Raw genomic sequence first — 110,484 nt, forward strand, 5'->3', positions numbered from 1 at the left:
CACACCGTAGGCCTTTCGGAGTTCGCGGACAGGCGACCACACCAGCTTTCCGGCGGCATGCAGCAGCGGGTCGCGCTGGCCCGCGCGCTGGCCCAAGACGCCGACGTGCTGCTCATGGACGAACCGTTCGCCGCGCTGGACGCCCTGACGCGCGACCGTCTGCAAGCCGAGCTGGAACGGATCGCGCTGGCCCGCAACCTGACCGTCGTCTTCGTGACCCACAACGTGCGCGAGGCGGTGCGCCTCGCCGACCGCGTCGTCCTGTTGAGCGAGCGTCCCGGAACCGTCGTCGAGGAGTTCGCCGTGGCGCTGCCGCGCCCGCGTGACATCAACACCGCCGAGGTCGCGGAACTGTCCGCCCACATCACCGAGGAACTGAATCGGAGCGGAACCACCGATGACTGCTGATCTCGCCGGGGTGACCCGCACCGGCGTCGCGCGCCGCCTCACCGCCGCGCTCGGGCCGAAACTGCTCGCGCTCGGCGTCGTTCTGACGCTCTGGCAACTGATCGTGCTCAGCGGATGGAAACCGTCGTTCGTGTTGCCCGGCCCCGTCGCCGTCGGCGCGAATCTGTGGCACCAGCTGCAGGGCGCGCTGCTGTGGGAGGCCGTCGCGACCACGCTGCACCGGGCGGTCACCGGGTTCGCCCTGGCGGTGGTCATCGGCTCGGTGATCGGCGCGCTCCTGGCGCGTAACCCCTTGCTGCGTACGGCGTTCGGGCCGCTGGTCACCGGCCTGCAGACGATGCCGGCGATCGCCTGGTTTCCGTTCGCCATCATCTTCTTCGGCCTGAACACCTCGGCGATCCTGTTCGTCATCGTGATCGGTGCCGCGCCCTCGGTGGCGATCGGGGTGATCTCCGGCGTGGACCACATCTCGCCCCTGCTGCTGCGCGCGGCGAAGACCCTGCAACTGCGGTCGGTGGCCCTCTACCGGCACGTGATCCTGCTGGCGGCCCTACCGATGTTCGTGACCGGACTCAAGCAGGGATGGGCGTTCGCCTGGCGCAGCCTGATGGCCGGCGAACTCGTCGTCCTGGTCGCCAACACCTCGTCGATCGGGGTGCTGCTGGAGAATGCGCAGAATCTGAGCGACATGCCGTCGGCGATCGCCGTGATGATCGTCATCCTGGTGATCGGAATCGGCGTCGACGGCCTGTTCAGCGCGCTGGATCTGCGGGTCCGACGGCGCTGGGGCCTGCTGGACGAGCATGACGGTTGACCGTCACCGGCCGTTTCGGTTGTGGGCGTTCGGTGACGCACACGTGGGCACCGACGACCGCCACGGACGAGATAGCCTGGCGGAGGCCATCGTTCACTCCGAATCCGGGGGAGCCGACGGCGGCCCGGCGTTCGACTGGGACATCGCCGTCGACGTCGGGGACATGTCGGGCGGGCACCACGACCTGCCCGACGACGCCGAAGGTCGATTGCTCCGAAATCAGTTCCGCGCGTTGCGCCGGCACCGCCGCGAGGATGTCTACAGCGTGTGCGGCAACCACGACCGCAGCGGCCTCGACGAGCCCGAGGCGTGGTGGTGGCGCAAGTGGATCGATCCCCTCGGGGAGCACCCCGAATTCTCCGGCGTGAAGGCGCAGGCCCGGCGCTACCCGATCGCCGGGACGTGGGAGCGCTACTCCTTCCGGGTGGGCAATCTGCTGTTCCTGATGATGAGCGATCGCAACGAACCCACCCAGCGGGTCGGCCGCGGCACTCTCGGCGGAAACCCCGGCGGCGTGGTCAGCGGGGAAACCTTTCGATGGTGGAAGGACATGATCCTCGCCCACCCGGAACTCAACGTCATCTCGGTGCACCATTACGTCCTCAAGAACACGACGGTGGCTTCCGGGGAATGGGAAGGGGTGCGCAAAGGAACCGACGGGCAATGGCACGAGCATTACCACCGCCCCTTCGCGCAAGGCACGCCGCAGGGGGCGTCGTATCTCTACTGGGTCGACAGCCGGCCCGACTCCGCGCAGTTCGAATCCTTCCTCGCCGATCATCCCGGCCGCGTGGCGATGTGGCTGGCCGGACACACGCACACCCACCCGGACGACGACCACGGCGGCAAGACCCACATCGAACAGCGCTGGGGGACTTGGTTTCTCAACGTCGCCTCGCTGAGCCGCCACCACATGCCGATCACCACACTGCCGCTGAGCAGGCTGTTGACCTTTCGGCCGGGCAACCGGGAAGTGCGGGTGCAGTGCTATTTGCACACCGACCAACACGCGCCCCAGGGCTGGTATGCGCCGGCGGAGCGAACGATCGCGTTGCCCCGGCCCTTCCGCTGGTGCTGAGTCAGGCGCGCGCCGCCGCGCGTCGTTCCATGACGGTCAGCGCGTGCTCCGCCCAGCGAATGTTCTCCTGCTCGAACGCGATTCCGCGCAAGAGAGTGAGGTAGGGGCCCACTCGCTCAGCGTGGGCGACGTACTCCTGCTCGGTACGTCCGTCCAGCATCCGCGCCCGAAACCGTTCGTAGCGTTCCAGTTTCGCGGTGGCCCACTGCAGCCGTTCCTCGACGAACGCGCGGACGGCGTCCGTGTCGCCCGTATCGGATGCCTGAACCTTGACCAACAGCTCGTCGCGGATCACGCAGGGCTTCGGCGGCCGCGCGGTGAACCGCCGGATGGCGTCGCGGCCGGCGTCGGTGAGCGAGTACATCCGCTTGTTGGGCCGCCGCTCCTGATGCACGATGCGCGCCTCGATGAAACCCTGCGCGGCGAGGTGCTCCAGCTCCCGGTACAGCTGCTGCGGGGTGGCCATCCAGAAGTCCGCAACCGAGGCGTCGAAGGCCTTGGCCAGGTCATATCCCGACGACTCGCCCTCGAGCAGCGCGGCCAACACCGCGTCACGCAGCGACATCCACCTAGAGTACAACAAGATGAATACTCAAAAAAGTGATTAATCATCTCTGGACATACGTCTGCGTAGGGCCTAGCGTCAAGGCGACCTGCTCCAGACATTCATCAACCGCGAGGTAATCCCATGCACCCGTTCCGCAAGGCAGTCGAGGCGCGCGACGAGACGGCCGTCTCGGCGTTGCTCGCCGACGACGTCGTGTTCACCAGCCCGGTGGCGTTCAAGCCGTACGTCGGTAAGCCGATCACCGCGGCCATCTTGCGCGGGGTGATGCGGGTCTTCGACGAGAACTTCCGCTACGTGCGGGAAATCGGCGACGGCCGCGACCACGCCTTGATGTTCGAAACGGGGATCGTCGGGGTCCCGGGCGTGAAGATCACCGGTTGCGACTTCCTGCACTTCAACGAGGACGGCCTGATCGACGACTTCATCGTGATGGTGCGTCCGCTGTCGGGCGCGACGGCGCTGTCGGAGGCGATGGGCGCGCAATTCGACCGCATCCAGCGGGAGGCCCTCGAGGCAGCTAAAGGAGCGGGTCGATCATGAAAATCGGATTGGCGATCAACTATGCGGGCGGCTTCAAGGAGGTGGCCGCGGAGGTGGCCGACCTGGAGCGTGCCGGGCTGGACGTCGTCTTTGTCCCCGAGGCATATTCGTTCGACGCCGTGAGCGCGCTGGGCTACCTGGCAGCCAGCACGGAGCGGGTGCAGCTGGCCTCGGGCATTCTGCAGCTCTACACCCGCACACCCACGCTGACCGCGATGACCGCCGCGGGACTCGACTACGTGTCCGACGGCCGTTTCATCCTGGGGCTGGGCGCCTCTGGGCCGCAGGTCATCGAGGGCTTCCACGGCGTGCCGTACGACGCCCCGATCGCCCGCACCCGCGAGGTCATCGAGATCTGCCGGCAGGTGTGGCGCCGCGAGACGCTGCAGCACCAGGGCAAGCACTACACCATCCCGCTGCCCCCCGAGCGCGGCACCGGCCTGGGCAAGCCGCTGAAACTGATCAATAAGCCTGTCCGGGAACGCATTCCGGTGCTGGTGGCCGCGCTGGGCCCGAAGAATGTCGAGCTCGCCGCGGAGGTTGCCGAGGGCTGGCAGCCGATCTTCTACCTGCCGGAGAAGGCGGGCGACGTGTGGGGCGAGTCACTGGCCGCCGGGCAGGCCAAGCGCGATCCGGCGCTGGGCGAACTGGAGGTGTATGCCGGTCCGGTGCTGGCCATCGGCGAAAACGTCGAGCCGCTACGCGAATTCGTCAAACCGCACCTGGCCCTCTACATCGGGGGCATGGGCGCCAAGGGCAAAAACTTCTACCACACCCTGGCGACCCGGTACGGCTACGGCCCGCAGGCCGACCGGATCCAGGAGCTCTACCTGGCCGGCGACAAAGACGCCGCCGCCAAGGCGGTGCCCGACGAACTGGCCCGCGATGTCAACCTGATTGGCACCCCGGGTTTCGTCAAGGAGCGTGTGGCGGCGTTCCGTGCGGCCGGAGTCACGACCCTGACCGTAGCGCCCATCGCGGCGACACCCGCCGAGCGGGTCAAGCTCATCGAGACGCTTCGCGGTTTGGTGGACTGAGGAAGCCGAACCGGTCGCGCAGCTCCCGCTCGTCGATCCCGAACTCGGCGGGCGTGTAACGGTGGCGATGGCGCTCGACCGGGTGTGACTCGTGGTAGGCGGCGATGAACGCGTCGAGGTCAGGGGGTGGCTCGATTTCGGCGGCGTGGTAGATATCCGTCAGTGCCGCCGCGGGATTGGCGATCAGCGCGTCATAGTCGAGGTCGACGAAGGACACCCCGCTCGCCGCGGCGGAGGCGCGGAAGTCCACGGCCCGACGCAGCCACAGTTCGCTTTGCTCGACCTGCTGGCGACCGACCTCGATGGGATCGACGTCGTCGCTGTAGGTGGACCGGTAGACGGCGAAGAGGCTGGATCCGGACGTCAGCGTGTGGACGACGTCGCGGTGGACCTGTACGACGACGGCACCGGGAAACGTTGCGGCGACGTGCCGCAACTCGCCTGTGTGCGCCGGTGCCTTGAGGACGAAGCGGCGGGGATCGCGTGCAGCCAGCAGCTGCAGCACCTCTCGGTACCTTGCGTAGGTCGGGCCGAGATCCTGGCCGGCCAGCCATGCCGCATACGCCGGCAGCCGCAGCATCGAGGTGAAGCCCCAGTTGCGCAGGTCGGTACCCATGCCCAGGACGCATTCCTCGGGCAGGGTGGGCCCGGACGGGTGCACGAACGCCATGTCGGGATTGAGCGTGTGCAGCAACTGGCTTGCCGCCGCGGTTGTTTCGGGTTCCGGGGGTCGGTCGGCCGAGAGCCACGGCGCGACGAGTTCGGCGGGCAGCGGGGCGTGCAAGCGGGGATCGGTGCCCAGCAGCCGGAACAGAAACGTCGTGCCGGTGCGCCACCCACCGACGATGAAGATCGGCGGATCAACCTGCTTGCCAACGATTTCGGGGCGCGCGCGGAGATATTCGGCGATCGTCGCCCCGGCCACCAGCCTTCCGGTCGCCATCTGCAGCACCATCCCGACGCCCACCGCATTGAGGCGGCCTTCCCGCTCGGCCGAATCCAGCAGCGCCTCGAGGCCGGCCCGCCAGCCTTCCGCGAATAGTGCGGCCGCAGCACGGCGCGAGGCCTTCTCGGCGACCGCGTCCGGGTCGAGGCGATATCGCTCGGGCCGTGCCGCGCGGTCCTGCTCGGCCGCCGCGTAGATCGCCGCCGCGGCAGGCGTGCGGGCCGGCGGTTGCCAGGTCATCGCCCGGCCGCCAGGTCATCGAGCCGGACGACGCGCACGGCGGGCAGCTGCGGCTCGGATTCGGGCTGCAGGAAACGCAGCACGAACAGCCCGAACCCGCGCCCTTCGGTGTCGAGCCAGTCGTAACCGTCGGCGCGTGGATCCCGTCCCGCGAGCACGAAGCGATACCGTCCGTCCGCGACCGAGCTGGTGGCCGCCGTGCGCGATACCACCCGGTGGCGGTAGTCCAGGGAGTTGAGAAACCGGTTGTACAGCACGATGTTCCAGTGCCGGCAGGTTGGCAGAGGTCCCTCGACGACGAGGGCCTGGTCCGGGTCCAGCCGCCACGCCCCGCGCAGGTAGTGGATGCCCGGCTCGGTGAACGCGGCACCGCCGGCCATCGCGGTCCAGTGCCGTATCGTGTTGGGCTCCTTGGTGTCCGCGGCGACCGACAGGGCCAGCAGCCGCGGTAACTGGCCCAGGAAGGCGCCGAGCCGGGACAGGTCGCGGTCCACGTGGCCCGGGCCGACCGGCGGCCCCGGCTGCGGCCTTGCTGCCTCGATCCGGCACCATCCCGGGCGGACCGGGCTCGGGTGGCCGTGGACGTAGCGCACCCAGACCGACGTCGAGCCTTGCGGCAACTCGAGCGCGACATCAAAGTGGCCGTCGGGACCGATCTGCAGGCCGTCGGTGTCGATGCGCGCCACCGCGGTGGTGGTCGCGATGTTCGTTCCGGCGTACACCGTGATCGATTGGTAGACGGAGTCACCGACGTTGCCGGTGACGCGGTAACCGGCGTCGTCCCGGACGTCCGTTATCCAGTAGCGGTAGTCGGGGTTGTCCATGAAGAACTTCTCGCGCCAACCGTTGAAGGGCACGAGTTCGGGTGCATCCCTGTCGATTTCGAGGCGCCCGAGGAGGTTGTTCAGCGCCCGCAGCAACGCCAGTTGTCCGTCGGCGCGGTCCATCTCGTCGAGGTCGGCGGTCGACTCGTCGAGGGCGCGGCCCGCGGCGCTCAGCCCGGCGACGAGCGCGTTCCACCCCTCAGTCGGCATCTGCCATCTCCTCGACGAACCGCTTTCGATACACCCCGAGGCGGGCCGCGATCTCGTCGCGATCCAGCCCCAGGTCTTCGGCGTTGTAGAGGACGCCGCCGTACCGGCCGCGAGGGTGCTCCGCGCGGAATTCGGCCATCGCCCGGCGCGCGGCGGCGTCGAACGGCTGCCCGGCCAGCGCGTAAATGCGCTCGATGGTGCCTTCCTCGTCGGCCATGAAGTCGGTGAACCGCACGTCGATCGACTGATCGGCCGGCAGCACGTCGCGGTCGCGCAGGCAGCCGTTGAGCAGGTCCTCGGCCCTGGCGAGCCAGTGGCGGGCCGTCTTGTGCGGGTCCGGCCCGGCGGTGGCCATCCGCGACGAGTAGCAGATCATGGTGGTCATCGACAGCGTCACCTCCACCGGATCCCGATGCGTCACAACGAACGTCGCGTCGGGAAAGGTGGCGAGCAGCGTCGGGAACTGCTCCAGGTGCTGCGGCGATTTCAGAACCCACCGGGTGCCGCCGCGCAGCCATTGCAAGGCCTGCAGCGTGCGCTTCAGGTAGGCATAAGAGGGCGCCTGATCGTGCGCCTTATAGTGGGCGGCGAAACTCGGTATGTGGTAGACGGTTTCGAGCAACATGCCCGAGATGTCGTTGGCCAGCAACTGGATCTCCTCATGCGCGTGCTCGACCGTCATGTCGTGCATGCGCTTGAATTCCGGTATCAACGTGTCCTGCAGTTCCAGCGCCGTCGCGCACCGGTCGCGGCGGGGCTGCTCGTCGCCGGCCTCGTCGGGTGAGGGAAACGGTTCCAGACTTTCCCAGTAGGGCAGGTGGCGCAGCGCCGGATCCGCAGCGAGCATGTTGTGCAGATGCGTTGTGCCCGTGCGTGGTAATCCGCAGATGATGATCGGCCGCGTGACGGGGATGTCCTCGATCTCGGGGTGTTCGGCGATGAGCGCCTCCAACCGCAACCGGTTGACCAAGTTCTGCACCACCTGCTCGTAGGCCACCGCGAGGCCGGCCTCCGACAATCCCGCCTCGTCGCGTAGCGACGCGCAGAGTACGTCGAGGCGTTCCCGGAACGCGGGATCGCCCCAATCGCTCAGGCCGGTGCGCTGCTCGGCAGCGGCGAGCATGTCGTCGGGCCGCAGCCGCAATGTCGTGGCATAGGCGGCCAGGCCGTCACGGATCTGTTGTGCCGCAGGCGAATAGACAGGCTCGGCGAGATCGGCCAGCCGGATGTCCGCGGGACGATCGCTCATCACTGTGCGCCCGCAACATCGGCGACGTCTGCGACATTGATGACCCGGCAGACCGGCCGCGCCGGCGTCGCCTCCGGCAGGAACCAGCGCAGCCAGATCAGCCCGCGTGCGCGTCCCGCGGTGGATACCCAGTTCGGATGGCCGGGATCCTTGTCGCTGACCACGATTCGCCACGACCCGTCGGGCTCGTAGTTGACGTGCGCGCCGTTGATGGTGACGCGTTCGTAGTTGTAGTCGTAGGTGTGCAGGAACGGGTTCCACAGGCATAGGTTCCAGAACACGCAGTCCGGTGACGTGCCTTCGATCACCAGGGCCTGGTCGGGGCCTAGGTCGTAGGCGCCCATGGCGTATGCGGCGTCGGCCGCCGACCAGCCGTACGCGTGCTGCGGCACCGGGAACGGCTCGGCGATCTCGTTGGGCGGCTGAACGCGGGTGGGTAGAAACGACATCTGCTCGCGCAGCCAGGTGCGCGCGGCACGGAAACGCCTTGCCAGGTCCTCGGGGCTGTCGGACTTGCGCGCGGGCGGGTCGACCGCCTCGATCTTCCATTCCGTGCGGCGCCCGGTGGCCGGCTCGGTGAGATAATCACGCGTCAACGCGTGTACCGCGTCGGGGTCCAGTTTGAGCCAGGTGCCCGGTTGCGGGTCGGGGCTGAGGGTGAACTCGAAGTTGCCGTCGTCGTCGAATTCGAGGTCGCGGTCGTTGACGGTCCCGACGATCCGGTTGCTGTACCTGCCATCGTCGGGTCCGCCGTAGACCGTCATCGACATGTAGACGGCGTCGCCGCGGTTCCCGGTCACCCGATAGGTGCGATTCGGGTCGACGGGGGCGACCTGGTAGAACGCGTCGGAGTTGTCGCCGCCCCACTTGAGGTACGGGCCGATCACGTCGGTCAGGATCGGGTTGTCCTTATCGCCCCAGACGTAGGTGTCGACCGCGACGCGCAGGACGCTGAACGCCAGGCGGTAGCCGTCGAGAACATCGGGCTCGTCCAGCGGTGGATCGGCGGCAAGCATCTTCTGCTCGACGGCCCGGACCTCCTCGAGCAGGCCGTTGAATGCCTCGGATAGTTCGCCTGTCATGCGTTTCTCACTTTCGTTTCCCGGCTCCCCGAATGACCAAGGAACACAAGCGTTCTGCCAGCGCGTTGATGTCGTCGTGCTGCTGGACCTGCGCGGCGTAGAAGGCGGTGCCGACGAGCACCTGGTAGAGCATGTCGACGTCGACGTCCGCGCGGACCAGACGCTGATCGACGCCGCTGCGCACCAGCGCGCCGAACTCGGTGAGGATGCGTTCGTCGAGCAGCTGCTGGGTGCGGATGTGCAGTTCGCGGTCGCGGTTGCGGTCGGCGAGGATGCCCAGGGCGGCGGCTTCGACCACCGGCTCGCGCCAGAACCGCAGCACTTCGCGGATGAACACCAGCAGGTCGGTTTCGAAGTCGCCGGAGTTGGCGACCAGCGCGGCGTCGGGCGGCTGGCCGAACGCGGCCTCGAACACGACGTGCGCCTTGGACGGCCAGCGCCGGTACACGGTTGGCCGGCTCACCCCGGCCTCGCGCGCGATCGCGTCGATGGTCACCTGGTCGTAGCCGTCGCGGGTGAGCAGCCGTCGCGTCGCCCGCATGATGTCGTCCTGCGTGCGCGGGTCGCGGGGGCGGCCGCGGACCGAATCGCGTGCGGACATGGCAATATCGTTACATCATGTAACGTAAGTGTGTCAATACCCTTGCGGGACCTACCGGATCGGCAACCCCGTCAGCGCGCGCGAGATCACCAGCCGTTGGATCTCACTCGTCCCCTCGAAGATGGTGAAGATCTTCGCGTCGCGGTGCATCCGCTCCACCGGGTAGTCGCGGGTGTAGCCGTTGCCGCCCAGGATCTGGATGGCCTCGTCGGTGACGTACACCGCGGTCTCGCTCGCCACCAGCTTGGCCATCGAGCCCTCCGCGGACTCGAAGTTCTGGTTGTTGCGCGCCATCCAGCCGGCCCGCCACACCAATAGGCGAGCCGAGTCGATGCGGCTCTTCATGTCCGCGAGCTTGAATGCCACCGCCTGGAATTCGCCGATCTTGCGGCCGAATTGCTCGCGCTGGCAGGCGTAGTCGAGGGCGTACTCGTACGCCGCGCGGGCCACGCCGACGGCCATCGCGCCGACGGTGGGCCGGGTGCGCTCGAACGTTTTCATCGCCGCTTGCCCTCCGGCGGAGGAGCCGGACTTGACGCGGGCGATCCGTGCCTCGAACTTCTCCCGCCCGCCGAGGATCGCGTCCTCGGGCAGGCGCACGTTGTCCAGCACCACCTCGGCCGTGTGCGACGCGCGGATCCCGTGCTTCTTGAACTTCTGGCCCTGCGCCAGCCCGGTGGTGTCCGGACCGATGACGAACGAGGCCTGGCCGCGGGTGCCGAGTTCGGGATAGACCGAAGCCACCACGATGTGCACGTTGGCGATGCCGCCATTGGTCGCCCACGTTTTGGTGCCGTTGAGCACCCACTCGTGGGCGGCCTCGTCGTAGCGCGCGCGGGTGCGGATGCCACCGACGTCGGAGCCGGCGTCGGGCTCCGATGAACAGAACGCGGCAAGCTTGGGATCGCCGGCAGTGCCGAACATTTCGGGTAGCCAGCGACCTATTTGTTCCGGAGTTCCGTTGCCCGCCAGCGCCGCCGCGGCCAGGCCGGTGCCCATGATCGACAACGCGATACCGGCATCGCCCCAGAACATCTCCTCGAACGCGGTGAGCATGCCCAGCCCCGTCGGCTCCCCGGCCTGTTGTGCGAAGAAGTCGGGGGAGTAGAGGCCGACCTTCGCGGCCTCCTGGATGACCGGCCAAGGGGTCTCCTCGCGTTCGTCCCATTCGGCGGCGGCGGGGCGGATGACCTCAGCCGCGAACTGGTGCACCCAGTCGCGGACCTCGATCACGTCGTCGCTCAGCTGCATTGAGAAAGTCACGGCTACTGCTCCTGAAATCGGTTGGTGTTTAACGGTTGTTGGTGTACTGGGTGAGGACGCTGAGGGTCTGGCTGACCCAGGCTTCGAAGTAGCGCTCACCGTCGATGTTTCCGGGTGAGCGGCCGGTAAGCGCCTGGAGTGTGGCGGCGTAGGACAGGGATCCGATCGCGACGGCGGCCGTCGCCTCGGGGTCGGGGATGCTGGTGCGGCCGGAGCGGTTGGTCCGGGCCAGCTCGTCGGCGAACCGCTGATAGGCGTTGTCGGTGATGACCTGCCACGTCTTCTCGTCGAGATCGCCGAGTTCGCCGGGCTCGCGCAGCATGACCTTCAACAGATCCTCGCTCTGCGTCAGGTTGTTCCAGATCAGCCGGCCCGCGGTGCGGACCGCGTCCTCGACGCTGCGCGGCTGGTCGGCGTCGTACTGCTCCCGCGCGGCCACGATGCTGTCGATCCGGTATTCGACGGCGGCCTCCAGCAGTTCGCGTTTGGAGGCGAAGTGCTTGTAAAGCGCGCCCGACCCCGGGGCCAGGCCGGAGGCCCGCTGGATGTCGGCCACCGACGTCGCGGCATAGCCCTTCGCGGCGAAGAGCTTCAGCGCGGCGGCGAGCAGCCGGTCGCGTCCACGCACAGGGCCAGCGGGCATGGTGAGAGAGTACTCACTCACTACGGCGACTGCCAAATCGCGCTGGTGGGCGGGGTGCTGCCGAGACTGAGCCCGTGGTGTTGACCCCGCGAGGGGGTGCTATTTCGCCGCATGAGCGGCGGTTGCGCCAGAATCGCTCAGGACACCGGTATTCGTGGGTGGCTGAGTAGACAGGGAAAAGCAATGAACGTGACGGTCCTGCTGGCGGTGGTTGCCGTCGTCGAACTCGCGGGACTGATCGCGCTCGGGGTGCTGCTCATCGTGTCGCGGGGCCAGCTCAGGGGAGCGCGAACCGAACTCAAGCGAATCCGCACGCCCAACACCGGACCCCGCCGTCGCACCGGGCTCGCGCCTTTTGCCGTCAGGGCCGCGTTGAAGACGGCCGATTCGCTGGTGACGAAAGGCCTGACCACGGTGCGGAACTCGGTCGACGACCTCGCCGGCTGGGCCCAGGTCGAGCGTCCTGACCTCGCCCGGATCGCCGGCGACGGCGACGTGGTGATCGCGTTCTCCGACATCGAAGACTCCACCGCGCACAACGAGGCGCTAGGTGACAGCGGCTGGGTGAAATTGCTGGAACGGCACAACAAGCTGATCTACAAGCTCGTCGACCAGCACGGCGGGCACGTGGTCAAGAATCAGGGCGACGGATTCATGATGGCATTCTCCGACGCGGGGCAGGCGGTGCGGTGCGGCGTGGCCGTGCAACGGGCCCTGCTCGGGGACGCGGACCGCTGGGACGGCATCCGCGTCCGGATCGGCATCCACATGGGAACGTCGGTCCGACGCGGCGACGACCTCTTCGGCCGCAATGTCGCCATGGCGGCGCGGGTCGCCGGGCAGGCCGACGGCGGCGAGGTCCTGGTCAGCCAATCGGTGCGGGACGCCCTCGGCGCGCTGCCCGATATCGAGCTCGGCGCGCCGCGTGAAGTCGAACTCAAGGGCCTGCAGGGCAGCCACCATCTTTACCCCGTGGAATTGCAGGTGTCGCGCACTAAGCTTTGACCATGGCAGCCCCGAAGTTCTTCCTGGAATGGCCGGTGATCCGCCAGTTTCGCACCGGCGACGTGTTCGGCCGCGGCCCGGCGGTGACGTCCAAGCAGACCCGCGCCATCACCCCGCGCACCGCGACGGCCGATCGGGTGGTGCAGAGCGTCTGCCCGTACTGCGCGGTGGGCTGCGGCCAGCGCGTCTACGTGAAGGACGAGCGGGTCGTTCAGATCGAGGGCGACCCGGACTCGCCGATCTCGCGGGGCCGGCTGTGCCCCAAGGGCTCGGCCAGCGAACAGTTGGTCAATTCCCCAGGGCGGCAGATCAATATGCTCTACCGCGCCCCGCGCGCCACAGAGTGGCAGTCGCTGGATCTCGACACCGCCATCGACATGGTCGCCGACCGGTTCGTCGAGGCCCGCCGGCACGCCTGGCAGGACATCGACAAGAAGGGCCACCCGCTGCGGCGCACGATGAAGATCGCGGCGCTGGGCGGGGCGACGCTGGACAACGAAGAGAACTACGTCATCAAGAAACTCTTCACCGCCGCGGGCGCCATCCAGATCGAGAACCAAGCCCGTATTTGACACTCCGCCACGGTTCCCGGTCTGGGAACCTCCTTCGGGCGCGGCGGCGCCACCCAATCACTGCAAGACATGGCCAATGCGGACTGCATTGTGATCCAGGGCTCGAACATGGCCGAGTGCCACCCGGTGGGCTTCCAGTGGGTGGAAGAGGCGAAAGCCCGCGGCTGCAAGCTGATTCACGTCGACCCGCGGTTCACCCGCACGTCGGCATTGTCCGACAAGCACATTCCAATCCGCGCCGGCTCCGACGTGGTGCTGCTGGGCGCGCTGATCAATCACGTCATCGCCAACGACCTGTGGTTCAAGGAGTACGTGCTGGCCTACACCAACGCCGCCACACTGATCAACGAAAACTACCGGGACACCGAGGATCTGGGCGGCCTGTTCTCCGGCTTCGACCCGCAGACCGGGCAGTACGACCTCTCGACGTGGGCGTATGCCGAGCACGAAGACGCCGACCACGAACACGGCGCCAGCGCGTCCGACCGCGCAGCCGGCGACGCGCACGGCATGGGCGGCCCACCGCTGCCGCATGCGCGGGTGCTGCGCGACGAGACGCTGCAAGATCCGCGGACCGTGTTCCAGATCCTCAAGCGCCACTACGCGCGCTACACCCCCGAGATGGTGCGCGACGTCTGCGGCATCAGCATCGAGGATTTCGGATATCTCGCCCGCGCCGTCACCGAGAACTCCGGCCGCGAGCGCACCACCTGTTTCGCCTACGCCGTCGGCTGGACCCAGCACACGCTCGGAGCCCAATTCATCCGTACCGCAACCATTTTGCAGCTACTTCTGGGCAACGTCGGGCGTCCGGGCAGCGGCATCATGGCGCTGCGCGGCCACGCCACCATCCAGGGCTCCACCGACATCCCGACGCTGTTCAACCTGCTGCCGGGTTATCTGCCGATGCCGAAAGCCGGACTGCACAACACATTCCGAGACTATGTCGAGGCCGTCGGGCCAAAATCGCAGAAGGGTCTGTGGGCCAACGCCGACACCTACCTGGTCAGCCTGCTCAAGGCGTGGTGGGGCGACGCCGCCCGCGAGGACAACGACTGGGCGTTCGACTACCTGCCGCGGCTGGATGGCCCCCACGGCACCTACCAGACCGTCATGTCCATGCTCGAGGACGAGGTCGACGGCTACTTCCTGCTGGGCCAGAACCCCGCCGTCGGGTCCGCGCACGGGCGGATGCAGCGGATGGGCATGTCGCACCTGAAGTGGCTGGTGGTGCGCGACCTCAACCTCATCGAGTCCGCCACGTTCTGGAAGGACGGCCCCGAGATCGCGTCGGGCGAACTGAAGACCGAGGACATCGACACCGAGGTGTTCTTCTTCCCGGCGGCCACCCACGTCGAAAAGGCCGGCACCTTCACCCAGACCCAGCGGGTGGTGCAGTTCCGCCACAAGGCCGTCGAGCCGCCCGGTGACTGCCAGAGCGAGCTGCAGTTCTTCGTCGAACTCGGCCACCGGATCCGGCAGCGGCTGGCCGGATCCACCGACGAACGCGACCGCCCGCTGCTGGATCTGACCTGGGATTATCCGGTTGACGAGCACGGCGAGCCCGATCCCGAGTCGGTGATGGTCGAAATCAACGGCATGCACCTGACCGGGCCGGCCGCCGGCAAGCCGGTGTCGGGCTTCACCGAGCTGCGCGCCGACGGGTCCACCACATCCGGCTGCTGGATCTATTCCGGCATGTACGCCGACGGCGTCAACCAGGCCGCCCGCCGGGTGCCGGGCGGCGGACCGAGTCCCAGCCAGAACGAGTGGGGCTGGGCGTGGCCCGCCGACCGGCGCATCCTGTACAACCGCGCCTCGGCCGATCCCGACGGCAAGCCGTGGAGCGAGCGCAAGAAGCTCGTCTGGTGGGACGACGAGCGGGCGCGCTGGGTCGGTGACGACATCCCCGACTTCCCCGTCGACCGCGCCCCGCACGCCCGGCCTGACCCCGACGTCGGCGGACCCGCGGCCCTGGCCGGCGATGACCCGTTCATCATGCAGGCCGACGGCAAGGGCTGGCTGTTCGCGCCCAAGGGCATGGTGGACGGCCCGCTGCCCACCCACTACGAGCCGCAGGAGTCGCCGATCGTCAACGCGCTGTACCCGCAGCAGCAGAGCCCGTCGCGAATCATGTTCCCGCGCAAGGACAATCTGTTTGCGCCCAGCGGCGACGACCCCGGTGCCGGAGTGTACCCGTACGTGTTCACCACCTACCGGCTCACCGAACACCACACCGCGGGCGGCATGAGTCGCTGGCTGCCGTACCTCGCCGAGCTGCAGCCGGAGATGTTCTGCGAGGTGTCGCCGGAGCTGGCCGCCGAGCGCGGCCTGGAACCCTACGGGTGGGCCACCATCGTCTCGCCGCGGGCGGCGATCGAGGCCAAGGTGCTGGTGACCGAGCGGATGAAACCGTTGGTTGTCGGCGGCCACACCGTCCACCAGATCGGACTGCCGTACCACTGGGGTGTGGGCGGCGACGCGGTGGTCAGCGGCGACGCGGCCAACGACCTGCTCGGCGTGGCGCTGGATCCGAACGTGCAGATCCAGGAGTCCAAGGCCGGGTCCTGCGATATCCGGCCGGGCCGCCGCCCGCAGGGCGAGGAGTTGCTGCGGCTCATCGAGGAGTACCAGTCGCGCGCGGGGACTACCGTCGAGACAGGCAACATGCGCATCACCGAGCCGCGCGAGGAGGGCTGATGGGTCAACTCGCCGGACCGACCGACCCCACCGACGACGCGCGGTGGCCGGAGCCCCAGCCGCGCAAGGGTTTCTTCACTGACACGTCGATCTGCATCGGCTGCAAGGCGTGCGAGGTGGCGTGCAAGGAGTGGAACCGCAACCCGCTGGACGGTGACCTGGAAATTCTCGGGTCGTCCTACGACAACACCGGCCAGCTGGGCGCCAGCACCTGGCGGCACGTCGCGTTCGTCGAGCAGGGCCGCGACCGCATCGAACAGGCGCGGGAGTCCGGGCGGCAGTTGGTGAGCCTGGGCATGCCGAGCGTGGCGCCGGCGGTGGACGTGACACCGCCCGATACCCCCGAGTTCCGCTGGCTGATGGCTTCCGACGTGTGCAAGCACTGCACGCACGCCGGCTGCCTGGACGTCTGCCCGACGGGCGCGCTGTTTCGCACCGAGTTCGGCACCGTCGTCGTGCAGCACGACGTCTGCAACGGCTGCGGCACCTGCGTGGCGGGTTGCCCGTTCGGCGTCGTCGAACGCCGCAGCGACGGCACCTATGCCACCCCGGCCAAGCGTTCCGAGCGCCCGGGACACGAGTTCGTCACCGGCGTGGCCCAGAAGTGCACGCTTTGCTACGACCGGCTCGTCGAGGACGAAACCCCGGCCTGCGCCAAGACCTGCCCGACGACGTCGATCAAGTTCGGCAACCATGACGACCTGGTCGTGCAGGCCCGCGAACGGGTGGCCCAGTTGCACGCCCGCGGCCTCACCGAGGCGCGGCTGTACGGCGCCAACGAGCACGACGGCGTCGGCGGCACCGGTTCGGTCTTCCTGCTGCTCGACGAGCCCGAGGTGTACGGCCTGCCGCCCGACCCGCGGGTCTGCACGGCGGATTTGATGACCATGTTCAAGCGGGCCGGCATGGCCGCGGCGGGCATGGTCGGCGCGGCCGCGCTGGCGTTCTGGCGGAGCCGATGACGACGTCCGAGTTCGACAGCTTGCGGCCGCCGGAGCCTGCCCGTGGCGGCCGTACAAGAAAGCGGAAGGGCCGCCGGCGCGACGAGTCGTTGATGGTGCCCGAGGCGGAGTTCACGTCGTATTACGGGCGTCCGGTGGTCAAACCCGCGCCGTGGGGACACGAGGTAGGCGCGTATCTGTTCCTCGGTGGCGTCGCCGGCGGTTCCGGCCTGCTGGCCGCCGGAGCGCAGCTCACCGGGCGAAACGTCCTGCGCCGCAACACGAGGATTGGCGCCCTGGTTGCCGTGTCGCTGGGGGCGGTGGCGCTGGTGAAGGACCTGGGCAGACCGGAACGCTTCGTCAACATGCTGCGCACGATCAAGCCGACCTCGCCGATGAGCCTCGGATCGTGGATCCTCAGCGGGTTCAGCGCGGGGATCGGGGTGGCCGCCGTCTCCGAGGTCGATCGGATGACCGGGGAACGGCTCCCGCTGGGCCCGCTGCGACCCGTGCTCCGTGCCGTCGAGGGCCCGGCCGGATTGGAAGCCGGGTTGTTCGCCGCGCCGCTGGCCGTCTACACGGCGGTGCTGCTCACCGACACCGCTACCCCGACGTGGAACGCCGCGTACCGGGACCTGCCGTTCGTATTCGCCAGCTCGGCCAGCCTGGCCGCGTCGGGTCTGGCGATGATCACCACGCCGGTCGCCGAGGCCCGGCCCGCCCGCAACCTGGCTGTGATCGGCGCGGTCAGCGATCTGGTCTCCGCCAGGTTCACGGAGTTCCGGATGGATCCCGTGACCAGGGAGCCGCTGCATCACGGCACGCCCGGCAAGCTGCTGGCGGGGAGCGAATGGCTCGCCGCCGCAGGCGGTTTGGGCGCGTTGCTCGCCGGCGGTAACCGTGCCGGCGCCGCGTTGTCCGGCCTGGCGCTGCTGTCCGCTTCGGCGCTTCTGAGGTTCGGTTTCTTCGAGGCCGGCAAGGAGTCGGCGCGCCACCCCCGCTACACGATCGATCCGCAGAAGCGCCGGCTGGCCGCCCGCCGCGCGGCTGGCATCACCGACGACTCGATCACCACCGCGGGTTGAGCCCGCCCGGACTCGGGCGTGCATAGGCCCCACGCTCGAGGGCCGATATCACCGGATCTCGATGCCCTCGCCCTCGACGGTGTGGCCGATCACCGGATAACCCGGCAACTCGCCCACCACCAGCAGACCGCCCGAGGTCTGGGCGTCGGCCAGTAGCAACAGATCGTCTTCGGGGACGTCGTGCCGCAGCTGCGGCCGCACCCAGTCGAGGTTGCGGCGGGTACCGCCGGAGACGTAGCCCTCGGTGAGCGCCTGACGTGCCGCGTCCAGGACCGGAACGGCCGCGCGCTCGACGACGGCGCCGACGCCGGACGCCCGGCACATCTTGTGCAGGTGCCCGAGCAGCCCGAACCCCGTGACGTCGGTGGCCGCCTTGACGCCCGCGGCCAGCGCGGCCGTCGCCGCATCGCAGTTGAGCGCGGTCATGGTCGCGATCGCTTCCTCGAACACCTCACCGGTCTGCTTGTGCCGGTTGTTGAGCAGCCCGACGCCGAGGGGTTTGGTCAGGGTCAACGGCAGGCCCGGCTCGGCGGCGTCGTTGCGCAACAGCTTTGCCGGGTCGGCCACGCCGGTCACCGCCATGCCGTATTTCGGTTCCGGGTCGTCGATGGAATGGCCGCCGATCACCGGACACCCCGCTTCGGCCGCCACCGCCAGGCCGCCACGCAGCACCTCCGTCATCAGCTCCAGCGGCAACACGTCACGCGGCCAGCCCACCAGGTTGATTGCCACCACCGGACGCCCACCCATCGCGTAGATGTCGGAGAGCGCGTTGGCGGCGGCGATGCGGCCCCAGTCGTAGGCGTCGTCGACGACGGGCGTGAAGAAGTCCGCCGTCGACAGCACCGCCAAGTCCCCGACCAGCACCGCGGCGGCGTCGTCGCCGTCGTCGAGGCCGACGAGCACCGGGCAATCGAAGTCGCCGGTCTGTCCGGTCAGGCCGCGGACGGCTTCCTCGAGTTCTCCGGGCGGGATCTTGCAGGCGCAGCCGCCGCCGTGGGCGTACCCGGTGAGCCGAGTCATGAGCGCGAGCCTAACGAGCTGCCGTCGCCGAACGTGCGGCCAGCTGCACATTCGATCCCCGGGCGATGAGGGCTAGGTTTACCCGTGGAGGCGTTTGGGTTCCTGGTGGGCCCCCCGGTCTTCAAAACCGGTGAGATCGAGCATCTCGGTCTGGCGGGTTCGATTCCCGTCCGTCTCCGCGAAATACCTACCAGGAGGTCGAGTGACGCAGGTCGACCCGCGCCGCGCGATTCCGCGCACGGATCAGCTGCTGGCGCTGCCGGCGGTGCAACGGGCGCGGGCCCGGCTGGGCGAGCAGATCGTCCGGGCCGTGGTGCGCGAGGTCCAAGAGCAGGCCCGCCGCGGTGACCTGGTGCCGGACGGCGTGCACGACGGGGTGATCTCGGCCCTGGCCGCACGGACGGTGACGTCGCTGACGACGGTCCTCAACGCGACGGGCGTCGTCGTGCACACGAACCTGGGTCGCGCGCCGCTGGCCGCGGGCGCCGTCGAAGCGCTGGTCGAGGCAAGCGGGTACGTCGACGTCGAACTCGACCTCCGGACCGGGACCCGCTCCAAGCGCGGGGTGGCCGCGCGTGAGGCGCTGCTGGCCGCCTGCCCGACGGCCGAGGACGCGCTGGTGGTCAACAACGGCGCCGCCGCGCTGGTGCTCGCGACCACGGCGCTGGCCGCGGACAAAGAGGTCGTGGTGAGCCGCGGGGAGCTGATCGAGATCGGCGCCGGGTTCCGGCTGCCCGACCTCATCGCCTCGACGGGCGCCCGGCTGCGGGAAGTCGGCACCACCAACCGCACGCACCTCAAGGACTACTCGGCGGCGATCGGGCCGCAGACCGGCTGCGTCCTCAAGGTGCACCAGAGCAACTTCCGGATCGACGGGTTCACCGCCGCCGTCGGTCTGCCCGAGCTGCGGACCCTGACCGCCGAAAGCGGAGTGCCGTTGGTCGCCGACCTCGGCAGCGGGCTGCTGGCGCCCGACCCGGTGCTGCCCGACGAGCCCGACGCCGCGACCGCGCTGTCCGAGGGCGCCGACGTCGTCACCGCGAGCGGCGACAAACTGCTCGGCGGACCGCAGGCCGGCGTGATACTCGGCCGCGCCGACGTGGTGGCCCGACTGGCCCGGCATCCACTGGCACGCGCCGTCCGCGCCGACAAACTGACGCTCGCGGCGCTCGAGGCGACGGTCCGCGCCGGCGAATCGCCGGTGACACAGGCCCTGCACGCCGATCCCGAACGGCTGCGCGCGCGGGCCGAAAGCCTTGCCGCCGCGGTCGGCGCAACCGTGGTGCCACACGACGGCCGGGTCGGCGGCGGCGGCGCGCCCGGTGTCCCGCTGCCCGGATGGGCGGTTCGCCTGCCCGAGTCCGCGGCTCCCGCGCTGCGCCTTGGCGACCCGGCCGTGCTGCCGCGGGTGCACGACGGCGCCTGCCTGTTGGACCTGCGCTGCATCCCCGAATCCGACGACGAACGTCTGCTGGCCGCGGTACGAAGAGCGTTGGGTGCGCGGCCCTGACGACCCACGTCATAGCGACCGCCGGCCACGTCGATCACGGCAAGAGCACCCTGATTCGGGCGTTGACCGGCATGGAGCCCGACCGGTGGGCGGAGGAGCGTCGCCGCGGGCTGACCATCGACCTCGGCTTCGCGTGGACCACGCTGCCGTCGGGGCGCGCGATCGCCTTCGTCGACGTGCCGGGCCACCAGCGCTTCCTGGGCAACACCCTGGCCGGCCTGGGCCCGGCGCCCGTGGTCTGCTTCGTGGTCGCCGCCGACGAGGGCTGGCAGGCGCAGTCCAGCGACCATCGAGATGCCCTGGCGGCCTTGGGTATACGGCACGGCCTCATCGTGGTCAGCCGCGCCGACCGCGCGCCGCAGCGGGGCGCAGAGGTCCTCGCGCAGGCGCGCGAAGAGCTCGCCGAGACCGGCCTGCGCGACGCCCCCGGCGTCGTCGTCTCCGCGGTCGACGGCACCGGCCTGGACGAGGTCCGCGCGGCCCTGGACGTGGCGCTGGCGCGGGTGCCGGCGTCCGACGCCGCCGCCCGGCTGCGGTTGTGGGTCGATCGTTCCTTCAGCATCACCGGTGCCGGCACCGTGGTGACGGGGACGCTGGCGGCGGGGACGCTGGCCCGCGGCGACGAGCTTGCGCTGCTCGGTCCGGAACGCACGAGATCGGTGGTGGTCCGCGGCCTGCAGAGCTGCGGGGAGTCCTGCACGACGCTCGGGCCCGTGGCGCGGGCGGCGCTGAACCTGCGCGGCGTCTCCCGTGACGCGGTCCACCGCGGCGACGTGCTGGTCACGCCCGACGCCTGGCCGAGCACCCACCTCATCGACGTCCGCCGGACCTCCGGCGATCCCCTGACCGAGGTCGCCGCGCGCCTCGTCGTTCACATCGGGACCGCCGGCGTGCCCGCGCGGCTACGGCCCTTCGACGACGATCACGGCCGGCTCACCCTCGATCGCCCGCTGCCGCTGGTCCTGGGCGACCGGCTGGTGTGGCGATCGCCGGGCAGCGCGCGGTCGCTCGGTGGCGCCCAGGTGCTCGACGCCGAACCGCCGGCGTTGCGGCGGCGCGGCGACAGCGCGCGCCGGACGGCGGCTTTGGTGGGCATGGACGCCCGCGGCGACGTCGCGGCCGAGGTGGCGCGGCGCGGCGCCGTACGCGAAAGCCACCTGCGACGGCTGGGGTTCCTTCCCGCCGCGGTGCCCGACGACGTTCGGGTGCACGACGACTGGTGGGTGCATCGCCCGACGTACGATGCCTGGCGGCAGCGGCTGAGGGCGGTGGTCGACGCCCTGCACGCCCGAGATCCCTTGGCGGACGGGCTTTCCCGCGGTGCGGCTCGCGACTTGCTGACCCTGCCGGACGAGGCGCTGCTCGACGCGGTCGCCCGCGACGCGGGACTGGAACAGGACAGCGGACACATCCGGGTCGCCGGCGCCCGTGGGGATCTCGGATCCGCCGAGGTTGCGGTCGCTGAACTGGAGGTCCGGCTGCGGGCCGAGCCGTTCCGGGCGCCGGAGTCTTACGAGCTGTCGGCGCTGCGCCTCGGCGCACGCGAACTCGCCGCCGCCGAGCGCGCCGGGCGCCTGGTGCGGCTGCGCGACGGCGTGGTGCTGCTGCCTACGGCACCGGCACTGGCGATGCGGGAATTGGCGCGACTCGAGCAGCCGTTCACCACGAGCCAGGCGCGTCAGGCGCTTTCCACCACTCGGCGGGTCGCGATCCCGCTGCTCGAGCACCTCGACGCCCGCGGCTGGACCCGTCGGCTGGACGCCGGTCACCGCGAGGTCGTGCGCTAGGTTGCTCGGCAGATGCAGGGGAGGGGCGAGTGATGGCACGTGAACCCATTCCGACGTGGAGCTTCGCTCTCGTGCTCGTCCGCCTGGGCCGCCGGTTCCTGCTGGTGCGCGAACGCAAGCACGGTCAGCTGTGGTATCTCCCCGCGGGCCGGGTCGAGCCCGGCGAGTCATTCGCCACCGCCGCGCGCCGCGAGACGCGAGAAGAGGCCGGCGTGGACATCGTCCTCGAGGGCATATTGCGCATCGAGCACACGCCGTTGCCGGTCAACGCCCGGATGCGGGTCATCTTCGTGGCCCGCCCCGCCGATGACCGGGCACCGAAGGCGGTGCCGGACGAGGAGTCGCTGGGCGCGGCGTGGTTCACGCTGGACGAGATGGCCGCGCTCCCGCTGCGTTCCGAAGAGGTGAGCAACCTCGCGCAGGAATTGCTCGATGGCGCGTTCGTCCACCCGATGTCGCTCTTCGGCGGCTAAGCTGCCCGCTCCGCGGATGTTTGGATCGGGCCTGTTCTGGTAATGGTACCGATGGTCTCGGTCAGAGACTGGGGGTCTCGTTTCGCTAATGCTCCCGTCCGCCGGCGGAGGAAGGCATTATGCAGCAATCTGACGTGCAAGTCGCCGAACGCCCGACGATCGAGGACTCGTTCGCGGGTGAATCCACGGCGCGACGCGGCTGGACGCTCTTCATCGCGTGCGCGGGTGTGGCGCTGGTCATCGCGTCGATGATTGCGCTGAACACCGCGCTGAGCGACATCGCGCTGGCGACCTCGGCCAATCAGACGCAGCTGACCTGGATCGTGGACAGCTACACGCTGGTGCTGGCGTGCCTGCTGCTTCCGGCGGGCGCCGTCGGCGACCGCTATGGCCGCCGTAGCGCGCTGCTGGTCGGATTGGCGATCTTCGCCGCGGCGTCGTTCGCACCACTGATATTCGGCACACCCGCACAGATCATCGCCGCCCGGGCAGTGGCCGGCGCGGGGGCGGCGTTCGTCATGCCCGCCACCCTGTCGTTGCTGACGGCCGTCTATCCGCCGGAGTCTCGTACCAAGGCGGTCGGGATCTGGGCCGGTGTAGCCGGGTCCGGGGGTGTCGTCGGCCTGATCGGCACCGGCCTGTTGCTGCGGGTCTGGGCATGGCAATCGATCTTCTGGGCGCTGGGCGGCATCGCCGTGGCGCTGTTCGTGCTGACGATGACGGTGGCCGAGTCCCGCAGGCCCGACGCTCCGCCCCTGGACTGGCCCGGCGCAGCGACGATCGGCGCGGCCGTCGCCGTGTTCGTCTTCGGCATTCTGCAGGCGCCCAGTCACGGCTGGAGCAATCCCCGCGTATGTGGCTGCCTCGTCGTCGGCGTAGCACTGGCCATCGTCTTCGGTTTCATCGAACTGCGACGACGGCACCCGCTGCTCGACGTCCGCCTGTTCCTCGACCCCGAATTCGGCACCGGATCGGCCGCCATCACCGTCGTGTTCCTGGCCACCTTCGCGTTGTTCTATCTCGCCGTGCAGTACGTCCAGCAGGTCATGGGCTACTCGCCGTTGAAGACGGCCTTGGCGCTAAGCCCGCTGGTCATTCCGCTATTGACCTTCTCGGCACTGTCCTCCTGGTACGTGCCGAAGCTGGGGCTGCGGCTGGTGATCTTCGTGAGCATGGTCCTGGTCGCGGTCGGCTTCCTGTGCATGCGCACGCTGGGACCCGACTCCTCGTTCTTGGGGCTGTTCTGGCCGCTGCTAGTGATCAGCTCCGGCTTCGGATTGTGCACAGCGCCAACAACGTCGGCGATCATGACGGCGGCGCCCGACCAGAAGCAAGGCGTCGCGTCGGCGGTCAACGACGCCACCCGGGAAGTCGGTGGCGCGTTGGGCGTCGCGATGGCCGGGTCGATCCTGGCGGGCAGTTACGGCCACCACATCGCCGCGGGCCTGGCGGCCTTTCCCGACGCGATCCGGGTGCCCGCATCCGCGTCGTTGCCGCAGGCCCTCGCGGTGGCCGGCCGCCTCGGGCCACCGGGACATCAGCTCGCCGAGATCAGCAAGGGCGCCTTCGTCGCGGCGCTGAGTTCGTCGTTTCTGGTGATGGCGGTCATCGTCGGCGTCGCCGCGCTCATCATTCCGCTGTTCGCCCCGGGACGCGACGGAACGCATTTGCGGGTGGTGCGCCGACTGCGCGGCCGAACCGCCCGCGGCTGATACCGAGCGAACCCCGTCTGCATCTACAATGATCGCGGCCTGCACCGCGCTTGTAACGCGATTGGCCCTCCGACACTTCGCCTGCCCGAAGGACAACTGACTTGCAGGGGTTGGGTTTCGACACCCTGGCGCTGTTGACCGCGGTGGGATTCGCCGGCCCTCTGCTGGCGTCGGTGCCGCACTTGCGCATTCCGGTGGTCATCGGCGAACTCACCGCGGGCATCGTCGTCGGCAAGACGGGTTTTGACATCGTCGATGTGGCCAACCCGACGCTGCAGTTGCTCGCAAACATCGGCTTCGCGCTGGTGATGTTCGTCGTGGGGACGCACGTCCCGCTGCCCGCCCGCGAGATGCGTTCGGCGGTTCCGCTGGCGCTGGGGCGGGTGACCCTATGCGGCGGTGTCGCCGCGGCCTTGGGTGTCGGCCTGGCGGAGGCCTTCGGCACGGGGCATGCGGCGCTCTACGCCGTGCTGATGGCGTCGTCGTCCGCGGCGCTGGCATTGCCGGTGATCGACTCGCTGGGTTTGCCGCAACCGCGGGTGCTCTCGACGACGGCGCAGATCGCGATCGCGGACGCCGCCTGTATCGTCTTGCTGCCGTTGGTGATCGACTTCCGGCGTGCCCCGACGGCGGCGCTGGGCGCCCTCGCGATCGCGGGCTGCGCACTGGTCCTCTTCGTGGCCCTGCGTGGCATCAACCGCAGGGGCTGGCGCAAGCGCGCACACCGCTATTCCGAGAGGAACCGCCTCGCACTCGAGCTGCGGACGAGCCTCCTGGCGCTCTTCGCGCTGGCGGCCCTGGCCGTGAGCATGCACGTGTCGATCATGCTGGCGGGCTTTGCCCTGGGCCTGGTGATCGCGGTGGTCGGGGAACCGCGACGGCTGGCGCGCCAGCTGTTCGGCATCACCGAAGGTTTCTTCAGTCCGCTGTTCTTCGTCTGGCTCGGCGCCTCGCTGCACGTGCGCGAGCTGGGCTCACATCCGAAGTTCATTCTGCTGGGGACAGCCCTGGGTCTGGGTGCCGTACTGGCGCACGGCGCCGGACGGCTGCTCGGCCAGCCGCTGCCACTTGCCCTGCTGGCTGCCGCGCAGCTTGGAGTGCCCGTCGCCGCTGCGACGATCGGCACCGAGCAGCACCTCCTCGCTGCCGGCGAAGCGTCGGCACTGATGCTGGGCGCGCTGCTGACGATCGCCGCCACGTCGGCCGCGAGCGTGTTCGCCGCCCGCGGCCGGGCGACGGCGCAGGCGGATCAGCCCGCCCCGCCCGAAAGCCCTAACACCCCCGTCTAGCACCTGGCCCCGCACGCCGCCGCCACCAGTGGCACAAAGTCCTTCTCGAGAAGGGTCGTCATGCCCTCGTGTGCGCAGCGCGGCCGAGCAATCGTTGAGGTTATGGCGTTCAGCGACGTTCAGCGGCACCGTCCATCAACACCGACCCACTGCCGGCGACACCGCGACGCGAACTACCGACTTCGTCCGGTGGATGACCGGCCAAGCAACGTAATCCATTGTCCGATTGGAGCGACATGGAGCATTTGACCCCCCTCGACGCCGGTTTCCTCGAGGTCGAAGACTCCGATCCGCACGTGAGCCTCGCGATTGGCGGGGTGTCGATCATGGAGGGTCCGCCGCCAGAATATGAGGAATTCGTTTCGACCTTCGCCGAACGGTTGCTGACGATTCCGCGGTGCAGACAAGTATTGCGGACTCGTCCGCTCGATCTCGGTGCCCCAGGGTGGGTCGACGACCCAGGTTTCGACATGTCGAATCACCTGCGTCGCATCGCTCTACCGCACCCCGGTGGCGACGCCGAACTCTTCGAGATGATCGCGACCGTGATGGAGTGGCGGCTCGACCGGGACCGCCCGCTGTGGGAGTGCTGGTTCTTCGAGGGCCTGAGCGAAAATCGCTGGGCGGTGCTGACCAAGATTCATCACTGCATCGCGGACGGAATCGCGACAACGCAGATGCTGGCGAAGTTCAGCGACGATGCGGGTGACGACACCTTCGCCGGGGACATACACGGCGCAAAGCAGCCGGCCGGACCCGCATGGCGGCTGCCCAGGCTGGGGTTGAACCCACTGAGCTGGGCGAGCGGGCTTGGGCGAAGCGCACTCAACGCTGCCGGCACCGTCGAACACCTGGCGGTGGGCACCGCGGAGCTGGCGGCGGGCATGCTCGGTGCCGCACCGGAATCCTCCCTGCACGGGCCGGTGACGACGACGAGGCGGCGCTTTAGTGTGGCCCGGGTCAGCCTGGCCAACCTGAAGGAGATAGCCCACGCATTCGACGTGACGTTGAATGACGTGGCGTTGGCGGCGATCACCGACAGTTACCGCGGGATGATGCTGGAGCGCGGGGAACACCCCGGTCGCAACTCGTTACGCACGCTGGTCCCGGTGTCGGTGCGCGCGGCGAACCATTTCAACATGACGGACAACCAGGTCTCTGCGATGCTGCCGCTCTTGCCGGTCGACGAGGAGGACCCGGTGCGGAGGCTGGAGCTGGTGCACTCTCGGCTCACCCGCACCAAGGCCAGTGGTCAAAGCGAGGGCGGCAGCGCCCTTCTGTCGGCAGTCAAGAACGTACCGTTCGCCTGGTCGGCCTGGATGATTCGGCTGCTGGCGCGATTGCCCCAGCGAGCAGTTGTCGCGCTGGCGACCAACGTTCCCGGTCCGCGACGGCAGCAGCGACTGATGGGGCGACGGGTGGTTGAGATCCTGCCGGTGCCGCCGATCGCGCTTCAATTGCGCACCGGCATCGCCATGCTGAGCTACGGCGATCGATTCGTGTTCGGCATCACCGCCGACTACGACACCGCGCCCGACATCGAGGCGCTCGCCACCGGAATCGAGGACGGGGTGGCGCGACTGCTGGCGGCGAGCCGGGCCGGTGCGCGCACGCGTGCGTCCGGCCCCCACGCCGTGTAACCGCCCGTCTCGCCGTCGGGCAGCGGGAGTCTGCATGACGGGAAAACAAAATTTGCATTCCCTATGCACCCCGCCCGTCAAGTTGACCGGGCTAGAACGCGCCCATACCGTCGACGTAAGAGCTTGGCATTCAACGCAGCCGGACGACGGAGTCGGTGCAACTCGTAAATGCTTGCGCTCCAAGTTGTTACAACAATGTCACGTTACCGCGAGATTGGGGCGGCTATCGCAGGGTCCCCCGCCTGGCCTGTAGAGACCTGACGAGTGGAGCTACGATGAAACACGCCAACCAACAGGGCGACCCGCAGATTGAACATGGCCCGCCCGCCCTAGTTGACCGGCTGCGCTCGGTGATTCAACACGATCTGCCCGCGTCGCTGGTGGTGTTTCTGGTAGCGCTTCCCCTGTCGTTGGGCATCGCGATCGCCTCCGACGCGCCGGTGCTGTCCGGCTTGATCGCCGCCATAGTCGGCGGAATCGTCGGCGGTGCCATCGGCGGGTCACCGCTGCAGGTCAGTGGTCCGGCTGCCGGGCTCACCGTAGTGGTTGCCGATCTCATCGCCGAGTTCGGCTGGGAAATAACCTGTTTCATCACGATGCTCGCGGGTGTGCTGCAGATTCTGTTGGGGCTCAGTCGAGTTGCTCGGGCCGCCTTGGCGATCTCGCCCGTCGTCGTGCACGCGATGCTGGCCGGCATCGGAATCACGATCGCGCTGCAGCAAACCCACGTGCTGCTCGGTGGCGCGTCTCGAAGCACGGCGTGGGAAAACGTCACCGAGCTACCCGCGCAGATTGTCGGCGCTCACCGGCCCGGACTCCTCCTCGGACTGCTGGTGATTGCCATCCTGGTCGCCTGGCGCTGGGCGCCCCGCCGATTGGCGGGCATTCCCGGGCCGCTGGTCGCCATTGTGGGCGTGACGGCCATCTCGGTGTTGTTCCCCTTCAACGTGTCCCGCATCAAGCTGGACGGCTCGATCCTCGATGCGGTGCGGCTACCGGTCATGCCCCATGGAAACTGGGGTGCCATCGCGATCGGGGTCATCACCGTCACGCTCATCTGCAGCGTCCAGAGCCTGCTGACGGCGGTTTCTATCGACAGGATGCACAACGGCCCGCGCACCGACTTCAACCGCGAGTTGATCGGTCAGGGTGCCTCCAACCTGGTGTCGGGTGGACTGGGTGGGCTGGCGATCGCCGGCGTGATCGTCCGCAGCGCGGCCAACGTCAACGCCGGGGCGAAATCTCGGGCATCGACAGTGCTGCACGGCTTCTGGATTCTGGTGTTCGCCCTGCCGTTCGCGGGGCTGGTCGAGAAGATCCCCACCGCAGCCCTGGCCGGCCTGCTCATCGTCATCGGCATCGAGTTGCTGAAACCAGCACACATCGAAACCGCCTTGCGCAATGGCGATCTCGCCATCTATGTGGTGACCGTGGTCGCCGTCGTCTTCCTCAACCTGCTGCACGGCGTCCTGATCGGGCTCGCGCTGGCCATCGCGATGACCGGGTGGCGCGTGGTCCGGGCCAGGGTCGAGGCCGAACAGGTCGGCGACGAGTGGCGTGTGCTGGTCGAAGGTGCCTGCACGTTCCTGGCGCTGCCGCGGCTGACGCGCGTGTTGTCCTCGGTGCCGCAGCGCGCCGCGGTCACCGTCGACCTTGCGGTCACCTATCTCGACCACGCGGCGCACCAGGCCATCAGCGACTGGCAGCACCAATACGTCGCCACGGGCGGGACGGTCCGGATCCTCGGCGGGATGGAGACCGGACGGCTCGCACAGCGTGCCGTACGGGACCTGATGGAATCCGAAGACGACATGGAATCCGAAGACGACGTGGAACCCGACGACGACATCGCGCGCAGCACTGCGACGTCCGACCGGTCTCGCGTCTAGGACCGCGCCGCGTCTACCGGCCAGCCAGCGCTGCCGCGCCCGATCCCGTCAACGGCTTGGCGACGATCACCGGCGTGTGGACTGCGTGCAGGACGGCGTTGCTGACCGAGCCGAACAGCATGCCGGCCACGCCTCCGCGCCCGTGGCTACCGACGACCACGAGCTGAGCGGACTCGGACTCATCGATCAAGGTCTGCCCCGGGTGATCGAGCGTGATGACCCGGCGCACCCTCACGTCGGGATAGCGCTCTTGCCAGCCTGCCAAGTATTCGGCCAGGTCTCGTTCCGCCTCCGACTCCCATTCCAGCCAGGGCACCTGATAGACCGCGTCGTCGCTCCACGCGTGCACGGCCACCAAACCGACACCGCGAAACGACGCTTCCTCGAAGGCAAGCGCAAGCGCGTCTTCGGACACCGGCGAGCAGTCGATTCCTACCACTACGGGCGCTTCATCGGTGTCCGACAGCAACGACCTTTCGGCACCGAGGACCGCCACCGGACAGTTCGCGCTTCGCACCACGCCCGAACTCACCGAGCCCAGCAATACCCGCCCGACGGCTCCCCGCCCATGGGAGCCCACGACGACCATGTCGGCCGCACTGGACATTTCGACCAGCGTCGCCACCGGCGGTGAACATTTCAGTTCAGTGGCGATTGCGATCCGGCGGCCCGGCGGGGTCGCATCTTCGGCGATCTTCAGAGCCTGGTCGAGCACGTCTTGGCCGCCCCGCTGCCACTCTTCGACTCCGGACGACATCGGTATTGGCGGATAGGGCGGTGTGGCCGGCCGGAACATGTTGACCAGCGTCAGTGCGACATTGCGCATCGCGCATTCACGCGCTGCCCACCTGACGGCCGCATCCGACGCCGCCGACCCGTCGACGCCGACCACGATGCCGTAACGCTTCACGATGTTAGACATTCGGCTCTCCTTGCACTCAGCCCAATGCTATTGCCCGGATGGTCGGCATTTCGTGGGTCTTTAGTCCTCAACCAGCACGGGCATGAGGCCTTCGTTCGCCTACCTGGCCAACTGCCCGCCCGCTAGAAAAGCCCCGCGGCGTCGGCGATTTCGACCGCCCGCCGTACCCGGGCGTCGATCCACGCGACCGTGGGAGTGCCCGCGGACGCCTTGTTCTGCGGCTCATCCATCGCTCGGCGCATGACACCCTCGGCGATGATCGCGAGCTTCCACAGGCCGAGCACGTGCCAAAACTGCAAAGCGGCCGCATCACGACCGGTCGCCTCCAGATACAGGCGGGTCATCTCCGCGCGATCGGGAAATCCCGGAAGCGTCGACGGGGCGAAGTCACCGATGGGAGCCTCGCCCGGCTCCGCCCAGTACGTGAGCAGGCTGCCCATGTCCGCGACCGGATCGCCCAGCGTGGACAGTTCCCAGTCCAGCGTCGCCACGATCTGTCCCGTTTCTGGCGAAGTGATCAGGTTACGCAGATGGAAATCCCCGTGCACCAAGCTGATTTCGCGTTGTTCCGGGACTGCGGCAACCAGTCTGCGGGTGAGCGCGTCCAGTTCCGGCAGCTCGCGCGTCTTGGACAGTTCCCATTGCCCCGCCCACCGCTTCAGCTGGCGCTGCGCGTAGGGCTTGTGGCTGGCCAGATCCAGCAGACCCACCTCCGCGAGGTCGACGGCGTGGATCCTGGCCAGAGTGCGGGGCAGATCGACCGCGATCTGCCGACGCTGCTGCGGGGTGAGCGCCTCGGCGACGTCCATGGTGTCGACCACCAGACCGTCGACGAATTCCATCAACACCAGCGGCACGTCGTAATCGGTTGTAGTGCCGAGGATTCGCGGCACGGGAACGTCGGTATCGGCCAGCGCGGCGATGATCCGCGCCTCACGCAGTACGTCGTGCGCCGAGGCCAGCAGGTGTCCCAGCGGTGGTCGGCGCAGCACCCAGGCGCCGCCGGCGGCGTCACTGACGCGGTAGGTCAGGTTCGATTGCCCCAGGCCGATCCGCTGGAACCGCAGCCGCCCCTCGAAAGCGAGGCCCAACTCGGTGAGCCACCGCGATACCGTATCGCCGTCGACGCCGACCGTCTCAGTCATGGACCCGGTACTTGCGCAGTTCCTGACTGGCGATGGCGCGCTTGTGCACCTCGTCGGGACCATCGGCCAACCGCAGTGTGCGCAGGTGGGCCCACGCCATGGCCAGCGGGAAGTCGTCGGTGACCCCGCCGCCGCCATGCACCTGGATGGCCCGGTCGACGACCTTCAGCGCGATGTTGGGCGCCGCGACCTTGATCGCCGCGATCTCGGTGCGGGCCGCCTTGTTGCCGACGGTGTCCATCAGATAGGCGGCCTTGAGGGTGAGCAGCCGAATCATTTCGATGTCGATGCGGGCTTCGGCGATCCAATCCTGAATGTTCGCGTTATCGCTGATCGGCTTCCCGAAGGTCACGCGCGACTGGGCGCGTCTGCACAGCAGTTCCAGCGCCCGCTCCGCCATGCCGATCGCGCGCATGCAGTGATGAATGCGGCCGGGACCCAGACGGGCCTGGCTGATCGCGAAACCCTCACCCTCGCCTTTGAGCACGTCTTTGACGGGCACCCGCACGTCGGCGAAGTCGATCTCGGCATGCCCCTCGCGGTCCTGGTAGCCGAAAACGGACAGGTTGCGCCGCACCGTGACGCCGGGTGCGTCGATCGGCACCACCAGCATCGACTGCTGACGGTGCGGGGCCGCGTCGGGATCGGTCTTGCCCATCACGATCAGCACCTTGCAGTTGCGGTGCATACCGTTGGAAGCGAACCACTTTCGGCCGTTCAGGACATAGTCCCCGCCGTCGCGCACCATCGACATCTCGACGTTGGTGGCATCCGAGCTTGCCACCGCCGGCTCGGTCATCGCAAACGCGGACCTGATGGTGCCGTCGAGCAGCGGCCGAAGATAGCGCTCCTTGTGTTCGTCGGTTCCGAACAGGGTGAACACCTCCATGTTGCCCGTATCGGGCGCGCTGCAGTTACAGGCCTCGGAGGCGATGTGGCTGCGGCCCATGATCTCTGCCAGCGGCGCGTACTCGAGATTGGACAGCCCCGGCCCCCACTCGGGGTGGGGGTGAAAGAGGTTCCACAGCCCCCGCTTTCGGGCCTCGGTCTTGAGGTCCTCGAGGATCGGCGGGTGGAAGTGCGGATCGCCGGCCGCCCGCATCTGCTCGTCATAGACCGCCTCTGCCGGGTAGACGTGCGAGTCCATGAACTCCAGCAGGTCTGACTGATACTGCTGGGCACGTTCGGAAACGTCGAACAGGGACATGGGGGCTCCTCAGGAGGTGCGGGCGTGATGTGCGATATGAGCATTCTGCGCCGCGGCGCAGCCCCACCTGATGTGGGTCACGTCGGCACCCGGTCGGACCGGTTCGAGCTTCTTCTGGCCGGCGTCGTAGAGGCGCGGTAGCCGGACGACCCCGTACTGCGGGTGGGCGGAGCCGAACAGTGTTCCCTTGAGTGCCTTTCGGCGAGGACGCGCATCGCGCCGGAGACGTGGGCGGTCGTCCCGTGGAGCCTTTAACCAGACTGCGAGCCGCCGCGTTCGACCCGGAAGAGCTTGACCTCGGCACGCACCCCCTTGAGCCGTCGTGCACCGATCGGAATCCATTCGAAGTCACCGGTATTGCCCACCGCATCACGCGTCGACTCGGCGGCCACCACCGTCCCTGGCCGCGCGGCCGCCGTGACCCGGCTGGCCAGATTCACGGGACTGCCGAACCAGTCGCCGGCCCGGGTGACCGCCGACCCGGACGCCACGCCTATCCGCAACGCAGGCAGGTCCTGTGCAGCCGCCGCCCCCAAGTCCAGAACCGCACGCAACAGCGGAGCGGGCTCCGAGCAGACCAACATCGCCGCGTCGCCGATCGACTTCACGAACCGGACCGGTGGGTTCGCCACGTCGTGTGCGAGGTCCGCCAGCCGGCTGGCGACGCGTTCCAGATCCTCGGCGGGCAGCGCCTCGCCGAGCCGGGTGAAGCCGGCCACATCGGCGAAGGCGACGCTCACGGCTCGCGCCCCCGGCAAGCTTCCGGTCGCTCGTTCCGCCGCGTTGACGGCCTCCATCTCGACGGAATGACGCAGCTCCAGCCGCATCAGGTCGTCCATCATCGGGGCCAGGTTCGGAACCGCCACTTTGGCCAGCTGTTCGGTCGCCCGGGCGAGGTCGATCTCCGACGAACCGGGTCGCAGCAACGTCTTGAGGGCGGCGTGACGCATCATCGCGGCGGCGGGACCCAAGCTGTCCACCAGCAGCCGCATGACGGCAACCGCGTCCTCGGGGTCATAGCCGACGTCCAGAAAGATTTTCGCGTGCTGCACCGCCTGCGCGTCGGCGCGCGGCAGCACAACCGCGTCCGGGTCATCGATCCTCGGCAGGCCGATCGCGCGCTGCATGCGTTGCACCACGTCGAGTTCCATCCCGGTCTCTTCGCAGATTTGGCGCGCGGATACCAGCGCTCCGTCGTCGCCGAGGACCCGGTAGGCGGGCAGCATCACGGGTGCGGCACCCGATGTGCGAATGTGCTCGAGAGTGAATCCCTGCTCGAGGAGCCAGGCAATCAGCTCCGCGCGGTCCTGGCGCGCCTGGCCTTCAAGGCCGTCGAGCAGGCCCGACGCTTCGATGTCGACGTCTGCCGCCATGACGTCCACCCTATTGCCTCACTCGGCCCGTACCGTTGCAGGCATTCATCCGACTGCATCGAGGGGAGAGCCGCCATGCGAGAGGTCATCCCGGCGTGGATGAAGCCGATGTACGAGAACTATCAATTTGCGCCCGCGGTGATCGACGGGGATTACCTGCGGTGCTCGGGAATGTTGGGCATGCGTCCCGATCTGAGCGTGCCGGAAGATCCGACGGCGCAGTTCACCCAGGCGTTCGAGAATCTGCACGGGCTGCTGCAAGAGGCGGGGCTGACATTCGCGAACGTAACGGAGATGACCACCTACCACGTCGGCCTGCGGGCGCACCTGGACGAATTCGCCGCAGTCAAGTCCAAGTTCCTGGCCGCCCCGTTCCCGGCCTGGACCGCCGTCGGAACCACCGAATTGGCCGCTCCGGGGGCGTTGGTCGAGATCCAAGTCACTGCGCGGATCGCATAACACCCGCGCCGTGGGAGGCCGCGTGGCACGATATCGCCGGTGAAGGTCCATCATCTCAACTGCGGCACCATGAATTCCCCCGGCGTCATGATCGTCTGCCACGTGCTGCTCGTGGAAACGACCAACGGATTGGTGCTCGTCGACACCGGTTATGGCCTGCTGGACTGCGCCGACCCCAGCCGGATCGGCCCCTTCCGGCACGTGCTGCGCCCAGTCTTTGAACCCGGCGAGACCGCCGCCCGCCAGGTCGAAAGCCTCGGGTTCAGCCGCGACGACGTCCGCCACATCGTCGTCACCCACTTCGACCTTGACCACATCGGCGGGCTCGCCGACTTCCCGGCGGCCCAGGTCCATGTCACCGCCGCCGAAGCGCTGGGCGCGGTCCATGCTCCGTCGCGGCGCGAAAAGCTGCGCTACCGCAGCCAACAGTGGGCACACGGCCCCAACCTCGTCGAGTACGGCCCGACCGGTGAGGCGTGGCGCGGATTCGCCGCCGCCCGACCGCTCGAGGCCATCGACCCGGACATTGTCCTGGTGCCGATCCCGGGCCACACACGCGGCCACGCAGCGGTCGCCGTCGACGCAGGCCACCGCTGGATCCTGCACTGCGGTGACGCTTTCTACTACCTGGGCACCGTCGACGGGCACTCGCACGTGCCGGTTGCGCTCCGGCTTCAGGAGACGCTGTTCCCCTTCGACCGCAAACAGCTGCGCGCGAATCAGCGGCGCATCGGCGAGCTGTACCGGCGTCAGGAACCCGACTTGCTGATCGTGTCCGCGCACGACCCCACGCTGTACGCGCGCGCCCGCGACACCGCATAGTCAGCCCGGCAGGCTCGGGGCGAAGCTCAGCGGCGCGCTCGTCGAAACCCGCGACACTTAAACGACTGCGATGACACGCCGAGTAATGGCGCACCAGTTTAAGTCTCGAGATCGCCGCGGCCGCGCTCGCGGCCAAATCGCCCTACTGCACCCGGCCGACGGGCTCTGACGGGTCCGGCTCCGCCGCCACCGGCTCATCGCGCCGCGTCGTCGTCAGCACAGCGGCGATGCACAGGCCCGCGATGACGAAGCAGCCGATGGTGTACCAGATATTGCCCACCGGATCCCCGTGGGCGGTAACGCCGTTGGTGGCGTCGAGGTATGCGGGCAGCGCCGTCACCCACAGCAGCGCCATCACGGCCAGATACACGACGGCGTACCCGACGACGAAGGGGTTGGAATAAGGCGGACTGGGATCGCCGTCGCGCCGTCTTCGCCACTGCCTGACCAGCACCGCCACCGCGACCATGCTGACGGCCAATAGCTCCAGCGCGTAGGCGAATCCGGCTGCGGTGCTGCTCTTTGACAGACCCCCGGCGACGGTGGCGGGCAGCGGCAGCAGCACGGTGCCTATCGACGCGAGGACCCCGACAGCGACGGTGCGCCAAAGGATCTGGATGCCGGTGAACCCCTGGCCGTCATCCGCGCGCCGGCCGACGAAGAACTGGACACAGAACGCCAGCGACATCGGCCACAGCGTGGCGAACACGACGACGCTGGGCAGCGGCACCGAGCCGAACATCGGCTGATTCATCGGGTTGCCGAGATCCCACTCCCACCAGCGCAATTGCGGTCCGAGGTGGTCGAAGATCTCGTAGAACGCGTGGTGCACGAAGCCGACGCAAACCGCCCCGATCAGCGTGCCGTAGCGGCGGAACACGCCGAGAGATCGGACGAGCTCGAACGCCACGGTTGCCATCACCGGATAGATCGCGACGATGTAGAGCGGCAGCCGTCCCCAGAGGAACTCCACCGTGAACACGTTGTGCGCGAACATGGTACGCACGTGGTCCTGGAGTCCGAAGGCGGCGGGGAAGTACAACGGCGGCTCGATGATCAGCAGGTAGGCGATGGCGCCGAACCACAGCACCAGATTGGTCGGATCGTTGTGGCGGCGCCACCGGATGACGGCGTACACCAGCGCCAATACCGCGCCGGCGACGATCGTCGCCTCGAGAACGGGAAGCGTCCAGTTCTCCAGACCAAACGGGTTGCGCACCTTGACAAAGCCGCCCGCATCCTGGCAGCTGAATCCCAGCCGGCGGGCGAGATCCGCGAACGTCGGCGTGCACATGTCAGCCATAGAGCGCTCCCGCCGCTCCCGCCGCTCCCGCCGCTCCCGCCTTGTGGGCTGCCGCGTCGGCGGTGTACCAGTGGGTCACGTCATAGCCCGCGTCGTAGCGTTCGAACCATTGCCCGGCCAGGTCGGGCAGGTTCTCCTGGGTCGGATCGTGTTTGGGCAGCTGGCTGCACACGATGCCGGCCATCGCGATCAACTGCTCGCGCAGCGGCAGATGGGCGAACGCGTTGACGACGGGTCCGTTGTCGACCGCGCGTCGGAACGGAAGCCGCTGCAGCAGGGCCTGTTTGCGCCGATAGGTGCCGAACGTGGATAGCGCGTCCACCTTGCGCACCTCGAGTGGGATGTGCTTGTTGAAGCCCCTGGCGGCGATCCGCACGGTGTTGAGCACGTGCCGGAAGATCGACGGTGCCATTTGAACCCGGTACCAGGGGTCGCCGACCACTCCGTCGTAAATGATCAGTGCCGAGCTGCGATGTTCCACCTCTTCGACGAAGTGCCACAGGAACAGCGACGCCACCCGGTCGTCGCCGGGCGCGAACAGGGTGCGGTCGTTGTCCAGCATGAGCTTGAAGACGGGGGTGAACGTGGCCTCAAGGTCGGCGGTGTACGCCAGCCGGTACCTCAGCGGCTTGTTATTGGTCAGGTCGTCGAACGACGCCATCACCTCGTCATAGGTTTCTTTGAGCCCGGGATACGCCTTGATCAACCCGCGGATATGACCGCGGTGGGCCATCGAGTGCTGGCCCTCCTGGCGGACGAACGCGTCCGCCTCCTCGGCCACCACGGGGTCGTCGATCAACGGCATGGCTTCGCTGATCATGCTGACGATCATCTTCTCGAACGGAACCGCCAGGAAGGACACGGCATTGGCCATGGCGGAGAACGCCGGATTGGCCTCGTTCCACAGGAAGGGGACCGGGTGATCGGAGAATCCGAAGCGCATCTTCCGCACCTGCAGGTCCGTCATGCCATCCGCCCCTCCGCGCACATCATACAAATACTCACAGAACTGTATGATTACACCGGGCGAGTCGAAGTGTCAACGCCGCTATCCTGCTTGGGTGTCGAGGGATTGCTGCGGTGCCGCGTAGACGCGGATGGGGCGGCAGTCCGCCCGCCACAGACGAGGAAGCCGCCCAGCGGATCGTCGCCGCCGCAGTGCAGTTGCTCGCGGAAACCGGCTCGGAGATCAGCATTTCCGACGTCGCCGCGTCGCTGGGCGTCATCCGGCAGACGGTGTACCGCTACTTCCCTACTGCGGAGGCGTTGATGCGGGCCGCGGCCATCGCATCGGTCGACGAATTCATCGACAACCTCACCGCGGCGGTCACCGGCATCCACGATCCGGCGGACGCCATGACCGAGGGCGTGCTCTACAGCTTGGAAGCGGTCGCCAGGACACCGCATCTCGGGATCCTGCTGACCACACCCAACCTCAGCGCGCAAGCGGGCGGCGTCGCCTCCGACGAGGCTCAGGACATCGGGATGCGGATGATCGAACGGTTCGACGTGGACTGGGCCCGTTACGGTTACGACGACACGGCCCTGCGCGAACTCGTCGAGTTCACGTTGCGCACCATGCTGTCGTTCTGGGTCGCACCGAACGATCCGGCGCGCTCGCCCGACGAGCTACGCCGCTTCATCCGCCGTTGGCTGGGCGGTGCGATCCTGGCGCAGTGACCGGCGCCGCGCGTCAGTCGTTGGCGCCCGCCAACGCGTCGTTGAACGTCTTGCTCGGCCGCATCACCGCCGCGGTCTTGTCGGGGTCCGGGTAGTAGTAACCGCCGATGTCGACCTCTTCGCCCTGCGCCTTGTTCAGCTCGCTGACGATGGTTTCCTCGTTCTTGGCCAGCTTCTCGGCCAGCGGGGCGAAGTGCTCGGCCAGCTTCTTGTCGTCGGTCTGATCGGCGAGTTCGCGCGCCCAGTACAGCGCAAGGTAGAACTGGCTGCCCCGGTTGTCGAGCTCGCCGGTCTTGCGCGACGGGCTCTTGTTCTCGTCCAGCAACTTGCCGATCGCCGCATCGAGCGTCGTGCCCAGAATCTTGGCCCGCTCGTTGTCCGTCTTGATACCGACGTCCTCGAAACAGGCTCCCAGCGCGAGGAATTCGCCGAGCGAGTCCCACCGCAGGTGGTTCTCCTCCACCAGCTGGTGCACGTGCTTGGGTGCCGAACCTCCGGCGCCGGTCTCGTACATCCCGCCGCCGGCCATCAGCGGAACGATGGACAGCATCTTGGCGCTGGTGCCGAGTTCGAGGATGGGGAACAGGTCGGTGAGGTAGTCGCGCAGGATGTTTCCGGTCGCCGCGATGGTGTCCTGGCCGCGGATCACCCGCTCCATCGTGTACCGCATGGCCCACACCTGCGGCATGATCTGAATCTCCAGGCCCTCGGTGTCATGGTCCTTGAGGTACGTCTTGACCTTCTTGCGGAGCTCCGCCTCGTGCGGCCGTTCCGTGTCCAGCCAGAAAACCACCGTCATGCCGGAGTTGCGCGCGCGGGTGACGGCCAGCTTGACCCAGTCCCGGATGGCGGCGTCGGTGACGATCGGCATGCGCCAGAGGTCGCCCTCCTCGACGTCCTGGCTCAGCAGGACCTCGCCGCTGTCGATGTCGACGATGTTCGCGACGCCGGCCTCGGGGATCTCGAAGGTCTTGTCGTGGCTGCCGTACTCCTCGGCCTGCTGCGCCATCAGGCCGACGTTGGGCACCGTGCCCATGGTGGTCGGATCGAACTGGCCCTGGGTCTTGCAGAAGTTGATCATCTCCTGGTAAATCCGGGAGAACGTGGACTCGGGGTTCACCGCCTTGGTGTCCTTGGGCCGGCCGTCAGCGCCGTACATCTTGCCGCCCAGGCGAATCATGGCGGGCATCGATGCGTCGACGATCACGTCGCTGGGCGAATGGAAGTTCGAGATTCCCTTCGCGGAATCCACCATGGCCAGCTCCGGCCGATGCTCATGGCAGGCGTGCAGGTCCCGGATAATCTCGTCGTGCTGCGAAGCGGGCAGCGACTCGATCTTGTTGTAGAGGTCGACCAACCCGTTGTTGACGTTGACGCCCAGCTCGTCGAACAGTTCCTGGTGCTTGGCGAAGGCGTCCTTGTAGAACACCTTGACCGCGTGCCCGAAGACGATGGGATGGCTGACCTTCATCATCGTCGCCTTGACGTGCAGCGAGAACATCACGCCGGTCTTGTGGGCATCCTCGATCTGCTCTTCGTAGAAGTCGCACAGCGCCTTCTTGCTCATGAACATGCTGTCGATAATGTCGCCGTCCTGCAGCGCCACCTTGGGCTTGAGCACGATGGTCTCGCCGCGCTTGGTGACCAGCTCCATCCGTACGTCGAGGGCCTTGTCCAGCGTCATCGACTTCTCGCCGTGATAGAAGTCGCCGTGCCTCATGGTCGCGACGTGGGTGCGCGACGCCATGGACCACTCGCCCATGCTGTGCGGGTGCTTGCGCGCGTACTCCTTGACCGCCTTGGGTGCACGACGGTCCGAGTTGCCTTCGCGGAGCACCGGGTTGACCGCGCTGCCAAGGCATTTGGCGTAGCGCTCCTTGGTTTTCTTCTCCTCGTCGGTCTTCGGGTTCTGGGGGTAGTCAGGAATCTTGTAGCCCTTACCCTGCAGTTCCTTGATGGCGGCCACCAACTGTGGCACCGACGCGCTGATGTTGGGCAGCTTGATGATGTTGGTGTCCGGGTCCTGGGTGAGCTTGCCGAGCTCGGCGAGATTGTCGGGCACCCGCTGTTCTTCGGTCAGGTCGTCGGGAAACTCGGCCAGGATGCGTGCGGCCACCGAGATGTCGCTGGTCTCGACCTTGATGCCCGCGGGCTCGGCGAAGGCACGCAATATCGGTAGGAATCCGTAGGTCGCCAGCAACGGCGCCTCGTCGGTCAGCGTGTAGATGATGGTCGGCTGCTCGTCGCTCATGGCGGTTCTCCCGGCGTCACTGTCGTGGGTTTGAGGCGCTCCATGGTGTAACGGCTCCCAGTATCGCGGCTCGGCAACCTCGGCGGGTGCCCGGGTCTGTTGTCAGCGGTGCACCGGGTCCGACAGCAGCCAGGCGATCAGCGAGATACCGCCGCCCACGATGAGCGCGGTGACCGCGGTGCCGGCCGCAGTGCCTGTCGCAAGCGACACCCAGCGGCGTGCATCCCGTCGTAGGGCCGCGGCCACCGCGGCGGCAACTAGCAGCAGTGCGGTCGGGAAGCAGACCAGACCGAGCAGCAGCGCGTCGCTGATTGTCGCGCCCGACAGCGTCAAAGCGGCATAGCCGAGCGCCGTCAGCAGCGGTCCGAGGGGAATACCGGCGATGACGAACCGGCGATCCAGCCTCGTCGTTCGCATTGCGACATTGTCGCGGCTCAGCGCCCGGTGCGACGCGGCATTCGCGGGCGGCGTCACCAACCCGGTACTCGGCGAGTGGTGCAGCCGGGCGCCTACGGCTCGACGGAGATGCGCAGCGACGCCGTGGGACTGGCGCCGACGGCCTCGTGCGTGGCGACGTTGGTCCTGGTCACATGGATGGCGCCGTTACCCCGGCCGACGGTGAAGCCCTGCTGGGCGTCGATCTGCATCTCGAGCTGATAGGTGATGGTCTCACCGCGCTTCAGGTCGAACGGTGGGACGAGGGTCTGCAAGATGAAGTCCATGCCGCCGCCTTCGCGGTCGTACGGGACGGAAACCCACGCGTTGGTGTTCGGGTCGAGCATGCGCATCGACCCGTTGGGCATCATCTTGAGCCCCGGTGAGCCGCACTCGCAGTGGCTCAGCGACACCACCAGCCCCACCTGGGCGATGTCGTCGGCGCTCGAGTTGGCCAGGGTGATGCTGTACCGCATCGGAGGTCCGCCCGGTCGCACGGTGGTGTCGCCTTCTGCGGCCATCGTGATGTCGATGCCGTCGGCCGAACCGGTGGGGCCCGGGGTGGCGAACGAGACGGGGGCGCACGCGACGAAGACGGCGGCCAGGGCCGCGACGAGAGCCGCCACACGGCCGGCCATCAGCCGGCCTCGGTTATGTCGATGACGACGGCGGTGACGTTGTCCGGCCCGCCCGCTTGGTTCGCGGCCTCGATCAGCGCCGCGCACGCAGCCTCGGGTGCGGGATGCGAATCCAGGATCTGAGCCAGCGCGGCTTCGCCGACGACACCGTGCAGGCCATCGCTGGACAGCAGGACCCGGTCACCGGGCCGCAGCTCCACTGTTGAGGTTTCCGCCACCGCCCGCGGGTACATCGCCACGTGCCGGGTGATGATGTTGCGGCCCGGGTGCTGGTCGGCGTCTTCGGGAGCGACCTCGTGGGAGTCGAGCAGTTCCTGGATCACGCTGTGGTCATGGGTGAGCTGTCGCAGCTCCCGCTCGCGCCGGAGGTACGCGCGGCTGTCGCCCAGGTGGACCACCAGAGCACGCAGCCCTGAGACGACGACCGCCACCAGCGTGCTGTTGGCCCCGGCAACGCGGGGATCGGTGTCGGCGTAGGCGCGGAAGTCGTCGCAGAATTCCTCGACGGCGCGGCCCAGCGACTCGAGTGCGTCGGCGTCGTCGCCGTCTTTGAGGTGTCGGGCCAGATACGTCGGCAGGAGCTCGACGACCAGCTGAGCGGCCAGCGCCCCGTCGGTGCTGCAGGCCACGCCATCGGCGACCATGAATAATCCCTGGTCGCTGTCTGCGCCCCAGCGGTCCTGGTTATTGGTCCGTTGGCGGCCGATATCGCTGAGACCGGCGAACTGCAATCCGGTCACCGTCACCGCACACGGCCGGTGTCGCCCCCGGTCATCCGGTCCGATTCGGGCAGGTCGAGGTACCGCTCCAGGTTGCGGTGCATGTTGATGACGCGGCGCTCCTCGTTCGACAACACCAGGTGGGTGAACCCGGGTTGGTGCAAGCCGCGCTGTAAGCCCGCGAGCACCTGGACATCTTGGGTGAGGACGATACCGGGTTCGGCCTCGCCGGCGGTGGTGCGGACGTCGGTCGGCTTGTTGCGCGGCGCGCCCGACGGCATCCGCGTCATCAGGAACATGACCATCTCACCCTTGTCAGGATCCGCGACGGGGCCGGCAGCGGGCCGCGAGCACAGGATCGTCAGGTGGTCGGCGTTGGTCAGAAACGACATGTTCGGGAACACGTTGTACTGGTGCAGCCGGGTGATCCGGTCCGTGTCGGCCCAGTCCAGGTCCACCCCGCGGCTCGCGGCAAAGGCCCGGGTCTGGGCCGCGATCAGGTCCGGCACCGTCTGTCCCGGTTGCCGGTCGGCGGGAAACGGGGTGCCCTCCAGCGCGCCCATCAGCAGGCCCTGAGTGTAAACGTAAGCGTCCCAGACTTCTTCGTCGCTCAGCGTCCCGTCAAACCGTGGGCTTTGCACGCCGTAGGGCTGATCGGATTTGCCGGTGTGGCCCCAAATCTGCTGGGGCGCATGGATGTCGTCGACGCAGCGCAGCAGTTCGGGGTGCAGCGTCTGAATGTGATACGTCTCGCTGTAACCGTCGGCGATCGTCTTCCAGTTGGCGTCCACCTCGATGGTGAGCGTGGCGTAGCAGCGGAAGTCGCTCAGGTTGGTCCACGCGACGTCGTCGGGAATGGCCTCCAGGTACTCCAACAACGGCATCGCGCCGACGTCGAGGTTGACGAAGACCATCCCCTCCCACTCGTCCACGCGGACCGGCACCAGCGGGAAGTCGGACATGCGCAGCGCGCCGAAACCCTTGCGATTGGGCACCCGCTTGAGCGCGCCGACCAGGTCCCAGGTCCACCCGTGGTAGCCGCACTTCAGCTCGCGCAGGCCCGAACCCGAGCCGACGCACACCGAGTTGCCGCGGTGTCGACACGCGTTCTGGAACGCGCGCAGCACGCCGTCGTCACCGCGGACAATCAGCACACCGTAAGGACCGCAACGGTATTCGAAGTAGTCGCCGGGCTCGGCGACGTGGTCGACCATGCACGCGACCTGCCACACCTTCGGCCACATCCGCTCGATTTCCAGCTGAGCGAACGCCTTCGAGTAGTAGCGCTCCGCGGGGACCAGGGTGGGGCTTTCCGGGGGTGTGCCGATCGCGTCCTCGTCGCGGGTGCGGGCGGGATTTCCGGCGGTCCTGTCCACGTGCGTCGTCACGCGCGGACCCTAACGCGCTCCGCGCACCAGCCGGCCGGGGCGCGCCCCGGTGTCGACGTCCTTGCGGCGGGTGATGGTCCCGCTGACGATGGTCGCCGCGTATCCGCTGGCGCCCTGCAGGATCCGGTTGCCGCCGGCCGGCAGGTCGAAGGCCATCGCCGCGGGGTGCAGCTTCAGCGCATCCATGTCGATCACGTTGATGTCGGCCTTCTTGCCGGGCGCTATGGTGCCGCGGTCGGTGAGGCCGAACAGCTGCGCGGTGTCGTGCGACTGTTTGCGGATTACGTATTCCAGCGACAGTTTCTCGCCCCGCCTGCGGTCGCGCGCCCAGTGCGTCAGCAGGAACGTGGGGTAGGAGGCGTCGCAGATCATGCCGCAGTGGGCGCCACCGTCGGACAGGCCCAGCACCCCGGCCGGGTGCAGCATCATCTCGCGGATCGCGTCGCAGTTGCCGTCGGCGTAGTTGAACAGCGGCAGCATCAGCATGGCCGTCGCGTCACGTTCCAGCATGAGGTCGTAGAGCGTCGACAGCGGATCCTCGCCGCGGGCCTTGGCGATCGCGGCCACGGTGCGGTCCGCGGTGGGCTCGTAGTCGGGCGGGTCGCCCAGCGCATACAGCCGGCCCAGCGAGTGCTGCACCAGCGCGAACATGCCGTCGAACAGCAGCGACGGGTCGACGGGCAGGTCGTCCTCGGACAGGATGGCGGCCTTGACGGCGGGGTCGCCGAGGCGTTGGGTCAGCTCGTCGCGGCTGCATTCGGCCTTGAGTCGACGGTAGGTGGGCCGATGGCTAAAGCCGTGATGCCCCTGGAAGCCGATCATCATGCCGAACGGGCGCGCCGCCACCTGCGGGTACAACCGGCTGCCCGCCGCATGCGCGGCCGCGGAGCGATCCAACTGTTCGCGCCACAGGTTCGGGTCCGCGTCCACCTGGATGAGCGCGAACGACACCGGCCGGTCGATCTCGCCGCTCAACCGCCGCATCCATTCCAGTTCCTTCTTGGGCCCGACGATGTCCTCGCCCGCCGCGCCCTGCGGCGCCAGTTCGAACACCGCCTGTCCGCCTGCGGCCATGGCGCGGCCGAGCCCGAACAATTCGTCTTCGGCGGCAAACGTTCCCGGGACGGGTTCGCCGTCCATCGCACGGTGCCCCAACGTGCGCGAGGTCGAGAACCCGAGCGCGCCCGCTTCGATCCCCTCCTGGACCAACCGGCTCATCGCCGCGATGTCGTCGGGGGTGGCAGGCTCGTTGCGCGCGCCCCGCTCGCCCATCGCGTAGGCGCGCACGGCGCCGTGGGCGATCTGGCTGCCCACGTCGACCGCGAATTTCTGCTTGCCGATCGCGTCGAGGTACTCGGGGTAGGTCTCCCAGCCCCAGGTGATGCCCTCGGTCAGGGCGGTGCCCGGGATGTCCTCGACGCCCTCCATCAACTCGATTAGCCATTGCTCACTGCCCGGGCGGACCGGTGCAAAGCCGACGCCGCAGTTGCCGGTGACCACGGTCGTCACCCCGTGCCCGCTCGACGGTTCCAGCGAGCTGTCCCAGCTCACCTGGCCGTCGTAGTGGGTGTGGATGTCGACGAAGCCGGGGGCCACCACGTGTCCCGTCGCGTCGATGGTCTCTGCGGCCGCGCCTGCGAGTTCGTCGGCGTCCGAGCCGCGCCGGGCGACCTCGACGATCTTGCCGTCCTTGATGCCGATGTCGGCGCGATACCGTTGGGCGCCGGTGCCGTCGACGACGGTGCCACCGATGATTTTCAGGTCAAACATGAATTCCTCCAGGGCAGCGAACCCGGGCTTGATCGGATATTACGATACCGCAAGTAGCGTAACTCAAGACGCTAGTCCTCGGGACCGATCGCGTCAATGAATGGGCGGCTCGGCTATCGATCGAGGAACTTGCGCGCGGCCTCGTGGTGGTCCGGGCTCAGCAGCGCGATCACCTGAGAGCGCAGTTCCAACTCCAGGTGCTCACGGAAACCGCCGGCGCCGACGCTGGCGTTGAGCAACTCCTTGGACATCCGCATCGCCAACCGTGGCCGCGCGGCCATGGTGGCGGCGAGCTCGATCGCCTCGCCCAACGGGTCGTCGACGACACGCTGAGCCAGGCCGAGGCGATGTGCGCTCGCGGCATCGATGGTCCCGCCGGTGTAGAGGACTTCGCTGGCGGCGCCGGCACCGATGATCCTGGGTAGCAGCCAGGACAGGCCGATGTCCCCGACGGTCATCCCGATCTTGACGAACGGTGCCGTGAATTGTGCGTCGGCGGAACAGATGCGGACGTCCGCCGCGGCGGCCAGCGAGAATCCGCCGCCCACGGCGTGGCCGCGCACTGCGGCGACGACGGGTTGCGGCACCTCGCGAAGTGCGACGACGGTCTCGGTCGCCTTGCGCGCGACCGCGTAGGCGTGAGCGATCGGATCCTGATCATCGTCGGCCAACGCCGTGGTGAGATCCATTCCCGCGCAGAACGCGCGGCCCGCGCCCGTGATGACGATGGCACCGCAGCTTCCGCTGGAGCCCACCTCACCCAGCGCGCGCTCGAATGCGGCAAGGGTTTCGGCGGTGACCGCATTGAGCTTCTGGGGGCGGTTGAAGGTGACGACGCCGACACCGTCTTCGCGCAGTTCGACGAGAATGTCGCCGTAGTCCGACCGCTGAGTCATTCCTCTTCCCTGCTCTTCCTTACTCGGAGTGCCGTTCGCGCAACACGCCTTTGAGGATCTTGCCCGCGCCCGACACGGGGAATTCCGTGACGATCTCCATGCTGCGCGGCGCCTTGTAGCCGGCAATTTCTTTCTTGCAATGCGCGCGCAGGTCCTCGAGTTCGCAGGAGCCACCCGGCGCGAGGCTGACGACAGCGTGCACCCGCTCTCCCCATTGCGCATCCGGCACACCGATCACCGCGCACTGGGCGACCGCGGGATGCTTGGCGACGGCGTTCTCCACCTCGACGGAGTACACGTTCTCGCCGCCGGAGATGATCATGTCCTTGATCCGGTCGGCAATGAACACGAACCCGTCCTCGTCCATGTAGCCGCCGTCGCCGGTGTACATCCAGCCGTCGCGGATCGCGGCTGCGGTCTCGGCGGGCTTGTTCCAATATCCCAGCATGACGTTCTCACCGGACACGACGATCTCGCCGACCGAGCCGCGCGGTACCTCATTGCCGCTTGGGTCGACGATCTTGACCAACGCATGCGGCGCCGCACGCCCCGCCGAGCGTCTCAGCGCAGGATCGGCGTGGTGTTCGTTGCGCAGGATGGTCGCCACCGGCGAGAGTTCCGTCATGCCGTAGGCCTGCGTGAACTCGGCCATGGGAAAAGCCTTGCGGGCGCGGTCGAGGAGCGCCTCGGAGATGGGGGACGCGCCGTAGGTCACCTGCTGCAAACCGGACAGGTCGAACTCGGCCCGGCGCGGATGATCGACGGTCATCTGGATCATCGTCGGCACCAGAAGCACATCGGTGACCCGGTGCTCGGCGATCGCGGCCATGACCGCGACCGGTTCGAACGACGGGATGAACACGTGTGCTCCACCCAGTGCCGAGTGGACGACCGCGGAGCCCAGATCGGCCAGATGGAACATCGGCGCGGCATGCAGCACGCGGCCATGTGGGGTCACCGTGCCGGCCGCCGCACAGCCGAGCGCCGAGGCGAACAGGTTGCGATGGCTGAGCATCACGCCCTTCGGGAAACCGGTAGTGCCCCCGGTGTAGAAGATGCCGGCCAGCGCGTCGCCGCTGCGATGTGCGTCCGGTATCGGATCTGACTCTGCGACAAGGGCTTCGAACGACACCATGCCGTCGGGCGTCGGCGCATCGCCACAGTGGACGACGGTCTCCAGCTCCGGCGCCAGCTCGCGTACCTCCGCCAGCATCGGGACGAACGCGTCGTCGACCGCGAGCATCCGAACGCCCGACTCGACGAGCGAGTACGCAATCTCCTTGGCGCTCCAGCGCGTGTTCACCGGCACGATCACCGCATCCGCCCACGCGATCGCGTGCATCAGTTGGTAGTACCGGTCGGAGTTCAACGCGAGAATGGCGACGCGGTCCCCGGATTCGGCGCCGCGGGCGCGCAGGCCCCCGGCAAGCCGTGCCACCAGCTCGTGCAACTCGGCATGCGTCAGGGTGCGCTCGCCGCAGATCGTGGCGGTGTCGCTCGGCTTCTGCTGCAGGTTGCGGTGCAACGGCTGGGTGAGATACATCGTTTCTAATCCTTCGATCTGGGCTGCATCGAGATGTTCAATATTTACTTATTACACAAGAGCGATGCTTGACAACGGATACGGCGCTAACTAACCATCATTGTTGCTTAAGGCCTATTAACTTAGATGGCAGGACCGGCCGTGCCCTCAGGCCGAGAACAGCACCGCGCCGGCCATCGCGGCGAGATCGTCGGCGACGCCGGGATCATTCGACTGTTGTTCGATCTGGGCCATGTTGTGAATGACCGCGAGCGCGGTGTGCACCAACACGCGGGCCGAGCGCTCGTCGAGTGCCGGCCGCGCACCGCGCAGCAGCGCCACCCACTCCGCGACATATTCCCGCTGCCGGGCGAGCCAGGCGTCGTCGACGCTGCGCTGCTCGGACAGCAACACCGAAGCCAAAACCGTCTGTTCCAGCGCTAATTGGACGTATCCCTGCACCAGATCGCGAAGCGCGCCGGCCGGCTCGTCGTTGTTGCGCAGGACCCTGTTCAGCAGCAGCCAGAGCGCGCTCACGCCCCGCGACATTGCCACGTCCAGAATGTCGGCCTTGCTGTCGAAGTAGCTGTAGAGGTTCGGGCCGGTGACCCCGGCCGCGGTGCCGATGTCGTTCAGCGATGTCGCCTCGAAGCCGTTGCGCTCAAACAGCATTACCGCGTGCATCAACAGGCTCTCGCGCTTCGACACCGGTTCCAGACGGGCGGGTGGCCGCCGGGGCGGCGCGGGCGACGTACTCGGCGCGACCGCGCACACCGCCCGGCATGCCGACAAGAGCAGTGCGATGAAATCGGCCTGCGGGAGCTTTGAGGCGTGAAAGCTCGGACTGGCCAGGATCGATTGCACTCCCCAAGCCAGCCGCTGCGCGTGCACATCCGACAACGCGGGGCGCTCGGTTTGGATCAGGTTCTGGTAGTTGCCGTTGTTGTCACGAAGCCGCCTGCGTAACCGGGCCAGCATTTCGGGATCCAGGTGCCGCGATTCGCGCCACCACAGCGCGCCGACGTCGCGCCGGCTCACCACCTGCGCGCACGCCGCAGCCAGCGCTTCATCCAGGGTCACGTCCACTTGATCGGTGGCCGCGATCACGTCGTCGAGGCTTCGGTCGATCACCGCGCCGAGCAGCACCGCCTTGTTCGAGAAGTGGCGGTACAGCGCGCCCGCGGTGATGCCGACGCTCTCGGCGATGTCCGCCATCGACACGTAGTGGTAGCCGCGCTCGACGATCAATTGACGTGCGGCTTCCACGATCTGGTCTTTGCGGTCCTTGGGCCGGCGGCGGACTGTCGCTACGGGAACGGACATGACACCTCCGGTCAGGCGGCGGCTAGGGAAACGACGGCTAAGGATACGTGCTGCGCGGCGCTACAGGGACCGGGCGATGATGTCCTTCATGACCTCGTTGGCGCCGCCGTAGATCTTCTGCACCCGGGCGTCTTCGTACAGCCGCGCGATGGGGTACTCGCGCATGTACCCGTAGCCGCCGAAGAGTTGCAGGCAGCGGTCGATCACCTGGCACTGCTGTTCGGTGAGCCACCATTTGGCCATCGCGGCCGTCGTCGCGTCGAGTTCGCCACGCAGATGCCTGTCGATGCACGAGTCGAGGAACACGCGGGCCACGTGCGCCTGGGTTTGGCATTCGGCCAGGGTGAACTTCGTGTTCTGGAAATCGAAGATCGTCTGGCCGAAGGCGTTGCGCGACTTGGTGTATGCGATCGTTTCCGCGACGGCGGCCTCCGTCGAGACGACGGCACTGACGGCGATGGTGAGCCGCTCCTGGGCCAGCTGGGTCATCAACTGGCCGAAGCCCTTGCCCTCGACGCCGCCCAACACGTTGTCGACCGGTACCCGCGCGTTCTCGAAGGACAACTCCGAGGTGTCGGCGCCGTGCTGGCCGATTTTGTCCAGGATCCGGCCGCGGGTGAAGCCGGCCAGGCCGTCGGTTTCGGCCACGATCAGGGACACGCCCTTGGCGCCCGCTTTCGGGTCGGTCTTCGCCACCACCACGATCAGGTCGGCCGTCGAGCCGTTGGTGATGAATGTCTTGGCGCCGTTGATGACATACTCGCCCCCGTCCCGAAGCGCGGTCGTCTTGACATTCTTCAGGTCCGAGCCGGCGCCGGGCTCGGTCATCGCGATCGCCGCGACCAACTCGCCGGAGGCCATCTTCGGCAGCCAGCGCCGCCGCTGCTCCTCGGTGCCGTAGGCCAGCAGGTAATGCGCGACGATGCCGCTGTGCACTCCATTGCCCCAGCTGGAGTCGAGCGCCCGGGCCTGGGCCTCGAGTACCGCGAGGTCGTGCGCGAAACTGCCACCGCCCCCGCCGTATTCCTCGGGGATCGAGCAGCACAGCAGGCCGAGGTTGCCCGCCTCAAGCCACACCCGTCGGTCGACGTGTTGTTGGGCCTCGAAGCGTTCCCGATGGGGCACCAGCTCTTTCGCGAAGAACTTATCCGCCAGCTCACCGAGGGCCGCGACCTCGTCGTCGCGCCAGGCGCTCGCGTAGGGGGTGCTCATCGTCAGGCCTCGAATCCGCCGCCGGTAACCAAAATCTGGCCGCTTACGTAGTCTGCCTCCGGATAGGTCAGCATGACAACCGACCCGGCCGCTTCCTCCGGCGTACCCGGGCGCCCCAGCGGGATCATCATCTGTGCGGCCGCCAGCAGGCCGGGGTTGACGCCGACCTTGATTTCGCGCCCCTCGATCTCGATGGTCGAATTGCCATCGGCGGCAACGGACGTCAATCGGGTCTCGATGAATCCGAAGGCCACTGCGTTGACGTTGACGTTGTAGCGCCCCCACTCCTTCGACAGGGTGCGGGTCATGCCGATGATGGCGGCCTTCGCGGACGAGTAGTTCACCTGCCCCGCGTTGCCGTACAGCCCGGCCACCGACGAGATGTTGACGACCTTGCGGTGCACCCGCTTGCCGGCTTCCTTCTCCGCTTTGACGGCCTTGCTGATGACGGGTTGCGCCGCGCGCAGGATGTGGAACGGCGCCTTCAGGTGAACGTCGAGTATCGCGTCCCACTGGTCGTCGCCCATCTTCTGAATGACGGAGTCCCACGTGTATCCGGCGTTGTTGATGATGATGTCCAACCCGCCGAATTCACTGGTCGCGGTTCCGACAAAGCGCTCGCCGAATCCTTCGGCGGTGACGCTGCCGGCGCAGACCACCGCGTTACCACCGGCTTTGGTGATCTCCGCGACGACCTCGTTGGCCGGGTCGGTGTCCAGGTCGTTGACCACGACGTTGGCGCCCTCGGCGGCCAGCTTCAGCGCGATCGAGCGGCCGATGCCGCGGCCCGAGCCGCTCACGATGGCGGTCTTGCCGTCCAGTTTCCCCATTGTCATTGTCCTTTCGCAGTCCTTGAGAAGGTTGAGGGCCTGATTCGAGTGCTCAGTCGAGGGCGATCACCGCGCCGCCGAGCAGCGTCACGGTGCCGTCGGCGAGGGCGACCTTCAGGTCGAGCGTCGCACGGCGTTCGCCGTCCACGTCGTCGATCGAGGTCACCGTTCCGGTGCAGGTGGGTTCGCCATGGACCGGGGTCACGGCGGCGAACCTCACCTGGAAGGAGCGAAGTTGTTGCTGGGGGGCCACATTCGTGAGCAGTCGGCCCAGGTATGCCATCGAGAGCATGCCGTGCGCGAACACGTCGTCCAGCCCGGCCGAGCGCGCAACGTCGAGGTCGACGTGAATCGGGTTGTGGTCCCCGGAGGCGCCGGCGAACAGGGCCAGCGTCGTTCGGGAGATCGGGGCGACCTGCAGCGGTGGCAATTCGGCGCCGACCTCGAAAGCGAATGTGGTCATGACGGGTCCTTTCCGGCACGGTTCTGTACCACCGTCGAACCGCGCAGGACCGCGATCACTGCGCCGTCCTGATTGGTGACAGTGGACTCGCGCACGACGAACTCCAGTGCGCCGCCCTTCTTGTCGTAGATGTCAGCGATGCGGCTGGTCGCGGTCAATTCGTCGCCGGCGTAGGCCATTTGCCGGTATTCGAACTTTTGCTCGCCGTGCAGGACGGCGCGCAGGTCCACACCCAGCTCGGTGAGGAACGCGAACGGATCCGGCGCTTCGAGCTCGACGCCGAACAGGAACGTCGGCGGGACCGGCAAATCGCGGTGCCCGGCCTGCTTGGCCGCATCCACGTCGGTGTAGATCGGCTGATCCTGCCCGGTCGCCTTGGCGAAGTTGCGTAACCGGCTGCGGGTCACCAGCAGCGACACGGCCGGAAACTCGCGGCCGATGAAGGACCGGTCGATGCTCATCGCGCGTCCACCTTTTGGTAGAGCGTGACGACGCACGCGCCGCCGAGTCCAAGGTTGTGCTGCAGCGCAAGGTCGACGCCCTCGACCTGACGAGCGCCCGCCTGGCCGCGCAGCTGCCACACCAGTTCGGCGCACTGCGCCAGGCCGGTCGCCCCCAGTGGGTGTCCCTTGGACAGCAGACCGCCGGAGGGGTTGGTGACCACTCGGCCGCCGTAGGTGTTGTCGCCGTCGCGCACGAACTTCTCCGCGGTGCCGACGGGCGTGAGACCCAGCGTCTCGTAGGTCAGGAACTCGTTGGTGGTGAAGCAGTCGTGCAGTTCGACGACGCGAATGTCCTCGGGCGCCACGCCGGCGCTTTCGTAGACGTTGTTGGCGGCCGCGGTCGCCATGTCCGCCCCGATCACCTTGCGCATGTCCTTGCCCGTGAACGTGGTCGGGGGGTCGGTGGTGAGGCTTTGCGCGGCGATCACGACGTCGGCCTTCAGGTTGTGTCTGCGTGCGAACTCCGGGCTGCACACCACCGCGGCCGCCGCTCCGCAGGTAGGAGGGCAGCACTGCAGGCGGGTCAGCGGGCCGTAGATCTTCGGTGCGGCCAGTACCTGCTCCACGGTGACCGGGTCGCGGAACACGGCGTTCGGATTGTTGACGGCGTGCCTGCGCGCCTTGACCGAGATCTCCGCGAACACCGCGGGATCGATGCCGAACTCCTCGACATAGGCCTCGCCGGCCCCGCCGAAGAATTGCGCGGCCATCGGCGCCTGCGGATCGAAGGTCTGCAACTCGTCGCGCGCGCTTTCCAGGCGGGCCATCGCGCTGGGCCGGTCCGAGAACACGCTGGCCAGCGCCCCGGGCACCATCTGCTCGAACCCGACCGCCAGGGCACAGTCGACGGCGCCGTGCGCGACGGCCTGACGGGCCAGCCACAGCGCCGACGATCCCGTCGAGCAGTTGTTGTTCACGTTGACAATCGGAATCCCGGTCTGTCCCAGCCCGTACAGCGCAGCTTGTCCAGATGTTGAATCGCCATATACATAGCCAACGTAGGCCTGTTGTACGCGGTTGTAGTCGATCCCCGCGTCGGCGAGGGCAGCCCGAGCCGCAGCCTCTCCCATCTCGGAATAGCTTGGGCTTTTGCCGGGCTTGGTGAACGGGATCATCCCGACGCCTGCCACCTGGACGGTCGTGGTCATCGCGGTCCTCTCGACGCTGAGTGATTTCTCAGTACCTTAACATATATTTACTTAATGACAAGGCGCGAGGCAGCCGGAGACGCTCGACGACCCGCAGGAGGCCACGAGGGTGGATGCAATGGAGTGCCGCCGTCACCGGCTGGCGGAGAGAGGGACGCGCCAGGCGCCCGATATCAGGAACGGTGTGTGATGTCGGTCCAGGTGAGTCGGACGCTCGTCCCGTGGGGCGTGCCGTCGATGATCGCCTCGTCGGCGAGCGCCCGCATGAGCGGGATGCCCCGACCCCGAATCGACAACCGGGAGCCCGGCGTCGCGGCGACCGGGGTCTTGTGGCGCCACCGGCCGCGATCGTCGACCGTCACCGCGAGGGTGTCCGACTCGATGTCGTAGTTGGCACTGACGTCCATGGTCCCGGTGTCCGGGACGTCAATGTAGGCGAACTCGGCGGCGTTTGCGATCGCCTCGTTGACCGCCAGCACCAGGTCGTTGTGCCGCTCGGCGCCGAGGGTGAAATGCCTGTCCAGCCAGCTACCGAACTCGGCGCGGGCCCGCGCGGCGCTGGGCGCATCGGCGACGATCCGTGCACGCACGAACCGCGAGGGGCCGTCGGTGTGAGACACCCTGGGCGCCGGGATCAGCTACCGCTCAGCGCGCCGTCAAGCGTGCTGTACAGCGATAGCACCGTGTCGATTCCCATGAGCTTGATCGGCCGACTGGTGGCCGGACCCTCCGCGACGACCGCGAACCGCGTCGGCGGCGCGACCTCGGCCTGCGCGGTGACCAGGACGGTCATGCCGGCCGATGCCAGGAACTCGACCTTCGAGAGGTCGACGATCAACGCCTCCGGCCCGGCGGCCAGCGCCGCGTGTATGGCGTCGGCCAGCCGCGGGGCGGTCAGCATGTCCACTTCACCCGAGACGGTGAGCACGACCGCCTGACCAGCCTGATGTCTCCCGACGTCAAATGTCGCCGGGTCGATTGGATTGCCAGATTGCTCGACCATGTTCTCTCACATCCGTGCCCCGTGGGGACATCGCTAGTTCACAGACCACCACTGCCAACCGGGGCTGCTGATTCAACCCTGCGGGAACGCTGTCGTCGATCCTGCGTAGCTGGGGACCTGTAGCGGGCCCCCGATGACATGAATCCTAGGCCACCACGGCGTTGTCGGCCGACAACGCCCCGCCGCGGCGGTACTCCGAGCGCACAGCGCTGCCGCGATTCGGTCAACGCTGACCGCGCGTGTGCCGCGCGTCAACCAGCACGCTCGCTGCGGTGAGCAATTGCCACATGGTGATCGAGTACACGCTGCCGCGCTCCCAGGCGCCGTTGGGCAACAGCACGGTTGCGCGCGCCACCGAGTTGATCGCCAACATGCCGAAACACCCGATGCCCAGGGTCGCGACGAGTGTCGAGACCCTCCGATACCAGCGTCTGTTCTCGCCGACCGTCCCGACGACGAAGGCCGATCCGGCCAAAATCGCGAGGTTGCCTGCGACGATCGCCAGCGCCGCGCCGACGACGTGCGCCCGCCCGGCGTGCACGGTCCCCACCAGGACGTTGCCGACGGCGTTCGTGGCGACCAGGCCCAGAAACAGGCTGGTACGCCGATCGCGCGGGGCGGGCGCCAGCAGCAAAGCGCCGAGCAGGAACAGGGTGCCCTGCAGATAGAACGCCGTGTGCATCAGGGGTGCGCGCGGGCCCGATACGCCGAGATCGCTGATGTAGTTGTGCAGGTAGCTGTATTCGGGCTCGAAACTCGCGGCGGTGACGGCTTCGAGCAGCAGGTAGCCGAGGGCTGCCACGCCCCACAGGGCGGCTCCGCTTCGGGTCTTGGCTGTCATCCCCGCAAAGCGTAGACAAAACCCGGACCGGGAAGCGGGCGACGTTGGTAGGTTCTGTGAATGCTCTTCGCCGCCCTGCGCGACATGCAATGGCGAAAACGGCGTCTGGTCATCGCGGTCGTCAGTACGGGACTGATCTTTGGGATGACGCTCGTTCTCACCGGGCTTGCCAACGGCTTCAAGGTCGAGGCTCAGCGAACCGTCGACTCCTTGGGCGTCGACACCTTCGTGGTCAAAGACGGTGCGGCCGGACCGTTCCTGGGATCCACCCCCTTCCCGGACGGCGACCTGGCCCGGATTTCCGCGGAGCCGGGTGTCGTGGCCGCGGCGCCGTTGGGTTGCGTGGGCACGATCATGAAGGAAGGCAAGTCGACGCGGAACGTCACGGCCTTCGGCGCGCCCGAGCGCGGGCCCGGCATGCCCCGTGTCTCGCGGGGCCGGGTGCCTTCCTCGGCGGACGAGGTCGCGGTGTCGACGGCGCTGGACCGAAAAATCGGTGACACCATCGAGGTCGGCGGTCGGGTATTGCACATCATCGGCATCGTGCCCAATTCGACGGCGTTGGCGAAGATCCCCAACATCTTTCTGACCACCGCGGGTCTGCAACAGGTCTCGTACAACGGGCAGCCGATGGTCACGTCGATCGGAGTAGTCGGCAAGCCCCGCACGGTCCCGGACGGCTATCAGACCTTCGACCGGGCGGGGGCCGTCAAGGACCTGATCCGGCCGTTGAAGGTGGCGGTGAACTCGATCTCGGTCGTGGCGGTCCTGCTGTGGATCGTCGCGGTGCTGATAGTCGGATCGGTCGTCTACCTCTCCGCGCTGGAACGGATGCGTGACTTCGCGGTTTTCAAGGCGATTGGCACCCGGTCACGTTCGATCATGGCGGGACTCGCTCTGCAGGCCCTCATCGTCGCCCTGCTCGCCGCGGGGTTGGGCGTCGTGCTCTCGCAATTGCTGGCGCCGCTGTTCCCGATGATCGTCGCGGTACCCACCGGCGCCTACCTGCTGCTTCCGGTCGTCGCACTCGGGATCGGCCTGCTGGCCAGCCTCGCCGGGCTCAAGCGGGTGGTCAGGGTCGATCCGGCGCTGGCGTTCGGGGGTCCCTAGGCGTGGGCGATCTCAGCATTCAGAACCTGGTCGTCGAGTACTACAGCGGTGGCTATGCGCTGCGGCCGATCAATGGCCTGAACCTCGACGTGTCGGCGGGATCATTGGTGATCCTGCTCGGGCCCAGCGGTTGTGGGAAGACGACGCTGCTGTCCTGCCTCGGCGGGATCCTGCGGCCCAAGTCCGGTGCCATCAAATTCGACGACGTGGATATCACCACCCTCGATCGTTCCGCGCTGGCGACGTACCGGCGCGACAAGGTGGGCATCGTGTTCCAGGCGTTCAACCTGGTGCCGAGCCTGACCGCCGTGGAAAACGTGATGGTGCCGATGCGCGAGGCCGGGATGTCCCGCTCGGCCGCGCGCAAGCGTGCCGAGGAGTTGCTCGAACGCGTGAACCTGGGCGAGCGGATGAAGCACCGACCGGGCGACCTGAGTGGCGGACAGCAGCAGCGGGTGGCGGTCGCCCGCGCGATCGCGCTGGACCCGCCGCTGATCCTGGCCGACGAACCCACGGCCCACCTGGACTTCATCCAGGTGGAGGAAGTGCTGCGGCTGATCCGCGAGCTCGCGGACGGGGACCGCGTGGTCGTGGTTGCCACCCACGACGCCCGGATGCTGCCGATGGCCGACCGCGTCGTCGAACTGACGCCCGATTTCACCGAGACCAACCGGCCCCCGGAAACCATCGAGGTCAAGGCCGGCGACGTGGTGTTCGAGCAGTCCACGATGGGGGAGCTGATCTACGTGGTGTCCAGGGGCGAGTTCGAGCTGGTGCACGAATTGGCCGAGGGTGGCGAGGAATTGTTCAAGGTGGTCAGGCCCGGCGACTACTTCGGCGAGATCGGCGTGCTGTTCCACATGCCCCGTTCGGCGACGGCCCGCGCCCGCACCGACGGGACACTCGTCGCCTACACCGCGCCGGCGTTCCGTGAGCAACTCGGGATGGGCGGCATCCGCGATCTGATCGAGCACCGCCAACTCGACGCCGACTGATCCGCGGCCTTGTGCTCGCCGAGTGTGGCGGCTATGTACGAAATCCGAGGGGATCCGTACAAAACCCCACAGTCGAGGCGCGCCCCGGTGCCTGCTAATCGTGGGTGATCGGCGTCTTCTTGGTATCGCTGAGGAACCTTGACAGCAGCCGGTCGAACTGCCGCAGTTCGGTGTCCGACCAGCCGGCCAGCGCCCGTGCCAGATGATCCCGGCGCACCTCCTGTAGCGCCAGGGCGGCGCGGGCGCCGGCCGCGGTGGTGTGGATGACCGACACCCGCCCGTCGTTCGGATCGGCCCGCCGCGTGACGAGTCCGGCGTCGACCAGGGCCTGTACCCGGCGGGTCGCCATCCCGACGTCCATGTGTGCCATGCCCGCCAGGCGTCCCATGGGTTGCGGTCCCTCGTCGATCAGGGCGCGCAGCAAAACGTAGGAGGGCTGCGACAGTTCGGCGTCGGCGGCCGAGGCCTGACGCGCGAACGCCGACCGGCTCACGCTGAGCCGCACGACCTCTGCCAGCGCGGCGCTGATCGAATCCACCGAATCCGGTCTGCCCACGGCCGTCACATCCGCTCCTGTAGATCTGCGACGCAACGGCGGATCGGCCGATCGTCCCCGTCATCGCCCAACGGTGGCAGCACGAGCCCGTCGGCGACGCCGTCGAACTTCGCCGCCAGGACGTCGGGCAGCTGATCGTATCGTCCGCACACCACCAGTTCGTCGAGCACGGGATCGCTCAGCACCGTGGGTAGTTCGTTCCAGCGCAGCTCTTTCGTGAGCGCGCGGAGCCGACCGGACAGCTCGCTCCAGCCGCGTCGTTCCAGGGCGGGCGCGTACGCCGGCGTCGACAGCAGGAAGGCGAGCATGCGGCGCTGACGTTCCCGCTCGCGCGCGACGTCCGCGTCGGTAGTGCCGGTGGCGATCGCGGTGGACGCGACGACGACGGGCGGTTCGGCCCGTCCGCCGTCCTGCGCACCTCGGTGAGCGGCAGCTCGGGGGCCATCGCGGCGAAAACCTGCATGCGGACGACGGTATCGGCATATCCTTGACATAGTCAAATACCCCTGCGTAGCTTGGGCGCGGGAATCGTCTTGTGCTGAGGAGACCTCATGGGTGCGCGCTTCTACTTCGACTGGGCCAACTACCGGACGATGCTCCGGTTGTTGCATCGGGATCCGCCGACCACGGATCCGAAGAAGCGCCGGACTGCCTTTCTGATGTTCCTGGTCGGTGTGCCGGCCGTCGCGGCCGTCCATGCCGTCTGCTTTGCGCTCGACCCGATCCTGTTCGGATCGCTGCGCCGCACGCGGGTGGTCGGGCCGACGTTCTGCGTGGGACACGCGCGCAGCGGCACGACTTACCTGCACCGGCTGATGGCCGCGGATCCGCAGTTCAGCTACGCGCTGATGTACGAGCTGTTCTTTCCCTCCCTGCTGGAGAAACGCCTGCTGCGCTTGCTGTTTCGGCTGGACGCGACGTTCTTCGGCGAGCGGCTGCGGCGGCGTCTCGACGAAGTTGAGGAGCGCCGGTTCGCGCCGACCGACGACATGCACAAGACCGGGTTCTTCGTTCCGGAAGAGGACGACGCGTTCCTGACGTGGTCGCTGTGTTCGGGGTTCTGGATCCTGCTGTTCCCGTTCATGGGCGAACTCGACTTCTACTACGTCGATCAGTGGCCGCAACGCAAGCGGCGGCGGGCGATGGAGTTCTACAAGGAATGCGTCCGGCGCCAGATCGCGGCGAACGGCGGCGGGATCCACCTGAGCAAGAACCCCACCTTCTGCGGACGCGTCGAAGCGCTGCTCGAGACGTTCCCCGACGCGAGGTTCGTTGTGCCGATGCGCAATCCGCACGAGACCATCCCGAGCCTGCTCAAGCTGATGCAGACCGAGTGGGGCCTGCGCGGACGCGACGAGCGCCTGGTCGCGAAGTCGCTGCGGGTGCTCGCCGATCAGTCGATCGACTCCTACCGGCATCCGCTCGACGTTCTCGCCCGGCACCCCGACGTCCGGGCCGGCGTCGTCGACTACCGCGAGCTGATCCGGGACCCCGAGACCACGATGCGCCGGATCTATCGGGAACTCGAGCTTGACCTGGGCCCGGCGGCCGCCGCCGCATTCGAGGCGGCCGCGGCGCGCGGTGGACACGAGTCGGCGCACCGCTACAGCCTCGAGGAATTCGGTCTCGACGCCGACGAGATCCACACCCGGCTCGGCGCCCTGTTCGACGAATACCATTGGGACACCGAAGGAGAGGACGCACATGTCCACTGATGCCGACCAGGCCGAGCTGCGCGCAGCCTGGTCTGACCTGATTGACGCGCTGAACCGGGCCCGCGACGCCGTCGACTCGCCTCAACTGCACGCGCCGCCGGTCACCGCGCAGGGGCTCGCGGACGGCTACCGCTACCTGCTGGGCTTCGTGTTCAGCGGCATCGAGCGCGCCTTCTTCGAGGACCCCGACTTTCCCTACTTCCGGCGTGCCATCCAACCGCTGGACAAGGCGACCATCGACAACGCCGACGCCCTGTACCTGTCGGCGTCGATCGACGGCGCCAAGAGCTACCGGGTGCGGGGCCGGCTCACCGCTAAGCCGCCGCAGTACATCATCTTTGAAGCACACAGCGTCTACGCGGGTGACACCGGTACGCTCGCCGAACTCGCGCCTGGCGGGCGGGTGGTCACAGGCTTGGTGGACACCGCCGACCTCGCGGTCGACGACGACGGCCGGTTCGAGATTCTGCTGGCCCCCCGACGGCCGCCAGACCACGCCGGCAATTTCATCGCCACCGCCAGTGGCGACGCGACCGCGCGTTTCCTGGTCGCCCGCATGCTCTTTCACGACTGGGAGCACGAGGTATCGCCCGAGCTGCACATCGCGCAGGTCGGCAAGGAGGGCGCGCATCCCGCGCCACCCGATCCCACCGGCGCGGCGCGGCAGATGCGGCGCGCCGGCACGATCGTCGAAAACCAGATGCGGTTCTGGAACGAGTTCTATGACGTCATCCTGGAGGCGCACGGCGACAAGAACGGCGACGGCTTCACCCTGATGCCGCGCAACGCGCTGAACGAGCCCGCGCTGGCGAACCTCGCGATGGGCGGCGGGCAGAGCACCAACGTCTACTCCGGTGGCGTCTACGACCTGGCGGCCGACGAGGCTCTCGTCATCGAGATCGTGGTCCCGGTCGAGCCGGCCTACATGGGCTTCCACCTTTCCAATCTCTGGGGCGAATCCCTCGACTACGCCAATCACACCAGCAGCCTCAACGCATTTCAGTCCGAGCCGGACACCGACGGCGTGCTGCGCTATGTGGTTGCCGACGCCGACCCCGGCGTGCCGAATTGGCTCGACACCGCCGGCCACCTCGGCGGATTTCTGACGCTGCGGTGGACCTACTCGCAGCCCCCGCCGGAGCTACCGAAGGCGACGGTCACGAAGCTGGCGCTCGCCGACGTGCGCGACCATCTGCCCAGCAGCACCCGCACGGTCTCACCCCGAGAACGCGTCGAGCAGATCCGGATCCGCCAGGAACACGTCCAGCGCAGGTATCGGCAGTATTAAAGGTGGTTCCGCAGGAAATCCAATCGCTTGCGCCGAAAGTCCCTCATCGCCGGGGCATTCCAGGCCAGGCCGTCGGCCCCGTGGTACATCCCCGGCACGGTGACCAGTTCGCACTCCACCCCGCTGGCCCGCAAAGCCTCTGCGTAAGCGACGGATTCGTCGTAGAAGAGGTCGAGATCGCCGACCCCGATCCATGCCGGCGCCAGGCCGGACAGCTCGGTACGCCGCGCGGGCGCCGCATACGGTGGCGCGTCGGACAGCCGCGGCGGCCTGCCCAGGTATGCGGTCCAGCCGAAGCGGTTGGACTCTGGCGTCCAGAGGAATGCACCGCGCCCGCAGTGATCGTCCCGAAGGGTCGCGCGGTCATCAATCATCGGGTAGACGAGCACCTGAGCCCGCAACCGGATGCCCTCGTCGTGCGCGCGTTGGCCGACGGCTGCCGACAGGCCGCCGCCCGCGCTGGCTCCGGTGACCGCGATCCGGTCGGGGTCGATGCCGAGTTCCCCTGCGCCGTCGCGCATCCAGACCAGTGCCGCCATGCAATCGTCGAGGCCCGCGGGGAAGGGGTACTCGGGTGCGAGGCGATATTCCGGCGACACCACGACCGCGTCAAGTTCACGCGCAAGGGTGGCGCTGACCGCGTTCTCCATCTGGGACGTCCCCATGACCATGCCGCCGCCGTGGATGTACAGCAGCGCCGGCCGGCTGTGTGGGCTGGGACCGGTTGGTGTGGTGACGAACACGGTGACCGGCGGCGACCCGGGGAGCTGCCGCTTGGTCACCATGACTCCGGAACCCGAGGGCGACTTGAACCACATCAATCGTCGGCTTCGCGTCAGGTTTCGCGCGGTGGTGTCACCCATCAGCAGCGGCAGCACGGGGCTGCGCAATTCGGCCGGCACTCGGGCCAGCTCGTCGCGCGCTCGCAGATAGCGGCGCGTGACGGCGGCGGCGCCGGCGAGCATCGCCAGCGTCAGCAACCTCTTCATCGGATCAGCGATCCGCGTCGGTGTAGCGGATAATGCCGCGAATGTTCTTGCCGCTCAACATGTCCTGGTAACCCTCGTTGATCTGCTCAAGGGTGTACTGCCGGGTGATCATGTCGTCGATGTTGAGGCGCCCGGCCTGGTACATCGACAGCAGCAGCGGAATCGCGTGCTGCGGATTTGTGCTCCCGAAGATGCTGCCCTGCAGGTTCTTTTGCATCAGCGTCAGCATCGCCAGGTTGAGCGTGGTCTTGCTGGAAGATAGGTCGCCGACGGCGGTCACGACGCACGTGCCGCCCTTGGCGGTGATCGTCAGGTAACCCTCGACGTCTTCGCCCTTGGCCTGGCCCACCGTGACGATCACCTTCTGCGCCATCAGGCCGCGGGTCGCCTCGGCAATGCCCGCCGTCGCGGTGGCGAGGTCCGGATAGGTATGTGTGGCGCCGAATTTCAGTGCCGCGTCGCGCTTCCAGTCGACGGGCTCGATGACGAAGGCCCGGCGGGCTCCGGCGTTGACTGCGCCCTGCAGCGCCGCCATGCCGACCCCGCCGACACCGACGACCACGACGTCGTCGCCGGGGCGCACATCGGCGGCGCGCGTTGCCGAGCCGTACCCGGTTGTCACCCCGCAGCCGACCAGGCACGCCACCTCGAACGGGACCGAGGGATCGATCTTCACGACCGAACTCCGGTGCACCACGAGGTGTGGGGCGAATGTGCCGAGAAGTGCCATCGGGTAGACGTTCTGGCCGCGGGCCTGGATGCGGTAGGTGCCGTCAGAGATCGCCGCGCCGGCCAACAGGTGCATGCCCAGGTCGCACAGGTTGGCCATCCCGGATTGGCACGTCCGGCACTGGCCGCACGAAGGGATGAACGACAGCACCACGTGGTCCCCGGGCGCCAGGTCGTCGATGCCTGGGCCCACGTCGGTGACGATGCCCGCGCCCTCGTGCCCGCCCAGCACCGGAAATCCGGCCATCGGCATGTCGCCGGTGACCAGGTGGTGGTCGGAATGGCACATGCCCGCTGCCTCCACCTGAATCTTCACTTCGTCGCGGGCGGGGTCGCCGATGGTGATCTCCTCGACCGACCACGGCGTGTTGAACTCCCAGAGGATGGCGCCTTTGGTCTTCATGTTCACTCTTCCGGTTGACCCAACTGTTGACATTTCGGGGCTCTGACAGAGCTTAAGGCCGCAGCGCTTCCCGAATCCAGTAGGTGAACCAAGTGCGGCGTCGCGACGTGTCCACCCATCGGTCGCCGGAAAGGGTGCAGTTCGCGGACTACACCCCCGATGAACTTGTCGCGATGTTCGTCCAAATGTTGCCACGTTCGACACTGATCGCCTGTGCTCTAGTGCCGTGAATGGTCGAGCCGGTCACATAGATCTTGGAGCCGGTATTGACGAACAGGGCCGTTTCGCCACCGCCGTAGATGTCGCAAGCGGTCACGTGCAACGCGGAATTTTCGGTGATCGATGCGGCCTAATAAGGGGTGTCGTGCACGCGGCAGTTCGTTATGGAGACCGTGCTGCCGCTTTCGGCGAAGATGGCCGGGTGCTGCGTAGATGACCCCGATAGGTTGCAGCTGCTCACGGTGACCATGCTGAAATTGCGAGCCGTAATGAGGTTGTCTGCCGAGTTGCGCAACAGGCACTGCGAGATCGTCAGCTTTGCTGAGTCGGTGGCGTTGACGCGTCCATCGATCGAAAGTCCCGTTACGTTCGCGCTGCCGGCGAACGTAACGGTGCTCTTGAGCAAAGCCGTTCCAGACTGCGCGGCGGACAACGACACGGATATCAAGCTGAGGTCTCCGACAACGTGCGCGCCAAGATCGAATTGGATGCTGTCACCTTGGCGGAGCCGGTCGCGAATCGCGTCCACGGTGGGCGATCCCATCAGTCCCGCTCTGATTCTGTGGGTCGCCATGTGAACCGCCTCGACTGACGATTTGAGCATGGTTTGAACGCGTCGTTGTAGGCTAATCGGCCGTCGCATCTGCGACAAGCAGCCTCAGCAAGGAGCGGTCTTGACCGATCTCACTGTCGCCATCGCCGACGGCGTCGCGTTGCTCACCCTCAACCGTCCCGAGCAGCGCAACGCCTATACCGCGGAGATGGCCACGCTGCTCAATGCCGCCTACCGGCAATGTGACGACGACGACGCGGTGCGCGCGATAGTGCTGACCGGAGCCGGCGACGCGTTCTGCGTGGGCGCCGACTTTTCGACAGCGACAAGCCCGTTCGACGTTCCACCGGACGAGTCGTCCTTCACCGCCGCACCGACCGACCCGGCCGCTTTCGAGCTGCGCACGCCGGTGATCGCCGCCGTCAACGGGCACGCCATCGGGATCGGCCTGACCATCGCGTTGCAGGCCGACATCCGGATCATGGCCGTCGATGCCAAGTACGCCGTCGCGCAGGTTCGTCGGGGCGTCATCGGCGACTGCATGTCGCACTGGACGCTGCCGCATCTCGCCGGCGGGACCGTGGCGGCCGACATCCTGTTGACGGGCCGCGCATTTGACGGCGCCGAGGCCGCCGCCATGCGTATCGCCACCCGGGCGCTGCCCAGTGAACAGGTGCTCGAGCACGCCATGGCGGTGGCGCGCGACATCGCCGTCAACGTCGCGCCGATGTCGGCGGCGTTGAGCAAGCGGCTGCTCTGGGACACCATGATCAACGGCTATTCAGCGCGCCAGGTCGCCGACCTCGAGACCGCACTGCACCACCGGGTGATGGGCAGTGCGGACGCCCGCGAGGGCATCGACGCGTTCCTACAGCGCAGGGCTCCGCGGTGGAGCCGGTCGGTGTCCGCGGGCTGGGAGCCGTTGCCCGAACCCTGACGCGCTACAGCGAGCCTTTCAGCGCCGCAACGGTTTCCAGGTCATCGAGCGCCTCGACGCCGCGCCGCAGGCCCTCCATCGCGATGTCTGCCACCTGCATTCCGCCCATCCCCGCCGTGATCAGCGCGGCAACATAGGCGTACAGCGCACCCTGCCGGAAGCGCAGCCACAGCTCGTCGCGGTCGAGCTCGGGGCCGCCCGCGGCGGCCAGCGCGCGGCGGTAGACGTCGAGCAGGTCGCGCTGAGCTGCCTGACGATCCTCCGGCGTCAGGCTGGTGACCAGGGTGTAGGCGAGCTCGCGGGACGGGTGGCCCCGGCGCACCGCCTGCCAGTCCAGCAGTCCCGCTTCGCCATCGCGGAAGTACACGTTGCCCGGGTGCGCGTCGCCGTGCATGACGGTATGCGGGGGAGCGTCGATCAGCGCGGCGACCGCGCGGTAGTTCTCGGCGATGAACCTTCCCCGCTCGACATCAATGTCGCTGTGCTCCGCGATGCGCTTCATCGAGGTCGTCATCAGCGCGCCGGTCAGCAGCGACGTGACGTCGCCCGACGGCGTGTACAGCCATCCCAACGGACCCCGCCCATCGCTGGGCAGCCGGCCCCAGTAGGTGGCGTGCAGTTTGGCCAGCAGCTCCACGATGAGGCCGCCCTGGTCGGCGGACAGGGGATGCAGGGTGTCGGGAAAGACGCACGAGGGGGGAAGGTCCTCCAGCACCAGCAGATACCGGCCGGTCCACGGGTCGAACGCGGAGCCGTAGGACTTCGGGACGCCGGTGAGTTCGGGGGCGAGCTGGCTGTAGAAGCGCACCTCCGTGTGACCCAGCCGGCCGAGTTCACCCATCAGCCGGGTCGCGGCGGTCTGCGCCGCGAGCTTGACGAAGACCGAGTCCGGCACATCCTGGCCGGTGGCGCCGGTGAGTGCCAGCCGCGCCCGCGACGACGTCCCGGCTTCGTTTCCGAGCACCCTGACCGAGCGGACCGGCGCGCCCATGACGGCCGAGAGGGCGCCGGCGTCGAGCCCGTGGACCGTGCGCGGCAGCCCCGCCCGGTCTCCGACGACGGCGTCGGCGGCGACGCGGCCGACGCCACGGCCCAGGTGCGCGGCCAGACCGACGAACGAGAGAGCCTGACCTAGAGGGTTTTTCATGACCGGCATCCTGATTGGGTTGCTGCCTGGATGGCAGGACAAAAATAGCTCAGCATTTAGACATCAGACAATAGTGCGTTATTGTCTGATCTGTGGCACCAGGGCCCGCACCACGAACTGTTCGACGAATCGGCGCTTGTCGGCGGGGGAACGGTGCCGCCAGGAGGGTGCGAGCAGGAACAGCGTGGTCGTGTGCAGCCACTGCACCACCGAGCTGGGGTCGAGGTCGTCGTAGAGGCGACCCGCCGCCCGCCACCGTTGCAGCAGCGGCTCGTAGTGTCGCAGCAGGACCGCCACGATCGGTTGCGACCCCAACTCGAGCGCCGTGGCCACGGCGGTGCTCTCCGCGGCGAACAGCGCCTCGTTCAGCGGATCGCCTTCCACCGACTCGACGGGTACCAGCACCATTTCGGGCAGCGAGCGCACCGGATCGTCGGGGTGGCGCAGTGCTCCCACCAGGGCGCCGAGGGCCGCGTCGATGCGCGCCAGCATCAGCCCGAGCAGCACCTCGTCCCGCCCGGGGAAGTACCGGTACAGCGTGGACCGGGAGACCCCGGCCTCGTCGGCGACTTCGGCCATCCGGATCTGGGCGTTGCCGCGGCGCACGATGCAGCGGCGTGCCGCGTCCAGGAGCAGCCTGCGCGCCTCCTCGTCGTCGAGGATCGCGCGGTCGTCTCCCCACCGCCGGCTGGGTTCCATCGGCCCAATGTTAGGGGATGTTCGCAGACCGGTGCCGAATTCCGTTGGTAGTCAATAACCGAGAGGGCAACAATGGGTTACTCCGCCGCCGACGAGTCGTTCACTCACCAGCTCCCGACGACGTTCGACGGGGTGCACGACGACGATCCCACGTGGTCGGACCGGTGCTACTTCTTCGCCGCGTCGCCTGATGGCACGATGCTGTTGGCCAGCGGGTACGGCAACAACCCCAACACCGCAACGGGATTGGGCTACGTCAAGGTCAGCCTCGCCGACGGCCGGCATTGGGATCTGCTGGCCGGCCGGCCCGTGACCGGCGGTGAGCGCACCGACCTGCGTGCCGGTCCGATGCGCTGGACCTGCGTCGAACCACTCAAGAAGTGGCGCTTGGACATCGAACCCAACGACTCCGGTATTGAGTGGGAGCTCTACTACGAACCGACTGCGCCGATGTGGGAACTGCTCCCGATGAAGGTGCGCGACGGCGACGGCCGCGTGCTCGCGGACATGTATCACATGAAGGAGCCGGGCAATTGGACCGGCTGGGTGTGCATCGACGACGAGCGGATCAGCGTCGACGGCTTCCACGGCGGCCGGGACCGAACCTTCGGCCTGCGCGTCTCCGACAAGATCGAGTTCTGGCTGTGGCTGGACGCCGGATTCGAAGACCGCGCCATCGAAGCCTGGATCATCGAATCCTCGGACGGCACAGTGAGATACGTCGACGGCGGGATCACCCACAATGACGGTTCGCTGTCGAAGCGCTTCGTCGGGATCGCACACGATGTCGAGTTCGACGGCGACACCAAGCGGCCCGCCCGAGCCGTCCTGACCTTCACCGACGAGGACGGCGCAACCTACCGCGTCACCGCCGATGCGCCGAACCAGGACGTCAACGCGTATTACGGTCTGCCGATGGCGCATTGCCGCTACCAGGATCTCGGCGAAGGCGCCTACTTCATCCACTTCCGCTGGGACAGCAAGGATCCCGGTCAGCTCGCGGAGACCGAAGGTAAGTCGATGGCACTCGACCAGCTGATGCGTTTTGAGCTCGACGGCGCGACGGGCTGGGGTGTCTTCGAGCTACTGATGGGTGGACAGGGTTACCGGCGCTATCCGAACTGGATGCCGATGGACATGTCGTCCTTCACGCAGGACAAGACCCCCGTCGACCGCCTGCAGCCAGAAAGTCAGGCCCCCCAACATGAATGAGCGACTGACCGCCTGGCTGCGTACCCAGCTGCCGGACGCCGACGAGGTCCGTGTCGAGGGCCTCGACCGGGTGACCTTCGGGCATTCCGCCGAGATGATGGTGCTGACCGTCGTGACGCGGCGAGGCGGCCGGACCGAGGAACAAGACGTCGTATTGCGGCTCCGTCCAAAGCCGCCCGCGCTGCTCGAGCCCTACGACCTGGCACGACAATTCACCATCCTGCGCGCGCTGGAGAACACCGCGGTCCGCGCGCCGCGCGCGCTGTGGCTGGAGGACACCGGCCAGGTGCTGGGCCGGCCTTTCTTCGTCATGGAACGCGTCGCCGGCGATGTCTACGAAATGCAGGCGCCCACCGACGTCACGGACGATACCGTCGTGCGGATGTGCCGGAGCCTGGCCGAGCAACTCGCCGCGATCCACGCCGTCGACCTGCACGCGATCGGGCTGGAAGCGCTCGATGACGGCCGTGACCACCTGAACCGCGAACTCGACCATTGGGCAGGCGAAATGAACAGGGTCAAACGCGCCGCGCTGCCCGCCCTCGAGCGGCTCCTGGCGGAGTTGCGTGTCAACCGGCCGACGCCGTGCCCGCGGATCACCCTGGTGCATGGCGACGCCAAGCCGGGCAACTTCGCGTTCGGCGGCGGCTCGCAGGCCGGCGAAGTCAGCGCCGTCTTCGACTGGGAGATGACCACGGTCGGTGACCCGCTGACCGATATCGGCTGGCTCGAGATGCTGTGGATGCAACCCGTCGGCATCAACAGCCACCCCGCCGCGCTGACCATCGACGACCTGCTGGCCCACTATCAGGCGGTGAGCGGTATTGAGATCCGGAATCGCCCTTGGTACCGGGCATTCAACGCCTACAAGATGGCCGTCATCTGCCTGATCGGCGCGATGCTGGTCGACAGCGGCGACAGCGATGATCAGAAACTCGTGCTGGCCGCCTACGGCACCGCGATGATGACGAAAGTCGGCCTGGGCGAACTCGGCATCGACGAAAGCCTCGATGACGGGCCCGTTCTCCCGCGCGAGGAGCGCATCCAGCGGGTCCTCGGCGCATAGCGCTCGGTAGCGCCGCGCCCTGCGTCCGGTGGGCCCTGGGAATCTCCTGCATACGGCGATAGGGGTTGCTGAGAGGCGGTTTGTGCGGCGCGGTGCCGGGTATAGGGACTCGCGAGTTCACCTCTGTGGTCGGGGGATTGGGGGACACGATGAGGCGATTGGTGGCGTTGCTCGGCGCTGTGACGGCGATGGTCGGGCTCGCGGCGCCCGCGTATGGTGAACCGAACGGCGACGACGCGGGTTTCCTGACCGCGCTGCGGCAGGACGGAATCGACTACCAGAGCCCCGATCGAGCCGTCGTCGCCGGGCGGGCGGTCTGTACTTGCCTGAGCCGCGGCGAGTCCGGATTGGGACTGATCCACGATCTTGAGGTCAGGAACCCTGGCTTCACGATGGACACTGCAGGTCAGTTCGCGCTGATTTCAGCCAAATATTTCTGTCCCCAACAGCTTTCCAAGAGCTGACCGGCGGGGACCGTTTGGGCTACAAGCCCCACCAGGCGACGACGCGCGCGATCTCGACATACAGCGGTATCCCGATTATGACGTTGTAGGAGAACGTCAGTCCCAAAGACGCGGCCAGCGGCAGCGTCGGGCTGGCCTCTGGTATCGCCAGCCGTTGGACGGCGGGGACGGCGACGAAGGACGACGAAGCGCAAAGCACCGCCAACAGCGCGTAGGTTCCGGGCTTGAACGTCGTGTCGGTGACGTACGCGTAGCCGTGCGCGACGACGATCCCCAGCACGGCAAAGATATTCGGCGCCAGCAGGCCGAAGCAGATGAACCCGAAGCCCGCTGCCCGCAGGTCTCGCAATTTGCGGGACGCCGTCATGCCCATCTCGAGCAGGAACAGGCAAAGCGCGCCTTGGAAGGCGGACACGAAGAACGTGTCGTGATCGTGGACCACCTTTTGGCCCTGCAAACCACTGACGAAACCGATGACGATGGCACCAACCAACAAGCACAGGCCAGGGTTCACCAGCACCTCTTTCAGCACGTCAACCTTGGACGAGCGCCGCTCCGGTTGACCCCAGTTGTATTGCGTCGTCGCCGGATTCAGGCTTTGACCGGGTGCGGGGCGGGCGGCGGCGCCCGGCCCCGCCACGGCCATCGCGGGCACGCGGTAGTCGGGCTCGTCGGGCATGTTCCCGACGGGGTCCATTCCCCTGCCACGCAACCGCGCCACCAGAATCAGTGCCAGCAGGCAGCCGGGGATCTCCATGACGGCCAGCATGACTGGCATGTAGGCGTCGAACGCGATACCCAGGCCGGTCAGCACGGCCACGCCGGTGGCGAAGGTCCCCGCGGAATCCGACGCGTAATGGCCGGCGACGGTTGCCTGGTCGACGCGGCGCAAGCCGCTCATCAGGCTGAGCAGCAGATACGCGAGACCGCCGATCAGGAAGTTCAGCAACAACCCGACGATCAGGAAACCGGCGATGACACCGAGGTTGGCCGGCTTGATCGAGGCGAGCGCCTCGCCCCCGCGCCAGCCGATGGCCAGCAGCAGATACATCGTCAGACCCTGATAGATCGCCTGCGGAAACTCGAAGCGCACCTTCAGGATCGGGATCAGAAAGCCGAAGTAGAAGAACAGCAGGATCGGCTTGAACAGGTTGTGGGTGAAGTTGTGCCAGAACTCATGCAGCATTGATCTCTCCCCCCGCAATACGAACCGAGGTGCCCGTGAACTTGACGCTGCTCATGACAAACTCCTACCTCGTCAACGTGGATCGTCGGGATCGGTGATCCACAGGTAGGAGCCATCAGCGCCAGCAGTTCGGTTGAAGAACCAGGCCGCGGTGCGTAAAGCGAGCCCCATCGCATATTTCAGTCAAAAACTGTACACAGGGTACCGCCTCGAGACCAGCCTAAACGCGAAGCATGAACGTCAGCGGAGCTGCTCGGCGGGCACCCCGTAGCGGGCCTGGTAGGCGCCGACGCGGTCGCGGACCTCCTCGGCGTTCAGCCCGGTATCCGACCACCTGTAGCGGCCGCGTCCGCCGTCACCGGGATGGGCGGTCAGGAACTCTCGCATCTTCTGTTCGGTCTCGGGCCGCAGTTCGCGGCCCAGCCGCGCATAGATGCCGCCGATCGTGACCCAGGGATCGTTCACGAAATCGGTGTACAGCACGTCGATCACGCGGCCGGCCAGCGCCGGGTCGCGGTCGCGCAGCGCCATTTCGCGGTCGAGGCCGACGCTGATCTCCTCGTAGGACTGCGCCGCGCACTCGGCGATGCTGGATTCGTCGCTGCCCATGCGCCGCAGGTGATGGGTCAGCGCGGCGATCGAGGAGATGACGTTGAGCGGGTCGCGGTGCGTCTGCACGATCAGCGCGTCGGGGTACTCCGCGAGCAGGGCATCAAGTTGCCACAGGTGTGCGGGCGACTTCAACAGCCATTGGCCGGGCACGCCGGATTGCAAGTGCTGCAGGAAGATCCGGTGAAAGCGGTAGGCGCCGGCATGGTCCGCGTCGTACAGCAGCCAGCGGTAGTAGCTCGGCAGGCGGTATTGCACCGAGAAGATCATGCTGGTGAACTCGCTGGCCGTGATGCGCACGCATTCCTGCCCGACGAGCGCGCCCATCGGATGAAACTTCAAGAACCCGGGAATGATCTGCTCGGACAGCTCGATGCTGGCCTGCGCCTGGGCGATACGCGGATCACTGTGATAGGTCTCGGGCTGCGGGACCGGGCAGGGCGCGTCCACCTCCCAGGTCAGCGGGGCGCGCAGGTCGGGGTCCTGGGCGAGGAGATCGTAGAGGATGGTGGTGCCCGTGCGGGGCTGGCCGACGATCACGATCGGCGCGTCGATGCCCTTGGCGGCGACCTCGGGATGCTCTTTGCGCCAGGCGATTATGTCGAGCCGGTTCTTCAGGGCACGCATCAGGTCGAGGTGGGCGATCTCGACGCCGATGGCCGAAAGCCGCGCGTCGTGGACGAGCCCGTCGGCGACGAGTTCGAGTCCGTGCTGCCAGCCGTCGGCGCCGAAATCGTCGCTACCGGTCTCCTCGCATGCGGCGGCGATGAGCCGTTCCGGAGCGAATCGGTCCTGCATCGTTGTCATGACAGTGCCCCCCGGCGGTGCACCGCAACCTTGACGTCGGGCGCGGTGGGGTTGTCCAGCCAGCGCAGCACGATGAACCCGCGATGTCGGCCGCCGGTGTCCAGCCAGTGGCCCAAACCGAAGTCCTCGGCCGAGATCGCGATGCGTACGCGCCCGTCCGGGTCTGGACGCACCCCGCGATTGGTCACCGAACTGTGCCGGCGGCGCGGCTCGAGGCATTCGTGCCAGATGCTCTCCAAGGTCACGTTCCAGTACCTGGTGTCGGGCGGTTCGATGTCGAGCACCAGGGCCTGATCCGGCTCGAGGCGGAAGGTGCCGAGCATGTACAGGTTGTCCGGCGTGGTGTCGGCCGCGCCCAGGTCGGCGGCCTCCGAGGTGAGCAGCGTGTTGGGCGCGTCGATCAGTTCCGGCTTGATGGTGCGGTGCAGCGTGGCGAGCTTCATCATCGACCACGCCATCGCGGTGAATTGTTCGGACAGCGCGTCGTCCGTCAACGGCGTCACCGGGTCGGGTTCCAGGGCCTCGATCCGCAGGGTGGCCAACGCCTCGGCGGCCCGGTCGCCGATGTATTCGCGGACGACCACCGACGACGCGTCAGCGGGGATCTTCAGCCACTGGGCGCCGTCGCTGTTCGCCGGCTCCTCGGCGGACAGCACGATCGCGAATTCGCCTTCTGTCAGCGACAATTCGGTGTCGCCGAGGTAGTTGGACATGCGCCGCGGAGTCAGCCCGGTACCGGCCAGGATCTGAAAGCCGAGGTAGGCGCTGGTGCCCCGGTTGCCGGTGATCCGGTAGCTCCGGTCGCCACGGATCATCGCCAGGTAATAGTTGCCGTCGGGGTTCGGGCCGCCGATCATCCGGTTCGGCGAGCACATGTCGAAGAACACCGGCTGACCGAGGTCCGCCTCGACGGCCATCTGAGAGCACAGCGACGACACGCGCGCGATCACCCGAAGGCCTTCGAGGAGCTCGCGTTCGGTTTCGGCATCGGTGGTCACGACGTTGGTGACGTTGGTGAGCATCTCCTGGAAGAACTGCCACGCGGGCAGCGCCTTCGTCGATTCAGGATGAGACATCGTCTCATAGTGGGTCATCGTCTTATAATGGGACTATGTCTCATCCGATGGCAAGCCCCGCGGGCGAATCGCCGGCCGAGCGGCGGCGCGCGGCAACCCGACAGCGCATCGCGGCGGCGGCCGCGCGACTGGTCGCCGAGGTGGGGCTGGCGGGGGCCACGGTGGAGCGCATCGCGGCGGCGGCCGATATCGGCCGGGCCACCTTCTTCCGGTACTTCAACTCCAAGGAAGACGCCGTTGCCGAGGGGGTGAACGTGCAGTGGCTCGAGCGCATCACGGGGGCGCTGGCCAATCAACCGGCGGACCTTTCGGCCGTCGAGGCCGTCGCCGGCGCCTTCGGCGAACTGGCCGACGGATTTACCGAGATCGAGGACCAGGTGCGCGAATTAGCCACGCTCACTCGATCATCCGAGACGCTCGATGCCTGGACGCTGCACATCTACGTGCGGTACGAGGCGACGATCGCCGAGCTGATCGCGCCGCGGATGCGGGGGTTGGTCCCACAGGATCCGCGGCCGCGGCTGATCGGCGCGTTGGCCATGGCCGCGGTTCGGATCGCCCTGGACGACTGGCTGGTCCACGGCGGCGCCTTGCCCGACCGGGTGCGTCAGGGTCTGGCGGCGATCACGATCGGCTGACCGCGGCGACGATGAGCCGCGTGGTCAACTCGGCGCGCCGCGGCGAATACTGTTGCGCGTCAGAAAGAATCGGATAGACCACCCCGCCGACGATCGCGTCCGCCGCGGACTCGGCGGTCGCCGCGTCGATGCCGTCGGCGACCAGGCGGGTGCGGACGCTGTCGTGCAGCGGCTCGCTGAATCCGGCGCGCAGTCTGACGGCGGTGTCGGGATGCTCCATGCCGGCGGCGGTCAGGGTTCGCAGCATCGCCGAACCGCGGGGCGTGGTCAGCGTGGTCGCCAGCTTGCCGACCCATTCCGCGAGGTCCGCGCCCAGGTCGTCGGTGTGGTTCATCGTGGCCAGGATCCTGTCGGCGTCCTCGAGCACCACGTCGGCGACGAGCGCGGGACGGCTGTGCCACCAGCGGTAGATCGTCTGCTTCCCGACCCCGGCCCGGGCGGCGACCGCCTCGATGGTCAACCCGTCGAAGCCACGCTCGAGCAACAGCTCACGCGTGGCGGCCACGATCGCCGTCCGCGATTTCTCGCTGCGCCGCCGCGGCGTGAGATCGGTTGGCATTCGGTGGTCCTGTCCGGCTTTGCAGATCTTGAGGCGCCCCGGTAACCTGCTGCAAGACGAGACGGTTCGTCTTGTAAGACGAGAGGATAGCAGCCGGTGCGGCCGAAGCCGACCCTTTTTCCCGCGGGTTTCACCGCCGCGCCCGCGGGGCGGCGGGCGCCGTGAGCCTGGGTCTGACCGCGGAGCAGCAGGAGCTCGGCGCCGCCGTCGGGCAGTTCGCCGCCCGTCACGCTCCAGTCGCCGCGACGCGGGACAGCTTCGACGCGCTCGCCGCGGGCGTCTTGCCGGCGTGGTGGGATGCGCTGGTCGCGAACGGCTTTCATGCAGTCCACCTACCTGAGCGGGTCGGCGGCCAGGGTGGGCGGCTGATCGACGCCGCGTGCGTGCTGGAATCGGCGGCCAAGGCGCTGCTGCCGGGGCCGTTGCTCCCGACGGTCGCCGCGGGAGCGGTCGCGCTGCTCGCCGACCCGACGCCGTCGGCCGACTCGCTGCTGCGCCGCCTCGCGGAGGGTGTTCCCGCCGCGATCATCCTGTCCGACAACGGCGAATTCACCGCCCGTCGGGATGGCGAGCGGTGGCTGGTCTCCGGTGCCTCCGACGTCACCGAGGGCGTCCGGTCGGCCCGCGTCATCGTGGTGGCGGCGCGCGATCCGGACGGCCACGTCGTCTGGATCCCGGTTGATACCGAAAAGGACACGGCCGCAATCGAAGCCGTAGCCGGCACCGACATCGTCACCGACGTCGGACGACTGCGCCTGACCGAACATCCCGAGGCCGAGTCCGGCGTCCTCACCGGTATCGACCCCGATCGGGCCGAAGCCGTCGTGGTGGGTCTGGTGGCCGGTACGACGGCCGGCATCACGCAGTGGTGTGTCGAAGCGGTCACGGCGCACCTGCGCATCCGGGAGCAGTTCGGCAAGGTGATCGGCACCTTCCAGGCACTACAGCACAACGCGGCGATGCTGCTGATCAGCAGCGAACTGGCCACGGCGGCGGCCTGGGACGCGGTGCGGGCCGTTGACGAATCGCTCGATCAGCACCGAATCGCCTCCGCGGGCGCGGCGGTGATCGCGATCTCGCCGGTGCCGGACCTCGTGCTGGATGCGCTCACGATGTTCGGCGCCATCGGCTTCACGTGGGAACACGACGTGCACCTGTATTGGCGGCGAGCCATCAGCCTGGCGGCGTCGATCGGGCCGGCAAACCGCTGGGCGCGCCGGTTGGGCCGGCTGACGAGCGCTGTGCAGCGCGACATGTCGGTGAATCTGGGAGAAGCGGATTCGGACTTCCGGGCGTTGGTCGCGGAGACCCTGGACGCGGCGCTGAAGCTGACCAACGACCAGCCCGGACGGCAGGGCGACTACGAAGACTTCAAGACCGGGCCGCAGCGCACGCTCCTCGCCGAGGCGGGCTTGATCGCGCCGCACTGGGCCCCGCCCTGGGGCATCGACGCGGGCCCGTTGCGGCAGCTCATCATCGACGACGAGTTCGCCAAGCGACCCGACCTGGTCCGGCCGTCGCTGGGCATCGCGGAGTGGATCCTGCCCTCGATGATCCGCGCCGCGTCGACGGATCTGCAGGAGAAGCTGATACCGCCGACGCAGCGGGGCGAGATCGCGTGGTGCCAATTGTTCAGCGAGCCCGGCGCGGGCTCCGATCTCGCGGCGCTGGCGACCCGCGCGACGAAGGTCGACGGCGGCTGGAAGATCAACGGGCACAAGATCTGGACCTCGGTCGCGCACCGCGCCGACTTCGGCGCGCTGTTGGCCCGCACCGACCCGGCAGCCAGCAAGCACCGCGGCATCGGCTACTTCATCCTCGACATGCGATCGCCGGGCATCGAGATCCAGCCGATCAAGACCGCCACCGGAGAGGCGCATTTCAACGAGGTATTCCTCACCGACGTGTTCATCCCCGACGAGATGCTGCTCGGTGACGCCGTCGACGGCTGGAACCTGGCGATCGCCACCATGGCCGAAGAGCGTTCGACGATCAGCGGTTACGTCAAGTTCGACCGGGCCGCCGCTCTGCGACGACTCGCCTCGCAGGCGGGACCGGACCGCGAGGATGCCCTGCTCGCCCTCGGTGAACTCGACGCCTACACCAACGCGATCAGGGCGTTGGGGGTGCGGGAGACCATCCGCCTGCTCGATGGACAGCCGTCCGGGGCCACGTCCAGCATCGCCAAGGTGGCGATGAATGTCTTGCTGCGGCGCACATTCGAGGCGACGCTGCAATTGACGGGGCGGCTGGCGATGGTCGCCGATTCCGAACCCGCCATCGTAGAGCCCTATCTGCACCTACCCGCCGAATTGATCGGCGGCGGAACCCGGGAGATCCAGTTGAACATCATCGCCCAGATGATTCTGGGTCTCCCGCGCAAGTAGGGCCACGATCGGGATCCCATTGAGAGCCACTTTCGTCGTAACCTCTGAGTATGGAGTCCAATCCACGTGACGAAAAGCTCGAGGACACTGTCGACAGGCTCGAGGAGAGTGTGGCCGAAGAACGCCGGGCGCAGGGCGTGCCGGGCAACGAGACTGAGCGAGAACAGGTTCAGGAGACGGAAGCGGAGCAGGAGCCGCCGGACTGATCTGGTCTGCTCGGGAGACTGCAAGCGGGCCCCCGTGACCGGGGGCGCGTTGGGTGTCAGCTTGGGAACGATGGCCGAGAACGACAGTGGGCCGAGACGAGTTCAGGAGACGAGGACACGACATGGGATTACGCGGAGAAGCCGCGATCGTCGGCTACGTGGAGCTGCCGCCGGAGCGGCTCAACAAGGCCTCACCCGCGCCGTTCGTTCTCGAGCAATGGGCCGAACTCGCCGCCACGGCGCTCGATGATGCGGGGCTGCCCGGCGACGTCGTCGACGGCGTCGTGGCGTCGCACCTTGCCGAGTCGCAGATCTTCGTCCCCTCGACCATCGCCGAATACCTGGGGATGCCAGCGCGATTCGCGGAGCTGGTGGACCTCGGGGGAGCCAGTGCCGCGGCCATGGTGTGGCGCGCCGCCGCCGCGGTCGAACTCGGCATCTGCGACGCCGTCCTGTGCGCCCTCCCAGCCCGCTACATCACGCCGTCGTCCAAGAAGAAGCCGCGGCCGCTGGTCGACGCGATGTTCTTCGGATCGTCGAGCAATCAATACGGTTCTCCGCAGGCTGAGTTCGAGATCCCCTACGGCAACCTCGGCCAGAACGGCCCGTACGGGCAAGTGGCGCAACGATATGCGGCGATCTACGGCTACGACGAACGGGCCATGGCCAAGATCGTTGTCGACCAGCGGGTCAACGCCAACCACACCGAAGGCGCGATCTGGAAGGACAAGCCGCTCACCGTCGAGGACGTGCTGGCCAGCCCCGTGATCGCCGATCCGCTGCACATGCTGGAGATCGTCATGCCCTGCGTGGGCGGCGCCGCCGTCGTCGTCGCCAATGCCGACCTCGCCCGCCGGGCCCGGAACCGGCCGGTGTGGATCAGGGGATTTGGCGAACACGTGCCGTTCAAGACCCCGACCTACGCGAACGACCTGTTGCACACGCCGATCGCGGAGGCCGCCGAAACCGCCTTTGCCATGACGGATTTGACGCGCGACCAGATGGATATGGTGTCGATCTACGACTGCTACACCATCACCGTGCTGCTGTCGCTGGAGGACGCCGGCTTCTGCGAAAAGGGCAAGGGAATGGAATTCGTGGCCGACCACGACCTCACCTTCCGCGGCGACTTCCCGCTCAACACGGCCGGCGGCCAACTGGGCTTCGGGCAAGCGGGGCTGGCGGGTGGAATGCACCACGTCTGCGACGCCGCCCGACAGATCATGGGACGCGCGGCCGCGGCACAGGTTCCGGACTGCAACCGCGCGTTCGTGTCCGGCAACGGCGGAATCCTGTCCGAGCAGACCACGCTGATCCTGCAAGGGGACTGACGATGAATTTCGAACGGCCGATGCCCGTCAAAACGCCTACCAGCGCTCCATTTTGGGATGCGCTGGCCGAGCACCGTATCGTCATCCAGTACTCTCCGTCCACGCAGTCCTACGTGTTCTACCCGCGGGTGCGCGCGCCCCGGACGCTGGCCAATGATCTGGAATGGCGTGAGATCTCCGGCCTCGGCACGTTGTATTCCTTCACCGTGGCCCGCCGACCGGTCAGCCCGCACTTCGCCGACGCCGTTCCGCAGCTCCTCGCGATCGTCGAATGGGACGAGGGGCCAAGGTTTTCCACCGAGATGGTCAACGTCGACCCGGCTGACCTGAAGATCGGTATGCGGGTGCGGCCGGTCTTCGTCGACTATCCGGAGCACGACGTCACGATGCTGCGCTACGAGCCCGCCGACTAGAGGCTCGGCGTTTGCGGGCGCCCGATTACATCTGCGCCCAGACGATTTTCGTCTGCAGATAGGTCTCGATGCCGGCCTTGCCGGACTCGTAGCCCCAACCGGACTGCTTGTAGCCGCCGAACGGCATGGAGTGGTCGAACTGCATCTGGCAGTTCAGTCCCACCGTTCCGGCCTTGAGCCGCTTGGCCAGTCGGTGTGCGCGGCCGAGGTTCGACGTCCAGGCCGTCGCGGCCAGGCCGTAGGTGCTGTCGTTGGCCAGGGCGATCGCTTCGTCGTCGTCGTCGAACGGCAGGATCGTGACCACCGGTCCGAAGATCTCCTCCTGGAACAGCCGGCTGGTCGCGGGGTCGACGTTGGTAACCACGGTGGGGTGGACGAAGTAGCCCTTGCGGTCCAGTCGGTGTCCGCCGGTGACCAATTCGTTGCCGTCGGACTTGCCCTGGTCGATGTAGCCCAGCACGCGGTTGAGCTGCTTCTGGCTGATCAGTGGGCCGACCATGGCGCCCTCGTCCTGCGGGCCGCCGAGCAGCATGTTGTTGGCCATGTTGGCGATGCCTTCGACGACCTGCTCGTAGACGCCGCGCTGGGCGAAGATGCGCGATCCGCACACGCAGGCCTGCCCGGAGTGGATGAAGGTGCCGAACGACGCCATCGGGATGGCCATGTTGAGGTCGGCGTCGTCGTAGATCAGCACCGGCGACTTGCCGCCGAGTTCCAGCGTGACCTTGTTGAGGTTGCTGTCCGCCGCCGCGTGCACGATCGCCCGGCCGACCTCCGTCGAACCGGTGAACGCGACCTTTTCGACGTCGGGGTGTGCGGTGATGGCCGCGCCCGCGGTGTGGCCGTAGCCGTTCACCAAGTTGACGACGCCGTCGGGCACCCCGGCCTCGGCCAGGATCCGGTCCAGCACCAGGGCCGAAAGTGGGGTCTCCTCAGCCGGTTTGACGACGCTGCTGCAGCCCGCGGCCAGCGACGGCGCGAGCTTGGCGCAGAAGTTGAACACCGGCCCGTTCCACGGGAAGATCAGTCCCACCACGCCGTAGGGCTCCCGCAACGTGTAGGTGTGCATGTGCGAGTCGATGCCGGTGAGGCCGCCGGTGTTCACGTCGCGGGCGATGCCGTCGATCTTGGTGCACCAGCCCGCGTAGTAGCGGAACCACTCGGATCCGACCTTGGTGATGATCTGCGCCTGGGCCGGCGGGATGCCCGCATTGAGCGACTCCAGCTCGGCCAGGATCTCCGAGTTCTCGTCGATCAGGTCGGCGACCCGCCACAGCACCTTGGCCCGGTCGTAGTCGGCCATGCCGGACCACACGCCTGACTCGGCGGTCTCCTTCGCCCGCGCCACCGCGTCATTGATGGCTTCGGGGCCGCAGTCGGTGAACTCGGTGATCTGCTCCTCGGTGGCGGGATCGATGATCGGAATCACGTCACCGGTGCCTGGGCGGTCGCGAATCTCATCCAGCACAGCCCGCACCGTCATGGGCACTCCTCCTCGAGCAGCCGACTCGTCAATCCCGTAGGTTATGCGCTTAACCAACTGATGTCCAGTCTGGGTGCCGCGAGCGCCGGAGGGCAGAAACCGCTAGGCCCGCGTGGCGGGCCGGTGCGCCGCCGCGATCTTGTCGGCCACGAGTTGGGCGGTTTCGGCGCACGCGGTGGTGCCGCCGTTGGCGTATTCCTTGACGGCGTCGCCGACGTTCCACAAACCCGCAATCGGTGTGTCGTGGGGCAGGTCAAACCCGGCGACCGCCCGCTGCGGCGGCCAATCACCCTTGGTGACGGCAATATTCACGATGGTGGCGCGCTCGTCGAAGCGGTCGATCGCCTCGCGCAGATCCTGCAGCAGCAACTGGGTTTCGGCCGCTTCGTCGAATTCACCGAGCGACGGCCTGGGCACCGCGGTGCCCACATAGAGGTGCCAGCCGGGCGGTGCCATCTCGGGACACAGGTCGGTGAAGTTGGCGATGTAGGCCAGTCGCCGCGATTTGGCGAAACTCAACATTCCCGGCACGTCCACCAGCCTGTCCCGGCTCGCGAAGTTGACCGAGATCATCGCGGTGGGCCGGTCGCCGTTCTTCACCAAATCCTGGTAGTCGGCCGGGACATGTTCCTCGCCGAGCAGCTTGATCGTGGCGGCCGGACCGACGTCGCTTACCACCACGGGCGCCGTCACGGTGACCACCGCGCCGTCGCGCAGCACCTGCGCGCCCGCGACGACGCCGTCGTCGGAAATGATCTTGACGGCCGGCGTGGACAGCCACACCTGGCCCCCGTGGGTCTCGATGGCGCGGGCCAGACCTCGCCACAAGCCGATGGTGCCTTCGGGATGGAAGCCGAACCGCTTGAACGCGCTCTTACGGGTGAAGTAGGTCAGGAACACCCGGGCCGGCAGGTCCTCGGATCCCACGGCGAAGATCGAGGCGCACATGTTGCGGAAGATCCCGTGCACGCCTTCGTTCTTCGTGTACCGCGAGACCCATTCCGCGGTGGAGATCTCGTCTTCGGGTAAGCCCGAGTCGCTGCGGGCGGCGCCGATCCCCTGCAACAGCTTCGCGCCCTGACGGGTGAGCTTGCTCAACAAGAATCCCCAGCCTCCGCCGGTGACGTCGACGTCCTTGCCGCCGATCCGGTAGAGCAGCGGCGGTTTGGGCTCGCGAATGTCGAACGGCGCGCCGACCTCCTCGCAGGTCTGCTGGGTGATGCCACCGATCTCGATGACGATGGCGCCGTTGTTGATCTTGAAGCCGTCGATCTCGTCGGTGGAGGCGCGTCCGCCGACCTTGTCGAGACGCTCCACCACCAGCGTGCGGTAGCCGAGACGCGCCAGCCGCGCGGCGGTGAACAGGCCGCCGGCGCCGGCGCCGATGACGACGACATCGAAATCCCTTGCGGTCATGGACGCTTCCTCCGAATCAGTACGAGCGGGGCAGCCCGAGCGATGACTGGGCGATGAAGTTCAGCACCATCTCTCGGCTGACGGGAGCGGTGCGCATCAGGCGCGTGACGAACCACAACTCGGACAGTCCGTATTCGTGCGACAGCCCGTTGCCGCCATGCGTCTGGATCGCCTGGTCGAGCGCCTTGAGCGCCGCCTCCGAGGCGGCGAACTTCGCGACATTGGCTGCCTCGGCGGCGGATTCGCCCGCGTCGAAGAGTTCGGCGCTGCGCGCGGTGGCCAGCCTGCCCAGCTCCACGCCGATGTGGGCCTCTGCGAGGGGGTGCGCGATTCCCTGGTGCGCACCGATCGGTGTCGACCACACCCGCCGCTGCGTGGCGTACTCGCAGGCCTTGTCGATGGCGTAGCGTCCGATCCCACCGCACAAGGCGCCCACCAGGATTCGTTCCGGATTCAGGCCGTCGAACACCTGGCGCAGTCCGTTGCCCGCGACGCCGATCAGCGCGTCCTCACCGACCTCGACGTCGTCGAGAAACACGGTGAACTGCCGGTCCGGTGACACGATCGACGTCTCGATCTGCTGGAAGGACAGTCCGCGACTGTCCGTCGGAACAACGAAGAGCGAAAGCGCGCTCCTATCGGCCGTCGAGTGGTCGGCGTCTCGCGTGACCAGCAGGATCGCGTCGGCCTGATCCACCGCGGAGATGTAGTACTTCGAACCGGTGATCGTCCATCCGTTCGCGGTGCGCCGTGCGGTCGTCTTCACGTTGTGGCTGTTGGAGCCCGCGTCCGGTTCGGTGATGCCGAAGGCCATGATCGAGGATCCGTCGGCGATAACCGGCAGCCAGCGTTGCTTCATCTCCGCGGACGCGTGGTGGGCGAGGATGCTGCCGCAGATCGCCGGGGAGATCACCCAGACCAGCAACGGCATTCCGTGCGCGGCGAGCTCCTCGACGACGATGACCGCTTCCGCCATTCCGCCCCCGCCGCCGCCGTATTCGTCGGGTAGGTGCAACCCCAGCAGGCCCGCGGCCGAAAGATCGCGCCACAGCTCCCGCGTATCACCGCCGGACCGCCCGCGTTCGGTGAAGTACTGCGCACCGTAACGGGCGGCAATGCCGGCCACGCTCTCTCGAATGGCTCTGTGTTCCAACGAGTCCGCAATGAGTCCCATGTCCTACTTTCCGATGAAGTCGGTGCGGCGCCGGGCCGTGAAATCGTGGATGGCGTTGGCCGCGTCGGCCGTGTCGCCGGTATGCCGAAGCGCGTCGGTCTCGGCGCGCAATTGGGTCGACAGGTCGTTGCACCACGAATCGCGAAGCAACGCACGCATGTGCGCGAAGCCGCGGGTGGGGCCACCGGCGAGTTCTCTCGCGAGAGTCTCAGCGCGGGAGCGTAGTTCGGTGGCCGGAACGATCTCGTTGATCAGTCCCCATTCCAATGCCTCGGCGGCATCGATCGGCCGATTGCGCAAGTATGCCGCGGCGGCCCGACGCGGTCCGATCAGCCTGGGCAGATGCCATGTACCGCCGCCGTCGCCCGAAAGTCCCAGTGCGGCAAACGCCGTCACGAATGTGGCGTCCTCGGCGGCGATGACCAGGTCCGCCGCGTACACGTAACCGAGTCCACCGCCGGCGACGGCTCCGTGGGCGGCGGTGACGATCGGTGCATCGATGCGACTCAGCACCCGAAATGCCTCGTGGAAGGGCGTGGTCATCTGCGCGAACAGCGCGCCGAACCGCTCGTCAGAACGGGAAAGGAAGTGGTCGATGTCGCCGCCGACGGTCAGCGCGGGCCCGTTGCCGCAAATCAGCACCGCCCGAACGGAATTGTCGTCGGCGATGCGGCGGGCCACGGTGAGCGTATCCTCACTCATCCGCATGTCGATCGCGTTGCGAACGTCCGGCCGATTCAGGCAGACCCTCGCCACCCCGTCGGTCACCGAATAGTCGATGGTGCGCAAATCCGCATCGTCACCGAGTGCCTGCACCCAGGCGGCGCTGTCGGTCAGCTGATGCAGTCCGGAAATCCGCCCGTCCCCGGCGAACGCGATGACGTGGATGAACGCCGCATTCAACGGTCGGCCCGAGTTGCGGCCCCGGCCCCGGTAATGTCCGGCCACGAAGAGTCGGCCGTCGTCCAGCAGGCGGAACTCATCGGGCTGCGCGTGCACCTCGTAGTGACGCCCGATGGTCCACCAGAGGTTCCGCTGCATGGCCTCGGGCCCGTCGTGGCGTCCACCCATGTCCAGCGGTAGGCCCTCGGTGGCGTGACCGACGAAATCCGGTTCCAGCAGCGCTGACAACGCCGCGCGGTCCCCGGCGGCCAGCGCGTGGTAGAGCTGTTCGGCAGTCGCCACCTTGGCATCGTTGGAGACGCTCACCCCGAGGGCTCCTTTCGCGGGCTTCCCGTTCGGTGGCCCGCCGTGACAGCGACGATGCTAACATCATTTTCTATTTCACGTTAAATTCTAACCCTGCCGAGGATCGCCAGTGCCGGTTAAACGCGGTGCTTACGTCGAGGATCGGACGATGAGTCGGGCGATGTCGGTGAGGTCCGGAGACGGTGGCGGCGGGTATCCCAACCGGTCGTAGATGGCGGCGATCGCGGCGTCGGCGACCGCATGCGGATTGAATTCCACTGTGGTCAGCGGTGGTGTGCTGACCACTCCCATGGGGCTGGCGTCGACGCCCATCACGGCCAGATCGCTTGGGCAGTCCAGCCGCGCCTGGTGCATCCCGTACAGCAGGAGACAGGCGATCTCGTCGCTTTGTGCGCACACCGCCGTCACCCCGGCACGCACCCAGCCGGTCACCACGTCCGCCGCGTTGTCGACGGCGACCTCGGCGACGCGCACCTCGGCAAGTTCGCGGGACTGCGCAGCGCGCGAAATGCCCTCGAACCAGTAGTCGCCCAGCGCACGCCATTTCGCGATCCCGGTATAGGCAAAGGCGATCTCCCGGTGACCACGAGAGACGAGATGTTCGACCCGCATCTCGCCGACGGCCAGGTGCGGATCCTTCAATGCGGGCAGCGTGCCGATCTCGATGTAGGGGATGTCGGCTTTTTGCACCGCGGCCAGGGCGGCCGCGCTGAGGGGGAACAGGCTGGTGACCGCGACCGGGTCGAGGTTTTCGATCGCGTCGACGACATGCTGGTCGTCCTCGGTTTCGAAGATCTGCACCTGCAGCAGGCCCAGCCGCGCCAGTTCGGTGGTCATCCGGCTGCCGGCCTGCATCGGCATCTCGCCGACCGCCACGTGCGGCACCACGTACAGCACCACACCGCTCTTGCCGCGGGCGAGATTGCGTGCAGCAAGGTTGGGCCGATAACCCAGCAGCTTCGCGGCGCGGTAGACCGCGTCCCGGGTCTGCGCCGAGATTCTGTGACCCTCTGCGTTATTCAGCACATAACTGACCGTTGCGGTCGACACGCTGGCCAGGCGGGCAACGTCGGCGGTGGTGGGCCGGACGGCCTTGTTTGTCGTCAACTCACCCCCGCTTTCCCGGCCTGGTCATGCCTCATCGTGGCATGGTTCCCGCAATCCTGCGCTCAATGCGCCGCACGTCGACCGGGCCGGTCGCGTACACGGCGTCGAGCAGGATTCGTTCGATGTAGTCGCCCGGCGCCGACGATGAGCACCGGGTTCATCGCGATGCCCGCTGTCCGGGCGGTCGCAGGAGTCCGCGAACGGCCGCCTCGAGGCCCCCACGAACCTGGACGAGGTCGATGTCGCCTCCGGCGATCAGGTGCTGGAGCGCCAGGCCGCGCAACTGGCCCAGCAGCAGCACCGCGAACGTGCCGGCATCGAGAGTGCCGTCGACCTCGCCGCGCGCCTGGCCGCGTTCGACGACCGTCCGTACCGCGTCCCGGAACGTCGCGTCGGATGCGGTCATCCGCGCCCGCAGGTCGTCGTCGGCGACCGCGGCGGCCCACAGCACCAGGAACGCGCGATGGATGGGGGGGAGGTCTTCGAGCAACCCGATGAAGATCGACGACGTGGTGACCAGTTCGTCGACGCTGGCGCCCAGGTCTCGCACGGGCGCGGTGGCGGCGACGAACTCCTGCTCGACCTGGCTGATCAGCTCCTCGATGAGCGCCGCCTTGGTGCCGAAGTGGTGGTTGGCGATGCCCCGGCTGTAGCCCGCGCGCTCGCCCACCTGAGCCAAAGTGAGTGCGGCCAAGCCACCTTCGGCGATGAGTTCCGCTGCCGCCTGCAGCAGTCGGTCGCGAGCCGCGGCGCGGCGCTGCGCCTGGGTGCGTCTCGGCCGAGTCGCGGTGTCGCCCATGGTAGATAGTGTTGCATCTAAACATGCTTGACAGCAAGCAAGTAAGTGGTAATTTGTCTGGCGTGAGTCTTTCGGCCAGATCGCGCAGATCGGCTACGTGGTGAGCGACATCGAACGAGAGGCACCCCAATGACCGACCCGGATCGGCGAGCGCGCCGCGAGGCTGTCGTGATCGAGCACATGCAGAGTGAGAACGTGCAGGAGTGGGACCGCACCATGGCGACGTTCGCCCACGCCCGCTACGAGCTGCCCGACGGAACGGTGATCGACGGCGCCGACGACGTGATGCAGTACTGGCTCGAAGGTCGCTCCTTGGTGCCCGATCAGCGCAACGAGTTGATCGAACTCACCCACCTCGACGACGGCCAGGTGCAGATCGAGTTCTGGTTGCGCGGCACGCCTACCGGCGGCGGTCCGTTCGAGGTGCGGTTGTGGGCGGTGTTCGGCTTCAACGACGACGATCTGATGACCGCCGAGCGTGTCTACGCCACCCGGCCGACCGCCGACCAGATTGCCGGCCGGGTCACCACCACCGGCCAGCCCGCGGAGCCCGTGCGCTAAACCACGGCTGAGCGGGATTGCCGGCTATGCGTGCGAGCCTTGGGTCGTGGGGTGACCGCTGGATCCGGTGGAGTCGGCGTCACCGAGCGTGTTCTGCAGTTGGTCGAGCGGATCGCCGGTGCCGAGCCGGTGAGCGGGGGCTGGGCCGTCGCCGGACACGGGGATCCGGTCAGGGCTGACGTCGTTGATCGGCCCCGGACGGTCGGGGCCGCCGCCACCGGGCCCTATGACGGGTCCTTTGCTGGGGCTGGGCGGCGGGGGCGGCGGGGTGGGCGAGGAGGTCGCCCCCGGAGGCGGTGGCGGTGGCAGCGCCGTCGGGCTGAGCGAGGTGGGCGGCGGTTGCGGGTTGGCGGTCTGCGGCGGCCCCGGCGACGCAGGTGGCAGGTGCAGCGCTTTGATCTTTTCGGCCAGGCGCGTCGCGGTGTCCTGGCGGATCCGGCGTCGGTCCGGGTTGGGGTCGGTGTTGTCGGCGAAGCAGCGCGGCGGGGCGCTGGTGACCAGTTGCAGTGCGGCTCTGTAGCGTTGCTCGGCGGCTGGTATGTCGCCTTTTGCCGCGGCCAGATCACCTTTGGTTTCGCGGACTAACTCCAGGTTGACCCGCACCGGGCACGATCCGGCGGCGTCCGCGCGTGCCAGGGCGGCGTCGAATTCGCGTTCGGCTGTGTCGAGGTTGCCTTCCAGGACAGCAAGGTCGCCGGCGATGAACGGCACTTGGCCGGGCTCGATGATGTTCAAGCGCCGCAGGGTGGCGACGTCGTCCCGCAGCGCGTCGATGTCGTGGCGTGCGAAGTCGGAGACGGCGGCGTTGCCGGCCAGCATGGCGGAGGTGATCTTGACGATCGCGATCAGTCCGAGCACTGCGGCGGGCAGGGAGTACACGACGAGCCGGCGGCGAAGCCGCAGCCGCGTGGGTCCGCGCTGCCACCACCACTCCACTCGCTGGCGGGCGCGGCGGACAGCGTTGCGTGGGTCGCGTCGCAGCATCACAGCCGCACCTGTCGCGGCGGGCGGTTACGGCGGAATTCCCTCAGCGTCCAGTAGGTCTCGGCGAGGACCAAGGCGCCGGCCAGGCCAGTGAACAGCCAATACAGTTCGGTGCGTTCGAGGGTCAGCGATGCGATCACCGGCGAGTGGGAGCCGGGGACGGTCAAGTCGACGGCAGGTACTACGGGTGTGATGGGGCTGTTGTCGCGATGAAAGTACGCCACACCCAGTTCGGCCGCGATGGCTTTCAGTGCGTCCTCGTTCAGCCCGGAGATGGCGGCGCGGTTGGTTTGTTGGTCCCACTCGTAGACCAGATTGCCGTTGACGAAGCCCTCGGGGATGGGGCCGCCGGCCGGGGTGCCGTAGCCGAGAACGGCGCCGCCGGCGACAGATCCGTGCGGAAGGTCGAAGCCGTCCTGAGCCGCGCGGGATCCGCCGGCGCCTTCTCCGAAATAGAACACCAGGTTCTTGGAGTCCGGGTATTGCTGGGCGGCCTCGGCCAGTTTGGTCCGCAGCAGAGTGCCCGCGGCGCCCACATTGACCTCGAACATCGCGTTGGGCGCCGATTCGGTATAGGCGGACAAACCTTTCACCAAGGGCTTGAGGCTCCACACGTCGTCGGAGAGCGGCCACTCCATGCTTGCCTTGGACGCAAACGAGATCACCGCAAACCTGGCCCGCGGATATTGGTCGATAAGCGCAGCGATGTCGCTGCGGATGCCGGACATGCGTGACTTGCCGTCGGTGTGGTCCTCCACGCGCCCGTCCACCGAGCGGTCGACGACGAAGAACACGTTGGCGTTGGCCGAACCGGGAACCGATTTGTTGGCCGCCCGTCCATGAGGGTCCTCATGGGCAAATCCGGGGCGGGCAGCGGCCAGCACCAGCAGCAGCCCGGCCGCGGTGAGAGCGCCCCATCGCAGTACCACTCTTCGGTAACGTCCGGTGCCGGTGCGCACCAAGACCCGGTACAAGGCGGCCATCCGGATCCCGATCAACACGACCGCGACCGTCACCAGCAGTGCTGGGGCAACGATGGGTTGGAAGGTCATCGGCGCAGCACCGCCAGTGAGACGAACAACGCGCCAACAAAGACCAGCGAATACAGCAGCGGCGCATTGGGGTAGTCCCAGGACCGGCGGGTAACGACGGTGCCGCTGGGCAGCACCACGTTGGGCTGATTGGCGCGAATCTTGTCCAGCAACGCAGCCAGTGTCGGATCGGTGCTCGAGGCGTTGGCCGACGCGGTGCCCGCCGGGTTGTACACGCTGTAGCGGCCTCCGGTGGCGGCGGCAATCGCGGCCAGCGCCTGGTTGGACGACTCGGGGGATTTGACCACATCGGCGCGGTTGATGATGTTGATCTGGATGCCGGCCTGAGTGGCCATGTCTTTGACCCGCTGATCAGAAAACAGCGACGGTCGCATTTCGGTAGGTGCTCGAAAGTTGCTGTAGCCCAGATAAATCAACGAGCGCCGCCGCGTGCTTTTGTCCTCGAAGGACGGAAATCCGGTGAGGCATAAGGCCAGGATGTCCTGCACGCTGCGCGCGTAGTCGACGTAGGTGACTTCGCGGGAAAAGTCGTTGATGCCCGCGCGCAGCTCCTGGGCCTGGGGCCCCGGCAGTTGTTTGTCGGTGTCGAGTTGGTGCTGCAGGGTAGCCATGTCGGCGTAGCGGCTGAACTGCGAGCCCGCATAAGCGTAGTCGCGGGTCAACGGCAGCACCCGCAGCGTGGGTGAGGTCAGGCCGATACGTTGCGTATCAAAAGTTTTGACTTGTTGGTCGAAGTAGTTCAGGTAGCCCGCGGTGGTGGGGTCGGTGACCGGCTGACCGACACACACCATGATGTCTTCGGGGTGGACGGCCTCGAAATTGCGGCTGGCCGAGGAGAAGCCGACCGGGCGTGACGTTGTCAGCAGCGCCGCGGCGAAGACCGCCACCAGCAGCGCCAGCGTGATCAGCATCGACCAGAATTGGATACGCGCCACGCGGGCGTATTCAGGCATCTCGGTGAGGCGTTCGACGTGGGCCAACGGCCGCAAGACCTTAGTTAACTTTGCCGTGGGCGCCAGAATCCCCGTTGCTACCACCGCCGTCAGGGCGATAAGCCCGACGATGAAGACAGCCGCCCATCTCAGGTCCATGTCCGGATCACCTCCGCCGTTGCGTGGGCGACGCGGTCGATGTCGACGGGTTCGGTGCGGAATTGCGCATCGCCCAGTGCGGCGAACACCGCTGCAGCCGGCGCGAGTTGGTCGTGGACGCTGATGTCGCCGATGTGCATGTATTGCACTCGCGCGCCGGTGGCCAGCTGCAGGAAGCTGCGCAGCGTGTGGCTCATCGCCGCCGCGGTCTGGGCGCCGGAGAGTTGGCCGGCCCGGTAGAGGCCGGTGATGGCGGTGATGGTGCGGGTGAAGCGTCGGCGCAGCAGCCGCGCGTGCACGTCGCGGATCACGGGGATGCCGCGCAGCCGCGCGGCCGGCAGCGTCCACAGGTACACCGCGGCGTAGTAGCCGACGATCGCCGCGACGCACAATGCGGCGACAACCCACCACCATCCGGAGAATCCGATGGGTCCACCCAGGTAACGCAACAGATCACCCGGCATGGGCGACCGCCTCGGTCAACGCGACGATCCTGGCGCGTATCTCGCTGCTCGAGCCGATACGGCCGATGCCGATCCCCCGGGTGGTCATGAAGTCCTCGAGTGCGGCGACGCGGGCCGCCTCACGGCGACGGTAAGCGTCGATGATGCGCGGCCCCAGGGTGGCGCCGTTGAGAACGTAGGCACCCGTGGCGACGTCGTAGCCGTCGCGCTCTCCCTCCGCGGAGCCGACGGCGGGCATATCGGAAATCATTGCCCACAGCAGGTTGTGACGTCCGGACAGCTGCTGTAGCGCTGCGCCGAGGCGGCCGTCGAGGTTGGGTTCGTCCGAGATCACGATGACCAGCATCCGGCGCCGGTAGTTAGCGGCAACATAATTCAGTTGGGTGATGATGTCGCTGGTGCCCGGCCGGGCGAAGGTGTGGGTGTAGAAGCGGTGCAGCAAATTTTCGATGTGGGTTTCCCCGCGGCGCGCGCGAATGTTGGCGCTGCCCCCCGAATCCCCGTAGACCAGACCGACTTCATCGGAGCGACCCAGTGCGATCAATCCGATGGCGCCCATCACGTGCATGGCGATGTCGCGCTTGATCTCTCCGCCGGGCGCCAGCGCCGACATGTTGCGTCCGGCATCGGCGATCAGGAGGATCTTGTGGTGCTTCTCGGAGACGTAGCGTTTGATCAGTACCGATCCCGTGCGCGCCGAGGCCTTCCAGTCGATGTCGCGGATGTCGTCACCCGCCACGTAGGGGCGCAGGTCGTCGAATTCCAGGCTGCGGGTGTGCAACAGCGCATACCGGCCCCCTTCCAGCAAGCCGCGCGTATCCGTGCCGAAATACGACTTGGCCCGGTTCAGCAGCACTCCCATGGCTTTTCAGGGCACCCGCACGACTTGCAGGACCGCGTCCACGACGGCGTGCGGGGTGACCTTGGTGGCAGCCGCCTCAAAGCTGAGGATCAACCGGTGAGCGAGCACCCGGTGCGCCATGTGCTGAATGTCTTCGGGCCGTGCGTGATTGCGCCCCCGCAGCAAGGCGAGCGCGCGGGCGCTCTCGCAGAACGCGATGGTGGCGCGCGGCGAGGCGCCGTACTCGATGAATCGGCCCACCTGCGGGGGCAGCGCGGCTGGGGTGCGGGTCGTTGCGACCAGTTGGCTGGCGTAGTGGATCAGCGCGGGATCCATGTGGATGTTGCGCGTCACCGCTTGCATGCGCCGCACGTCGTCAAGGGTGATCACCGCGTTCGGGGCCCGGTTCTTGTCGTAGATGCCCGCGTCGCGGCGGGCCATCACCTCGACTTCTTCAGCGGCACTGGGATAGCGCAGGATGTCTTTGAGCATGAATCGGTCGGTTTGGGCCTCCGACAGCGGGTAGGTCCCTTCCTGATCCACCGGGTTCTGGGTGGCGATCACCAAGAACGGCTCGGGCATCGGATACACCGTTCCCGCGATGGTGGTTTGGCGTTCCTCCATCGCCTCCAGCATCGCGCTCTGCGTCTTGGCGCTCGAGCGGTTGATTTCGTCGAGTAGCACGATGTTCGCGTGCACCGGGCCGAGTTGCGTGGCAAAGGAATTCGTGGCGGATTCGTAGATCTGGGTGCCCAGGATGTCGCTGGGCAACAGGTCGGGTGTGCATTGGATGCGCGCGAAGTGGCCGTGGATGGATTCCGCGATCACCCGCGCCGCCGTCGTCTTGGCAAGCCCCGGAACACTTTCGATCAACACATGTCCGCCGGCCAGCAGCCCGATCAGCAGTGACTCGCGCAAATTGTCTTGTCCCACAACTTTGGTGGCGAACGCCTGCGACAGCGCGCCGATGCAGCGTTGCGCGGCGTCGATGTCTTGATGGCTGGGTTGCACCCGAGCGGCAGCAGTGGTCATGGGCCTTCTCACATCAGCAAAATGGGGTGGGTTCAGTGAAAACTCAGCGCCGGTGGGCTTTTGGCCATATCAGCGGTGCCGGACAAGAACTGGGTGACGTCACCGAGCCGCGTAGATCCTTCGGTGGTCTTCACCGTGATCGGTGCCTTGGCCTCGCCGAAGAACCGCAGTTCCAGCCGATAGGGGTCGAAGCTATCGAAATTGACGTCGCTGATGTCGGCGGGCCCCCAGGTAGCGGTGCCCTCGACCAGGCCGCGCGGATTGACATTCATCGGGCATCCCGGCGGGGAAAGCTGATTGGACCTCTGGCAGTTGGCCAGCTGAGCACGCAGTTCGTCGCGGGCCGCGTTGCGGCCGCTGTCCGACAAGGTGAACGTCGGCTGTAACCACGCCTGGCCGAACAACCCGAGCTGATCCAGCAGCAGAGATTTGGCCGTCACCGTGATATACGGATTGCTGCTGGCCACGTCGACCCAGCCCGGGAACACATACACGGTGGATTGTCCGCGCGGTTTGCCGAAGAACGTCACCGTCTTGGCCGTCGCGTCAGAACTGATCATCGTGTCCGGTTTGATCTGGATCGCAGCAGCGGGCAGCTTCCAGCTGCCGTGGTCCTTCTTCACCTGCAAGGTGGTGTCAGAGACCTGGTCTCCGAAGTTGGCAACCACATGCACCTGAGCGAACCCGAGGCTGGACCCCGACGAGTCGTCGTTGAGGATCCGCACGTTGCTGATCGGCCACCGGGCGATCTGCTTCTTGAGGATGTCATCACTCAGTAACTCCTTGCTGGCGGGCTGATCCGAGCCGTAGGACAGCGCAGCCTCGGCATCGCCATGCGCCAGCGCCGACAAGTAGCCCTTGACGGCATCGGCGGCCGAGCCCGCGCCGCCATGGCCGGCGCGGCCAACCAGCGTGATCACCAACACGATCACGACCACCACGATCACCGCGCTGCCGGCACCCAGTGTGACCCACAATGGTTTTCGGCTCCGACGCATAGGCGGCGCCGGCCAACCCGGCGGCGGGCCCGGCAATCCCGGCGGCGGCCCCGGCATTCCCGGCGGCGGCCCCGGTGCCCAGGCCGCACCCGGCTGGACCGGCGGCTGCCAGCCCACCGGCGGCTGCGGGTGCGGGCCTTGCGCTCGCGGAGCCCACCGGTCGCCCGCCGGGCCGCCGCCCACGGGGTTAGGGCCACCGAAACCCCCGCCCGACCAACCAGTCACCCGTCGCCCCCCTATCAGTGCGCCATCTTGGCGGCGATTGCATTGACCAAGGCCGATGCTGTCGCCGCCGTCATAGCCATGCCCGCCACGTATACATCGATCACCACATTGGACCGCGACGCGATCGCGTGCGCCATCGTGCGCCCCTCACCGCCCTCGACAGTGTCGACCACCGTCGAGATTTCGTCAGAGATGCGCGGAAACCCCACGGTGAACCAGTGAGTCTTCCCATCCGGCGGCGGATCGGTGGAGCTGATGTGCGTGCCGGCGCAGCGATCCCACGTCAGACCGACACGTACCACGAACCGTGCTGCCGCATCGGCGCTGGGAAACGACACCACGCCCTGATCGATATGCGAAGAGTGATTGTTGGCCGGCTCGGCCACTTTGCGTCCGACGGCCCCGGTGTAGCCCGTCCCGTTGTAGGCCGTCCACATCGTGTTCCAGACGGCTTCCGCGCACGACGGATCCGAGTATGTCTCGCCCACCGGCGGCGGAATGCCGTTGTAGGGATCGAATGTCACCATTCCTGCGATTCCGACGATGTCGCTGACCTGCCCGTCCGAGAGGAGCAATGCGTCCAGACCGGCGGGGGTCACGACCGGAGCCTTCCCGTCCGCGGCCGGTCTCGCGCGCGCAGTGCCCGTGACCGTGGTCGAGCACCCCACGGCGACGCCCGCACACGCCAGCGCCGCCAGTACAGCGCACGCATTACCGCCGATCCTCGGCATCTAACTCACCGGTACCTTCGCCGCGATCGCCTTGGCAACCGTCTCGCCCTGGTCGACGGGATGATCGGTGCAGACAGCGACGTCGACCGCGACGTTGTTGCGCACCGTCAGCGCCCGCTGGCATCCCCAACCGCGGGAGTCGTCCTGAGTCGAGGGCATGGTGAGCATTCCGTCGTGTTCGCTGGCCTCGCCGAACTTGAAGAAGTCCTTCGCGGGTGCGTCCGTGAGATAGCGCTCCTCCAGGCGGCGGTTGTTGCAGGTGCGCCAGGCGGCCACCTGTCTGCGGTAGAACGCGCCGGCATCGATCGGCAGCGGAAACGACGCCACCGCCATGAAGACCTTCACTTGGGTCCCGGCGTTGGAGCCGTTTCCGACGAACTGGTCGCGTACCGCAATCCAGCCGCTCCCCTCGTACGCCGGTCCCCATGCCGTACGCCACGTGACCGCGCAATCGTTGGACGTCGTATCGCCTCGCGACATCGTCGTATAAGTATTTTTCGCCACCAGGCCAGTCGCGTTCAGTAACCCGTTCAGCTGCTCCGCCGGCAGCAGCAGTCCCTCCAGTGCCGCTACCTTCACCTGCGCAGGATCATGCCCCAGATCAGGCGCCGGGACCGCGGTACCCTCCGTCACCACCGTGCAGCCGGACACCACCGCGGCCAGCGCGAGGACGCCTCCGTCCCGTAACCGGGGGCGGGCACGTCGGCGGCGTCGGCCGAACGCGCCGTTCAGCGCGAACGCACCCATGAAATGCCCTCCCGATCTGCCTGCACGCGTAATTTTATCGGCGCGAGTCGACAGTCAACTTCGCCGTCGGGATCCGCGTCAATTCACGCGGGGCTGCGCTGAGCCCGCCGAGCAGACGCAAAAGTCCCCGATTGGCCAAATTGAGGGGCTTTTGCGTCTGCTCGCCACCTTTAGGCGCCCACCATCATCAGCCCGCCGTCCACCGCCAGCAGCTGCCCGGTGATGAAGCCCGAACCGGATCCGGCGAGGAATACCAGCATCGGCCCGACGTCGCGCACGGGATCACCCAGCGCCCCGCCGAGCGGAATCATCGTCTTGAGCTGTTGGTCGATCAGGGCGCTGGCGTCCGGTCCGAGGAAATCCCGCAGCCGCTCGGCGCCGGGTGTCTGCACCGCGGGCGCGAGGGCGTTGACGGTGACGTTGTCGGCGGCCCAGACGCGCGCCGCGGATCGCGTCCACGCCTGCACCGCGCCCTTGGTGGCCGCGTAGACGGCAGAGATCGGGCTGCCGGCGACGGCTTCCGACGAACCGAAGTTGATGATCCGGCCGCCTTTGGGCCGCTGGTCTTTCATCACGGCGTACGCAGCCTGATTGGTCAGGATCGTCGCCTTCACGTTGGTGTCCAACAGGAACGAGATCTCGTCGGCGCTGACATAGCCGGGCACGCCCGGCTGCCACAGGCCCGCGGCATTCACCAGGACGTCGAGCCCGCCGAGTTCCCCGGCCGCCTGGCCGACCATCGCCGAGACGGCGTCGGCGTCGCGCACGTCGCACTGCAGCCACTTCGCCTCGAGATCGTCCGGCGGCGGTGTCCGGTGGTGCGTCGCGGCGACCTCGGCGCCGGCCTCGGTGAGAACCCGCACGGCGGCCGCACCGATACCCGTCGCCGCGCCGGTCACCAGGATCCGACGGCCTTGCAGGGGCGGCGTCTCGTCTGCCATGGCGGTCACGCTATATGCCGAGGCCAGAGGGCCTGCGGACGGGACAAAAAACAATAGGTAAACCGAACCCCTCGGCGGTCCCAGATCGGTAACCTCACCACATGTTGTTGGCGGCCTTGCGTGATATGCAATGGCGGAGGCGGCGCCTTGTCATTGCGATTATCAGCACCGGACTGATCTTTGCGATGACGCTGGTTCTGATCGGGCTTTCGAACGGCTTCCGGGTCGAGGCCGAGCGGAGCGTCGACTCCATGGGGGTCGACACATTTGTGATCAAATCCGGCGCCGCCGGGCCGTTCCTGGGCGCCACTCCGTTTGCCGAGGCCGAGCTGAGCCGGGCTCGCGATGCGCTGGGTCCGACGGCGGAGGCGGTCCCGCTGGCCTGCGCGTCGTCGACGGTTGTGGACGGCACCTCAAGACGGAACGTCACGGTCTTCGGGGCCCCCGGCACGGGGCTCGGCATGCCACACATGTCGGAAGGCGATGCGCCGTCGACGCCGGACCAGGTCGCCGTGTCGAGCGAGCTGAAGCGGCACGTCGGCGAGGAGATTCAGGTCGGCGCGCGGACGTTGCGAGTCGTGGGCATCGTGCCGAATTCGACCACGCTGGCCAAGACGCCCAACGTGTTCCTGACCACCCGCGGCGTACAACTCTTGTCGTTCAACGGGCAACCGATCATCTCCTCGATCGCGGTCAAGGGCACAGCCCAGCACCTGCCCGACGGCTTCCAGGCCGTCAACCGGGCGGCCGGCGCCGCCGATTTGCTGCGCCCGGTGAAGGTCGCAGCGGGTTCGATCACGATCGTGGCCGGACTGATGTCGGTGGTGGCGATCCTGATCGTCGGGTCGGTGGTCTACCTGTCCGCGCTGGAGCGCCTGCGGGACTTCGCGGTGTTCAAGGCGATCGGGGTGCCGACGCGGTCGATCCTTGCCGGCCTCGCGCTGCAGGCCGTCATCGTGACGCTGCTCGCGGCCGTGTTGGGAGTGCTGTTTTCGCTGGTGCTCGCGCCGACGTTTCCCATGCTGGTCGTGGTGTCGCCCGGCGCCTACCTGGGTCTACCGCTGGCCGCGATCCTGATCGGCCTGCTGGCCAGTCTCGCCGGCTTCCGGCGCGCGGTGGCCGTCGATCCCGCGCTCGCCTTTGGAGGACCCTGACCGATGAGCGATCTGAACATCAAAGATCTCGTCGTCGAGTACTCCAGCGGCGGGTACGCGGTGCGCCCGATCAACGGGTTGAACCTCGACGTGCCCGCGGGGTCGCTGGTCATCCTGCTCGGGCCCAGCGGCTGCGGTAAGACGACGCTGCTGTCCTGCCTCGGCGGCATCCTGCGCCCGAAATCCGGGGAAATCACTTTCGACAACGCCGACATCACCAAGCTCGAGGGCAAGGCGCTGGCGCAGTACCGGCGCAATAAGGTCGGGATCGTATTCCAGGCGTTCAACCTGGTTCCCAGCCTCACCGCCCTGGAGAACGTGATGGTGCCGCTGCGGGCGGCCGGGCAGTCGCGCGCGGACGCACGCGAAAAGGCCGAGGAGCTATTGACGCGCGTCAATCTGGGCGAGCGGATCAAGCACAAGCCGGGCGACATGAGCGGCGGACAGCAGCAACGCGTCGCGGTCGCTCGCGCGATCGCGCTCGATCCGCTGTTGATACTCGCCGACGAACCGACCGCCCACCTGGACTTCATTCAGGTGGAGGAGGTGCTGCGACTGATCCGGTCGCTGGCGCAGGGCGAACGCGTGGTGGTGGTGGCCACGCACGACAGCCGGATGCTGCCGCTGGCCGATCGCGTCGTCGAGTTGACGCCGACGGTCGCATCGACGACGAACCGGCCGCCGGAGACCGTGCGCCTGAAGGCCGGCGAGGTGCTGTTCGAGCAGTCCACGATGGGCGAGCTGATCTACCTGGTCGCCGAGGGCGAACTAGAGATAGTTCGCGAATTGGCCGACGGCGGTGAGGAATTGGTGAAGGTCGCCAAGACCGGGGACTACTTCGGCGAGATGGGCGTGCTGTTTCACATGCCGCGGTCGGCGACCGTGCGGGCGCGTACCGACGCGACCGTCATCGGTTACACGGCGCAGGCTTTCCGCGAGCGCCTGGGCGTGGGCGGGATCAGCGAGCTGATCGACCATCCCGAGCTGTAGCGGCGGTTAGCATTCGGGTTATGGACCCGGGTTTGGAGCATGCGCTGAGGCTTCGTCGCACCTTTGATGCGGGAGCCGAGCTGTATAACGCGGCTCGGCGGCCCTATCCGGAAGAACTGTGTGACGCGCTGGTCTCAGCCACTAATCTCACGGATGGCGCCAGGCTGCTGGAAATTGGACCCGGCACCGGGCAGGCGACGAAACCGCTCGCCTCGCGTGGGTTCGAAATAACGGCGGTCGAGTTGGGCGCCAATTTGGCCGAAGTTGCGCGCCGCGAGCTGCGCGATTTTCCGGCAGTGCAGATCATCACGGGCGCCTTCGAAGAAGTGGAGCTACCGTCAAATAGCTACGACCTGGTGTACGCGGCAACGTCATTTCATTGGATAAGGCCGGAAATCAAGTTCACCAAGCCACACGAATTGCTCAAGCCCGGTGGCCATCTGGCGGTGATTCGCAGCGAGGATGTATCGGACGAGAGCGGCGACGATTTCCTCAGGGCTTCACAACCGATCTACGACAAATACACATCGAATGGTGACGGTGGTGAGTTTCGTCTGCCCCGCGTCGCCGATCTTCGGCCGGCCGAGGTGGATGACGAGCTATTCGAGCACATCTATTTCAATGCCTTTCCGAAGATCTACCACTTTACGGCGCAGCAGTACACCGACCTGCTCGGGACGTATTCGGGACAAATCGCAATGCAGCCGGATGCGCGGCGCGAATTCCTACGGGAGATTGCCGCACTCATCGACGACAAATTCGACGGTCGGATACACCGGCGCTTCGCAAATACGTTGTCGATAGCGAGGCGCAAATAGCTAGGGAAGTGCGCCCTGCTGGCACAGGCTGAACAACACGTAGGCGACGCAGACCAGGAAATTCAGCACCACCAGGACGAGGCCCGCGAACATCAGCGAGCGACTGCCGCGTCGTTGTAGCCGCCGCAACTTCGCAACCCGTGCCTCGTCGTTGAACCGGGTTGCGATCAACGCGAAGTTGAGGTCGGTGATCTCGTCGTCCGTCATCGGCAGGCCGGCCAGCATCTCCTGGAGGCGTTCCGGGCTGGTGTTGACGCCGACCGCCGCGAAGCACTTGCTCAGCCGCCGCGCCCGCCTGCGGCCAAGGACCTGACCGCGCACGTGTAGTTGGCGCGATAGCTGCCTTCGTTGGTCGCCCCAGGGGTTTGACGGGGTCGTCACAACGGGGATCATAATTCGCCCGGACCGCTTTCGGGGAGGTACGCGCCAAATATCTTGGCGTGGCGCCGGGCTGCGCTTGCCGTCGCCTGCGCGGTCGGTTGCCTCGCCGCTCAGGCGGGCACGGCGACCGTCGCCAACAGATCCGCGAGCCGGTCGGGCCGGTCCAGCATCGAGAAGGTGCGCGCGCCCTCGATGACCTCGAGGCGGGCGTTCGGCAGGATCTCGGCGAGCCGGCGCCCGTCGTCCTGGGGGAAGAACGTGTCGTCGGCCGACCAGGCGATCAGCGCGGGCTTGTCGAACTCGGGCAGCCGGGCCGCCACGCCGGTGGTGACTTCCGTGCGCAACGACAGGGTGAACTCGCGTAGGTCCTCGACGATCGCGGGATTGGAAAGCGCCGGGCGGACCCAGACCTCGGTGAGAGCGTCGATGTCGCTGTGCGCCAGTCCTTCGAACGCACGCTTGCGCGCAACCGGTGCCCGCATGACTTGGGCGGCGGTGCGGAACAGCTTCTTGGACTTCGCGGCCGCGATCAGCGGCTTGAGGATCGGCGGCGGAAAGTGCTCGAACGCATCGCAACTCGTCAGCACCAGGGCGCCGAGTCGCTCGGGATGATGCACCGCGACGAGTTGGGAAACGACGCCGCCGGTGTCGTTGCCGACCAACACCACGTCGTCGAGGTCGAGAGCCGCCAGCGTGTCGGCGACGATCTTGGCGACGCCGTTGATGGTGCGGTCGGCGCCGGGGCGCAGCGGCTCCGGATGCGCACCCAGCGGCCAGGTGGGGGCGATGCAGCGCAGGCCCTGGCCCGCGAGTCGCTGGCTGACCTGGCGCCAGAGTTCGCGGCCCATCATGTACCCGTGCACGAACACGACGGGTCGGCCGTCGTCGGGTCCGGTTGCTTCGTAGTGGATGGTTCCGGCGCTAATGTCGATCGTCGGCATATGGGCTCCTACTTCGAGATATTGTTACAAACAGGCTGTCTGTTCGTAAGTTACCAACAGGTTGTATGGAAATCAAGAGACGCACCCAGGAAGAGCGCTCCGCGGCGACCCGTGATGCGCTGATCTCGGCCGCCCGCAAGCTGTGGGGGCAGCGGGGTTACGCGGAGGTGGGGACGCCCGAGATCGCGCGGGAGGCCGGCGTCACCCGAGGCGCGATGTATCACCAATTCACCGACAAGGCAGCGCTATTCCGCGACGTCGTCGAGGCGGTGGAGCAGGACGTCATGGCCCGGATGGCGGGCGTCGTCGCCTCCTCGGGCGCGACGACGCCCGCCGACGCGATCCGGGCCGCGGTGGACGCCTGGCTCGATGTCTCCAGCGATCCCGAGGTGCGTCAGCTGATCCTGTTGGATGCACCCGCCGTGCTCGGCTGGGCGGGTTTCCGCGACGTGGCCCAGCGCTACAGCCTGGGCATGACCGAACAACTGCTTACCGAGGCGATCCGCGCCGGGCAGCTTGTTCGGCAACCGGTGCGGCCGTTGGCCACCGTGATGATCGGCGCGCTGGACGAGGCAGCCATGGCGATCGCGATGTCCGACGATCCGAAGCGCGCCCGCAAGGAGATCAGGTTCGTGCTGCGCCGGTTGATCGACGGGCTGCTTTCGTAGGGCTTGGCCGCAGCGTTGAGTCTGCGCTGAGCGTGCTGTCCACTCGTACTAATGCGCAGTGGACGCAGAGTCAGCGGCGTGAACCGGGGGGCGGGTTGGCCGCAGCGTTGAGTCTGCGCTGAGCGTGCTGCCTACTCGTACTAATGCGCAGTGGACGCAGAGTCAGCGGCGTGAACCGGGGGGCGGGTTGGCCGCAGCGTTGAGTCTGCGCTGAGCGTGCTGTCCACTCGTACTAATGCGCAGTGGACGCAGAGTCAGCGCGGCGAAGCCGAGTCCGCTGCTTCCTTCACCAGCTGACCGTCCTTGATGATGGCGGTGAAGGCCTCGTCGGGGCGGGCAATCAGCGAGATGTCCGCGACCGGGTCGCCGTCGACGAGGATCAGGTCGGCCAGCGCGCCTTCGGCCACCACGCCCAGTCGCCCCGGGTAGGGATTGCGCGGCCCGGACATGGCGAGCAATTCGGCGTTGCGGAACGTTGCCTGCTGCAGCACCTGGGCCGGTGTGTACCAGCGGGTCAGCTTGGCGAGTTGAGCGCCCTGTCGGGTGGCCAGCTTCGCGTCGAACAGGGTGTCGGTCCCGAACGCCACCTTGACCCCGTGTTTGATGGCCAGCTCGTAGGCGGTGTCGGTGCCAGCCACCATCTCCCGGAATTTCGCCTGGTTCGCCGGCGGCAGCGGCACCGCGTCCTCGTCGTTGAGAAACGGCTGCAGGCACCACCAGACGTCCTTTTCGGCCAGCAACGCGGCCGTCTCCTCGTCGGCGAGGTGGCCGTGCTCGACGCAGCGCACTCCGGCCTCGACCGCCGTGCGGATGGCCCGCGGGGTGTAGGCGTGCACGGTGACGTATGTGCCCCAGTTCTCGGCGGCCTCGACGGCCGCGTGCATCTCGGCCCGCGTGTACTGGGCGACGTCGAGCGGGTCGTAGGGCGAGGCGCATCCGCCGCCTGCCATCAGCTTGAGCTGCGACGCACCCCGCCGCAGCATCTCGCGCGCGCCACGCAGCACCTCGGCCTCGCCGTCGGCGATGACGGCGGCTCCGATGATCTCCGTGTAGCTGAGGTGCCCGGCCACGCCGCGAGGAACATCGTTGGGCAGCCGGAAGTCGCCGTGGCCGCCGGTCTGGGAGATGAAGCCACCCGCCGGGAAGATGCGGGGGCCCGGGATGGCGCCCTCGTCGATGGCTTGCTTGATGCCGAACACCGGACCGCCGAGGTCGCGGACCGTGGTGAAACCGCGCAGAAGCGTGTCTCGGGCGCTGACGACCGCCTTGGCGAAGACGTAGCCCACTTCGCTGAGCTGCGCGACGACCGCCGGGATGGTGGTCAAGGTCGCGTGCCAGTGGGCGTCGATCAGCCCCGGTATGAGCGTCTGGCCGGTGCCGTCGATGTCGACGCCCCCGGCAGGCTCGGCGGACCCCGCCGGCGCGACCGACGCGATCAGCCCGTCGCGGACGGTGACGTCATACGGCCCGACGATCCGGGCGTCGACGCTATCGAAGACGTTGACGTTCGTGATCCGCAGCACGTGGTCCAGATTAACCCCGCCGAGCAGACGCAAAAGCGCCCCATTTCGGTCGGAAATGGGTGCTTTTGCGTCTGCTCGCCCTAGTGGTGGTGCTCGGTGAAGAACTGCCAGATGGTGTGGGTGGCATCGAGGGCGGTCGACGGTTGGGGCTTGCCCAAAACGTCCAGGATCGGCGAGGGCTCGCCGCCGGGCCACTGATGGCCGGCCCCCGCCACCGAGATCAACTCAACCGTCCGGTCGTCCGCGCAGCCGGCCGTCGAGGTCGTCACCGGCCCGGCGGTGCTGGACGCGGGTTCCGCGCACGCGTCGATGGACCGCCAGGTCGCATTCACCGCCGGCACCGAGGGCCCGTCGACCCGCGGGGCGCCATCGAGGAACGAGAAGGCCTTGCCCGGGCCGCCGTCGTAGGGGACGCGTTCGTCGGCGATGCCGTGGATCTGCAGCACCGAGGTCGGCCGCGCCCGTGAGCAGTCGGTCAGCAGCGTGCCCGCGACGGGCGCGATCGCGCCGAACAGGTCGGTCTGGCAGCCCAGCCGCAGCGCCATCATGGCCCCGTTGGACATGCCGGTGGCATACACCCGCGCCGGATCGATCGAGGTCTGCCGCTCGATCGTGGAGACCATGGCCGTGAGGAATGCGACGTCGTCGACGTCGCTGCGCGCCGGTTGCCCGCAGCACGACCCGGCGTTCCAGGCACGGTTCAGCCCGTCGGGGTAGGCGACCAGGAAATGGCCGCCGTCGGCCTCGGTGTCCCAGTGATACGAGCGCTCGGCCTGCGCCCCGTTGCCGAAGCCGCCGTGCAGCATCACCACCAACGGCGCGGCGCCCGTCAGCCCCTGCGGCCGGTAGAGATGGAAGGTGCGGCTCACGCCGCCGGACTGGATGGTCTGGGTGGACTTTCCGACCGGGATCGACTTCGCTTCGGGCGTCCCCACCGCATGTCCGCCGCCCAGGCACCCGCCGATCAGCAGCACCAGTGTTGCGAGCAGGCACACGCCGAGTGCCCGAACGTGTCGCGACCGCATGGCTCCATGGTGGCAGCGGACGCCGATTTTGACAAGCAACTTGTCAATCTGGCTTCAGGTGGCACACTCAGGGCCATGCGACGAATCGGGGACGGTCAGTGGGAGCCGACGGTGCCGGCCCTGCTGCGACTGGTCGCCGCGTCCGGCGCCCCGCGGCTGAGGGCAGCATTCGCGGAAGCCGGGCTCGACGGGATCCGGCCCGGGCAGGCGGTGGCGCTGGTACCGCTGTTGGCCGGCGGGCTGCACGCATCGGATCTGGCCGATCGGCTCGGGGTGAGCCGTCAGGCGGTGGCGCAGGGGGTCGCGGCGCTGGAGCGCCACGGCTACGTGACGCGGGTGCCCGATCCCGCCGACGCGCGCGCCCGACTCGTCGAGCTGACGGCTCGCGGTCGTCAGGCACTGCGGGTAATGCGTTCGAATGCAGTCGATTTGGAGCATCGTTGGCAGGAATTGCTGGGCGAGAAGCGGTTTAACGAGTTGCGGGACACCCTGAAGATGTTGTTGGCGGCGGATTGATCAGGTGGCGGCCGCAATCGATCGCCGGGACAGCTCGACAACGATGTCGCAGGGGTTCGGAAATGGCTTTCTGCCGAACTGAACAGACCATTCGAAGAAGTCGTCGCGGTACTGGATGCCGATGTCGCAGAGATAGTCGCCGAGGCGCGCGTTGCCCTCCACCGCGATGTAGCCGTCGTGCCCGTCGACGGTGATGTCGTTGACCCGGTCGCGCGACAACTCCTCACTCTTGCGTTCGCGGCCGATGGGGCTGCCTCGATACCAGCTGAAGGAGATCAGGACCGACGAGTTGCGGCCGCGGCGCTGCAGCCACTGACAGCCGACCGAATTGCGCGAGGCGGGGGGCAATGGGGAAATCCCCGTCAGCCGGGAAAGGACATCTTCGCTGACGCCGCCGCACATCGGGAAGTTCGGGCCGTGCGCGGCAACGGGTTTGGTGGACGGCGTGGACCGAGCCGGCTGGTCGGCGGGCCCGGACGAGCCGCCCGAACACGCCGCCAACAGTGTCGTCGCGAGGGCGACGACGAGCGCTTCGCCGGCGGTGGAATTTATCCGGCCCGGCATTCCGCTTGCCGCTAAGGGGTTTTCAGAAAGACGTCGTTGAGGGTGACGGTGCGCAGGTTGCGGGCGCGGATGACCTCGACCAGTTGCGGGTAGACGTGGGTGACCGGCAGGTGGTTGAGGTGCCCGATCACGATGGCCTGCGGCGTGAAGTACTGGTTGGCCATCTTCACGATGTATTCCTCGGTGATCAACGTCGAATCCGACAGCGAGCCCGACCACAGGACGGGAACGGTGTACCCCAGGTCGGCCGCGACGGCGTCGACGTCGGCGTTGTGCTTCGCGTACGGCGGCCGCCAGTACGGCTTCACGCCGACGCCGTAGGTCTTCTTCAGAAAGTCGTCGTTGCGCGTGAGCTGTTGGGCTATCTGGCTTTTCGTCTGCGTCGTCAGATCCGGATGCGACCAGGTGTGGTTGCCCAGCTGGATCTGCCCGGACTCCACCAGCGGCCGCAGGATCGCGGCGTTCTCGGTCCACGAGTCGTAGACGCCGTTGACAAAAAACGTCAGCCGCACGCCGGTGTCCTTCGCGAATTGCGTGTAGGCGCGCACTACTTCGGTGCTGACGCCGTCGTCGACGGTCAGGGCGAGCAGGTCACCCTGACCGGGAAGCTTCATCAGTGCCCCGCCGCCGGGCAGCCGGATGCGGGCGGCAGAAGCGGGGGGTGGCAGCACGTGCGCCGCCGGGGCCACTGCGGCCGCGCCCGGACCCGGCGCAGCAGCGCCGGCGGCATTGGCCATGGGCGCTTGGGCGAACGTGCGCGGCTGCGGATCGATCACCAGCCGGGCCGCGCCCACGCCGGCGACCGTGGCCGCCGCGAGCGCCCCGAGGAAGCGGCGGCGGTTGAGCTCCGCCGCCGCGCGTCGCTGCTGGGCGATCTGTCTACGGTGCTCCGCGCGGCTCGCCGACCTCGGCGGGGAGTACCCACCGGGTGGCTGAAAAGACGCGGTCACAGCAGCGAACCGTACCATTACCAGGGCCAATATGTCGGATTCGTCGCGGGGGGTCAGCTGTGAGATCACCTTGTGATCTCCGATGGCTGACCGCGCCGGACTTCCCGCGGCGAGGCTGTCGGCAACGATCGGCGATATGACCAGGATCACATAGGGACGGCAGGTGGCACGCCATGCTCGAGCAGTTCGGAATGTCCTTCCCCGTCGTCGCCGCCCCGATGGCGGGCGGGCCGACGACGCCGGCGATGGTGTGCGCGGCGACGCGGTCCGGGGGCCTCGGCATGCTGGCCGCCGGCTACAAGTCGACCGAGGCCGTGGCAGCGGAGATCAACCAGGTGCGCGACGAGGGCGTCGCGTTCGGGATCAACGTGTTCGCACCCAACCCACTGCCCGTCGACCCGCAGGCCTACCGAACCTACGCCGCGATCCTTCAGCGTGACGCCGACCAGTTCGGCCTGACCCTGCCCCCGGATCCCATCGATGACGATGACCGCTTCGACGACAAGATCGCGCTGCTGCTGGACGACCCCGTGCCGATCGTGTCCTTCACCTTCGGCATTCCGCCGCGCGACGTGATCACCGCGCTGCGACGGGCCGGCAGCCTCGTGATGCAGACGGTGACGACCCCCGATCAGGCGGTGCAGGCGCACGCGGCCGGGGTCGACCTGCTCGCGGTGCAGGCGTCGACGGCGGGCGGGCACTCCGGCACCCTCACGCCGCGCGAACCGGTCGTCGAGACGCCGATCGTCGAGCTGATCCGCGGCGTCACCGCGGCCGTGGACCTTCCCGTCGTCGCGGCCGGGGGGCTGGCCACCCCGCAGGCCGTCGCCGAGGTGGTCCGTGCGGGCGCCGCCGCGGCCATGGTCGGCACGGTGTTGCTACGCGCCACCGAGAGCGGCGCCTCGAAGACCCATCAGGCCGCCCTCACCGACCCGCAGCGCACCGAGACGGTGCTGACGCGGGCGTTCACCGGCCGGCCCGCCCGCGGCCTGCGCAACGACTTCATCGACGCCCACGAGGCGCAGGCCCCGCTGGGCTATCCGGCGATCCACTACCTCACCACCGGGCTGCGCAAGGCGGCGGCGGCCGCCGGGAAGCCCGACTTCGTCCACCTGTGGGCGGGCACCGGATACCGCCACGCCACCGCCGAACCCACCGCCGACATCCTGCAGCGACTCGCGTCGCGCGTCTGACCTAGCGCCGATCGTCCGACGCGAGCTGCGGGTAGTGGCGGTTGAGGTCGCTCAGGTACTCGGGCGCCGCCCGCACGGCGACGTCGAGAAACGAACGCAGCGTTGGTGATTGGTTCGACGTGCGCCAGGCGAGGGCCAGCGGCCGGTACGGCAGCGGGCCGCTCAGCGGGATGAACCGCACACCCTTTCGGCTCAGGTTGATGAATGAAGTTGGCAACAAGGCGATTCCGGCTCCGGACGCGACCAGGGCCAGGATCGTCTGGATGCGCGGCACCTCGTCGACGATCGGCGGATCGATGTCGTGCATGCGAAACAACTCCACGACGTCCGCGTAGGTGGTGGTCGCCGCGGCCCGGGTCCACATGATGACTGGTTGATCCGCCAGCACTGACGGGGCGATCCGCTGGTGCCCGGCGAGCGGATGGTCCTCCCAGACGACGGCGACCAGCGGATCGTCGATCAGCGTCTGGATGGTCAACGCCCGCTCGTCCACGGGGCCGCGCAGGAAGGCGACATCCAGGCGGTGTTCGGCCAGTTGCGCGACCTGCTCGGCGGTGCCCAGTTCGGTGAGCTCGAGCTTGACGTCGGGGTAGTCGCGGCGGTGCGCGCGCATGACGTAGGACAGCACGCCGTCCACCGCGGCCTGCAGCGCACCGATGTGGAGATGCCCGAGCTGACCGGCGCCGGCCCGGCGCGCCGCCGCGAACGCCCGCTCGGCGTGGGTGAGCGCCAGCCGGGCCTCCTCGTAGAGGGCGCTGCCCGCGTCCGTGAGCTCGATCGGGCGCCGGGTCCGGTCGATAAGGTCCACGCCCAGTTGGCGTTCCAACTTCTGGATCTGCTGACTCAGCGGCGGCTGGGCGATGTGCAGCCGTTCGGCGGCGCGGCCGAAGTGCCGCTCCTCGGCGACGGTCACGAAGTACCGAAGCAACCGCAGCTCCGGATCAGCCATATCTACAGAATATAATTGCTGTCTCAATATGTCTTGGACTGTGAAGATGGCTCGGCCTTACGGTTTTGCCCATGACCGCAACGATCACCTTGACCAGCCGCGCCGACGAGCGCGACCTCGTGGAGCACTACTTCGACCAGCCGTGGAGCGACGGCCTGCCGGTCGTCCCGCCGACACCCGAGCGCGTCGCCGCGGTGCTGGACGTCCTGGGCGGGCACCCGCGGGAACTCGTGGCCCGCATTCCGCCGCGATGGGGCAGCCTGACCCGCGAACTGCTGGCCGTGAACATGGTGATGGCCGGCTGCAAACCCGAGTACGCGCCCGTCGTACACGCGGCCGTCCTCGCCCTGGCCGACGCGCGGTTCAACCTCAACGGGATCCAGGCGACGACGCACGTCGTCGCACCGCTGATCGTCGTCAACGGCCCGATCGCCCGCCGGATCGGAATGAACGCCGGCGGCAACGTGTTCGGCTCCGGCAACCGCGCCAACGCGACCATCGGGCGTGCGATTCGGCTGATCATGCTCAGCGTCGGCGGCGGCATCCCCGGCGAACTCGACAAGAGCACGCTGGGTCACCCCGGCAAGTACACGTTCTGCATCGCCGAGAACGAGGAGGCCAGCCCGTGGGCGCCCTATCACGTCGAGCACGGATACGCGCCCGACGACAGCACCGTCCTGGTGATCGGCGCGGAAGCCCCACACAGCGTCACCAACCACATTTCCGATGACCCACAAGGGATTCTGGACTCCATCGCGTCGGCGATGAGCACCGTCGCGCACAACAACGCGGTGCTCGGCGGCTCCTGCACCGTGGTGATCGGCGTCGAACACGCCCGCACCATCGCCTCTTTCGGCTGGAGCCGGGACGACGTCCGTCGTTACCTGTGGCTCAACGGCACCAACGACTGGAACGACGTGAGTTACGGCGACCGCTACGCGCCACCCGGCGGCCACACCTATAACCGGAATCTGCCGAAGTGGTATCCGCGCGAAGCGGGTCGGCGAGTGCCGATCGTCTTTACCCCGGACGACATTCACCTATTCGTCGCGGGCGGGGCCGCCGGCCGGTTCTCGGCGTTCCTGCCAGGGTGGAGCACCGCCACCACGCCGGTGCTTCGCGCCGTCGAAGGCTCCGAGGGTTCCGACGGCCGCGAGCTGGAGTGCTCCGACGGTGCCTGCCGACTTTGAAATGCCGATTCACCGAGAGGAACTGACAATGACCGACTACGCATACGACCCGTGCGGGGTTGTCGAGGTGGAGACGATCCCGATGGCCACCCGCCCGATCGGACCCTTAAGCCTGCGGCTGGGCGTGCTGAGCAACACCAAGTGGAACGCCGCCAAGTTGCTGCGCGCCACGGTACGCGAACTGACCGAGCAGGGAATGACTTTCGCGTCCGTCACCTACTACGACAAGCACCACTTCTCGTCGGACGCGAGCCCCGAGCTGATCACCCAGATCGCCGCGGAGAACGACATAGCGCTAACCGCGATCGGCGACTGCGGCTCGTGCTGCTCGTCGTGCGTGAACGACGCGGTGCGGCTGGAGGCGGCGGGGCTGCCGACCGTGGCCATCGTGACCACCGAATTCGAGCATGAGGCCCGCCTGCAGCGTGAGTCGCGCGGGATGGCCGGCCTGCAACCCGCCGTCGCCACCCACCCGATCAGCAGCCTGACCCTCGATCAGCTCGACGGACGCGCCGCCGAGATTGCGCCACAAGCCCGCCGGATCTGGTCGGCATGACGAACCAACAGCCCCTTACGCAACTGCTGGTGGCCGACTTCTCCAGGGTGCTGGCGGGACCGTACTGCACGATGACCCTCGGTGATCTGGGGGCCGAAATCGTCAAGGTGGAACGGCCCGGCGGCGACGAGACGCGAGCTTTCGGCCCGCCGTTCGTCGACGACGAAAGCGCCTATTACCTTGGCGTCAACCGCAACAAGCGCAGCATTGTGCTGGACCTGCGCGACGCCGAGGACCTGCGGGTGGCCAGGGCCCTCGTCGAACGCGCCGACGTGGTGGTGGAGAACTTCCGGCCCGGCATCATGGCACGATTCGGCCTGGACGAGCCCGCGGTCCGCCGGTCCAACCCCGGCGTGGTCTATTGCAGCATTTCGGCGTTCGGTACCGCCGCGGGGCGCGACCTGCCCGGCTACGACTTGCTGGTCCAGGCGCTCGGCGGGCTGATGAGCATCACCGGGTCCGATGCCGACAGCCCGACCAAGGTCGGGGTGGCCCTGGTCGACGTGCTGGCCGGCCTGTTCGCCACGGTCGGGATCCTGGCGGCGCTGCGCGAGCGGGACCGGTCCGGGCGGGGACAGCACGTGCAGATCAACCTCATGTCCTCGCTACTGTCCGCCCTGTCCAATCAGTCCGCCAGTTACGTTCTGGCCGAACAGATCCCGCGCGCCATGGGCAATGGGCACGCCAGCATCGCACCCTACGACACGTATCAGGCCGGCGACGGGGCAATCGTGCTGGCGGTCGGCAACGACAAGCAGTTCGGCGCCCTGTGCGACGTGCTGGGAATCCCCGGGCTGGCAACCGACGAACGGTTCCGCACCAACGCGCTGCGGGTAAGCAACCGGGCGCCGCTGCGTACGCGGCTGGAACGCGCGTTGGCGACCAACTCGGCGGCGTACTGGTCGAAGACGCTGCCCGCGTGGGGGATCCCGGCCGGCGCGGTCAACGACATCGCCGAAGCGTTCGCCTTCGCCGAACAGCTTGGACTGCAACCGATCCGGAGCACGGAAGACGGCGACACCCGATTCGGCGCCCAGGTCGCCAGCCCGATCAGCCTGTCGGCCACGCCGGTGCGGTACCGGACCAGGGCGCCGTTGCTCGGCGAGCACAGCACCGAGATCCGCAACTGGCTGTCTCGACGTCGTTGGCTGCCAAGGAGGTATCAGTCGCTGGCGGGGTAGGCCGCGGCGGAGATCTCGAGGATCTCTTCGCGGTCGGCCGGCAAGATGAACCCCGACCCGATCGCCGAATCCAGGGCCGCGGTGAAGCGATCCAGGTACTCGTCGCGCCCGCCGGGGTAGAGCCGCCGCAGCGTTGCGCCGTCGAACATCTCGCCCGAGCCGAAGATGGCCGTCATGATGCTCTCGGGACCGCCGGTGCCCGACGTTCGCGCCACCGGCACGTCCACCCAGGGCGTGCGGATGCCGCCCTGCGCAAGGCCGTTGGCATCCAGCACGGGCTCGGCCGGGTCGGCGTCGGCGTCGGTCAGCTCGATGTCCGCGCCACTCGGCGGCGCCTCACCCGTTCGGACCCAGTGGTGCAGCCCGGACAGGGCCGCCTGCAGCACGTAGTGGTGTTGCGGGGCGAAATTGATGCAGTGCTGTAGTTGCTGACCCATCAGCATGTTCGTCGGCGCGTAGGCCGCCAGGATGTCGCCGATCGGCGCGGAGCCCGAATCGATCGGTGCCACTTGGATCGTGTAGTTGTCGGCATGGGCGGTGCCGGCGATCTCCCAGACCCGCAGCCGGTCGTTATCCGGCTGCCGCGCAAGGTGATAGCCCGACCGGATGCCGCCGAAGAGGTCGGTCTCGGTGATGACCGCGACGAGCGGGACCCGCAGGTCGGGACTGAATCGGACGACCTGCGCCGCGCCATCCTGCGGCTCGTCGAAGATGGACCCGTCGTCCAGGGGTGCGGCCGCCCCGAATCGGGAGT

109 protein-coding genes, 1 tRNA gene, 1 pseudogene and 1 riboswitch (2 of these 112 running past the window's edge) are annotated in these 110,484 nt (G+C 67.5%); of the genes and pseudogenes, 43 read left to right on the forward strand and 68 right to left on the reverse strand.

What is annotated here, in order from left to right; translation table 11 throughout:
* The 3 genes in view from AC5Y5V_RS01780 to AC5Y5V_RS01790 are tightly spaced (each overlapping or abutting the next) and all read left to right on the forward strand, a layout consistent with a single transcriptional unit that may run on beyond the window.
* Positions 1 to 408: the 3' portion of an ABC transporter ATP-binding protein gene (locus AC5Y5V_RS01780; protein WP_499931095.1), read on the forward strand. 327 nt of this gene lie to the left of the window's left edge; the window shows 408 of its 735 coding nt (coding positions 328-735); its start codon lies off the left edge, out of view; its stop codon occupies positions 406 to 408.
* Positions 398 to 1,222 carry an ABC transporter permease gene (locus AC5Y5V_RS01785; RefSeq protein ID WP_499930868.1) on the forward strand — a complete coding sequence of 275 codons (825 nt, stop codon included), beginning with the start codon at positions 398 to 400 and terminating at the stop codon, positions 1,220 to 1,222. The genes AC5Y5V_RS01780 and AC5Y5V_RS01785 overlap by 11 nt, the downstream gene beginning before the upstream one ends.
* Positions 1,212 to 2,300, forward strand: coding sequence for a hypothetical protein (locus AC5Y5V_RS01790; protein ID WP_499930869.1), 1,089 nt, complete (start codon positions 1,212 to 1,214; stop codon positions 2,298 to 2,300). The genes AC5Y5V_RS01785 and AC5Y5V_RS01790 overlap by 11 nt, the downstream gene beginning before the upstream one ends.
* A gap of 1 nt (position 2,301) precedes the next feature.
* On the opposite strand, the gene AC5Y5V_RS01795 is transcribed toward AC5Y5V_RS01790, so the two are convergent.
* On the reverse strand, positions 2,302 to 2,865 hold the full coding sequence (locus tag AC5Y5V_RS01795; RefSeq protein WP_499930870.1) for a PadR family transcriptional regulator: 564 nt from the start codon (positions 2,863 to 2,865) through the stop codon (positions 2,302 to 2,304).
* Between the two features lie 123 nt (positions 2,866 to 2,988).
* Here AC5Y5V_RS01795 and AC5Y5V_RS01800 point away from each other — a divergent pair, with 123 nt between their 5' ends.
* Positions 2,989 to 3,408: a nuclear transport factor 2 family protein gene (locus AC5Y5V_RS01800; RefSeq protein WP_499930871.1), complete on the forward strand. Its 420-nt coding sequence runs from the start codon at positions 2,989 to 2,991 to the stop codon at positions 3,406 to 3,408.
* Complete coding sequence (locus AC5Y5V_RS01805; RefSeq protein ID WP_499930872.1) at positions 3,405 to 4,445, forward strand: LLM class F420-dependent oxidoreductase; 1,041 nt, start codon at positions 3,405 to 3,407, stop codon at positions 4,443 to 4,445. Before AC5Y5V_RS01800 ends, AC5Y5V_RS01805 begins: the two co-directional genes overlap by 4 nt.
* On the opposite strand, the gene AC5Y5V_RS01810 is transcribed toward AC5Y5V_RS01805, so the two are convergent.
* The 7 genes from AC5Y5V_RS01810 to AC5Y5V_RS01840 are packed head-to-tail and all read right to left on the reverse strand — an operon-like array spanning position 4,414 to position 11,503.
* Complete coding sequence (locus AC5Y5V_RS01810; protein ID WP_499930873.1) at positions 4,414 to 5,631, reverse strand: sulfotransferase family protein; 1,218 nt, start codon at positions 5,629 to 5,631, stop codon at positions 4,414 to 4,416. The two genes, AC5Y5V_RS01805 and AC5Y5V_RS01810, sit on opposite strands and share 32 nt — an antisense overlap.
* The gene (locus AC5Y5V_RS01815; RefSeq protein ID WP_499930874.1) at positions 5,628 to 6,665 is read right to left on the reverse strand and encodes a DUF1214 domain-containing protein; all 1,038 of its coding nucleotides are present in this window, start codon (positions 6,663 to 6,665) and stop codon (positions 5,628 to 5,630) included. Before AC5Y5V_RS01815 ends, AC5Y5V_RS01810 begins: the two co-directional genes overlap by 4 nt.
* Positions 6,655 to 7,914 carry a sulfotransferase family protein gene (locus AC5Y5V_RS01820; protein WP_499930875.1) on the reverse strand — a complete coding sequence of 420 codons (1,260 nt, stop codon included), beginning with the start codon at positions 7,912 to 7,914 and terminating at the stop codon, positions 6,655 to 6,657. Before AC5Y5V_RS01820 ends, AC5Y5V_RS01815 begins: the two co-directional genes overlap by 11 nt.
* Positions 7,914 to 8,996, reverse strand: coding sequence for a DUF1214 domain-containing protein (locus tag AC5Y5V_RS01825; RefSeq protein ID WP_499930876.1), 1,083 nt, complete (start codon positions 8,994 to 8,996; stop codon positions 7,914 to 7,916). Before AC5Y5V_RS01825 ends, AC5Y5V_RS01820 begins: the two co-directional genes overlap by 1 nt.
* Before the next feature lie 7 nt (positions 8,997 to 9,003).
* Positions 9,004 to 9,597: a TetR/AcrR family transcriptional regulator gene (locus tag AC5Y5V_RS01830; protein WP_499930877.1), complete on the reverse strand. Its 594-nt coding sequence runs from the start codon at positions 9,595 to 9,597 to the stop codon at positions 9,004 to 9,006.
* 51 nt (positions 9,598 to 9,648) lie between these two features.
* Positions 9,649 to 10,860, reverse strand: a complete 1,212-nt coding sequence (locus AC5Y5V_RS01835; protein ID WP_499930878.1) for an acyl-CoA dehydrogenase family protein — start codon at positions 10,858 to 10,860, stop codon at positions 9,649 to 9,651.
* Between the two features lie 28 nt (positions 10,861 to 10,888).
* Positions 10,889 to 11,503 carry a TetR/AcrR family transcriptional regulator gene (locus AC5Y5V_RS01840; protein WP_499930879.1) on the reverse strand — a complete coding sequence of 205 codons (615 nt, stop codon included), beginning with the start codon at positions 11,501 to 11,503 and terminating at the stop codon, positions 10,889 to 10,891.
* 183 nt (positions 11,504 to 11,686) lie between these two features.
* Here AC5Y5V_RS01840 and AC5Y5V_RS01845 point away from each other — a divergent pair, with 183 nt between their 5' ends.
* Genes AC5Y5V_RS01845 through nrfD form a run of 4 tightly spaced genes read left to right on the forward strand, consistent with a single transcriptional unit; the run spans position 11,687 to position 17,806 of the window.
* Entirely contained in the window at positions 11,687 to 12,508 is an 822-nt protein-coding gene (locus AC5Y5V_RS01845; RefSeq protein WP_499930880.1) for an adenylate/guanylate cyclase domain-containing protein, read from the forward strand.
* Positions 12,509 to 12,510: 2 nt separating this feature from the next.
* Positions 12,511 to 15,780, forward strand: a complete 3,270-nt coding sequence (gene fdh, locus AC5Y5V_RS01850; protein WP_499930881.1) for a formate dehydrogenase — start codon at positions 12,511 to 12,513, stop codon at positions 15,778 to 15,780.
* The gene (locus tag AC5Y5V_RS01855) at positions 15,780 to 16,742 is read left to right on the forward strand and encodes a 4Fe-4S dicluster domain-containing protein (protein ID WP_499930882.1); all 963 of its coding nucleotides are present in this window, start codon (positions 15,780 to 15,782) and stop codon (positions 16,740 to 16,742) included. Before fdh ends, AC5Y5V_RS01855 begins: the two co-directional genes overlap by 1 nt.
* Positions 16,739 to 17,806: an NrfD/PsrC family molybdoenzyme membrane anchor subunit gene (nrfD, locus tag AC5Y5V_RS01860; RefSeq protein WP_499930883.1), complete on the forward strand. Its 1,068-nt coding sequence runs from the start codon at positions 16,739 to 16,741 to the stop codon at positions 17,804 to 17,806. The genes AC5Y5V_RS01855 and nrfD overlap by 4 nt, the downstream gene beginning before the upstream one ends.
* A 48-nt stretch (positions 17,807 to 17,854) precedes the next feature.
* Here the strand turns inward: nrfD and selD are convergent, their stop codons facing one another.
* Positions 17,855 to 18,829, reverse strand: a complete 975-nt coding sequence (gene selD, locus AC5Y5V_RS01865) for a selenide, water dikinase SelD (RefSeq protein ID WP_499930884.1) — start codon at positions 18,827 to 18,829, stop codon at positions 17,855 to 17,857.
* An 86-nt stretch (positions 18,830 to 18,915) separates the two neighbouring features.
* Here selD and AC5Y5V_RS01870 point away from each other — a divergent pair.
* The 8 genes from AC5Y5V_RS01870 (at position 18,916) to AC5Y5V_RS01905 (ending at position 29,129) form a co-directional block, all read left to right on the forward strand.
* A tRNA-Sec gene (locus AC5Y5V_RS01870) sits at positions 18,916 to 19,008 on the forward strand.
* 23 nt (positions 19,009 to 19,031) lie between these two features.
* Complete coding sequence (gene selA / locus AC5Y5V_RS01875) at positions 19,032 to 20,339, forward strand: L-seryl-tRNA(Sec) selenium transferase (RefSeq protein WP_499930885.1); 1,308 nt, start codon at positions 19,032 to 19,034, stop codon at positions 20,337 to 20,339.
* Positions 20,336 to 22,126, forward strand: a complete 1,791-nt coding sequence (gene selB / locus AC5Y5V_RS01880) for a selenocysteine-specific translation elongation factor (protein ID WP_499931096.1) — start codon at positions 20,336 to 20,338, stop codon at positions 22,124 to 22,126. The genes selA and selB overlap by 4 nt, the downstream gene beginning before the upstream one ends.
* A gap of 32 nt (positions 22,127 to 22,158) precedes the next feature.
* Entirely contained in the window at positions 22,159 to 22,599 is a 441-nt protein-coding gene (locus tag AC5Y5V_RS01885; protein WP_499930886.1) for an NUDIX domain-containing protein, read from the forward strand.
* A 119-nt stretch (positions 22,600 to 22,718) separates the two neighbouring features.
* The gene (locus AC5Y5V_RS01890; RefSeq protein WP_499930887.1) at positions 22,719 to 24,311 is read left to right on the forward strand and encodes an MFS transporter; all 1,593 of its coding nucleotides are present in this window, start codon (positions 22,719 to 22,721) and stop codon (positions 24,309 to 24,311) included.
* 101 nt (positions 24,312 to 24,412) lie between these two features.
* Positions 24,413 to 25,600, forward strand: coding sequence for a cation:proton antiporter (locus tag AC5Y5V_RS01895; RefSeq protein ID WP_499930888.1), 1,188 nt, complete (start codon positions 24,413 to 24,415; stop codon positions 25,598 to 25,600).
* A 236-nt stretch (positions 25,601 to 25,836) separates the two neighbouring features.
* A complete protein-coding gene (locus AC5Y5V_RS01900) occupies positions 25,837 to 27,240 on the forward strand; it encodes a WS/DGAT/MGAT family O-acyltransferase (RefSeq protein WP_499930889.1) in 1,404 nt (467 codons plus the stop codon).
* Positions 27,241 to 27,515: 275 nt separating this feature from the next.
* Positions 27,516 to 29,129: a SulP family inorganic anion transporter gene (locus AC5Y5V_RS01905; RefSeq protein WP_499930890.1), complete on the forward strand. Its 1,614-nt coding sequence runs from the start codon at positions 27,516 to 27,518 to the stop codon at positions 29,127 to 29,129.
* Between the two features lie 13 nt (positions 29,130 to 29,142).
* Here the strand turns inward: AC5Y5V_RS01905 and AC5Y5V_RS01910 are convergent, their stop codons facing one another.
* The 5 genes and pseudogenes from AC5Y5V_RS01910 to AC5Y5V_RS01930 all read right to left on the reverse strand — a co-directional run bounded on the left by AC5Y5V_RS01910 (position 29,143) and on the right by AC5Y5V_RS01930 (position 33,776).
* Positions 29,143 to 30,051, reverse strand: a complete 909-nt coding sequence (locus AC5Y5V_RS01910; RefSeq protein ID WP_499930891.1) for a universal stress protein — start codon at positions 30,049 to 30,051, stop codon at positions 29,143 to 29,145.
* A gap of 122 nt (positions 30,052 to 30,173) precedes the next feature.
* Positions 30,174 to 31,196 (reverse strand): phosphotransferase family protein, encoded by a 1,023-nt coding sequence (locus AC5Y5V_RS01915; RefSeq protein ID WP_499930892.1) that lies wholly within the window; start codon positions 31,194 to 31,196, stop codon positions 30,174 to 30,176.
* Positions 31,189 to 32,403 carry an acyl-CoA dehydrogenase family protein gene (locus tag AC5Y5V_RS01920; RefSeq protein ID WP_499930893.1) on the reverse strand — a complete coding sequence of 405 codons (1,215 nt, stop codon included), beginning with the start codon at positions 32,401 to 32,403 and terminating at the stop codon, positions 31,189 to 31,191. Before AC5Y5V_RS01920 ends, AC5Y5V_RS01915 begins: the two co-directional genes overlap by 8 nt.
* Before the next feature lie 102 nt (positions 32,404 to 32,505).
* A pseudogene (locus tag AC5Y5V_RS01925) lies at positions 32,506 to 32,639 on the reverse strand (alcohol dehydrogenase); the annotation flags it as partial.
* Positions 32,640 to 32,654: 15 nt separating this feature from the next.
* Complete coding sequence (locus tag AC5Y5V_RS01930; protein WP_499930894.1) at positions 32,655 to 33,776, reverse strand: adenylate/guanylate cyclase domain-containing protein; 1,122 nt, start codon at positions 33,774 to 33,776, stop codon at positions 32,655 to 32,657.
* Between the two features lie 75 nt (positions 33,777 to 33,851).
* On the opposite strand from AC5Y5V_RS01930, the gene AC5Y5V_RS01935 reads away from it, so the two are divergent.
* On the forward strand, positions 33,852 to 34,235 hold the full coding sequence (locus tag AC5Y5V_RS01935) for a RidA family protein (protein ID WP_499930895.1): 384 nt from the start codon (positions 33,852 to 33,854) through the stop codon (positions 34,233 to 34,235).
* A gap of 39 nt (positions 34,236 to 34,274) precedes the next feature.
* The gene (locus tag AC5Y5V_RS01940; RefSeq protein ID WP_499930896.1) at positions 34,275 to 35,057 is read left to right on the forward strand and encodes an MBL fold metallo-hydrolase; all 783 of its coding nucleotides are present in this window, start codon (positions 34,275 to 34,277) and stop codon (positions 35,055 to 35,057) included.
* Positions 35,058 to 35,199: 142 nt separating this feature from the next.
* On the opposite strand, the gene AC5Y5V_RS01945 is transcribed toward AC5Y5V_RS01940, so the two are convergent.
* Together AC5Y5V_RS01945 and AC5Y5V_RS01950 are read right to left on the reverse strand one after the other, a co-directional pair.
* On the reverse strand, positions 35,200 to 36,360 hold the full coding sequence (locus AC5Y5V_RS01945) for a hypothetical protein (protein ID WP_499930897.1): 1,161 nt from the start codon (positions 36,358 to 36,360) through the stop codon (positions 35,200 to 35,202).
* Positions 36,353 to 37,327: a metal-dependent hydrolase gene (locus AC5Y5V_RS01950; RefSeq protein ID WP_499930898.1), complete on the reverse strand. Its 975-nt coding sequence runs from the start codon at positions 37,325 to 37,327 to the stop codon at positions 36,353 to 36,355. The genes AC5Y5V_RS01945 and AC5Y5V_RS01950 overlap by 8 nt, the downstream gene beginning before the upstream one ends.
* A gap of 113 nt (positions 37,328 to 37,440) precedes the next feature.
* On the opposite strand from AC5Y5V_RS01950, the gene AC5Y5V_RS01955 reads away from it, so the two are divergent.
* Positions 37,441 to 38,040, forward strand: coding sequence for a TetR/AcrR family transcriptional regulator (locus tag AC5Y5V_RS01955; RefSeq protein WP_499930899.1), 600 nt, complete (start codon positions 37,441 to 37,443; stop codon positions 38,038 to 38,040).
* Positions 38,041 to 38,053: 13 nt separating this feature from the next.
* Here AC5Y5V_RS01955 and AC5Y5V_RS01960 read toward each other — a convergent pair whose 3' ends face one another.
* The 17 genes from AC5Y5V_RS01960 to AC5Y5V_RS02040 form a co-directional block, all read right to left on the reverse strand.
* Positions 38,054 to 40,291 (reverse strand): NADP-dependent isocitrate dehydrogenase, encoded by a 2,238-nt coding sequence (locus tag AC5Y5V_RS01960; RefSeq protein ID WP_499930900.1) that lies wholly within the window; start codon positions 40,289 to 40,291, stop codon positions 38,054 to 38,056.
* 102 nt (positions 40,292 to 40,393) lie between these two features.
* Positions 40,394 to 40,708: a hypothetical protein gene (locus tag AC5Y5V_RS01965; protein WP_499930901.1), complete on the reverse strand. Its 315-nt coding sequence runs from the start codon at positions 40,706 to 40,708 to the stop codon at positions 40,394 to 40,396.
* Between the two features lie 92 nt (positions 40,709 to 40,800).
* Positions 40,801 to 41,364 (reverse strand): hypothetical protein, encoded by a 564-nt coding sequence (locus AC5Y5V_RS01970; protein WP_499930902.1) that lies wholly within the window; start codon positions 41,362 to 41,364, stop codon positions 40,801 to 40,803.
* Entirely contained in the window at positions 41,364 to 42,104 is a 741-nt protein-coding gene (locus AC5Y5V_RS01975; protein ID WP_499930903.1) for a PP2C family protein-serine/threonine phosphatase, read from the reverse strand. The genes AC5Y5V_RS01970 and AC5Y5V_RS01975 overlap by 1 nt, the downstream gene beginning before the upstream one ends.
* 2 nt (positions 42,105 to 42,106) lie before the next feature.
* Complete coding sequence (locus tag AC5Y5V_RS01980) at positions 42,107 to 43,459, reverse strand: aromatic ring-hydroxylating oxygenase subunit alpha (RefSeq protein ID WP_499931097.1); 1,353 nt, start codon at positions 43,457 to 43,459, stop codon at positions 42,107 to 42,109.
* A 21-nt stretch (positions 43,460 to 43,480) separates the two neighbouring features.
* Positions 43,481 to 45,241: an N-acyl-D-amino-acid deacylase family protein gene (locus AC5Y5V_RS01985; protein ID WP_499930904.1), complete on the reverse strand. Its 1,761-nt coding sequence runs from the start codon at positions 45,239 to 45,241 to the stop codon at positions 43,481 to 43,483.
* Between the two features lie 113 nt (positions 45,242 to 45,354).
* Positions 45,355 to 46,137, reverse strand: coding sequence for an enoyl-CoA hydratase/isomerase family protein (locus AC5Y5V_RS01990; RefSeq protein WP_499930905.1), 783 nt, complete (start codon positions 46,135 to 46,137; stop codon positions 45,355 to 45,357).
* Positions 46,138 to 46,156: 19 nt separating this feature from the next.
* Complete coding sequence (locus tag AC5Y5V_RS01995) at positions 46,157 to 47,680, reverse strand: long-chain-fatty-acid--CoA ligase (RefSeq protein WP_499930906.1); 1,524 nt, start codon at positions 47,678 to 47,680, stop codon at positions 46,157 to 46,159.
* Positions 47,681 to 47,827: 147 nt separating this feature from the next.
* Positions 47,828 to 48,982, reverse strand: a complete 1,155-nt coding sequence (locus AC5Y5V_RS02000) for a TetR/AcrR family transcriptional regulator (protein ID WP_499930907.1) — start codon at positions 48,980 to 48,982, stop codon at positions 47,828 to 47,830.
* 60 nt (positions 48,983 to 49,042) lie between these two features.
* The gene (locus tag AC5Y5V_RS02005) at positions 49,043 to 50,194 is read right to left on the reverse strand and encodes an acyl-CoA dehydrogenase family protein (RefSeq protein ID WP_499930908.1); all 1,152 of its coding nucleotides are present in this window, start codon (positions 50,192 to 50,194) and stop codon (positions 49,043 to 49,045) included.
* 2 nt (positions 50,195 to 50,196) lie between these two features.
* Positions 50,197 to 51,024: an SDR family NAD(P)-dependent oxidoreductase gene (locus AC5Y5V_RS02010; protein WP_499930909.1), complete on the reverse strand. Its 828-nt coding sequence runs from the start codon at positions 51,022 to 51,024 to the stop codon at positions 50,197 to 50,199.
* Between the two features lie 52 nt (positions 51,025 to 51,076).
* Positions 51,077 to 51,487 carry a MaoC/PaaZ C-terminal domain-containing protein gene (locus AC5Y5V_RS02015; RefSeq protein ID WP_499930910.1) on the reverse strand — a complete coding sequence of 137 codons (411 nt, stop codon included), beginning with the start codon at positions 51,485 to 51,487 and terminating at the stop codon, positions 51,077 to 51,079.
* Entirely contained in the window at positions 51,484 to 51,948 is a 465-nt protein-coding gene (locus AC5Y5V_RS02020; protein WP_499930911.1) for a MaoC family dehydratase N-terminal domain-containing protein, read from the reverse strand. The genes AC5Y5V_RS02015 and AC5Y5V_RS02020 overlap by 4 nt, the downstream gene beginning before the upstream one ends.
* Entirely contained in the window at positions 51,945 to 53,138 is a 1,194-nt protein-coding gene (locus AC5Y5V_RS02025) for a lipid-transfer protein (protein WP_499930912.1), read from the reverse strand. Before AC5Y5V_RS02025 ends, AC5Y5V_RS02020 begins: the two co-directional genes overlap by 4 nt.
* Positions 53,139 to 53,311: 173 nt before the next feature.
* Positions 53,312 to 53,758: an ATP-binding protein gene (locus AC5Y5V_RS02030; RefSeq protein ID WP_499930913.1), complete on the reverse strand. Its 447-nt coding sequence runs from the start codon at positions 53,756 to 53,758 to the stop codon at positions 53,312 to 53,314.
* Between the two features lie 14 nt (positions 53,759 to 53,772).
* Complete coding sequence (locus tag AC5Y5V_RS02035) at positions 53,773 to 54,141, reverse strand: STAS domain-containing protein (protein ID WP_499930914.1); 369 nt, start codon at positions 54,139 to 54,141, stop codon at positions 53,773 to 53,775.
* A 223-nt stretch (positions 54,142 to 54,364) separates the two neighbouring features.
* Positions 54,365 to 54,982, reverse strand: a complete 618-nt coding sequence (locus AC5Y5V_RS02040; RefSeq protein ID WP_499930915.1) for a DUF998 domain-containing protein — start codon at positions 54,980 to 54,982, stop codon at positions 54,365 to 54,367.
* Between the two features lie 60 nt (positions 54,983 to 55,042).
* Here AC5Y5V_RS02040 and AC5Y5V_RS02045 point away from each other — a divergent pair, with 60 nt between their 5' ends.
* Positions 55,043 to 56,092 carry an ABC transporter permease gene (locus AC5Y5V_RS02045; RefSeq protein ID WP_499930916.1) on the forward strand — a complete coding sequence of 350 codons (1,050 nt, stop codon included), beginning with the start codon at positions 55,043 to 55,045 and terminating at the stop codon, positions 56,090 to 56,092.
* Between the two features lie 2 nt (positions 56,093 to 56,094).
* Positions 56,095 to 57,087, forward strand: a complete 993-nt coding sequence (locus AC5Y5V_RS02050; RefSeq protein WP_499930917.1) for an ABC transporter ATP-binding protein — start codon at positions 56,095 to 56,097, stop codon at positions 57,085 to 57,087.
* A gap of 94 nt (positions 57,088 to 57,181) precedes the next feature.
* On the opposite strand, the gene AC5Y5V_RS02055 is transcribed toward AC5Y5V_RS02050, so the two are convergent.
* Positions 57,182 to 57,643, reverse strand: coding sequence for a MarR family winged helix-turn-helix transcriptional regulator (locus AC5Y5V_RS02055; protein WP_499930918.1), 462 nt, complete (start codon positions 57,641 to 57,643; stop codon positions 57,182 to 57,184).
* A gap of 5 nt (positions 57,644 to 57,648) precedes the next feature.
* On the reverse strand, positions 57,649 to 58,137 hold the full coding sequence (locus AC5Y5V_RS02060; protein WP_499930919.1) for a hypothetical protein: 489 nt from the start codon (positions 58,135 to 58,137) through the stop codon (positions 57,649 to 57,651).
* A 57-nt stretch (positions 58,138 to 58,194) separates the two neighbouring features.
* Here AC5Y5V_RS02060 and AC5Y5V_RS02065 point away from each other — a divergent pair, with 57 nt between their 5' ends.
* Entirely contained in the window at positions 58,195 to 59,358 is a 1,164-nt protein-coding gene (locus AC5Y5V_RS02065) for a sulfotransferase family protein (RefSeq protein WP_499930920.1), read from the forward strand.
* Positions 59,348 to 60,646: a DUF1214 domain-containing protein gene (locus tag AC5Y5V_RS02070; RefSeq protein ID WP_499930921.1), complete on the forward strand. Its 1,299-nt coding sequence runs from the start codon at positions 59,348 to 59,350 to the stop codon at positions 60,644 to 60,646. The genes AC5Y5V_RS02065 and AC5Y5V_RS02070 overlap by 11 nt, the downstream gene beginning before the upstream one ends.
* Here the strand turns inward: AC5Y5V_RS02070 and AC5Y5V_RS02075 are convergent.
* The 3 genes from AC5Y5V_RS02075 to AC5Y5V_RS02085 form a co-directional block, all read right to left on the reverse strand.
* Complete coding sequence (locus AC5Y5V_RS02075; RefSeq protein ID WP_499930922.1) at positions 60,643 to 61,635, reverse strand: alpha/beta hydrolase; 993 nt, start codon at positions 61,633 to 61,635, stop codon at positions 60,643 to 60,645. The genes AC5Y5V_RS02070 and AC5Y5V_RS02075 overlap by 4 nt on opposite strands.
* A 4-nt stretch (positions 61,636 to 61,639) precedes the next feature.
* The gene (locus AC5Y5V_RS02080; protein ID WP_499930923.1) at positions 61,640 to 62,767 is read right to left on the reverse strand and encodes an NDMA-dependent alcohol dehydrogenase; all 1,128 of its coding nucleotides are present in this window, start codon (positions 62,765 to 62,767) and stop codon (positions 61,640 to 61,642) included.
* Between the two features lie 349 nt (positions 62,768 to 63,116).
* On the reverse strand, positions 63,117 to 63,560 hold the full coding sequence (locus tag AC5Y5V_RS02085) for a right-handed parallel beta-helix repeat-containing protein (RefSeq protein WP_499930924.1): 444 nt from the start codon (positions 63,558 to 63,560) through the stop codon (positions 63,117 to 63,119).
* A 100-nt stretch (positions 63,561 to 63,660) separates the two neighbouring features.
* Here AC5Y5V_RS02085 and AC5Y5V_RS02090 point away from each other — a divergent pair, with 100 nt between their 5' ends.
* Positions 63,661 to 64,476, forward strand: coding sequence for an enoyl-CoA hydratase/isomerase family protein (locus tag AC5Y5V_RS02090; RefSeq protein WP_499930925.1), 816 nt, complete (start codon positions 63,661 to 63,663; stop codon positions 64,474 to 64,476).
* Between the two features lie 4 nt (positions 64,477 to 64,480).
* Here the strand turns inward: AC5Y5V_RS02090 and AC5Y5V_RS02095 are convergent, their stop codons facing one another.
* Positions 64,481 to 65,623: a phosphotransferase gene (locus AC5Y5V_RS02095; RefSeq protein WP_499930926.1), complete on the reverse strand. Its 1,143-nt coding sequence runs from the start codon at positions 65,621 to 65,623 to the stop codon at positions 64,481 to 64,483.
* A 78-nt stretch (positions 65,624 to 65,701) separates the two neighbouring features.
* Positions 65,702 to 66,322 (reverse strand): TetR/AcrR family transcriptional regulator, encoded by a 621-nt coding sequence (locus tag AC5Y5V_RS02100; RefSeq protein ID WP_499930927.1) that lies wholly within the window; start codon positions 66,320 to 66,322, stop codon positions 65,702 to 65,704.
* 72 nt (positions 66,323 to 66,394) lie between these two features.
* Here AC5Y5V_RS02100 and AC5Y5V_RS02105 point away from each other — a divergent pair, with 72 nt between their 5' ends.
* The 3 genes from AC5Y5V_RS02105 to AC5Y5V_RS02115 all read left to right on the forward strand — a co-directional run bounded on the left by AC5Y5V_RS02105 (position 66,395) and on the right by AC5Y5V_RS02115 (position 69,064).
* Positions 66,395 to 67,534, forward strand: a complete 1,140-nt coding sequence (locus AC5Y5V_RS02105) for an Rv3169 family protein (protein WP_499930928.1) — start codon at positions 66,395 to 66,397, stop codon at positions 67,532 to 67,534.
* The gene (locus AC5Y5V_RS02110) at positions 67,527 to 68,600 is read left to right on the forward strand and encodes a phosphotransferase family protein (RefSeq protein ID WP_499930929.1); all 1,074 of its coding nucleotides are present in this window, start codon (positions 67,527 to 67,529) and stop codon (positions 68,598 to 68,600) included. Before AC5Y5V_RS02105 ends, AC5Y5V_RS02110 begins: the two co-directional genes overlap by 8 nt.
* A gap of 149 nt (positions 68,601 to 68,749) precedes the next feature.
* Complete coding sequence (locus AC5Y5V_RS02115) at positions 68,750 to 69,064, forward strand: DUF732 domain-containing protein (protein WP_499930930.1); 315 nt, start codon at positions 68,750 to 68,752, stop codon at positions 69,062 to 69,064.
* Positions 69,065 to 69,083: 19 nt separating this feature from the next.
* Here AC5Y5V_RS02115 and AC5Y5V_RS02120 read toward each other — a convergent pair whose 3' ends face one another.
* The 3 genes from AC5Y5V_RS02120 to AC5Y5V_RS02130 form a co-directional block, all read right to left on the reverse strand.
* Positions 69,084 to 70,250 carry a sodium-dependent bicarbonate transport family permease gene (locus AC5Y5V_RS02120; RefSeq protein ID WP_499930931.1) on the reverse strand — a complete coding sequence of 389 codons (1,167 nt, stop codon included), beginning with the start codon at positions 70,248 to 70,250 and terminating at the stop codon, positions 69,084 to 69,086.
* 99 nt (positions 70,251 to 70,349) lie between these two features.
* A riboswitch (Fluoride riboswitch) is annotated at positions 70,350 to 70,434 on the reverse strand.
* A gap of 56 nt (positions 70,435 to 70,490) precedes the next feature.
* A complete protein-coding gene (locus AC5Y5V_RS02125) occupies positions 70,491 to 71,666 on the reverse strand; it encodes a sulfotransferase family protein (protein WP_499930932.1) in 1,176 nt (391 codons plus the stop codon).
* Positions 71,663 to 72,742 carry a DUF1214 domain-containing protein gene (locus tag AC5Y5V_RS02130; protein ID WP_499930933.1) on the reverse strand — a complete coding sequence of 360 codons (1,080 nt, stop codon included), beginning with the start codon at positions 72,740 to 72,742 and terminating at the stop codon, positions 71,663 to 71,665. The genes AC5Y5V_RS02125 and AC5Y5V_RS02130 overlap by 4 nt, the downstream gene beginning before the upstream one ends.
* A 35-nt stretch (positions 72,743 to 72,777) precedes the next feature.
* On the opposite strand from AC5Y5V_RS02130, the gene AC5Y5V_RS02135 reads away from it, so the two are divergent.
* Positions 72,778 to 73,380: a TetR family transcriptional regulator gene (locus AC5Y5V_RS02135; protein ID WP_499930934.1), complete on the forward strand. Its 603-nt coding sequence runs from the start codon at positions 72,778 to 72,780 to the stop codon at positions 73,378 to 73,380.
* On the opposite strand, the gene AC5Y5V_RS02140 is transcribed toward AC5Y5V_RS02135, so the two are convergent.
* Complete coding sequence (locus AC5Y5V_RS02140) at positions 73,367 to 73,939, reverse strand: TetR/AcrR family transcriptional regulator (RefSeq protein ID WP_499930935.1); 573 nt, start codon at positions 73,937 to 73,939, stop codon at positions 73,367 to 73,369. The two genes, AC5Y5V_RS02135 and AC5Y5V_RS02140, sit on opposite strands and share 14 nt — an antisense overlap.
* 161 nt (positions 73,940 to 74,100) lie before the next feature.
* On the opposite strand from AC5Y5V_RS02140, the gene AC5Y5V_RS02145 reads away from it, so the two are divergent.
* The 4 genes from AC5Y5V_RS02145 (at position 74,101) to AC5Y5V_RS02160 (ending at position 78,276) form a co-directional block, all read left to right on the forward strand.
* The gene (locus AC5Y5V_RS02145) at positions 74,101 to 76,326 is read left to right on the forward strand and encodes an acyl-CoA dehydrogenase family protein (RefSeq protein ID WP_499930936.1); all 2,226 of its coding nucleotides are present in this window, start codon (positions 74,101 to 74,103) and stop codon (positions 76,324 to 76,326) included.
* A gap of 50 nt (positions 76,327 to 76,376) precedes the next feature.
* Complete coding sequence (locus tag AC5Y5V_RS02150; RefSeq protein WP_499930937.1) at positions 76,377 to 76,532, forward strand: hypothetical protein; 156 nt, start codon at positions 76,377 to 76,379, stop codon at positions 76,530 to 76,532.
* 122 nt (positions 76,533 to 76,654) lie between these two features.
* Positions 76,655 to 77,863 (forward strand): thiolase family protein, encoded by a 1,209-nt coding sequence (locus tag AC5Y5V_RS02155; protein WP_499930938.1) that lies wholly within the window; start codon positions 76,655 to 76,657, stop codon positions 77,861 to 77,863.
* 2 nt (positions 77,864 to 77,865) lie between these two features.
* On the forward strand, positions 77,866 to 78,276 hold the full coding sequence (locus AC5Y5V_RS02160; protein WP_499930939.1) for a Zn-ribbon domain-containing OB-fold protein: 411 nt from the start codon (positions 77,866 to 77,868) through the stop codon (positions 78,274 to 78,276).
* 25 nt (positions 78,277 to 78,301) lie between these two features.
* Here the strand turns inward: AC5Y5V_RS02160 and AC5Y5V_RS02165 are convergent, their stop codons facing one another.
* The 6 genes from AC5Y5V_RS02165 to AC5Y5V_RS02190 form a co-directional block, all read right to left on the reverse strand.
* The gene (locus AC5Y5V_RS02165; protein WP_499930940.1) at positions 78,302 to 79,759 is read right to left on the reverse strand and encodes an aldehyde dehydrogenase family protein; all 1,458 of its coding nucleotides are present in this window, start codon (positions 79,757 to 79,759) and stop codon (positions 78,302 to 78,304) included.
* Positions 79,760 to 79,861: 102 nt separating this feature from the next.
* Entirely contained in the window at positions 79,862 to 81,175 is a 1,314-nt protein-coding gene (locus AC5Y5V_RS02170; protein WP_499930941.1) for a phytoene desaturase family protein, read from the reverse strand.
* Between the two features lie 16 nt (positions 81,176 to 81,191).
* Positions 81,192 to 82,349 carry an acyl-CoA dehydrogenase family protein gene (locus AC5Y5V_RS02175; protein WP_499930942.1) on the reverse strand — a complete coding sequence of 386 codons (1,158 nt, stop codon included), beginning with the start codon at positions 82,347 to 82,349 and terminating at the stop codon, positions 81,192 to 81,194.
* Positions 82,350 to 82,352: 3 nt separating this feature from the next.
* On the reverse strand, positions 82,353 to 83,558 hold the full coding sequence (locus AC5Y5V_RS02180; protein ID WP_499930943.1) for an enoyl-CoA hydratase-related protein: 1,206 nt from the start codon (positions 83,556 to 83,558) through the stop codon (positions 82,353 to 82,355).
* A 129-nt stretch (positions 83,559 to 83,687) separates the two neighbouring features.
* Positions 83,688 to 84,665, reverse strand: a complete 978-nt coding sequence (locus tag AC5Y5V_RS02185; RefSeq protein WP_499930944.1) for a LacI family DNA-binding transcriptional regulator — start codon at positions 84,663 to 84,665, stop codon at positions 83,688 to 83,690.
* Between the two features lie 157 nt (positions 84,666 to 84,822).
* The gene (locus AC5Y5V_RS02190) at positions 84,823 to 85,464 is read right to left on the reverse strand and encodes a TetR/AcrR family transcriptional regulator (protein WP_499930945.1); all 642 of its coding nucleotides are present in this window, start codon (positions 85,462 to 85,464) and stop codon (positions 84,823 to 84,825) included.
* 129 nt (positions 85,465 to 85,593) lie between these two features.
* Between AC5Y5V_RS02190 and AC5Y5V_RS02195 the strand changes: the two genes are divergently transcribed.
* Complete coding sequence (locus AC5Y5V_RS02195; protein WP_499930946.1) at positions 85,594 to 86,025, forward strand: nuclear transport factor 2 family protein; 432 nt, start codon at positions 85,594 to 85,596, stop codon at positions 86,023 to 86,025.
* A 24-nt stretch (positions 86,026 to 86,049) separates the two neighbouring features.
* Here AC5Y5V_RS02195 and AC5Y5V_RS02200 read toward each other — a convergent pair whose 3' ends face one another.
* The 10 genes from AC5Y5V_RS02200 to AC5Y5V_RS02245 form a co-directional block, all read right to left on the reverse strand.
* Positions 86,050 to 87,009: a hypothetical protein gene (locus AC5Y5V_RS02200; protein WP_499930947.1), complete on the reverse strand. Its 960-nt coding sequence runs from the start codon at positions 87,007 to 87,009 to the stop codon at positions 86,050 to 86,052.
* Positions 87,009 to 88,061, reverse strand: a complete 1,053-nt coding sequence (locus AC5Y5V_RS02205) for a vWA domain-containing protein (protein ID WP_499930948.1) — start codon at positions 88,059 to 88,061, stop codon at positions 87,009 to 87,011. Before AC5Y5V_RS02205 ends, AC5Y5V_RS02200 begins: the two co-directional genes overlap by 1 nt.
* A complete protein-coding gene (locus AC5Y5V_RS02210; protein ID WP_499930949.1) occupies positions 88,058 to 89,152 on the reverse strand; it encodes a hypothetical protein in 1,095 nt (364 codons plus the stop codon). Before AC5Y5V_RS02210 ends, AC5Y5V_RS02205 begins: the two co-directional genes overlap by 4 nt.
* Positions 89,143 to 89,616, reverse strand: a complete 474-nt coding sequence (locus AC5Y5V_RS02215; protein ID WP_499930950.1) for a hypothetical protein — start codon at positions 89,614 to 89,616, stop codon at positions 89,143 to 89,145. Before AC5Y5V_RS02215 ends, AC5Y5V_RS02210 begins: the two co-directional genes overlap by 10 nt.
* Entirely contained in the window at positions 89,606 to 90,478 is an 873-nt protein-coding gene (locus AC5Y5V_RS02220) for a DUF58 domain-containing protein (RefSeq protein WP_499930951.1), read from the reverse strand. The genes AC5Y5V_RS02215 and AC5Y5V_RS02220 overlap by 11 nt, the downstream gene beginning before the upstream one ends.
* Before the next feature lie 6 nt (positions 90,479 to 90,484).
* Complete coding sequence (locus AC5Y5V_RS02225; protein ID WP_499930952.1) at positions 90,485 to 91,489, reverse strand: AAA family ATPase; 1,005 nt, start codon at positions 91,487 to 91,489, stop codon at positions 90,485 to 90,487.
* A 32-nt stretch (positions 91,490 to 91,521) separates the two neighbouring features.
* On the reverse strand, positions 91,522 to 92,466 hold the full coding sequence (locus AC5Y5V_RS02230) for a hypothetical protein (RefSeq protein WP_499930953.1): 945 nt from the start codon (positions 92,464 to 92,466) through the stop codon (positions 91,522 to 91,524).
* Between the two features lie 260 nt (positions 92,467 to 92,726).
* A complete protein-coding gene (locus tag AC5Y5V_RS02235) occupies positions 92,727 to 93,311 on the reverse strand; it encodes a sensor domain-containing protein (RefSeq protein ID WP_499930954.1) in 585 nt (194 codons plus the stop codon).
* A 132-nt stretch (positions 93,312 to 93,443) separates the two neighbouring features.
* Positions 93,444 to 94,190, reverse strand: coding sequence for a sensor domain-containing protein (locus AC5Y5V_RS02240; protein ID WP_499930955.1), 747 nt, complete (start codon positions 94,188 to 94,190; stop codon positions 93,444 to 93,446).
* 170 nt (positions 94,191 to 94,360) lie between these two features.
* The gene (locus tag AC5Y5V_RS02245) at positions 94,361 to 95,131 is read right to left on the reverse strand and encodes an SDR family NAD(P)-dependent oxidoreductase (protein ID WP_499930956.1); all 771 of its coding nucleotides are present in this window, start codon (positions 95,129 to 95,131) and stop codon (positions 94,361 to 94,363) included.
* A 101-nt stretch (positions 95,132 to 95,232) separates the two neighbouring features.
* Here AC5Y5V_RS02245 and AC5Y5V_RS02250 point away from each other — a divergent pair, with 101 nt between their 5' ends.
* Genes AC5Y5V_RS02250 through AC5Y5V_RS02260 form a run of 3 tightly spaced genes read left to right on the forward strand, consistent with a single transcriptional unit; the run spans position 95,233 to position 98,093 of the window.
* A complete protein-coding gene (locus AC5Y5V_RS02250) occupies positions 95,233 to 96,285 on the forward strand; it encodes an ABC transporter permease (protein ID WP_499930957.1) in 1,053 nt (350 codons plus the stop codon).
* Positions 96,286 to 96,288: 3 nt separating this feature from the next.
* On the forward strand, positions 96,289 to 97,275 hold the full coding sequence (locus AC5Y5V_RS02255; RefSeq protein WP_499930958.1) for an ABC transporter ATP-binding protein: 987 nt from the start codon (positions 96,289 to 96,291) through the stop codon (positions 97,273 to 97,275).
* A 20-nt stretch (positions 97,276 to 97,295) separates the two neighbouring features.
* The gene (locus AC5Y5V_RS02260; RefSeq protein ID WP_499930959.1) at positions 97,296 to 98,093 is read left to right on the forward strand and encodes a class I SAM-dependent methyltransferase; all 798 of its coding nucleotides are present in this window, start codon (positions 97,296 to 97,298) and stop codon (positions 98,091 to 98,093) included.
* Here the strand turns inward: AC5Y5V_RS02260 and AC5Y5V_RS02265 are convergent, their stop codons facing one another.
* Together AC5Y5V_RS02265 and AC5Y5V_RS02270 are read right to left on the reverse strand one after the other, a co-directional pair.
* Positions 98,094 to 98,474 (reverse strand): hypothetical protein, encoded by a 381-nt coding sequence (locus tag AC5Y5V_RS02265; RefSeq protein ID WP_499930960.1) that lies wholly within the window; start codon positions 98,472 to 98,474, stop codon positions 98,094 to 98,096. It abuts the gene before it with no gap.
* A gap of 110 nt (positions 98,475 to 98,584) precedes the next feature.
* Entirely contained in the window at positions 98,585 to 99,415 is an 831-nt protein-coding gene (locus AC5Y5V_RS02270) for an alpha/beta fold hydrolase (protein ID WP_499930961.1), read from the reverse strand.
* A 65-nt stretch (positions 99,416 to 99,480) separates the two neighbouring features.
* Here AC5Y5V_RS02270 and AC5Y5V_RS02275 point away from each other — a divergent pair, with 65 nt between their 5' ends.
* A complete protein-coding gene (locus AC5Y5V_RS02275) occupies positions 99,481 to 100,083 on the forward strand; it encodes a TetR/AcrR family transcriptional regulator (protein ID WP_499930962.1) in 603 nt (200 codons plus the stop codon).
* A 254-nt stretch (positions 100,084 to 100,337) separates the two neighbouring features.
* Here AC5Y5V_RS02275 and AC5Y5V_RS02280 read toward each other — a convergent pair whose 3' ends face one another.
* Positions 100,338 to 101,606: a metal-dependent hydrolase family protein gene (locus AC5Y5V_RS02280; RefSeq protein WP_499930963.1), complete on the reverse strand. Its 1,269-nt coding sequence runs from the start codon at positions 101,604 to 101,606 to the stop codon at positions 100,338 to 100,340.
* An 80-nt stretch (positions 101,607 to 101,686) separates the two neighbouring features.
* Entirely contained in the window at positions 101,687 to 102,631 is a 945-nt protein-coding gene (locus tag AC5Y5V_RS02285; RefSeq protein WP_499930964.1) for a CE1 family esterase, read from the reverse strand.
* 75 nt (positions 102,632 to 102,706) lie between these two features.
* Here AC5Y5V_RS02285 and AC5Y5V_RS02290 point away from each other — a divergent pair, with 75 nt between their 5' ends.
* On the forward strand, positions 102,707 to 103,147 hold the full coding sequence (locus AC5Y5V_RS02290) for a MarR family winged helix-turn-helix transcriptional regulator (RefSeq protein WP_499930965.1): 441 nt from the start codon (positions 102,707 to 102,709) through the stop codon (positions 103,145 to 103,147).
* Here the strand turns inward: AC5Y5V_RS02290 and AC5Y5V_RS02295 are convergent, their stop codons facing one another.
* Together AC5Y5V_RS02295 and AC5Y5V_RS02300 are read right to left on the reverse strand one after the other, a co-directional pair.
* Entirely contained in the window at positions 103,148 to 103,711 is a 564-nt protein-coding gene (locus tag AC5Y5V_RS02295; protein WP_499930966.1) for a DUF3558 domain-containing protein, read from the reverse strand.
* An 11-nt stretch (positions 103,712 to 103,722) separates the two neighbouring features.
* Complete coding sequence (locus AC5Y5V_RS02300) at positions 103,723 to 104,586, reverse strand: polysaccharide deacetylase family protein (protein WP_499931098.1); 864 nt, start codon at positions 104,584 to 104,586, stop codon at positions 103,723 to 103,725.
* A 248-nt stretch (positions 104,587 to 104,834) separates the two neighbouring features.
* Between AC5Y5V_RS02300 and AC5Y5V_RS02305 the strand changes: the two genes are divergently transcribed.
* Positions 104,835 to 105,854, forward strand: coding sequence for an NAD(P)H-dependent flavin oxidoreductase (locus AC5Y5V_RS02305; RefSeq protein ID WP_499930967.1), 1,020 nt, complete (start codon positions 104,835 to 104,837; stop codon positions 105,852 to 105,854).
* 1 nt (position 105,855) lies between these two features.
* On the opposite strand, the gene AC5Y5V_RS02310 is transcribed toward AC5Y5V_RS02305, so the two are convergent.
* On the reverse strand, positions 105,856 to 106,803 hold the full coding sequence (locus AC5Y5V_RS02310) for a LysR family transcriptional regulator (RefSeq protein WP_499930968.1): 948 nt from the start codon (positions 106,801 to 106,803) through the stop codon (positions 105,856 to 105,858).
* Between the two features lie 71 nt (positions 106,804 to 106,874).
* Here AC5Y5V_RS02310 and AC5Y5V_RS02315 point away from each other — a divergent pair, with 71 nt between their 5' ends.
* From AC5Y5V_RS02315 to AC5Y5V_RS02325, 3 genes are read left to right on the forward strand one after another with little or no spacing between them, the layout of a single operon-like run.
* Positions 106,875 to 107,993, forward strand: coding sequence for a hypothetical protein (locus AC5Y5V_RS02315; protein ID WP_499930969.1), 1,119 nt, complete (start codon positions 106,875 to 106,877; stop codon positions 107,991 to 107,993).
* 28 nt (positions 107,994 to 108,021) lie between these two features.
* Entirely contained in the window at positions 108,022 to 108,549 is a 528-nt protein-coding gene (locus tag AC5Y5V_RS02320) for a UGSC family (seleno)protein (RefSeq protein ID WP_499930970.1), read from the forward strand.
* The gene (locus AC5Y5V_RS02325) at positions 108,546 to 109,730 is read left to right on the forward strand and encodes a CaiB/BaiF CoA transferase family protein (RefSeq protein ID WP_499930971.1); all 1,185 of its coding nucleotides are present in this window, start codon (positions 108,546 to 108,548) and stop codon (positions 109,728 to 109,730) included. The genes AC5Y5V_RS02320 and AC5Y5V_RS02325 overlap by 4 nt, the downstream gene beginning before the upstream one ends.
* Here the strand turns inward: AC5Y5V_RS02325 and AC5Y5V_RS02330 are convergent.
* On the reverse strand, positions 109,712 to 110,484 hold the 3' portion of the coding sequence (locus AC5Y5V_RS02330; RefSeq protein ID WP_499930972.1) for an alpha/beta hydrolase domain-containing protein. The gene runs 634 nt beyond the window's last position; the window shows 773 of its 1,407 coding nt (coding positions 635-1,407); its start codon lies off the right edge, out of view; the stop codon is at positions 109,712 to 109,714. The genes AC5Y5V_RS02325 and AC5Y5V_RS02330 overlap by 19 nt on opposite strands.

This window comes from Mycobacterium sp. NGS68, assembly GCF_059812195.1.

What these genes read in the sequence shown, in the direction of transcription:
- AC5Y5V_RS01785 (WP_499930868.1), top strand. Translation starts at nt 398, where the DNA reads ATGACTGCTGATCTCGCCGGGGTGACCCGCACCGGCGTCGCGCGCCGC.
- AC5Y5V_RS01790 (WP_499930869.1), top strand. Translation starts at nt 1,212, where the DNA reads ATGACGGTTGACCGTCACCGGCCGTTTCGGTTGTGGGCGTTCGGTGAC.
- AC5Y5V_RS01795 (WP_499930870.1), bottom strand. Translation starts at nt 2,865, where the DNA reads ATGTCGCTGCGTGACGCGGTGTTGGCCGCGCTGCTCGAGGGCGAGTCG.
- AC5Y5V_RS01800 (WP_499930871.1), top strand. Translation starts at nt 2,989, where the DNA reads ATGCACCCGTTCCGCAAGGCAGTCGAGGCGCGCGACGAGACGGCCGTC.
- AC5Y5V_RS01805 (WP_499930872.1), top strand. Translation starts at nt 3,405, where the DNA reads ATGAAAATCGGATTGGCGATCAACTATGCGGGCGGCTTCAAGGAGGTG.
- AC5Y5V_RS01810 (WP_499930873.1), bottom strand. Translation starts at nt 5,631, where the DNA reads ATGACCTGGCAACCGCCGGCCCGCACGCCTGCCGCGGCGGCGATCTAC.
- AC5Y5V_RS01815 (WP_499930874.1), bottom strand. Translation starts at nt 6,665, where the DNA reads ATGCCGACTGAGGGGTGGAACGCGCTCGTCGCCGGGCTGAGCGCCGCG.
- AC5Y5V_RS01820 (WP_499930875.1), bottom strand. Translation starts at nt 7,914, where the DNA reads ATGAGCGATCGTCCCGCGGACATCCGGCTGGCCGATCTCGCCGAGCCT.
- AC5Y5V_RS01825 (WP_499930876.1), bottom strand. Translation starts at nt 8,996, where the DNA reads ATGACAGGCGAACTATCCGAGGCATTCAACGGCCTGCTCGAGGAGGTC.
- AC5Y5V_RS01830 (WP_499930877.1), bottom strand. Translation starts at nt 9,597, where the DNA reads ATGTCCGCACGCGATTCGGTCCGCGGCCGCCCCCGCGACCCGCGCACG.
- AC5Y5V_RS01840 (WP_499930879.1), bottom strand. Translation starts at nt 11,503, where the DNA reads ATGCCCGCTGGCCCTGTGCGTGGACGCGACCGGCTGCTCGCCGCCGCG.
- AC5Y5V_RS01845 (WP_499930880.1), top strand. Translation starts at nt 11,687, where the DNA reads ATGAACGTGACGGTCCTGCTGGCGGTGGTTGCCGTCGTCGAACTCGCG.
- AC5Y5V_RS01855 (WP_499930882.1), top strand. Translation starts at nt 15,780, where the DNA reads ATGGGTCAACTCGCCGGACCGACCGACCCCACCGACGACGCGCGGTGG.
- nrfD (WP_499930883.1), top strand. Translation starts at nt 16,739, where the DNA reads ATGACGACGTCCGAGTTCGACAGCTTGCGGCCGCCGGAGCCTGCCCGT.
- selD (WP_499930884.1), bottom strand. Translation starts at nt 18,829, where the DNA reads ATGACTCGGCTCACCGGGTACGCCCACGGCGGCGGCTGCGCCTGCAAG.
- AC5Y5V_RS01885 (WP_499930886.1), top strand. Translation starts at nt 22,159, where the DNA reads ATGGCACGTGAACCCATTCCGACGTGGAGCTTCGCTCTCGTGCTCGTC.
- AC5Y5V_RS01890 (WP_499930887.1), top strand. Translation starts at nt 22,719, where the DNA reads ATGCAGCAATCTGACGTGCAAGTCGCCGAACGCCCGACGATCGAGGAC.
- AC5Y5V_RS01900 (WP_499930889.1), top strand. Translation starts at nt 25,837, where the DNA reads ATGGAGCATTTGACCCCCCTCGACGCCGGTTTCCTCGAGGTCGAAGAC.
- AC5Y5V_RS01905 (WP_499930890.1), top strand. Translation starts at nt 27,516, where the DNA reads ATGAAACACGCCAACCAACAGGGCGACCCGCAGATTGAACATGGCCCG.
- AC5Y5V_RS01910 (WP_499930891.1), bottom strand. Translation starts at nt 30,051, where the DNA reads ATGTCTAACATCGTGAAGCGTTACGGCATCGTGGTCGGCGTCGACGGG.
- AC5Y5V_RS01915 (WP_499930892.1), bottom strand. Translation starts at nt 31,196, where the DNA reads ATGACTGAGACGGTCGGCGTCGACGGCGATACGGTATCGCGGTGGCTC.
- AC5Y5V_RS01920 (WP_499930893.1), bottom strand. Translation starts at nt 32,403, where the DNA reads ATGTCCCTGTTCGACGTTTCCGAACGTGCCCAGCAGTATCAGTCAGAC.
- AC5Y5V_RS01930 (WP_499930894.1), bottom strand. Translation starts at nt 33,776, where the DNA reads ATGGCGGCAGACGTCGACATCGAAGCGTCGGGCCTGCTCGACGGCCTT.
- AC5Y5V_RS01935 (WP_499930895.1), top strand. Translation starts at nt 33,852, where the DNA reads ATGCGAGAGGTCATCCCGGCGTGGATGAAGCCGATGTACGAGAACTAT.
- AC5Y5V_RS01945 (WP_499930897.1), bottom strand. Translation starts at nt 36,360, where the DNA reads ATGGCTGACATGTGCACGCCGACGTTCGCGGATCTCGCCCGCCGGCTG.
- AC5Y5V_RS01950 (WP_499930898.1), bottom strand. Translation starts at nt 37,327, where the DNA reads ATGACGGACCTGCAGGTGCGGAAGATGCGCTTCGGATTCTCCGATCAC.
- AC5Y5V_RS01960 (WP_499930900.1), bottom strand. Translation starts at nt 40,291, where the DNA reads ATGAGCGACGAGCAGCCGACCATCATCTACACGCTGACCGACGAGGCG.
- AC5Y5V_RS01965 (WP_499930901.1), bottom strand. Translation starts at nt 40,708, where the DNA reads ATGCGAACGACGAGGCTGGATCGCCGGTTCGTCATCGCCGGTATTCCC.
- AC5Y5V_RS01970 (WP_499930902.1), bottom strand. Translation starts at nt 41,364, where the DNA reads ATGGCCGGCCGTGTGGCGGCTCTCGTCGCGGCCCTGGCCGCCGTCTTC.
- AC5Y5V_RS01985 (WP_499930904.1), bottom strand. Translation starts at nt 45,241, where the DNA reads ATGTTTGACCTGAAAATCATCGGTGGCACCGTCGTCGACGGCACCGGC.
- AC5Y5V_RS01990 (WP_499930905.1), bottom strand. Translation starts at nt 46,137, where the DNA reads ATGACTCAGCGGTCGGACTACGGCGACATTCTCGTCGAACTGCGCGAA.
- AC5Y5V_RS01995 (WP_499930906.1), bottom strand. Translation starts at nt 47,680, where the DNA reads ATGTATCTCACCCAGCCGTTGCACCGCAACCTGCAGCAGAAGCCGAGC.
- AC5Y5V_RS02000 (WP_499930907.1), bottom strand. Translation starts at nt 48,982, where the DNA reads ATGTCCGTTCCCGTAGCGACAGTCCGCCGCCGGCCCAAGGACCGCAAA.
- AC5Y5V_RS02005 (WP_499930908.1), bottom strand. Translation starts at nt 50,194, where the DNA reads ATGAGCACCCCCTACGCGAGCGCCTGGCGCGACGACGAGGTCGCGGCC.
- AC5Y5V_RS02010 (WP_499930909.1), bottom strand. Translation starts at nt 51,024, where the DNA reads ATGGGGAAACTGGACGGCAAGACCGCCATCGTGAGCGGCTCGGGCCGC.
- AC5Y5V_RS02015 (WP_499930910.1), bottom strand. Translation starts at nt 51,487, where the DNA reads ATGACCACATTCGCTTTCGAGGTCGGCGCCGAATTGCCACCGCTGCAG.
- AC5Y5V_RS02020 (WP_499930911.1), bottom strand. Translation starts at nt 51,948, where the DNA reads ATGAGCATCGACCGGTCCTTCATCGGCCGCGAGTTTCCGGCCGTGTCG.
- AC5Y5V_RS02025 (WP_499930912.1), bottom strand. Translation starts at nt 53,138, where the DNA reads ATGACCACGACCGTCCAGGTGGCAGGCGTCGGGATGATCCCGTTCACC.
- AC5Y5V_RS02035 (WP_499930914.1), bottom strand. Translation starts at nt 54,141, where the DNA reads ATGGTCGAGCAATCTGGCAATCCAATCGACCCGGCGACATTTGACGTC.
- AC5Y5V_RS02040 (WP_499930915.1), bottom strand. Translation starts at nt 54,982, where the DNA reads ATGACAGCCAAGACCCGAAGCGGAGCCGCCCTGTGGGGCGTGGCAGCC.
- AC5Y5V_RS02045 (WP_499930916.1), top strand. Translation starts at nt 55,043, where the DNA reads ATGCTCTTCGCCGCCCTGCGCGACATGCAATGGCGAAAACGGCGTCTG.
- AC5Y5V_RS02060 (WP_499930919.1), bottom strand. Translation starts at nt 58,137, where the DNA reads ATGTCAAGGATATGCCGATACCGTCGTCCGCATGCAGGTTTTCGCCGC.
- AC5Y5V_RS02065 (WP_499930920.1), top strand. Translation starts at nt 58,195, where the DNA reads ATGGGTGCGCGCTTCTACTTCGACTGGGCCAACTACCGGACGATGCTC.
- AC5Y5V_RS02070 (WP_499930921.1), top strand. Translation starts at nt 59,348, where the DNA reads ATGTCCACTGATGCCGACCAGGCCGAGCTGCGCGCAGCCTGGTCTGAC.
- AC5Y5V_RS02075 (WP_499930922.1), bottom strand. Translation starts at nt 61,635, where the DNA reads ATGAAGAGGTTGCTGACGCTGGCGATGCTCGCCGGCGCCGCCGCCGTC.
- AC5Y5V_RS02080 (WP_499930923.1), bottom strand. Translation starts at nt 62,767, where the DNA reads ATGAAGACCAAAGGCGCCATCCTCTGGGAGTTCAACACGCCGTGGTCG.
- AC5Y5V_RS02085 (WP_499930924.1), bottom strand. Translation starts at nt 63,560, where the DNA reads ATGGCGACCCACAGAATCAGAGCGGGACTGATGGGATCGCCCACCGTG.
- AC5Y5V_RS02095 (WP_499930926.1), bottom strand. Translation starts at nt 65,623, where the DNA reads ATGAAAAACCCTCTAGGTCAGGCTCTCTCGTTCGTCGGTCTGGCCGCG.
- AC5Y5V_RS02100 (WP_499930927.1), bottom strand. Translation starts at nt 66,322, where the DNA reads ATGGAACCCAGCCGGCGGTGGGGAGACGACCGCGCGATCCTCGACGAC.
- AC5Y5V_RS02105 (WP_499930928.1), top strand. Translation starts at nt 66,395, where the DNA reads ATGGGTTACTCCGCCGCCGACGAGTCGTTCACTCACCAGCTCCCGACG.
- AC5Y5V_RS02110 (WP_499930929.1), top strand. Translation starts at nt 67,527, where the DNA reads ATGAATGAGCGACTGACCGCCTGGCTGCGTACCCAGCTGCCGGACGCC.
- AC5Y5V_RS02115 (WP_499930930.1), top strand. Translation starts at nt 68,750, where the DNA reads ATGAGGCGATTGGTGGCGTTGCTCGGCGCTGTGACGGCGATGGTCGGG.
- AC5Y5V_RS02120 (WP_499930931.1), bottom strand. Translation starts at nt 70,250, where the DNA reads ATGCTGCATGAGTTCTGGCACAACTTCACCCACAACCTGTTCAAGCCG.
- AC5Y5V_RS02125 (WP_499930932.1), bottom strand. Translation starts at nt 71,666, where the DNA reads ATGACAACGATGCAGGACCGATTCGCTCCGGAACGGCTCATCGCCGCC.
- AC5Y5V_RS02130 (WP_499930933.1), bottom strand. Translation starts at nt 72,742, where the DNA reads ATGTCTCATCCTGAATCGACGAAGGCGCTGCCCGCGTGGCAGTTCTTC.
- AC5Y5V_RS02135 (WP_499930934.1), top strand. Translation starts at nt 72,778, where the DNA reads ATGTCTCATCCGATGGCAAGCCCCGCGGGCGAATCGCCGGCCGAGCGG.
- AC5Y5V_RS02140 (WP_499930935.1), bottom strand. Translation starts at nt 73,939, where the DNA reads ATGCCAACCGATCTCACGCCGCGGCGGCGCAGCGAGAAATCGCGGACG.
- AC5Y5V_RS02150 (WP_499930937.1), top strand. Translation starts at nt 76,377, where the DNA reads ATGGAGTCCAATCCACGTGACGAAAAGCTCGAGGACACTGTCGACAGG.
- AC5Y5V_RS02155 (WP_499930938.1), top strand. Translation starts at nt 76,655, where the DNA reads ATGGGATTACGCGGAGAAGCCGCGATCGTCGGCTACGTGGAGCTGCCG.
- AC5Y5V_RS02160 (WP_499930939.1), top strand. Translation starts at nt 77,866, where the DNA reads ATGAATTTCGAACGGCCGATGCCCGTCAAAACGCCTACCAGCGCTCCA.
- AC5Y5V_RS02165 (WP_499930940.1), bottom strand. Translation starts at nt 79,759, where the DNA reads ATGACGGTGCGGGCTGTGCTGGATGAGATTCGCGACCGCCCAGGCACC.
- AC5Y5V_RS02170 (WP_499930941.1), bottom strand. Translation starts at nt 81,175, where the DNA reads ATGACCGCAAGGGATTTCGATGTCGTCGTCATCGGCGCCGGCGCCGGC.
- AC5Y5V_RS02175 (WP_499930942.1), bottom strand. Translation starts at nt 82,349, where the DNA reads ATGGGACTCATTGCGGACTCGTTGGAACACAGAGCCATTCGAGAGAGC.
- AC5Y5V_RS02190 (WP_499930945.1), bottom strand. Translation starts at nt 85,464, where the DNA reads ATGGGCGACACCGCGACTCGGCCGAGACGCACCCAGGCGCAGCGCCGC.
- AC5Y5V_RS02195 (WP_499930946.1), top strand. Translation starts at nt 85,594, where the DNA reads ATGACCGACCCGGATCGGCGAGCGCGCCGCGAGGCTGTCGTGATCGAG.
- AC5Y5V_RS02200 (WP_499930947.1), bottom strand. Translation starts at nt 87,009, where the DNA reads ATGCTGCGACGCGACCCACGCAACGCTGTCCGCCGCGCCCGCCAGCGA.
- AC5Y5V_RS02205 (WP_499930948.1), bottom strand. Translation starts at nt 88,061, where the DNA reads ATGACCTTCCAACCCATCGTTGCCCCAGCACTGCTGGTGACGGTCGCG.
- AC5Y5V_RS02210 (WP_499930949.1), bottom strand. Translation starts at nt 89,152, where the DNA reads ATGGACCTGAGATGGGCGGCTGTCTTCATCGTCGGGCTTATCGCCCTG.
- AC5Y5V_RS02215 (WP_499930950.1), bottom strand. Translation starts at nt 89,616, where the DNA reads ATGCCGGGTGATCTGTTGCGTTACCTGGGTGGACCCATCGGATTCTCC.
- AC5Y5V_RS02220 (WP_499930951.1), bottom strand. Translation starts at nt 90,478, where the DNA reads ATGGGAGTGCTGCTGAACCGGGCCAAGTCGTATTTCGGCACGGATACG.
- AC5Y5V_RS02225 (WP_499930952.1), bottom strand. Translation starts at nt 91,489, where the DNA reads ATGACCACTGCTGCCGCTCGGGTGCAACCCAGCCATCAAGACATCGAC.
- AC5Y5V_RS02240 (WP_499930955.1), bottom strand. Translation starts at nt 94,190, where the DNA reads ATGGGTGCGTTCGCGCTGAACGGCGCGTTCGGCCGACGCCGCCGACGT.
- AC5Y5V_RS02245 (WP_499930956.1), bottom strand. Translation starts at nt 95,131, where the DNA reads ATGGCAGACGAGACGCCGCCCCTGCAAGGCCGTCGGATCCTGGTGACC.
- AC5Y5V_RS02250 (WP_499930957.1), top strand. Translation starts at nt 95,233, where the DNA reads ATGTTGTTGGCGGCCTTGCGTGATATGCAATGGCGGAGGCGGCGCCTT.
- AC5Y5V_RS02255 (WP_499930958.1), top strand. Translation starts at nt 96,289, where the DNA reads ATGAGCGATCTGAACATCAAAGATCTCGTCGTCGAGTACTCCAGCGGC.
- AC5Y5V_RS02260 (WP_499930959.1), top strand. Translation starts at nt 97,296, where the DNA reads ATGGACCCGGGTTTGGAGCATGCGCTGAGGCTTCGTCGCACCTTTGAT.
- AC5Y5V_RS02270 (WP_499930961.1), bottom strand. Translation starts at nt 99,415, where the DNA reads ATGCCGACGATCGACATTAGCGCCGGAACCATCCACTACGAAGCAACC.
- AC5Y5V_RS02275 (WP_499930962.1), top strand. Translation starts at nt 99,481, where the DNA reads ATGGAAATCAAGAGACGCACCCAGGAAGAGCGCTCCGCGGCGACCCGT.
- AC5Y5V_RS02285 (WP_499930964.1), bottom strand. Translation starts at nt 102,631, where the DNA reads ATGCGGTCGCGACACGTTCGGGCACTCGGCGTGTGCCTGCTCGCAACA.
- AC5Y5V_RS02290 (WP_499930965.1), top strand. Translation starts at nt 102,707, where the DNA reads ATGCGACGAATCGGGGACGGTCAGTGGGAGCCGACGGTGCCGGCCCTG.
- AC5Y5V_RS02295 (WP_499930966.1), bottom strand. Translation starts at nt 103,711, where the DNA reads ATGCCGGGCCGGATAAATTCCACCGCCGGCGAAGCGCTCGTCGTCGCC.
- AC5Y5V_RS02305 (WP_499930967.1), top strand. Translation starts at nt 104,835, where the DNA reads ATGCTCGAGCAGTTCGGAATGTCCTTCCCCGTCGTCGCCGCCCCGATG.
- AC5Y5V_RS02310 (WP_499930968.1), bottom strand. Translation starts at nt 106,803, where the DNA reads ATGGCTGATCCGGAGCTGCGGTTGCTTCGGTACTTCGTGACCGTCGCC.
- AC5Y5V_RS02315 (WP_499930969.1), top strand. Translation starts at nt 106,875, where the DNA reads ATGACCGCAACGATCACCTTGACCAGCCGCGCCGACGAGCGCGACCTC.
- AC5Y5V_RS02320 (WP_499930970.1), top strand. Translation starts at nt 108,022, where the DNA reads ATGACCGACTACGCATACGACCCGTGCGGGGTTGTCGAGGTGGAGACG.
- AC5Y5V_RS02325 (WP_499930971.1), top strand. Translation starts at nt 108,546, where the DNA reads ATGACGAACCAACAGCCCCTTACGCAACTGCTGGTGGCCGACTTCTCC.